108 protein-coding genes and 3 tRNA genes (2 of these 111 cut by a window edge) are annotated in these 112,942 nt (G+C 59.8%); 55 read left to right on the top strand and 56 right to left on the bottom strand.

Features of this window, described 5'->3' with window-relative positions:
- Positions 1–512: the 3' portion of a DUF1638 domain-containing protein gene (locus ACR0NO_RS00855; protein ID WP_480722668.1), read on the top strand. It extends 148 nt beyond the left edge of the window; the window shows 512 of its 660 coding nt (coding positions 149–660); its start codon lies beyond the left edge, outside the window; its stop codon occupies positions 510–512.
- 2 nt (positions 513–514) lie between these two features.
- Here the strand turns inward: ACR0NO_RS00855 and ACR0NO_RS00850 are convergent, their stop codons facing one another.
- Complete coding sequence (locus ACR0NO_RS00850; RefSeq protein ID WP_480722830.1) at positions 515–925, bottom strand: SufE family protein; 411 nt, start codon at positions 923–925, stop codon at positions 515–517.
- A gap of 138 nt (positions 926–1,063) precedes the next feature.
- On the opposite strand from ACR0NO_RS00850, the gene ACR0NO_RS00845 reads away from it, so the two are divergent.
- Positions 1,064–1,591, top strand: coding sequence for a hypothetical protein (locus ACR0NO_RS00845; protein WP_480722667.1), 528 nt, complete (start codon positions 1,064–1,066; stop codon positions 1,589–1,591).
- Positions 1,592–1,595: 4 nt separating this feature from the next.
- On the opposite strand, the gene rnd is transcribed toward ACR0NO_RS00845, so the two are convergent.
- The 3 genes from rnd to purM all read right to left on the bottom strand — a co-directional run bounded on the left by rnd (position 1,596) and on the right by purM (position 4,502).
- On the bottom strand, positions 1,596–2,753 hold the full coding sequence (rnd, locus tag ACR0NO_RS00840) for a ribonuclease D (protein ID WP_480722666.1): 1,158 nt from the start codon (positions 2,751–2,753) through the stop codon (positions 1,596–1,598).
- Between the two features lie 109 nt (positions 2,754–2,862).
- Positions 2,863–3,459, bottom strand: coding sequence for a phosphoribosylglycinamide formyltransferase (purN, locus tag ACR0NO_RS00835; RefSeq protein ID WP_170466747.1), 597 nt, complete (start codon positions 3,457–3,459; stop codon positions 2,863–2,865).
- The gene (gene purM, locus ACR0NO_RS00830; RefSeq protein WP_480722665.1) at positions 3,456–4,502 is read right to left on the bottom strand and encodes a phosphoribosylformylglycinamidine cyclo-ligase; all 1,047 of its coding nucleotides are present in this window, start codon (positions 4,500–4,502) and stop codon (positions 3,456–3,458) included. The genes purN and purM overlap by 4 nt, the downstream gene beginning before the upstream one ends.
- Positions 4,503–4,609: 107 nt before the next feature.
- Between purM and ACR0NO_RS00825 the strand changes: the two genes are divergently transcribed.
- A tRNA-Ile gene (locus tag ACR0NO_RS00825) sits at positions 4,610–4,686 on the top strand.
- A 32-nt stretch (positions 4,687–4,718) separates the two neighbouring features.
- Here the strand turns inward: ACR0NO_RS00825 and ACR0NO_RS00820 are convergent.
- Positions 4,719–6,038 carry an ATP-binding protein gene (locus ACR0NO_RS00820; RefSeq protein WP_480722664.1) on the bottom strand — a complete coding sequence of 440 codons (1,320 nt, stop codon included), beginning with the start codon at positions 6,036–6,038 and terminating at the stop codon, positions 4,719–4,721.
- 44 nt (positions 6,039–6,082) lie between these two features.
- Here ACR0NO_RS00820 and ACR0NO_RS00815 point away from each other — a divergent pair, with 44 nt between their 5' ends.
- Both ACR0NO_RS00815 and ACR0NO_RS00810 read left to right on the top strand, forming a co-directional pair.
- Positions 6,083–6,997 carry an MBL fold metallo-hydrolase gene (locus ACR0NO_RS00815; RefSeq protein ID WP_480722663.1) on the top strand — a complete coding sequence of 305 codons (915 nt, stop codon included), beginning with the start codon at positions 6,083–6,085 and terminating at the stop codon, positions 6,995–6,997.
- Between the two features lie 75 nt (positions 6,998–7,072).
- A tRNA-Asn gene (locus ACR0NO_RS00810) sits at positions 7,073–7,147 on the top strand.
- Positions 7,148–7,354: 207 nt separating this feature from the next.
- On the opposite strand, the gene ACR0NO_RS00805 is transcribed toward ACR0NO_RS00810, so the two are convergent.
- Positions 7,355–7,918 (bottom strand): hypothetical protein, encoded by a 564-nt coding sequence (locus ACR0NO_RS00805; RefSeq protein WP_170549906.1) that lies wholly within the window; start codon positions 7,916–7,918, stop codon positions 7,355–7,357.
- Between the two features lie 561 nt (positions 7,919–8,479).
- Here ACR0NO_RS00805 and ACR0NO_RS00800 point away from each other — a divergent pair.
- Positions 8,480–8,554: transfer RNA gene (locus ACR0NO_RS00800), tRNA-Asn, on the top strand.
- An 11-nt stretch (positions 8,555–8,565) separates the two neighbouring features.
- Here ACR0NO_RS00800 and ACR0NO_RS00795 read toward each other — a convergent pair.
- The 4 genes from ACR0NO_RS00795 to zwf form a co-directional block, all read right to left on the bottom strand.
- Entirely contained in the window at positions 8,566–10,185 is a 1,620-nt protein-coding gene (locus ACR0NO_RS00795) for a long-chain-fatty-acid--CoA ligase (protein ID WP_480722662.1), read from the bottom strand.
- 184 nt (positions 10,186–10,369) lie between these two features.
- Positions 10,370–11,977 (bottom strand): glucose-6-phosphate isomerase, encoded by a 1,608-nt coding sequence (gene pgi / locus ACR0NO_RS00790; protein WP_480722661.1) that lies wholly within the window; start codon positions 11,975–11,977, stop codon positions 10,370–10,372.
- Positions 11,978–11,980: 3 nt separating this feature from the next.
- A complete protein-coding gene (gene pgl, locus ACR0NO_RS00785) occupies positions 11,981–12,652 on the bottom strand; it encodes a 6-phosphogluconolactonase (RefSeq protein ID WP_170688734.1) in 672 nt (223 codons plus the stop codon).
- Positions 12,649–14,103 carry a glucose-6-phosphate dehydrogenase gene (gene zwf, locus ACR0NO_RS00780; protein WP_480722659.1) on the bottom strand — a complete coding sequence of 485 codons (1,455 nt, stop codon included), beginning with the start codon at positions 14,101–14,103 and terminating at the stop codon, positions 12,649–12,651. The genes pgl and zwf overlap by 4 nt, the downstream gene beginning before the upstream one ends.
- A gap of 198 nt (positions 14,104–14,301) precedes the next feature.
- On the opposite strand from zwf, the gene ACR0NO_RS00775 reads away from it, so the two are divergent.
- Positions 14,302–15,870 carry a caspase family protein gene (locus tag ACR0NO_RS00775; protein WP_480722658.1) on the top strand — a complete coding sequence of 523 codons (1,569 nt, stop codon included), beginning with the start codon at positions 14,302–14,304 and terminating at the stop codon, positions 15,868–15,870.
- 4 nt (positions 15,871–15,874) lie between these two features.
- Here the strand turns inward: ACR0NO_RS00775 and ACR0NO_RS00770 are convergent, their stop codons facing one another.
- On the bottom strand, positions 15,875–16,144 hold the full coding sequence (locus tag ACR0NO_RS00770; protein ID WP_170466721.1) for an usg protein: 270 nt from the start codon (positions 16,142–16,144) through the stop codon (positions 15,875–15,877).
- Positions 16,145–16,337: 193 nt separating this feature from the next.
- Between ACR0NO_RS00770 and gyrA the strand changes: the two genes are divergently transcribed.
- Positions 16,338–19,076, top strand: coding sequence for a DNA gyrase subunit A (gyrA, locus tag ACR0NO_RS00765; RefSeq protein WP_480722656.1), 2,739 nt, complete (start codon positions 16,338–16,340; stop codon positions 19,074–19,076).
- Between the two features lie 29 nt (positions 19,077–19,105).
- Here gyrA and ACR0NO_RS00760 read toward each other — a convergent pair whose 3' ends face one another.
- The 4 genes from ACR0NO_RS00760 to ACR0NO_RS00745 all read right to left on the bottom strand — a co-directional run bounded on the left by ACR0NO_RS00760 (position 19,106) and on the right by ACR0NO_RS00745 (position 23,905).
- Positions 19,106–20,374 carry a DsbA family protein gene (locus ACR0NO_RS00760; protein ID WP_480722654.1) on the bottom strand — a complete coding sequence of 423 codons (1,269 nt, stop codon included), beginning with the start codon at positions 20,372–20,374 and terminating at the stop codon, positions 19,106–19,108.
- 87 nt (positions 20,375–20,461) lie between these two features.
- Entirely contained in the window at positions 20,462–21,931 is a 1,470-nt protein-coding gene (locus ACR0NO_RS00755) for a carboxypeptidase M32 (protein ID WP_480722652.1), read from the bottom strand.
- Between the two features lie 3 nt (positions 21,932–21,934).
- On the bottom strand, positions 21,935–23,080 hold the full coding sequence (ctaA, locus tag ACR0NO_RS00750) for a heme A synthase (RefSeq protein ID WP_480722650.1): 1,146 nt from the start codon (positions 23,078–23,080) through the stop codon (positions 21,935–21,937).
- Positions 23,081–23,161: 81 nt separating this feature from the next.
- Positions 23,162–23,905, bottom strand: coding sequence for an RNA methyltransferase (locus ACR0NO_RS00745; RefSeq protein ID WP_170700531.1), 744 nt, complete (start codon positions 23,903–23,905; stop codon positions 23,162–23,164).
- Positions 23,906–24,066: 161 nt separating this feature from the next.
- Between ACR0NO_RS00745 and ACR0NO_RS00740 the strand changes: the two genes are divergently transcribed.
- Positions 24,067–24,690 carry a thiamine phosphate synthase gene (locus ACR0NO_RS00740; protein ID WP_480722649.1) on the top strand — a complete coding sequence of 208 codons (624 nt, stop codon included), beginning with the start codon at positions 24,067–24,069 and terminating at the stop codon, positions 24,688–24,690.
- On the opposite strand, the gene ACR0NO_RS00735 is transcribed toward ACR0NO_RS00740, so the two are convergent.
- Entirely contained in the window at positions 24,683–25,795 is a 1,113-nt protein-coding gene (locus ACR0NO_RS00735) for a HupE/UreJ family protein (protein WP_480722647.1), read from the bottom strand. The genes ACR0NO_RS00740 and ACR0NO_RS00735 overlap by 8 nt on opposite strands.
- A gap of 165 nt (positions 25,796–25,960) precedes the next feature.
- On the opposite strand from ACR0NO_RS00735, the gene ACR0NO_RS00730 reads away from it, so the two are divergent.
- The 3 genes from ACR0NO_RS00730 (at position 25,961) to ACR0NO_RS00720 (ending at position 28,504) form a co-directional block, all read left to right on the top strand.
- On the top strand, positions 25,961–26,854 hold the full coding sequence (locus ACR0NO_RS00730; protein WP_170638606.1) for a PfkB family carbohydrate kinase: 894 nt from the start codon (positions 25,961–25,963) through the stop codon (positions 26,852–26,854).
- Positions 26,851–27,762: a pseudouridine-5'-phosphate glycosidase gene (locus ACR0NO_RS00725; RefSeq protein WP_170638605.1), complete on the top strand. Its 912-nt coding sequence runs from the start codon at positions 26,851–26,853 to the stop codon at positions 27,760–27,762. The genes ACR0NO_RS00730 and ACR0NO_RS00725 overlap by 4 nt, the downstream gene beginning before the upstream one ends.
- A gap of 64 nt (positions 27,763–27,826) precedes the next feature.
- Positions 27,827–28,504 (top strand): DUF502 domain-containing protein, encoded by a 678-nt coding sequence (locus ACR0NO_RS00720; RefSeq protein ID WP_170638604.1) that lies wholly within the window; start codon positions 27,827–27,829, stop codon positions 28,502–28,504.
- Here ACR0NO_RS00720 and ACR0NO_RS00715 read toward each other — a convergent pair whose 3' ends face one another.
- Together ACR0NO_RS00715 and ACR0NO_RS00710 are read right to left on the bottom strand one after the other, a co-directional pair.
- Positions 28,505–29,530, bottom strand: a complete 1,026-nt coding sequence (locus tag ACR0NO_RS00715) for a patatin-like phospholipase family protein (protein WP_170688744.1) — start codon at positions 29,528–29,530, stop codon at positions 28,505–28,507.
- A gap of 65 nt (positions 29,531–29,595) precedes the next feature.
- Positions 29,596–30,369 carry a 3-hydroxybutyrate dehydrogenase gene (locus tag ACR0NO_RS00710; protein WP_480722645.1) on the bottom strand — a complete coding sequence of 258 codons (774 nt, stop codon included), beginning with the start codon at positions 30,367–30,369 and terminating at the stop codon, positions 29,596–29,598.
- 286 nt (positions 30,370–30,655) lie between these two features.
- Between ACR0NO_RS00710 and ACR0NO_RS00705 the strand changes: the two genes are divergently transcribed.
- Together ACR0NO_RS00705 and ACR0NO_RS00700 are read left to right on the top strand one after the other, a co-directional pair.
- Positions 30,656–32,470 (top strand): extracellular solute-binding protein, encoded by a 1,815-nt coding sequence (locus ACR0NO_RS00705; RefSeq protein ID WP_480722643.1) that lies wholly within the window; start codon positions 30,656–30,658, stop codon positions 32,468–32,470.
- A 296-nt stretch (positions 32,471–32,766) separates the two neighbouring features.
- A complete protein-coding gene (locus ACR0NO_RS00700) occupies positions 32,767–32,988 on the top strand; it encodes a hypothetical protein (RefSeq protein ID WP_170458509.1) in 222 nt (73 codons plus the stop codon).
- Positions 32,989–33,095: 107 nt separating this feature from the next.
- On the opposite strand, the gene ACR0NO_RS00695 is transcribed toward ACR0NO_RS00700, so the two are convergent.
- Positions 33,096–33,719 carry a helix-turn-helix domain-containing protein gene (locus ACR0NO_RS00695; protein ID WP_170373845.1) on the bottom strand — a complete coding sequence of 208 codons (624 nt, stop codon included), beginning with the start codon at positions 33,717–33,719 and terminating at the stop codon, positions 33,096–33,098.
- Positions 33,720–33,784: 65 nt separating this feature from the next.
- On the opposite strand from ACR0NO_RS00695, the gene ACR0NO_RS00690 reads away from it, so the two are divergent.
- The 4 genes from ACR0NO_RS00690 to ACR0NO_RS00675 all read left to right on the top strand — a co-directional run bounded on the left by ACR0NO_RS00690 (position 33,785) and on the right by ACR0NO_RS00675 (position 38,974).
- Complete coding sequence (locus ACR0NO_RS00690; RefSeq protein ID WP_480722641.1) at positions 33,785–35,302, top strand: class I adenylate-forming enzyme family protein; 1,518 nt, start codon at positions 33,785–33,787, stop codon at positions 35,300–35,302.
- Positions 35,299–35,967, top strand: a complete 669-nt coding sequence (locus ACR0NO_RS00685) for a DsbA family oxidoreductase (RefSeq protein WP_480722640.1) — start codon at positions 35,299–35,301, stop codon at positions 35,965–35,967. The genes ACR0NO_RS00690 and ACR0NO_RS00685 overlap by 4 nt, the downstream gene beginning before the upstream one ends.
- Before the next feature lie 78 nt (positions 35,968–36,045).
- Positions 36,046–37,254: a multidrug effflux MFS transporter gene (locus ACR0NO_RS00680; RefSeq protein WP_480722639.1), complete on the top strand. Its 1,209-nt coding sequence runs from the start codon at positions 36,046–36,048 to the stop codon at positions 37,252–37,254.
- A 61-nt stretch (positions 37,255–37,315) separates the two neighbouring features.
- The gene (locus tag ACR0NO_RS00675) at positions 37,316–38,974 is read left to right on the top strand and encodes a tetratricopeptide repeat protein (protein WP_480722638.1); all 1,659 of its coding nucleotides are present in this window, start codon (positions 37,316–37,318) and stop codon (positions 38,972–38,974) included.
- A 132-nt stretch (positions 38,975–39,106) separates the two neighbouring features.
- Here ACR0NO_RS00675 and mfd read toward each other — a convergent pair whose 3' ends face one another.
- Both mfd and ACR0NO_RS00665 read right to left on the bottom strand, forming a co-directional pair.
- Entirely contained in the window at positions 39,107–42,568 is a 3,462-nt protein-coding gene (gene mfd / locus ACR0NO_RS00670; protein ID WP_480722636.1) for a transcription-repair coupling factor, read from the bottom strand.
- A gap of 21 nt (positions 42,569–42,589) precedes the next feature.
- Complete coding sequence (locus ACR0NO_RS00665) at positions 42,590–43,114, bottom strand: component of SufBCD complex (protein WP_170548394.1); 525 nt, start codon at positions 43,112–43,114, stop codon at positions 42,590–42,592.
- A 121-nt stretch (positions 43,115–43,235) separates the two neighbouring features.
- Here ACR0NO_RS00665 and hemB point away from each other — a divergent pair, with 121 nt between their 5' ends.
- The 4 genes from hemB to ACR0NO_RS00645 all read left to right on the top strand — a co-directional run bounded on the left by hemB (position 43,236) and on the right by ACR0NO_RS00645 (position 48,080).
- Positions 43,236–44,234, top strand: coding sequence for a porphobilinogen synthase (gene hemB, locus ACR0NO_RS00660; RefSeq protein ID WP_480722635.1), 999 nt, complete (start codon positions 43,236–43,238; stop codon positions 44,232–44,234).
- Positions 44,235–44,377: 143 nt separating this feature from the next.
- Positions 44,378–44,950 (top strand): lipid-binding SYLF domain-containing protein, encoded by a 573-nt coding sequence (locus ACR0NO_RS00655; RefSeq protein ID WP_170373852.1) that lies wholly within the window; start codon positions 44,378–44,380, stop codon positions 44,948–44,950.
- A gap of 162 nt (positions 44,951–45,112) precedes the next feature.
- Positions 45,113–47,575, top strand: a complete 2,463-nt coding sequence (locus tag ACR0NO_RS00650) for a penicillin acylase family protein (RefSeq protein ID WP_480722633.1) — start codon at positions 45,113–45,115, stop codon at positions 47,573–47,575.
- Between the two features lie 109 nt (positions 47,576–47,684).
- Entirely contained in the window at positions 47,685–48,080 is a 396-nt protein-coding gene (locus ACR0NO_RS00645) for an SgcJ/EcaC family oxidoreductase (RefSeq protein ID WP_480722632.1), read from the top strand.
- A 3-nt stretch (positions 48,081–48,083) separates the two neighbouring features.
- On the opposite strand, the gene hflX is transcribed toward ACR0NO_RS00645, so the two are convergent.
- The 4 genes from hflX to trkA all read right to left on the bottom strand — a co-directional run bounded on the left by hflX (position 48,084) and on the right by trkA (position 52,639).
- Entirely contained in the window at positions 48,084–49,355 is a 1,272-nt protein-coding gene (gene hflX, locus ACR0NO_RS00640; protein ID WP_480722631.1) for a GTPase HflX, read from the bottom strand.
- Positions 49,355–49,594, bottom strand: a complete 240-nt coding sequence (gene hfq, locus ACR0NO_RS00635; protein ID WP_005982826.1) for an RNA chaperone Hfq — start codon at positions 49,592–49,594, stop codon at positions 49,355–49,357. The genes hflX and hfq overlap by 1 nt, the downstream gene beginning before the upstream one ends.
- A gap of 130 nt (positions 49,595–49,724) precedes the next feature.
- Positions 49,725–51,263, bottom strand: coding sequence for a TrkH family potassium uptake protein (locus tag ACR0NO_RS00630; protein ID WP_480722630.1), 1,539 nt, complete (start codon positions 51,261–51,263; stop codon positions 49,725–49,727).
- Complete coding sequence (trkA, locus tag ACR0NO_RS00625; RefSeq protein ID WP_170466662.1) at positions 51,263–52,639, bottom strand: Trk system potassium transporter TrkA; 1,377 nt, start codon at positions 52,637–52,639, stop codon at positions 51,263–51,265. Before trkA ends, ACR0NO_RS00630 begins: the two co-directional genes overlap by 1 nt.
- 96 nt (positions 52,640–52,735) lie before the next feature.
- Here trkA and ACR0NO_RS00620 point away from each other — a divergent pair, with 96 nt between their 5' ends.
- Positions 52,736–53,215, top strand: coding sequence for a hypothetical protein (locus ACR0NO_RS00620; protein WP_170466659.1), 480 nt, complete (start codon positions 52,736–52,738; stop codon positions 53,213–53,215).
- Here ACR0NO_RS00620 and ACR0NO_RS00615 read toward each other — a convergent pair.
- The 7 genes from ACR0NO_RS00615 to dusB all read right to left on the bottom strand — a co-directional run bounded on the left by ACR0NO_RS00615 (position 53,203) and on the right by dusB (position 62,245).
- A complete protein-coding gene (locus ACR0NO_RS00615) occupies positions 53,203–54,363 on the bottom strand; it encodes an MFS transporter (RefSeq protein WP_170466656.1) in 1,161 nt (386 codons plus the stop codon). The two genes, ACR0NO_RS00620 and ACR0NO_RS00615, sit on opposite strands and share 13 nt — an antisense overlap.
- A gap of 43 nt (positions 54,364–54,406) precedes the next feature.
- Positions 54,407–54,997 (bottom strand): helix-turn-helix domain-containing protein, encoded by a 591-nt coding sequence (locus ACR0NO_RS00610; RefSeq protein ID WP_480722629.1) that lies wholly within the window; start codon positions 54,995–54,997, stop codon positions 54,407–54,409.
- Between the two features lie 18 nt (positions 54,998–55,015).
- Positions 55,016–56,425, bottom strand: a complete 1,410-nt coding sequence (gene ntrX / locus ACR0NO_RS00605; protein ID WP_170373861.1) for a nitrogen assimilation response regulator NtrX — start codon at positions 56,423–56,425, stop codon at positions 55,016–55,018.
- Positions 56,422–58,710: a sensor histidine kinase NtrY-like gene (locus tag ACR0NO_RS00600; RefSeq protein WP_480722628.1), complete on the bottom strand. Its 2,289-nt coding sequence runs from the start codon at positions 58,708–58,710 to the stop codon at positions 56,422–56,424. The genes ntrX and ACR0NO_RS00600 overlap by 4 nt, the downstream gene beginning before the upstream one ends.
- Before the next feature lie 99 nt (positions 58,711–58,809).
- Positions 58,810–60,177: a response regulator gene (locus tag ACR0NO_RS00595; RefSeq protein WP_170373863.1), complete on the bottom strand. Its 1,368-nt coding sequence runs from the start codon at positions 60,175–60,177 to the stop codon at positions 58,810–58,812.
- Entirely contained in the window at positions 60,177–61,265 is a 1,089-nt protein-coding gene (locus ACR0NO_RS00590) for a two-component system sensor histidine kinase NtrB (protein ID WP_480523486.1), read from the bottom strand. The genes ACR0NO_RS00595 and ACR0NO_RS00590 overlap by 1 nt, the downstream gene beginning before the upstream one ends.
- The gene (gene dusB, locus ACR0NO_RS00585; protein WP_480722626.1) at positions 61,262–62,245 is read right to left on the bottom strand and encodes a tRNA dihydrouridine synthase DusB; all 984 of its coding nucleotides are present in this window, start codon (positions 62,243–62,245) and stop codon (positions 61,262–61,264) included. The genes ACR0NO_RS00590 and dusB overlap by 4 nt, the downstream gene beginning before the upstream one ends.
- A 182-nt stretch (positions 62,246–62,427) precedes the next feature.
- On the opposite strand from dusB, the gene ACR0NO_RS00580 reads away from it, so the two are divergent.
- From ACR0NO_RS00580 to ACR0NO_RS00535, 10 genes are all read left to right on the top strand, one after another.
- Complete coding sequence (locus ACR0NO_RS00580; protein ID WP_480722625.1) at positions 62,428–63,558, top strand: bifunctional 2-C-methyl-D-erythritol 4-phosphate cytidylyltransferase/2-C-methyl-D-erythritol 2,4-cyclodiphosphate synthase; 1,131 nt, start codon at positions 62,428–62,430, stop codon at positions 63,556–63,558.
- Positions 63,555–64,052, top strand: a complete 498-nt coding sequence (locus tag ACR0NO_RS00575; RefSeq protein WP_480722624.1) for a phosphatidylglycerophosphatase A family protein — start codon at positions 63,555–63,557, stop codon at positions 64,050–64,052. Before ACR0NO_RS00580 ends, ACR0NO_RS00575 begins: the two co-directional genes overlap by 4 nt.
- Positions 64,049–64,525 carry a CinA family protein gene (locus ACR0NO_RS00570; protein ID WP_480722623.1) on the top strand — a complete coding sequence of 159 codons (477 nt, stop codon included), beginning with the start codon at positions 64,049–64,051 and terminating at the stop codon, positions 64,523–64,525. Before ACR0NO_RS00575 ends, ACR0NO_RS00570 begins: the two co-directional genes overlap by 4 nt.
- A 198-nt stretch (positions 64,526–64,723) precedes the next feature.
- Positions 64,724–65,905, top strand: a complete 1,182-nt coding sequence (locus tag ACR0NO_RS00565; protein ID WP_170659692.1) for an ammonium transporter — start codon at positions 64,724–64,726, stop codon at positions 65,903–65,905.
- A 141-nt stretch (positions 65,906–66,046) separates the two neighbouring features.
- Positions 66,047–66,724 carry an orotate phosphoribosyltransferase gene (locus tag ACR0NO_RS00560; protein WP_170458556.1) on the top strand — a complete coding sequence of 226 codons (678 nt, stop codon included), beginning with the start codon at positions 66,047–66,049 and terminating at the stop codon, positions 66,722–66,724.
- A gap of 259 nt (positions 66,725–66,983) precedes the next feature.
- Positions 66,984–68,474: a replicative DNA helicase gene (locus tag ACR0NO_RS00555; protein ID WP_170466628.1), complete on the top strand. Its 1,491-nt coding sequence runs from the start codon at positions 66,984–66,986 to the stop codon at positions 68,472–68,474.
- Between the two features lie 106 nt (positions 68,475–68,580).
- The gene (locus tag ACR0NO_RS00550) at positions 68,581–69,624 is read left to right on the top strand and encodes a Hint domain-containing protein (protein ID WP_480722622.1); all 1,044 of its coding nucleotides are present in this window, start codon (positions 68,581–68,583) and stop codon (positions 69,622–69,624) included.
- A gap of 226 nt (positions 69,625–69,850) precedes the next feature.
- Positions 69,851–70,885: an alanine racemase gene (gene alr, locus ACR0NO_RS00545; protein WP_170676189.1), complete on the top strand. Its 1,035-nt coding sequence runs from the start codon at positions 69,851–69,853 to the stop codon at positions 70,883–70,885.
- Entirely contained in the window at positions 70,882–71,664 is a 783-nt protein-coding gene (locus tag ACR0NO_RS00540) for an MlaE family ABC transporter permease (protein ID WP_170548344.1), read from the top strand. Before alr ends, ACR0NO_RS00540 begins: the two co-directional genes overlap by 4 nt.
- On the top strand, positions 71,661–72,407 hold the full coding sequence (locus ACR0NO_RS00535; RefSeq protein ID WP_480722621.1) for an ABC transporter ATP-binding protein: 747 nt from the start codon (positions 71,661–71,663) through the stop codon (positions 72,405–72,407). Before ACR0NO_RS00540 ends, ACR0NO_RS00535 begins: the two co-directional genes overlap by 4 nt.
- On the opposite strand, the gene ACR0NO_RS00530 is transcribed toward ACR0NO_RS00535, so the two are convergent.
- Positions 72,404–72,832, bottom strand: coding sequence for an acyl-CoA thioesterase (locus tag ACR0NO_RS00530; protein WP_170486860.1), 429 nt, complete (start codon positions 72,830–72,832; stop codon positions 72,404–72,406). The genes ACR0NO_RS00535 and ACR0NO_RS00530 overlap by 4 nt on opposite strands.
- A gap of 103 nt (positions 72,833–72,935) precedes the next feature.
- Here ACR0NO_RS00530 and ACR0NO_RS00525 point away from each other — a divergent pair, with 103 nt between their 5' ends.
- From ACR0NO_RS00525 to ACR0NO_RS00510, 4 genes are all read left to right on the top strand, one after another.
- Positions 72,936–73,382, top strand: a complete 447-nt coding sequence (locus tag ACR0NO_RS00525) for a paraquat-inducible protein A (protein ID WP_480722619.1) — start codon at positions 72,936–72,938, stop codon at positions 73,380–73,382.
- Between the two features lie 155 nt (positions 73,383–73,537).
- On the top strand, positions 73,538–74,320 hold the full coding sequence (locus tag ACR0NO_RS00520; RefSeq protein WP_480722617.1) for a kinetochore Spc7 family protein: 783 nt from the start codon (positions 73,538–73,540) through the stop codon (positions 74,318–74,320).
- A 120-nt stretch (positions 74,321–74,440) separates the two neighbouring features.
- Positions 74,441–75,805: a DNA repair protein RadA gene (gene radA, locus ACR0NO_RS00515; RefSeq protein ID WP_480722616.1), complete on the top strand. Its 1,365-nt coding sequence runs from the start codon at positions 74,441–74,443 to the stop codon at positions 75,803–75,805.
- 40 nt (positions 75,806–75,845) lie between these two features.
- Entirely contained in the window at positions 75,846–76,436 is a 591-nt protein-coding gene (locus ACR0NO_RS00510; RefSeq protein WP_170641868.1) for a CvpA family protein, read from the top strand.
- Positions 76,437–76,530: 94 nt separating this feature from the next.
- On the opposite strand, the gene ACR0NO_RS00505 is transcribed toward ACR0NO_RS00510, so the two are convergent.
- Positions 76,531–76,677 carry a hypothetical protein gene (locus ACR0NO_RS00505; protein ID WP_480722615.1) on the bottom strand — a complete coding sequence of 49 codons (147 nt, stop codon included), beginning with the start codon at positions 76,675–76,677 and terminating at the stop codon, positions 76,531–76,533.
- 358 nt (positions 76,678–77,035) lie between these two features.
- Here ACR0NO_RS00505 and purF point away from each other — a divergent pair, with 358 nt between their 5' ends.
- The 3 genes from purF (at position 77,036) to ACR0NO_RS00490 (ending at position 79,729) form a co-directional block, all read left to right on the top strand.
- The gene (purF, locus tag ACR0NO_RS00500; RefSeq protein ID WP_480722614.1) at positions 77,036–78,559 is read left to right on the top strand and encodes an amidophosphoribosyltransferase; all 1,524 of its coding nucleotides are present in this window, start codon (positions 77,036–77,038) and stop codon (positions 78,557–78,559) included.
- A gap of 234 nt (positions 78,560–78,793) precedes the next feature.
- The gene (locus ACR0NO_RS00495; RefSeq protein ID WP_170373882.1) at positions 78,794–79,042 is read left to right on the top strand and encodes a hypothetical protein; all 249 of its coding nucleotides are present in this window, start codon (positions 78,794–78,796) and stop codon (positions 79,040–79,042) included.
- Between the two features lie 42 nt (positions 79,043–79,084).
- Positions 79,085–79,729, top strand: a complete 645-nt coding sequence (locus ACR0NO_RS00490; protein WP_480722613.1) for an SDR family NAD(P)-dependent oxidoreductase — start codon at positions 79,085–79,087, stop codon at positions 79,727–79,729.
- A gap of 59 nt (positions 79,730–79,788) precedes the next feature.
- Here the strand turns inward: ACR0NO_RS00490 and ACR0NO_RS00485 are convergent, their stop codons facing one another.
- From ACR0NO_RS00485 to ACR0NO_RS00470, 4 genes are all read right to left on the bottom strand, one after another.
- Positions 79,789–80,631, bottom strand: a complete 843-nt coding sequence (locus ACR0NO_RS00485; protein WP_480722612.1) for an ATP-binding protein — start codon at positions 80,629–80,631, stop codon at positions 79,789–79,791.
- A 118-nt stretch (positions 80,632–80,749) separates the two neighbouring features.
- Positions 80,750–81,625: a twin-arginine translocase subunit TatC gene (tatC, locus tag ACR0NO_RS00480; RefSeq protein WP_170373885.1), complete on the bottom strand. Its 876-nt coding sequence runs from the start codon at positions 81,623–81,625 to the stop codon at positions 80,750–80,752.
- On the bottom strand, positions 81,622–82,080 hold the full coding sequence (gene tatB, locus ACR0NO_RS00475) for a Sec-independent protein translocase protein TatB (protein ID WP_480722610.1): 459 nt from the start codon (positions 82,078–82,080) through the stop codon (positions 81,622–81,624). The genes tatC and tatB overlap by 4 nt, the downstream gene beginning before the upstream one ends.
- Before the next feature lie 6 nt (positions 82,081–82,086).
- Positions 82,087–82,302: a twin-arginine translocase TatA/TatE family subunit gene (locus tag ACR0NO_RS00470; protein ID WP_170373887.1), complete on the bottom strand. Its 216-nt coding sequence runs from the start codon at positions 82,300–82,302 to the stop codon at positions 82,087–82,089.
- Positions 82,303–82,520: 218 nt separating this feature from the next.
- On the opposite strand from ACR0NO_RS00470, the gene ACR0NO_RS00465 reads away from it, so the two are divergent.
- Both ACR0NO_RS00465 and ACR0NO_RS00460 read left to right on the top strand, forming a co-directional pair.
- Complete coding sequence (locus ACR0NO_RS00465; RefSeq protein WP_480722609.1) at positions 82,521–82,823, top strand: hypothetical protein; 303 nt, start codon at positions 82,521–82,523, stop codon at positions 82,821–82,823.
- Positions 82,824–82,844: 21 nt separating this feature from the next.
- Entirely contained in the window at positions 82,845–83,516 is a 672-nt protein-coding gene (locus ACR0NO_RS00460) for a helix-turn-helix transcriptional regulator (protein WP_480722607.1), read from the top strand.
- 63 nt (positions 83,517–83,579) lie between these two features.
- Here ACR0NO_RS00460 and ACR0NO_RS00455 read toward each other — a convergent pair whose 3' ends face one another.
- The 7 genes from ACR0NO_RS00455 to ACR0NO_RS00425 form a co-directional block, all read right to left on the bottom strand.
- Positions 83,580–84,761 carry a peptidoglycan DD-metalloendopeptidase family protein gene (locus ACR0NO_RS00455; protein ID WP_480722605.1) on the bottom strand — a complete coding sequence of 394 codons (1,182 nt, stop codon included), beginning with the start codon at positions 84,759–84,761 and terminating at the stop codon, positions 83,580–83,582.
- Between the two features lie 64 nt (positions 84,762–84,825).
- Positions 84,826–85,476, bottom strand: coding sequence for a protein-L-isoaspartate(D-aspartate) O-methyltransferase (locus ACR0NO_RS00450; RefSeq protein ID WP_170373891.1), 651 nt, complete (start codon positions 85,474–85,476; stop codon positions 84,826–84,828).
- Positions 85,473–86,255 carry a 5'/3'-nucleotidase SurE gene (gene surE / locus ACR0NO_RS00445; RefSeq protein WP_480722604.1) on the bottom strand — a complete coding sequence of 261 codons (783 nt, stop codon included), beginning with the start codon at positions 86,253–86,255 and terminating at the stop codon, positions 85,473–85,475. Before surE ends, ACR0NO_RS00450 begins: the two co-directional genes overlap by 4 nt.
- Positions 86,256–86,366: 111 nt before the next feature.
- Positions 86,367–87,410: an ABC transporter ATP-binding protein gene (locus tag ACR0NO_RS00440; RefSeq protein WP_480722602.1), complete on the bottom strand. Its 1,044-nt coding sequence runs from the start codon at positions 87,408–87,410 to the stop codon at positions 86,367–86,369.
- 126 nt (positions 87,411–87,536) lie between these two features.
- The gene (locus tag ACR0NO_RS00435; protein ID WP_480722601.1) at positions 87,537–88,652 is read right to left on the bottom strand and encodes a hypothetical protein; all 1,116 of its coding nucleotides are present in this window, start codon (positions 88,650–88,652) and stop codon (positions 87,537–87,539) included.
- 2 nt (positions 88,653–88,654) lie between these two features.
- A complete protein-coding gene (locus ACR0NO_RS00430) occupies positions 88,655–89,434 on the bottom strand; it encodes an SDR family oxidoreductase (protein ID WP_480722600.1) in 780 nt (259 codons plus the stop codon).
- A 74-nt stretch (positions 89,435–89,508) separates the two neighbouring features.
- Positions 89,509–89,871 carry a SnoaL-like domain-containing protein gene (locus tag ACR0NO_RS00425; RefSeq protein WP_170373896.1) on the bottom strand — a complete coding sequence of 121 codons (363 nt, stop codon included), beginning with the start codon at positions 89,869–89,871 and terminating at the stop codon, positions 89,509–89,511.
- Between the two features lie 110 nt (positions 89,872–89,981).
- Here ACR0NO_RS00425 and ACR0NO_RS00420 point away from each other — a divergent pair, with 110 nt between their 5' ends.
- The 4 genes from ACR0NO_RS00420 to ACR0NO_RS00405 all read left to right on the top strand — a co-directional run bounded on the left by ACR0NO_RS00420 (position 89,982) and on the right by ACR0NO_RS00405 (position 94,862).
- Positions 89,982–91,589 (top strand): peptide chain release factor 3, encoded by a 1,608-nt coding sequence (locus tag ACR0NO_RS00420; RefSeq protein WP_480722599.1) that lies wholly within the window; start codon positions 89,982–89,984, stop codon positions 91,587–91,589.
- 49 nt (positions 91,590–91,638) lie between these two features.
- Positions 91,639–92,394 carry a hypothetical protein gene (locus ACR0NO_RS00415; RefSeq protein ID WP_480722597.1) on the top strand — a complete coding sequence of 252 codons (756 nt, stop codon included), beginning with the start codon at positions 91,639–91,641 and terminating at the stop codon, positions 92,392–92,394.
- Entirely contained in the window at positions 92,391–93,320 is a 930-nt protein-coding gene (locus ACR0NO_RS00410; protein ID WP_480722595.1) for a glycosyltransferase family 2 protein, read from the top strand. The genes ACR0NO_RS00415 and ACR0NO_RS00410 overlap by 4 nt, the downstream gene beginning before the upstream one ends.
- Positions 93,321–93,503: 183 nt before the next feature.
- Positions 93,504–94,862: a DEAD/DEAH box helicase gene (locus tag ACR0NO_RS00405; RefSeq protein WP_480722593.1), complete on the top strand. Its 1,359-nt coding sequence runs from the start codon at positions 93,504–93,506 to the stop codon at positions 94,860–94,862.
- Between the two features lie 12 nt (positions 94,863–94,874).
- Here ACR0NO_RS00405 and ACR0NO_RS00400 read toward each other — a convergent pair whose 3' ends face one another.
- Genes ACR0NO_RS00400 through ACR0NO_RS00390 form a run of 3 tightly spaced genes read right to left on the bottom strand, consistent with a single transcriptional unit; the run spans position 94,875 to position 96,888 of the window.
- Positions 94,875–95,777, bottom strand: a complete 903-nt coding sequence (locus tag ACR0NO_RS00400; protein WP_480722592.1) for an EamA family transporter — start codon at positions 95,775–95,777, stop codon at positions 94,875–94,877.
- Between the two features lie 21 nt (positions 95,778–95,798).
- Entirely contained in the window at positions 95,799–96,692 is an 894-nt protein-coding gene (locus tag ACR0NO_RS00395; RefSeq protein ID WP_480722591.1) for a fatty acid desaturase, read from the bottom strand.
- Positions 96,679–96,888, bottom strand: coding sequence for a DUF2061 domain-containing protein (locus ACR0NO_RS00390; RefSeq protein WP_170373903.1), 210 nt, complete (start codon positions 96,886–96,888; stop codon positions 96,679–96,681). The genes ACR0NO_RS00395 and ACR0NO_RS00390 overlap by 14 nt, the downstream gene beginning before the upstream one ends.
- 109 nt (positions 96,889–96,997) lie before the next feature.
- Here ACR0NO_RS00390 and ACR0NO_RS00385 point away from each other — a divergent pair, with 109 nt between their 5' ends.
- The 3 genes from ACR0NO_RS00385 (at position 96,998) to ACR0NO_RS00375 (ending at position 99,396) form a co-directional block, all read left to right on the top strand.
- Entirely contained in the window at positions 96,998–97,864 is an 867-nt protein-coding gene (locus ACR0NO_RS00385) for a helix-turn-helix domain-containing protein (protein WP_480722590.1), read from the top strand.
- A gap of 80 nt (positions 97,865–97,944) precedes the next feature.
- A complete protein-coding gene (locus tag ACR0NO_RS00380) occupies positions 97,945–98,127 on the top strand; it encodes a hypothetical protein (RefSeq protein WP_170373905.1) in 183 nt (60 codons plus the stop codon).
- A 288-nt stretch (positions 98,128–98,415) separates the two neighbouring features.
- Positions 98,416–99,396 (top strand): GlxA family transcriptional regulator, encoded by a 981-nt coding sequence (locus tag ACR0NO_RS00375; RefSeq protein WP_480722588.1) that lies wholly within the window; start codon positions 98,416–98,418, stop codon positions 99,394–99,396.
- 102 nt (positions 99,397–99,498) lie between these two features.
- Here the strand turns inward: ACR0NO_RS00375 and ACR0NO_RS00370 are convergent, their stop codons facing one another.
- Genes ACR0NO_RS00370 through ACR0NO_RS00360 form a run of 3 tightly spaced genes read right to left on the bottom strand, consistent with a single transcriptional unit; the run spans position 99,499 to position 102,509 of the window.
- Positions 99,499–100,545 carry an aldo/keto reductase gene (locus ACR0NO_RS00370; RefSeq protein ID WP_480722587.1) on the bottom strand — a complete coding sequence of 349 codons (1,047 nt, stop codon included), beginning with the start codon at positions 100,543–100,545 and terminating at the stop codon, positions 99,499–99,501.
- 34 nt (positions 100,546–100,579) lie between these two features.
- Entirely contained in the window at positions 100,580–101,038 is a 459-nt protein-coding gene (locus ACR0NO_RS00365) for a DNA polymerase III subunit chi (RefSeq protein ID WP_480722586.1), read from the bottom strand.
- A gap of 4 nt (positions 101,039–101,042) precedes the next feature.
- Positions 101,043–102,509: a leucyl aminopeptidase gene (locus ACR0NO_RS00360; RefSeq protein WP_480722584.1), complete on the bottom strand. Its 1,467-nt coding sequence runs from the start codon at positions 102,507–102,509 to the stop codon at positions 101,043–101,045.
- Positions 102,510–102,738: 229 nt separating this feature from the next.
- Here ACR0NO_RS00360 and lptG point away from each other — a divergent pair, with 229 nt between their 5' ends.
- The 5 genes from lptG (at position 102,739) to rsmA (ending at position 109,134) form a co-directional block, all read left to right on the top strand.
- A complete protein-coding gene (gene lptG / locus ACR0NO_RS00355; protein ID WP_170466540.1) occupies positions 102,739–103,839 on the top strand; it encodes an LPS export ABC transporter permease LptG in 1,101 nt (366 codons plus the stop codon).
- Positions 103,839–106,001, top strand: a complete 2,163-nt coding sequence (locus ACR0NO_RS00350) for an LPS-assembly protein LptD (RefSeq protein ID WP_480722583.1) — start codon at positions 103,839–103,841, stop codon at positions 105,999–106,001. The genes lptG and ACR0NO_RS00350 overlap by 1 nt, the downstream gene beginning before the upstream one ends.
- Positions 105,992–107,245 (top strand): peptidylprolyl isomerase, encoded by a 1,254-nt coding sequence (locus tag ACR0NO_RS00345; protein WP_480722581.1) that lies wholly within the window; start codon positions 105,992–105,994, stop codon positions 107,243–107,245. Before ACR0NO_RS00350 ends, ACR0NO_RS00345 begins: the two co-directional genes overlap by 10 nt.
- Positions 107,242–108,207 carry a 4-hydroxythreonine-4-phosphate dehydrogenase PdxA gene (gene pdxA, locus ACR0NO_RS00340; RefSeq protein WP_480722579.1) on the top strand — a complete coding sequence of 322 codons (966 nt, stop codon included), beginning with the start codon at positions 107,242–107,244 and terminating at the stop codon, positions 108,205–108,207. The genes ACR0NO_RS00345 and pdxA overlap by 4 nt, the downstream gene beginning before the upstream one ends.
- Positions 108,208–108,291: 84 nt before the next feature.
- Positions 108,292–109,134 carry a 16S rRNA (adenine(1518)-N(6)/adenine(1519)-N(6))-dimethyltransferase RsmA gene (gene rsmA, locus ACR0NO_RS00335; RefSeq protein WP_480523431.1) on the top strand — a complete coding sequence of 281 codons (843 nt, stop codon included), beginning with the start codon at positions 108,292–108,294 and terminating at the stop codon, positions 109,132–109,134.
- A 54-nt stretch (positions 109,135–109,188) separates the two neighbouring features.
- On the opposite strand, the gene ACR0NO_RS00330 is transcribed toward rsmA, so the two are convergent.
- The 3 genes from ACR0NO_RS00330 to prfA form a co-directional block, all read right to left on the bottom strand.
- Complete coding sequence (locus ACR0NO_RS00330) at positions 109,189–109,770, bottom strand: DUF4167 domain-containing protein (protein ID WP_170638536.1); 582 nt, start codon at positions 109,768–109,770, stop codon at positions 109,189–109,191.
- A 241-nt stretch (positions 109,771–110,011) separates the two neighbouring features.
- Positions 110,012–110,857: a peptide chain release factor N(5)-glutamine methyltransferase gene (gene prmC / locus ACR0NO_RS00325; protein ID WP_480722578.1), complete on the bottom strand. Its 846-nt coding sequence runs from the start codon at positions 110,855–110,857 to the stop codon at positions 110,012–110,014.
- Positions 110,854–111,909, bottom strand: a complete 1,056-nt coding sequence (prfA, locus tag ACR0NO_RS00320) for a peptide chain release factor 1 (protein WP_480722577.1) — start codon at positions 111,907–111,909, stop codon at positions 110,854–110,856. Before prfA ends, prmC begins: the two co-directional genes overlap by 4 nt.
- 63 nt (positions 111,910–111,972) lie before the next feature.
- Between prfA and ACR0NO_RS00315 the strand changes: the two genes are divergently transcribed.
- Entirely contained in the window at positions 111,973–112,254 is a 282-nt protein-coding gene (locus ACR0NO_RS00315; RefSeq protein WP_480722576.1) for a hypothetical protein, read from the top strand.
- A gap of 7 nt (positions 112,255–112,261) precedes the next feature.
- Here the strand turns inward: ACR0NO_RS00315 and ACR0NO_RS00310 are convergent, their stop codons facing one another.
- Complete coding sequence (locus ACR0NO_RS00310) at positions 112,262–112,663, bottom strand: DUF1499 domain-containing protein (protein ID WP_480722575.1); 402 nt, start codon at positions 112,661–112,663, stop codon at positions 112,262–112,264.
- 65 nt (positions 112,664–112,728) lie between these two features.
- Positions 112,729–112,942, bottom strand: partial view of an agmatinase gene (speB, locus tag ACR0NO_RS00305; RefSeq protein WP_480722574.1) — the 3' end only. 734 nt of this gene lie beyond the right edge of the window; 214 of the gene's 948 nt are visible here — the last part of the coding sequence; the start codon falls outside the window, past its right edge; its stop codon occupies positions 112,729–112,731.

The following is a 112,942-nucleotide window of genomic DNA, read 5'->3' as shown; positions in this document are numbered from 1 at the left end:
ACCTGACCTGCCTACCCGCGATCCTTCATGTCCACCCTGAGAAGATCACTCAGGCCGTTGAAGATGCGATTGCCAAGCATCGTGAGCAGTATGATCAGGTCTTCGTCGTCTACGCAGATTGCGGCACTGGCGGCCTGCTACAAAAGGCATGCGACCGGCTGGATGTCGAGATGGTCAAAGGCCCACATTGCTATTCGTTCTTCGAGGGGAATGAGGCCTTTGCCGCAAAGGGTGAGGACGAGACAACCGCATTCTACCTGACCGATTTTCTGGCCCGGCAGTTCGATGCATTCGTCTGGAAACCGCTGGGGCTGGATCGTCATCCTCAGCTACGAGACATGTATTTCGGGAACTACACCAAACTGGTCTATCAGGCCCAAACAGATGATCCCGCGCTGACGGCACGCGCAAAAGAATGTGCTGAGCGTATGGGTCTGGATTTTGAGCGCCGCTTGACCGGCTATGGCGATCTGGAAACCACGTTGACCGATTGGGCGACCAGAACGCGCTGACGCTACGCTTTTTCCTGCGCAACCTCGCGGATGCGTTCGATCATCGCCCTCAGACCGTTCGACCGCTGCGCGGACAGGTGGTCATTCAGGCCCAACCGCGCCAGCTCTCCGCCGGCATCGACCTTGATCACTTCGGCCACTGACAAGTCGTTGTAAAGCAGTCGTAAAACTGCGATCAGGCCACGGACGATCAGCGCATCGCTATCCCCATCGAAACGAAACACGCCGCCATCGATCATCGGGTGCAGCCACACTTGGCTGGCGCAGCCGTCCACTTTGGTGGCTGGAACTTTCAGCGCATCGTCCAGTGGCTCCATCGCCTTGCCCTGTTCGATCACATGGCGATAGCGGTCCTCCCAATCTTCGAGGAACTCGAAATCTTCGACAATTTCTTCAAAGGCGGGCGTTGCCATGGCGCGGCGGTCCTTCTGTTTCATTCACAATTGTGACCTATGCCGACCATAGCCCCCTGTCCAGCCCTCGCCGTGGCTTTTCAAGGCAAGGAAATTGCGCTAACCCATTGCGTGAATGACTGTTAAAGCCGTGGGTCCATGCAAAAATCACTGTCTCTTCTTATCATCGCCGCGTTGACCCTGTCTGCCTGCAATAGCTGGCGCAATTCACGGGCGAACCCGTCGAACTGGTTCGGATCCAGCCAGCCAGCCCCGGTCGAAACCGCCCCGGTAGACGAGGCCTATGCCCTGGTGCCAAGACAAAGCGATGGCATCGGCTTGTTTGATCGTCCCGTAGAAGAAGACACCAGCGTTCCAATTGCAAAAATCGACGAGCTGCGGATCGACGCAACGCCCACCGGAGCGATCGTATATTCCTCGGGCACGGCGCAACGCCAAGGCGCGTTCAACGCCCGTCTGGTTCCAGTGAATTCGGAGGAAAACCAGAAGAACGGCGTGATGGAATTCACCTTTCTCGTGAATTACCCAAAGTCGCAGACTGCGCAGGGTACTGAGCGTTCGCGCATGGTTTCCGACGCCATCAACGTCTCCCGGCAAGAGCTGGAAGGCATTCGCCTGGTCCGCGTGGTTGGGCAGCAAAACGCCCTGGAATCGCGTCGCCGCTAAGCGGTCAGAGGGGCACGACCTTCACGCTCTGCCCTTTCGCTGCCAGTGCGATCTTGCCTTCGCACAGCTTCAGAGCGTCCTCACCGAACACCTCGAACCTCCAACCGGTCATAGAGGGAAGGCCGCGCTCGCCCGCTGCGATCTGGTCCAGTTCAGCGCTGGTGGCGATCAGCTTCGCCGCCACACCCGAGCTTTCGGTTTTCGATTTCAGCAGCACCCGAAGCAGATCGGCCAGCGCCGGGTTCACCTTTAGTTTGTCGCGGCTCGTGTCGACCTTGGGCAGCTGTTCGGGCGGACAGTTCACACCCTTTTTGACGGCCGCCAGAATGCCTTCCGCAATCGCCCCCTTGCGCGCTTCTCGCAGCAATAGGCGCGAGCCGCCAAGGTCCGATGGCGTTTTGGGTTTGGTCGAGGCCAGTTCGATCAGCGCGTCATCCTTGAACACGCGGTTGCGCGGGATGTTGTTGTCCTGCGCATGGGATTCGCGGAACTGCGCCAGCTCCCGCACAACCGCCAGGAACTTGGCCGAATTCGTCCGCGTTTTAACACGCTTCCACGCATCCTCGGGCCGGATGTCATAGGTGCCGGGCTGTGTAAGGATGCGCAGTTCCTCGGACACCCAATGGCTGCGCTTGGTTTTCTCAAGCTCAGCCGCAAGATGTTCGTAGATCTTGCGCAGGTGGGTCACATCGGCCAGCGCATAGGTCTTTTGCGCATCTGTCAAAGGACGCCGCGACCAGTCGGTAAAGCGCGAGGTTTTATCCACCCCCTGCTTGCAGATCTTGCGCACCAGCGTCTCGTATCCGACCTGTTCTCCAAAGCCGCAAACCATCGCAGCAACCTGCGTGTCAAACAGCGGCGTCGGGAACACATGCGCATCGACCCAGAAGATTTCCAGATCCTGACGCGCGGCGTGGAACACCTTGACCACGCCCTCATTCCGGAACAGCTCATAGAGCGGCTCAAGCGAGATACTATCGGCCAGCGGGTCGACCAGAACGGCGCTGTCTTCATCCTCAGAAGGGACGGCAAGCTGCACCAGACACAGTTTTGAATAGTAGGTCCGCTCGCGCAGAAATTCGGTATCTACAGTGACATAGGGAAAGGCAGCAGCAGCCGAGCAGAAATCAGCCAGCTCTTGCGTCGTTGTCAGAGTTCTCATGCGCCGTACTATTCTTGTTCTTTGTGTGACTGCCCGTTTTTCTACCGTCCCGAGCGTTATCGGCGACCATAGGACGAATTTCCGCCGGGTGTAAATCACCCAAGGGCGATCAGGGCAGCATAAGAACGGACCTGTTGCCTTCCGCATACCGCCGCAGCACCGGCGGGTAGAGCTGATGCTCATAAACCAACACTTTGGCGGCCAGGCTGTCGGGGGTGTCCTCGGGTTCAATGGCGACCCGCGCCTGCCCCAGAATTGGGCCATCATCCAACGCCGCGGTGACCTCATGCACGGTGCAGCCGTGTTCGGCGTCACCGGCTTCGATCGCGCGGGCGTGGGTATGCAGGCCCTTGTATTTCGGCAGAAGCGAGGGGTGAATGTTAAGCATCCGCCCTTGAAAGCGCGAGACGAAATCGCCGGTCAGGACCCGCATGAACCCGGCCAGACAGACGATATCAGGTTGCGCGGCCTCAAGCGGTTTCAGCAGTTCCGCCTCAAACGCCGCTCGATCCCCTTTAAAGGGGCGGTGATCAACCACAGCCGTTTCAATGCCGCGATCCCGCGCCTTTGCCAGACCACCGGCCTGCGCGTCGTTGGACAGAACCAGACATGGGCGCGCAGGGTGGTCTCCGGTCATGCTGTCGACCAGAGAAACCATGTTTGACCCGCCGCCGGAAATCAGGATCGCGACGCGCTTGTGGCTCACAGCAGTTTGCCCGAATAGGCCACGCCAGCCTTGTCAGTCACGGTGCCGACGCGCGAGACGGTCTCGCCCGCCTCAGCCAGCAAAGCCGTCAGCGCGTCGGCCTGATCTTCGGCGCAGACCACGATCATGCCGATGCCGCAATTGAAGGTTTTCAGCATCTCAGCTTCGGCAATTCCGCCGGTTTCAGCCATCCAACCGAAGACGGGAGGCAGGTCCCATGCGTCCAGATCGATTTGAGCACCCAGCCCTTCGGGCAGAACACGCGGCAGGTTTTCGGTCAGACCGCCGCCGGTGATATGAGCCAGCGCATGCACACCCCCGGCGCGGATCGCGGCCAGTGCAGGCTTCACATAAAGCCGCGTCGGCGTCAGCAGCGACTCGCCCAACGTGCCGTCGCTAAAGGGCGAGTCGACCTCCCAGCCCAGCCCGGAAATCTCGACCAATTTGCGCACCAGAGAGTAGCCGTTTGAATGCACTCCGTTCGAGGCCAGCCCCAACAGAACGTCGCCCGCCGCTACGCCGTCGGGCAGATCAGCACCCCGCTCCATCGCACCCACCGAGAAGCCAGCCAGATCGAAATCGCCATCGGGATACATGCCCGGCATCTCGGCGGTTTCGCCACCGATCAGGGCGCATCCAGACTGCGCACAGCCTTCGGCAATTCCTTCGATGATCCGCGCGGCGGTATCGGTGTCCAGCTTGCCGGTGGCGAAATAATCAAGGAAGAACAGAGGTTCCGCGCCCTGACAGATCAGGTCGTTGACGCACATAGCGACCAGATCAATGCCAACGCCATCGACAACGCCAGTATCAATAGCGATCCGCAGCTTGGTACCGACACCGTCAGTTGCTCCAACCAGAATGGGGTCTTCATAGCCAGCGGCCTTAAGGTCGAACAGCGCGCCGAACCCACCCAGACCGCTCATGACTCCGGGGCGATTGGTGCGTTTGGCGGCGGGCTTGATGCGGTCGACCAGAGCGTTGCCTGCATCAATATCCACACCCGCGTCGGCGTAGGTGATTCCGTTCTTGCCCGCTGTCATGGCCTATCCCTCATGAATGGTTTGCGGGCGAGTTAGTCGATTGTGCGCTTTGATGCAACGGTCAGGCTTGACGCGGGCGATCACCGTGGTACTCAAAGCGCTCAGGCGGGCCTGTAGCTCAATTGGTTAGAGCAGAGCGCTCATAACGCTTTGGTTGCGGGTTCAAGTCCTGCCGGGCCTACCAAATTCCGCTGTTTTCATAAGAACGCCGCGCCTCTAGCGCCCTACGATGATGTCGGCACACAGCCCGCCCAATCTCTCGCTTTTGCCAAGGCGCAAGACGCCGCCATGGGCGCGTGCGATGTCGGCCACGATGGCAAGGCCCAGCCCCACACCGCTGCCCTGGTTCTGATTGCGTGCAGGATCGAGACGGGAAAAGGGCTTAACGGCCTCGGTCCGCTGTTCGGGCGGGATACCCGGCCCATCATCCTCGACCCGGATGCGGAGGGATTTGGGCGTCAGCGTCAGGCTGACATCCGCTTTGCTGCCATAGCGCACCGCGTTGCCGATCAGATTCTCGACGGCCCGGCGCATGGCCGATGGGCGCAACATCACGGTCCCCTGCCCTTCGACGGCTACCAGTTCCGCTTGATGGCCTGCCCGTTTTGCGTCACTGACGATCTGCGTCAGCAAAGCTTCGGGATCGACCTCTTCGGGCGCGCCTTCGGCAGCACCGCGTGAAAAGTCGAGGAACGCATCAAGAAGCGATTGCATCTCGGTTACGTCCTGCTGCAACGGCGCAGCCTCTTCTTCGGGCAGCATAGACAGGCCCAGTTTCAGCCGTGTCAGCGGAGTACGCAGGTCATGGCTGACACCCGACAGCATCATTGTCCGCTGCTCCATCTGCCGTTCGATCCGCGCCCGCATGTCGAGAAAAGCATTGCCCGCGGCCCGAACCTCGACCGCGCCGCCGGGGGAATACGGCACCACCCGTCCGCGACCAAAAGCCTGCGCCGCATCCGCAAGCCGCGTAATGGGTCGCAGTTGGTTGCGCATGTATAGAAACGAGATCGAGGTCATGATGATGGCAAAGAAAACCATCGTCACAATCAACTGATGCGGCGCCGCGGGGGACAGACGCCGTCGATCAAAGGTCAACTGCAACAGGCCCAGATGAGTGGGCATATAGAGGCGCGCCTCTTGCCCACTAGGCAGGGCAACCGCTTCAAGGTCAGGCAATTCTGCCATGAGATCTGCCTCAACCTGTGGCGCAATAAAGTCGTACCATCTGCGCCGGCCGATTTCTGGCATCTCATCCGCATCGAGGAACTGCATCTTCATCGACAGAGCGCTCAGATCAGGACGCACAGCGGCCAGCGCCTGTTGCCGGGTCTCAGCCTCGGCCATAGCCTGAGTGATCAGTCGGACCTCACGTGCGGCAGCTTGCGTCATCTGCGCGGTCACGTCCTCCAGATGCTTTTGCAGGAACGCAATGCCCACCACCAGCAGCAAGGCCACCACCGGCAGGACGAGAATCAGCGCAGCCCGAACATACAGGCCACGCGGCATATAGGGTTTGAGCCATTGCGTGGACATGCGCTAAACCTAGCGGGCTGCCCAGACAAGAGAAAGAGGACAGAATGCAGGCACCTGACGAATTCAACCCGCCAGCTGGCGTGGCGCAGGAGTTGCATCCGGGTTTGCGGCGCATTTTGGCTCCAAATCCTTCGCCGATGACGTATCTGGGCACAAACACCTATCTTCTGGGTACGCGTGATCTTGCAGTGATCGACCCCGGACCGCTGAGCGACGCGCATCTGGAGGCGATTCTGGATGCGCTGACACCCGATCAGAGAATCAGCCACATCCTCGTGACTCACACCCATCTGGATCATTCGCCTCTGGCTGCCCCTCTCGCGGCCCGCACGGGTGCCGCGATTCTGGCCTTTGGAGGCCCCGAGGCCGGGCGCAGTACGGTCATGTCCGACCTCGCCAAAAGTGGCATGGTGCAAGGCGGAGAAGGCATCGACACCGCTTTCCGGCCGGATATCGAATTGGCGGACGGAGAACGCATCACGGGCGACGACTGGCAGCTTGAGATCATCCACACCCCCGGCCATCTGGGCAATCACATCGCGCTGGCCTGGGGCGATATCTGCTTTTCGGCAGATCACGTGATGGGTTGGGCCAGTTCGCTCGTCTCTCCCCCTGACGGAGACCTCACCGACTTCATGGCGGCCTGCCATCGGCTGCAACAACGCGACTGGTCCGTCTTTCACGCAGGCCACGGCGCACCGATCGAAAATCCTGCTGAGCGGCTGGAGTGGTTGATTCAGCATCGCTTGGGGCGAGAAGCGCAAATCCTGACGGCGCTGGCAGATCGGCAAGGCTCGGCCCGGCAATTGGCTGAGCGTATCTACACCGAAACCCCAAAAGCCCTGCTGCCCGCAGCCGAGCGTAACGTCCTGGCGCATTTGATTGATTTAGCAGGAAAATCCAAAGTCACCTACGATGGCCCGCTTGCGTCAGACGCGGTTTTTCGACGACTGTCGTGAGCACGTGAAAAAATTCAGATTTCTCGCGCTTCCCCTCTGGACGTCAAAAATCGGGGTTGTTATACGCCCCTCAGTTCCGGCGTAGCTCAGCGGTAGAGCAGTTGACTGTTAATCAATTGGTCGTAGGTTCGATCCCTACCGCCGGAGCCAATCTTCTCAGCAAGTTGGTTAGTTTTCCTCTGCGTAGAACCTTCGCAGGTCTTGGTGAGAAAAAGACAAATAGGGTTAGAGCTTTTTCGGGTATTAATCGGACAATAAAGCCCACCGCCTCCGTTTGGTAGAACCCACACTATCCTAACGCCTATGAACAAATCATAGCACCTACAGAGCCACACAATGTGGGGTCGAAGGATTCGACTAGGCGGTTGTCAACAAACGAATCACACGAACCAACCGATCTACTGGAATTTCCATAGGCTCTACGTCAAAAATCGCCATCCGACCGACAAACTTCGGAGCCCTAAGAAACTCTTCGGCAGCGCGCATACGCGGGCGGTGAAGGTAGTCATCAAACAAAAGTGTCACCGGTCGCTTGATGTTAAAAGCCGTCGCCAGGGCACAACCGACGCGAAACCGTCCGTCCACCAGCACTACATCAGGATGCTGAAACCCATCGCTTTGCCAAATTGACAATGGGTATCTGGGAAACAGGTTCGATTCCTTCGTATTTTCCGGGAAACCCCATTTCTTTGTCTTCCCAATGTTCACCCATGAAATATTGACTTCAGTACTCGTCTTAGGAGGATTTTCCTGGAACCACCGATGCATCATTTGGGCCCAGTATTGATCACTTTCCACACTAAAGACTTTTTTATTCTCCAATTCCCCTGCCAATACAGTGGATCCCCCGGATCCATACTCCAGAATGACAGAAGATTTTTGATAATGCTCGCGCAGTACTTCCTGCACGTCATAAGGCATAGTCAGAACTGGTTTCTTGAGCTGAGCTGTGTTCAATTCGGTCTCCAAGTTGTTACAATGCATCTAACTGATCTCCAAAGAAAAGTATCATGAACGACAGTGATTTGAACCAGATACTGCGCTCCGCAGCTGACAAACAAAAGAAAACTAAATCAAGGTCAAGCGTGCTAAAATACGCGCAGAGACCTTTGGTTTTGAACTCATTGAGTTCTTTTGCAGCTAAATGAGTGTCAAAGCCAGGGCGATGGTCTAGGAAGAGGTTTTTGAGTCATCGGTCGCATCGCTCTATTTCGCAACGCCAGTGTTCAAGCCTGACAAACACTGTCTCGAAACGGCTGTTGCGTTTTATGCCGACGAGTGCCGTATTTGGCGTACTTCTTGCGCCTTTTTCGAACGACGATAGCAAATTGCAATTCTTTCTCGCGGCAAACGAACAGGGGGTTGAACCGAAGTCTGAAGAGATCAGTACCGAGGAGAAGCGGCCTGTTTGATAAATTTACTCAAAATCCCACAAGATGATCTAGACGCCATGAAAACAGCTTGCTATATGGCGCGAACCGTTCCGGCGTAGCTCAGCGGTAGAGCAGTTGACTGTTAATCAATTGGTCGTAGGTTCGATCCCTACCGCCGGAGCCAATTCTCCCAGATCACTCCGTCAAAACGTCGGCAAACTGCGTGCGCAGGGTCCGTTTCAGCACCTTTCCCGTGGCGTTCAACGGCAGAGCGTCGATGAACACAACCTTATCCGGCACTTGCCATTTGGCGATCTTGCCATCGAAGAAGGACAGCAGTTCTTCTTCTGACGGCTCCTCTCCCTCGGCCTTCACGGCGACCAGAATCGGGCGCTCATCCCATTTGGGGTGCGGGACCCCGACAACGGCGGCTGTGGCGAGTTTTGGATGGGCGACCGCGATGTTCTCCAGCTCGACCGAGCTGACCCATTCGCCGCCTGATTTGATGATGTCCTTCGACCGGTCGCGGATCGTCATGTAGCCGTCGGCATCCAGAGTTGCGACATCCCCGGTGGCGAACCAGCCGTCCTGCAGAAGCGCCTCGTCCTGCATCTGGAAGTAGCTGTCCAGCACCCACGGGCCGCGCACCATCAGGTCGCCCTGGGTTTCGCCGTCATGGGGCAAGTCATTGCCGTCGTCATCCACGATCTTCAGCTCGACCCCAAAGGGAGGCCGCCCCTGGCTTTCGCGTAGACGGTGCTGCTCATCGATCGGCAGGTCGCGATGTTTGGCAATCGGGACATTGGTTGAGCCCAGCGGACTCATTTCACTCATGCCCCACGCGTGGACGGTGTCGACGTCGTAGACCTCACGGAAGGTTTCGATCATCGAGGGTGGGCAAGCAGCGCCTCCGATCACAGTACGCTCAAGACTGGCGAGTTTGCTGTCGGATTGCCCGGCATGGGCTAGAAGACCCTGCCAGATCGTGGGAACGCCCATCGCGACCGTCACGCCATAAGTGTCGATCAGGTTGACCAGCGCCTCACCATGCAGCCCCGGCCCCGGCAGAACCATGCGCGAGCCGGACATGGCACAGCCATAGGGCGACCCCCAGGCATTGACATGGAACATCGGCACCACGGGCATCACCACATCCATCGCCGAATAGCCAATGACGTCTCGCGCATTCGAGGCAAAGCCATGCAGCACGGTCGAGCGATGCGAGTACAGCACCCCCTTGGGATGGCCCGTCGTGCCCGAGGTGTAGCACAGGCTGGAGGCCGTGTTTTCATCCAAATCCGGCCATGCGAAATCAGCATCGCCCGTCTCAATCAATTCATCATAGAATTGCAGCCCGTCGATCTGCGCCGCCGCTTCGTCATCACGGGGCCCCATCAGCACAAAGTGATGAACCTCGCCTAACCCTTCTTGCAACGCAGCGACCAGCGGGATGAAGGTGGCATCAAAAAACAGAACGCGATCCAGGGCGTGGTTGATGATGTAGGTCAGCTGCTCGGGGAAGAGGCGCGGATTGATCGTGTGACACACGAAACCTGCGCCCGAGGTCGCATAGTAGATCTCAAGGTGGCGGCGATTGTTCCAGGCCAGGGTGCCGATGCGGTCCTGTGGTTCCAGTCCAAGCTTGGTCAGCGCTGATCCCAACCGGCGAGCATTGCGCGCCACTTCGGACCAATTGGTTTGCGTTACGGTGCTGTTTGTTTCGACCGACACGATTTCCGTCTGACCGTGGTAGCGCTCGGCATGATCAATCAGTGACGAGATCAGCAAGGGCTGCGTCATCATCTGTCCCAGCATGGACATCCTCCCTTTTTTGTTCAGGCCACGCTGTCGGCGGCCATTCCGTGCTTTGAGTGATACGCGGGCCTGTGGCCGGGCGATCAATCATGACGGTTCATTGGGAAGAACCCTGCCAAGCAATTATTTGTCTGACAATAAAAAGATTGCAGCCCGAGGTTGCCCCGGGCCGCAATTCACCACGTCAATTGCGGTGTCGGAGAGTATAGGCGACCAGAGCGGCGGTCGAACCATCTTTGTCGTCCGCGCTCACTTCTCCGTCCACGATCGGCCCGAGTGAGGTGGCAAGTTCTTTGCCCAATTCAACGCCCCATTGATCGAAGGAATTTATGCCCAGAAGAACGCCTTCCACGAACACCCGATGTTCATAAAGCGCAATGATCTGCCCCAGCACAAAGGGCGTCAGTTTGGGATAGATCAAGGTAGTCGAAGGCCGGTTGCCCGGAAACACCCGATGCCGTGCCTGACGGTCGAGTTCATCGCCCTGCAGGCCTTTGGCGGCCATTCGGGCGCTGGCTTCGTCAAAAGACCTGCCGCGCATCAAAGCTTCGGACTGGGCGAAGCAGTTGGCCAGAAGCAGGCGGTGATGATGGGCCAGCTCCGGCTCATGCCCTTCAGCGGCGACCATGAATTCGCAGGGGATCACGTCGGTGCCCTGATGGATCAGCTGGTAGAAGGCATGCTGGCCATTGGTGCCCGGCTCACCCCAGACAACAGGCCCCGATGGCACTGTCAGTTCGCTGCCATCCATGGCGACCGATTTGCCGTTCGATTCCATCTCAAGCTGCTGGAAATAGGCCGGCAGGCGCAGCAGCCTTTGGTCATAGGGCAACACCGCTCGGCTGGCATGGCCCAGCACCTGACGATGCCAGATCCCGACCAAGGCCAGCATTACCGGCACGTTCTCGGCCCATTCGGCCGAACGGAAATGCAGGTCCATCGACTGTCCACCCCGCAGGAAAGCATCGAATGCATTCGAGCCGATCGCGATCATCACCGGCAAACCGACAGGTCCCCAGACAGAATAACGCCCTCCGACCCAATCTGCGAAACCGAATACGCGATCCTCGGGGATGCCGAAGGCCTGCGTTTTGTCTAACGCGCTTGAGACGGCGGCAAACTGCTTGGCGGGGTCTCCTCCGCCCTCGCTCATCCATGCCCGCGCGGTGCGGGCGTTGGTCATGGTTTCAATCGTTGTGAAGGTTTTCGAGGCCACCATCACCAATGTTCGGGTCGGGTCCAACTGGCGCAACGTATCCGCGATATGCGCGCCATCGACGTTCGAGACATAGTGCAGACGCGGCCCATCATGGTAGGGCGACAGCGCATGGGTCGCCATCACTGGCCCCAGATCCGAGCCTCCGATACCGATATTCACCACATCGGTAAAGCTGCCCCCTGCCCCGGCAGCGGTGCCTCCGCGCACCTCCTCGGCGAAGACACGCATCCGCTGCAAGGTGTCCAAAACGTCCGGCATCACATCCTGACCATCGACCCGCACCGCGTCGCCGTCCAGGTTTCGCAACGCCGTGTGCAACACCGCGCGATCTTCGGTCTCGTTGATTTTCTGGCCAGAAAACATCGCCTCGCGGCGTGCTTCCAGATCGGCTTGGTCACATAGTTGGATCAGAGCATCCCGGATCTCGCCGCCGATCTGCGTTTTTGAGTAGTCGAACAGCATATCGCCGGTTGAGGCGGAGAAATTCTGTGCCCGATCCGCGTCCGCCTCGAACAGGTCGAGAATGCGGGCCTGTTGCGATGCTGCCAGTGCTTTCAATCTATCCAGCTGCATGGCTCACTCCGCCCAATGAACGGTCATGCCGCCCAACACAGCCGCAATTGGGGCCTCTTCGGGGGGTAGAGACATGGCCTTCTCCAGCGCTTCCCGCTTCTCGGCGCCGTAGATGATCAGATGTTTCGACAAGGCCCCATCTAGGACCGGAGCCGTCAGGGTGATACGCGGTTCCGGTTGCACATCCGTCCTCGCCACGGCCAGTGTCGGCGCGTTGCTGTCCAGCGCCTCAGCCAGCCCCTGCATTCCTGGAAACAGTGAGGCTGTGTGCATATCGCCTCCCATCCCCAACACCAGTACCGACAAAGGCAGAACCGGTGCGATCAATGACTCGATCTCAGGCAGAGCGTCCTCGGGTGCGGCCCCCGGGACGTAGAGCGGCACGTATTGCGCCACCGAGGCGCGGTTGGTCAGAAGGCGTTCGCGGATCAGACGCTCGTTCGAGCGGTCACTGTCCGCAGGCACACAGCGTTCGTCGGTCGGCAGCACGCGTATCCGCGCCCAGTCCAGATCTGCGGCACAGAGGACATCGAAAACCGGCCCCGGAGTCGTTCCGCCCGGCACCGCAAGGGCCACCGTGTCGTCATGCAACAGAGCGGCCTCCAATTCTCCGGCCAATGCGTTGGCCACGTCGATCGCCAACATGTCGCGGTCGGCATATTCCTGAATATTCATGGCTTGATTCCCTGCCAGTGGCGACCGTCTCGTTTCATCAGCAGCTCGGCGTCGCCCGGCCCTGTGCTGCCACTGTCATAGGGTTTGGGGACATCACCCCGCGCCTGCCATCCGGCGATGATCGGATCGGTCCATGCCCAGGCGGCCTCAACCTCATCACCACGCATGAACAGGGTCTGGTTGCCCCGGATCACGTCCATGATCAGACGTTCATAGGCATCGGGCGGGTCCTGATTTTCCGGCCCGAGCGCCTCGGCAAAGCTCATGTCGAGCGGGACGTCGATCAAACGCATTCCACCTTGCCCCGGTTCCTTGATTGTCACCTTCAGGGTGATCCCCTCATTCGGTTGCAACCGGATAGATAAGGCATTGGCGTGTCGCCCCGCCGCCTCTCCAAAGATCGAATGCGGTGCATCCTTGAACTGCACGTTGATCACCGAGGAGCGCGCCACCAGCTGCTTGCCGGTGCGCAGGTAGAACGGCGTCCCGGCCCATCGCCAGTTGCTGATATGCGCCTTCAGGGCCACGTAGCTTTCCGTGGTCGAGCGGGGATTTCCAACAACCTCACGATAACCTTCCCCATCAGCCTCGGAAGCGAACTGCCCGCGTACAATGTGGTGCGGCTCAACCGGATCAAGCGCGCGGATGACCTTGAGCTTTTCGTCGCGTACAGCGTCCGGATCGAACTTGGCGGGTGGTTCCATCGCAATCAGGCAGAGCAATTGCATAAGGTGGTTCTGCACCATGTCGCGCATGGCTCCGGCGCGCTCATAATAATCCTCGCGCCCTTTGACGCCGACTGTCTCGGCCACCGTGATCTGGATGTGATCGACGTATTGGCTGTTCCAGAGCGGCTCAAACAGCATGTTGCCAAACCGCACGGCCATCAGGTTCTGGACGGTTTCTTTCCCCAGATAATGGTCGATCCGATAGATCTGTCCTTCGTCAAAATGCGCCGCCAGCGTCGCATTCAAATCCCGAGCGCTGTCCAGATCGTGGCCAAAGGGTTTCTCTACCACGATCCGAGTGTCCTCGGTCGCAAGCGCATGTGCGCGGATACGTTCGGCCAGTGGGCCAAACAGGCTGGGACCGACCGAGAAATAGAACGCCCGCACGCGGTCCGGGGTCAGTTTGCCTGCAAGCTCATCCCACCCGCCGGTTGAAAGCGCGTCAAGCCTGACATAGTCGAGACGCTGCAGGAAACCCTGCAGGTTCTCAACCTCGCCCGACCGTCTGGGCGCATAGCTCCGCAACGACTCGGCCACGAGGGTCCGGAATGCATCCGTCGAAAGCTCACTGCGCGCAGCCGCAATGATGCGCGCGCTTTCGGGCCATTGCCCCGCGCAGAACCTGCGAAACAAAGCGGGCAGGATCTTGCGCTGCGCAAGATCTCCGGTGCCGCCGAAAATGACCAGATCGAACGGATCGACGGGAATGACGCGTGAAACCATGAGTTGTCCTTAACCTGCCCCTTAGGTCATGTCCAATGTTAGCGCAATCATTATGCTTACTTATGTTTCTTTTTTCCATCGCATGACCCGAAAACGCCTGTTATTCGATGGGTTCAGCCAAAGTAATCCAAATCACTGAGGGACGCGGCGGTTTTCCGATATAGATGTAACAGGATCATTCCAGTTTGGGTTGTTGAGATGAACAAGTTTCTGTTTTTTCTGTTTGCATGTTTCGCCGCCCCGCTTTGGGCGCAAGAGCGTTTGGCCCTTGTGATCGGCAATGATCAATACAACTCGGTCGTTGATTTGAAGAAAGCCGTCGCCGATGCCGAGGCGGTTTCCGACAAGCTGGAAAACCTGGGCTTTGAAACCATCCAAGGCCTCAACCTCGACCGGCGCGGTATGAACCAGAAAATCGCGGACTTCACCGCTCGGCTTGAGGCCGGCGATACCGCTTTTGTGTTCTTTGCCGGTCACGGGGTTGAGATTGACGGAGAGAATTACCTGCTGCCGACCGATATTGTCACGCCTACGTCTGGTGAGACCGATTTCGTGAAATCCGAATCCATCGCCCTGTCGAACCTGCTGGACCGCGTCCGCGCGACCGGTGCGCGCACCTCAATCGCAATTATAGACGCCTGCCGCGATAATCCGTTCGAGACCGTATCGGGGCGCAGTGTCGGGCGCACTCGCGGCCTCGGTCGCATCAACGCGCCTGAGGGTATGTTCGTGATCTTCTCAGCCGGGGCTGGCCAGATGGCGCTGGACCGCCTGAGCGATGATGAACCCGCGCAGAACTCAGTCTTCACCCGCGCATTGCTGCCGCGCCTGTCAGAACCGGGTCTTGAGCTGCGCAGCATGGTCTCAGACCTGCGGCGCGAGGTGCGCGATCTGTCCCGCACCGTTCAGCATACGCAGATCCCGGCGTACTATGATGAGCTTTTGGGAGAGTTCTATTTCACCCCAGCTGTCGCAACAGTCCCGCGGACCACACCAACACCACCGACGGATGACATGCGCGCCGATCTAGAGCTTGCCCGCTCTGTCGGAACGGTGACCGCGCTGGACGCGTTTCTTGAGAAGTACGAGGATCAGTCCGAAAACTACTCCTACGAGGTAGCTCTGCAATTGCGCGACAGCCTTGCCTCGGTCGAATTGCCAATCGAGACAGAGCGCACTCCAGCCCCCGAAGCCTCAGACACCCCGGTCATTTCAGATTCGCGCGAAGTGATGCGCGCCACGCAATCGGCCCTGAACGCGCTGGGCTGCAGTGCCGGAGGTGCAGATGGTGTCGCCGGACCACGCACTCGTCAGGCCTTTGCGCGCTACCGCGAGGCGAGCGCGTCGCAATTAGGGGCGGATGATTTGGGAACTCAGCACGCGCTGGAGGAGTTGCAGGGCAAAAGCGGCACGATCTGCAAGGTCGTCGCTGCACCGGCACCCACACCGTCCCCTGCACCGTCTGTTTCCACGAGCCTTTCTATGGCTGGCACATGGCAGTTCAAGGCCACCTGCGCGGTGGTCGTCAAAGTGACCGGAACGGTGCGCTACTCCCATGCCGGTGGCAACAAATACACCGGAAGCCTCACCGACTCGCTGGGTCAAAAAGCCAACACGGTGATCTACGTGAATGACCAACAGATCAGCGGCACCGACTATTTCCCCGGCATCACAGTTCAATGGCGCGGTCGTCTGGCTGAAGATGGCAACAGCTTCACCAGCTCGGGCTCAACCGGGTGTTCGGTCTACGCGTGGCGGGCGGGATAAGGCGTCAGTTCACGCGGAACTCACCCACCATATTGCGCCATTCCCCCGGCGCGATCATCTTGCGGTGGGTGAACTTGACCGAGTGCAAAGGCCCCTCAATCTCTCGCTGCCAAAAGTCGATAAATTCGAACAGTTTTGGATGATCTGGCGCCAGATCATATTCCTGCCAGATGAACGTGTTCAGGACATGGATATAGTCAGGCATATGGTAGAAGAATTCCGCCGTCGTCAGACCGTATCCCTTCAGCATCAATTCGGTTTCGCTTTGCCGCATTCAGACCTCCGATTTCATTCAGGGTCTCTCCATGATAGCAGCAAAACCACCTAACAGTTGGATAACAAGATGTTACCCGAGTGTTACTTTGGATTTTCACGCGCGGATTCGTTGCTTGCTTGCACCTTATGTGCTGGGTCTGATAGAGTAGAACCACAAAATATAGAGTCTGCACAAGAAACGAGCAGTTTACGTGAGCGATACGCCAGAAACACCTGAAAACATGGATGAAAACCCGCCCGAACGCCCTGTCTATGACGGCCCGACGGTCTCCATCGAATCCGAGATGCGCACGTCCTATCTGGACTATGCCATGTCGGTCATCGTTTCCCGCGCGATCCCCGATCTGCGCGATGGCCTGAAACCCGTGCATCGGCGGATTTTGTACGCGATGCATGAGACCGGTAACACGCATGAAAAGGCGTATCGCAAATCGGCCCGTCCGGTCGGCGATGTGATGGGTAAATACCACCCACACGGCGATAGCGCGATCTATGACGCGCTGGTGCGGATGGCGCAGGATTTCTCGATGTCACTGCCGCTGCTGGATGGTCAGGGCAACTTTGGCTCGATGGACGGCGATAACCCGGCGGCTATGCGCTATACCGAAGTGCGGATGGACAAGCCTGCTGCCGCCCTACTGGCCGATATCGAAAAAGAGACGGTTGATTTTCAGGACAACTACGACGGCAAAGACAAAGAGCCCACCGTCCTGCCGGCCCGGTTCCCGAACATGCTGGTCAATGGTGCCGGCGGCATTGCTGTGGGCATGGCCACGAATATACCTCCGCACAATCTGGGTGAGGTGGTCGACGCCACACTGGCGCTGATCGATGATCCGGATCTGACCTCGGAACAACTGATTGAATATGTCCCTGGCCCCGATTTCCCAACCGGCGGCGTCATGCTGGGTCGTTCTGGCGCGCGCAAGGCTTATCTGGAAGGCCGTGGCAGCGTCATCATTCGCGCCAAAACGCGTGTCGAGGAACTGCGCAAGGATCGTTATGCGATTGTCGTGGATGAGATTCCCTACCAGGTGAACAAAGCCTCGATGATCGAAAAGATCGCCGAAGCGGTGCGTGAGAAGCGCATCGAAGGCGTAGCGCATGTGCAGGACGAATCTGACCGCAACGGCGTGCGCGTTGTTGTTGAACTGAAACGCGATGCAACGCCCGAAGTGGTGCTGAACCAGCTTTATCGCTTCTCGCCGATGCAGACGTCGTTTGGCTGCAACATGCTGGCCCTGAATGGTGGCCGGCCCGAGCAGCTGACCCTGCGCCGGTTCCTGACATGCTTCATCGACTTCCGCGAAGATGTTGTCGCCCGTCGCACAGCACACGATCTGCGCAAAGCGCGCGAGCGGAGCCATATCTTGTGTGGTTTGGCCGTGGCCGTCTCGAATGTGGACGAAGTGGTTGCCACCATCCGTTCGTCGGCAGACGCGGCTGAGGCACGCGAGAAACTGATGACCCGACGCTGGCCCGCCGCCGAGATCGAAGGCTATCTGCGCCTGATCGACGATCCTCTGTCCAAGATGAACGACGACGGCACCTATAACCTGACCGAGGTTCAGGCCCGTGCGATCCTCGAATTGCGCCTGCAGCGCCTGACCCAACTGGGCGTCAAAGAGGTCACGGACGAGCTTGAGCAACTGGCCGCCAAGATCAAAGAATACCTGGATATCCTCTCCTCGCGCGAACGCATCATGTCGATCATCGGCGATGAGCTGCGCGAAGTACGAGATCAGTTCGCCGTGCCCCGTCGCACCGAGATCGTCGACTGGTCCGGCGACATGGAAGACGAGGACCTGATCGAGCGGGAAGACATGGTCGTGACCGTCACCTCGGGCGGCTATATCAAGCGTACTCCGCTGGCCGATTTCCGGGCGCAGAAGCGTGGTGGCAAGGGCCTGTCGGGGATGCAGACCAAGGAAGAGGACGTGGTTACCACCCTCTTCGTGGCCAACACGCATACGCAGCTGCTGTTTTTCACGACCGATGGGATGGTCTACAAGCTGAAGACTTGGCGCCTGCCGCAATCAGGGCGTACCGGCAAGGGCAAGGCGATCGTCAACATCCTGCCGATCCCGACCGGAGTCTCCATCGCTGCGATCATGCCCGTGGATGTACCGGATGAGGAATGGGAGAACCTTCAGGTCGTCTTCGCCACTAGCGCAGGCACAGTGCGGCGTAACCGCCTGTCGGACTTCACCAATGTGAAGCGCAACGGCAAGATCGCCATGAAGTTCGAGGATGAGCATGCCGAGACGAAGCTGATCAACGCGCGCATCTGCTCGGAAGAGGATGATGTGATGCTGGTCACCAAATCCGGCCGTGCAATCCGCTTCCCGACGACCGATGTGCGGGTGTTCAACAGCCGCTCCTCGGTCGGTGTGCGTGGTGTGCGCCTCTCCGGCAATGACGAAGTGGTTTCGATGTCCGTCATCCGCCATTTCGATGCGACCTCGGATGAGCGGGCCGCCTATCTCAAGATGCGCCGCCTGATGGCGGGCGTCACCGATGAGGCCGAGGGCGATGAGGATGAAGGCAATGCCGACAGCGTGCTGCCTCAGGAACGCTACGCCGAGATGTCCGCCGCCGAGAACCTGATCCTGACCATTACAGCGGGCGGCGCAGGCAAGCTGAGCTCCAGCCACGACTACCCCGTCCGCGGACGTGGCGGTATGGGCGTTGCCGCGATGGACAAAGCGATGCGCGGCGGCGAACTTGTCGCCTCGTTCCCGGTCGAAATTGATGACCAGATCATGCTGGCGACCTCCAAAGGTCAGTCGATCCGCGTGCCGGTCGATGGTATTTCCTTCCGGTCCCGCAGCGCCGGTGGCGTGCGAGTGTTCAACACCGGCAAAGGCGAAGAGGTCGTCAGCGTCGCCTGGATCGCCGATCAGGGCGATGAGGACGAGGCCGAAGAATAATCTTCTGGCTAGAGCACATGAAACAGGCGCTAACCGGACCCGGGCAGCGCCTGTTTTGATTCAGTGCCCAATAAATCAGCCACAACCCAGAGCCGATCCTGACCCCAAATGCTCTGACCGACGACGTGGAAGCTGGGAACACCCCAAAGGCCAACGTCTTGCAGCCTGTTTTGGTTCTGCTCAACCCGCCGACGCCAAGTCTGTGATTTCAGCTCATTGCGCGCTTTGGCCCAATCCAGACCGGCGGTCCTGACAATATGGGATAGCCCCCTATCACTCGCCGCGTCCGCACCCTCGGACCAGACCGAGCGGATGAAAGCAGAGCAAAACGTGGCCATCCGACCTTCGGATTCGGCGTAGTCGAACAACGCATAACCGCGCTCGACCCCCGCGCCCAGAGGGTCGCAGATACGGCCAAACGGGATACCCAGCCGCCGTGCCTCACGCGTGCAATCCTGAAGGATGTATCGGGATTTCGCCTTTGGCACTGGCAAGCCGCGCATCAGCATCGGCAGCACCGGACGCAGGATCAGTTCAGCCTTGTAGTGTTCTGCCAAGTGCTGGACCCGGCCAAAAGCCAGAAAAGAATACGGGCTGCGGAAGGAGAAAAAGAACTCCAAAGTTTTTGGGGTGTCCCATTGGCGGTCAAACACCGGCTCTGGGGGCGGCACCAGAAGGGGACCGGTACCCAGCCCGGCGCTTTGTAACCTGTCTTCAAGATAGTGCAGTCGGTCCACACCCCAGTACCATTCACCGCCATAGTAAAACGTGCCACCCAGGTAGTGTCCCATCGCGCGCAACGCCTGATCCCCGGCGCGCATAGCAGCGGCGGGATCACTCTGTTTGCCCGCAGGTAAATCCCGCCCAGCCCATTGGGAGGCGCTAATGGCTTTGAGATGTTGCGCGAAATCCGGTTCTCCGAGAAATGCGGCCAGTCGAGCGTTGACCTCTGGTGTCACACCATCCGCCCTCGGCGCGTCCAAACCCAGCTTTTGCGCCAAACGCGTGGCGTCTTTGAGCGCGTTCTCACGATGCGCTTTCGGATCAGGAACCGCCTCAGCAGGCGGGCCTGAGATCAAATGCGGGCGCAGCGCAATGTCATAGCGCGCCTCAAATGCTGGCAAAACCTGCGCGGTCAGAGCGCAATACGGGTCTGACACGTCGTGGAAATAGTGAACTTCGTGCTGCTCGCCACGCGCCCTACGGCCCAGATCATGCAGGCGACGACGCGCGTTTTGCAGCCCTCGGCTGGTGATGATCTGGGCCAGCCTGGGTTTTACCAAAGAAGTGAAGGGCACAGTCGTCTCCGCCGGGGTCAGATGCTCTACCCTAGCCAATCCCGCGCGGAACACCACGCGGGCACACGGCAACGTGAGCGGGCAGCGTTACAGCCCGTAAAGCGCGCCGAATTTCTGCTCCAGATAACTCAGCAGCGGGTCCGGCCCCGGTTCAACACCGCTTGCACGCTGGATGACCTCGCGCGGGGCGTAGAGCCCGCCATATTGCTGCACATTCTCGCGCAGCCACGTGGTCGCGCCCGAGGTATCACCTTCGGCCAATTGGCCATCCAGCCCCGGCACAGCGCCGCGCAGCGCCTGATAGAGACACCCGGCATAGACGTTGCCCAGGGAATAGGTCGGGAAATAGCCGAACAGCCCCACGGACCAATGCACATCCTGCAAACATCCGTTCGAGGGCTTGTCGACCGCATAGCCAAAATCTGCCTTGAAACGGTCATTCCACGCGGCCTCGAGGTCCGAGACCTGCAGGTCTCCGGTCATCAACGCGCGCTCCAGATCAAAGCGCAGCATGATGTGGAGGTTGTATTGCACCTCATCCGCCTCGGTTCGGATATAGCCGTTCTGGACATGGTTCACAGTCGCGTAGAAGGCGTCGGCATCCGCGATCCCGAAATCTCCGAACGCGTCGCGCATCTGGGTGAACAGCCATCCGGTGAAGGCACGCGAGCGCCCAAGCTGGTTTTCATAGATCCGGCTTTGGCTTTCGTGCACACCCATCGACACACCCTGCCCCAGAGGCGTCAGCGCGTAGTCGGGGTTGATGCCCTGTTCATAGGCGGCGTGGCCAACCTCATGAATAGTTGAGTAGAAGCAGTTGAACGGGTCAGTCACGCTTGTCCGGGTCGTGATCCGCACGTCCGAGCCGCTGCCCGAGCTGAACGGATGCACCGCCTTGTCGACGCGGCCCCGGTTCAGGTCATAGCCGAACGCAAGCGCCAGTTTTTGTGACAGGCGCATCTGTTCGGTTTCGTCGAACGAACCCTCCAGCGCCTTTGGGGAAGGTCGATCGAGAACCGCCGCCCGCAGCGCCACCAAGCGGGGGCGCATCTGATCAAATATCTCGGCAATCTGCGCTCCGATCGTATAAGGCTCATAATCCTCGACCATGGCGTCATAGACGTCACCGCCCTGCGCCAGTGCGGCCCCTTCCTCGCGTTTCAGCGCGACGACCTCCTCTAGCACGGGCAGGAAGGCCGAGACATCCTCATCCGCGCGCGCCTGCGCCCATTTGCCTTGCGCGGCAGAGGTGACCCGAGCAAGCGCCTTGGCCAGGTTGGCGGGAACCTTGATGGTGCGTTCATAAGACCGACGGATTTCCCGCAGCTGGGCCTGACCCGAGGCATCACTCGCGTCGGCCTGGTCCAGCCATTCGGCCACGCGCGGGTCGGACTTGCGCGCGTGCAAAACGGCCTCGATCGCGGCCATTTCCTCAGCCCGTTGAGGGGCGGCTCCGCGCGGCATCATGGTCTCCTGATCCCAGCCAAGCCGGCCGGCGATCTGACCAAGGGCCGAGGTTTCACGTTGAAAGGCCATCAGGTTGTCAAAGGCGCTCATCGGTCAGGCTCCACGGATTGAGGTTACAATGGGGTAGCCGCTCAGGAAACGCGCGCGCAGGATCAGAGTCCAGACGACGACGGCCATGAACTGGTGGAAAATGGCGATCTGCCATGGGGCTGCGTAAAGGACCGTGACGATCCCAACCACCACCTGTAAAGACAGGGCCGCAAAGGCTGCGTTGAAGGCGAAACGGGTCTGTGGATGGGCGCTGCCCTGCCCCCGACGCCAGACGATGATGGCGAAGATGAACAGCAAATACCCTGCGCAACGGTGGATAAATTGCACCAGTCCGGGGCTTTCGAAGAAGTTGCGCCACATCGGTTCCAGCATGGTCGCATCTGGCGGCAAAAGCTGCCCGCCTATCAGCGGCCAGTCGGTGTAAGACCGTCCAGCGTCGATCCCGGCGACCAGCGCACCGATGAGTATTTGTAAAAAGGTGAAATGCAGGAGGCCTGTCGAGAGCGAGAACAGCTTCGCCTCTTTCGCGCGGCGCGCCTGCATCAGGTCGCGCTCATCCCGGCCCAGCTCAAAGATATACCAGGCGAGGAAGCCAAGGATCACGAAGGCCAAACCGAGATGAGTGGCTAGGCGATAACTTGCAACGGCCGTCATCCCCTCGCCCTGAGTAACGCCCGAGGCGACCATCCACCAGCCGACTGCGCCCTGAACGCCACCCAAGGCGCCGGGGATCAGGAGTTTTCCGGTCCAACCCGTGGGGATTTTGCGCGCGATCAGGAAGCCAAAGTAACCAATCGCCCAGACCAGACCAATCACGCGGCCCAGTTGACGGTGGCCCCATTCCCACCAGTAGATGAATTTGAAATCATTCAGCTCCATCCACTGGTTCTGGATGCGCCACTGGTCGATCTCCTTGTATTTGTCGAATTCGGATTGCCAGTCGGCCTCGGTCATCGGCGGGATGGCCCCGGTGATCGGACGCCATTCGGTGATCGATAGCCCACTATCGGTCAACCGGGTCAGCCCCCCAACGGCGATCATCACAATGACCAGAGCGAATAGGATCATCAGCCACGCCCGGATCGCCTTGCGTGCCCCGCCCCGGCCCTTGTCGATCATACCGGGTTGAACGGCCTGTTGTTTTTCGGTGTCTGAGACTTCTTCGAAGATGCTGCGCTTGGCGCTCATGCTGTCCTCATATGTCTTGGATTTGGTCGCAAGCTCTGGATTTCGTCGCAAGCTAGGGCCAGTGAGGGGCAAGGTCCAGCCTTACCCTTTGTCTTTCCAACGGACCATCTGACGCATGACTCCGTGCATCATCTGCACATCCGCCCGCGTCATCCGCATCCGCGACCACAGGTTGCGCAGATTGGTCTTCATGCCCTCGGCCTTTTCCGGCGGGTAGAAGAAACCCGCCTCTTCCAAGCGGTCTTCATAGTGTTCGACCAGCTTCTCGACCTCGATCCCGGTCGCCCAGTCGCCCTTGCCCAGATCGGTGGCCTCATGCACCACATCACCGGTCTGACGCATCCACTCATAGGCGGTCAGTAGCACGCATTGTCCAAGGTTGAGCGAGGCATATTCCGGGTTCACAGGCACCGAGATGATGGCATTGGCCTTGGCGATATCCTCATTTTCTAGCCCCGCGCGTTCGGGGCCAAACAGAACAGCGACCTTTTCACCTGCGGCGACCTTTTCAGCCGCGATCTGCATGGCGCGTTCCGGGCTGTAGACCGGCTTGGTCAACCCGCGTTGCCGTGCGGTGGTCGCAAACACAAAGGTGGTGTCGGACAGCGACCCCGCCAGATCGTCAAACAATTGCGCCTCATCCAGAAGTCGACCAGCGCCGCTGGACATCGCCACCGCCTTCGGGTTCGGCCACCCGTCCCGAGGGGCCACGATCCGCATCCGGTCCAGCCCGAAATTCCACATCGCCCGCGCGGCGGCCCCGATGTTTTCACCCATTTGCGGGCGCACGAGCACAAAGGAAGGCTGAGAGGTGTCACTAGGCATGGCTGTCTCCGAAAGTTCCGCCTGCTCTAATCACCCAGCCTCATCAGGGCAACCCGATCCTCTTCTTCAGTTCGGAAATACCCGCTCGGCAGGCATAAAAGTTTGCTTCCCGCGCTCAATCCGCTAAACCGCGCCAAAGAATGAAAGCGAAGGACGCGCTAATGGACACCTCCGAGCAGCCTCAGATCTATCTGATCACACCGCCGACCATCACGCTTAGCACCTTCCCCGACCAATTGGCGCAGGTTCTGGACGGGACCGAGATTGCTTGCATCCGGCTGGCCTTGGCTGGGAATGACGAGGACACGATTGCCCGCGCCGCAGATGCCTGCCGCGAGGTTGCCCATGCGCGCGACGTGGCCATTGTGATCTCGAACCACGTCCTGCTCGCGCAAAGGCTGGGTTTGGACGGTGTGCACCTGGACGACGCGGCGCGCTCGGTCCGGGCTGCTCGCAAAGAGCTTGGCGCAGATGCGATTGTCGGCAGTTTTTGTGGGTCCTCCAGCCATGACGGCATGACGGCTGGCGAAGCCGGCGTCGACTATGTCGCCTTCGGTCCGGTCGGAGCGTCTTCTCTGGGCGATGGGACCTTGGCAGAAAAGGATCTGTTCCAATGGTGGTCAGAAATGATCGAGGTCCCGGTCGTGGCCGAGGGCGGCCTGACCCCAGACCTGATCCGCACCCTGTCCCCGCATACGGATTTCTTCGGCATCGGTGATGAAATCTGGTCGGCCGAGGACCCAGCGGCCGCTCTGAACGACCTGTTGTCTCATATGGCTAGCTGAGTATCAGGGGCTCGGCCAACCAATAGACGGCAATTCCCGCAATCAGGATCGAGGCCAGAACGGATATCCGGCCTCGCATCCTCTCAGACGCCCCGGCAATCAGAACTGAGACCGCAAAAACTGCGGAAGCTATGGCGTAAAGCGCCACCAGCACCCCGCCCGCATAGCCGAATATCGCGGGCGGCAAATGATCAGGCGGCACCCCAATCGTCGCCAGCGAGGTGCTGAGCGTGATCCCACACAACACTCCGGCACCAAAAACAGCGAGCAAGCGGAATACGGTCAGACGCCTGAGAACCAAATTCCACAGCGCCAACACAAGGGTTGCAGCCGTAAGCGCCTGAGAGGCGATCGCAAAAGGCAACGCAACCGCGCCGTAGACCGAAAGCGCCAGACCGAAGATTAGGCCGAGGGACACAAACAACATCTGCGCCAACAGCGGACGCAGGCTGAGAGTCAAAAAGACTAGCGACAGCACAAGGGCGATCTCGTGGTAGCCATGCGGAAGGATGCGGGTCAGCCCCTTGGGCAGAAACACCTGCAGCACCTGTTGCGGGCCGAGCGCGGCACCGCCTTGCAACGGGATCAGAGGGCTGATCTCTCCGGCGACCAGATAGCCCGTGTAGGGTGCGTCGACACGCTGTTGTTTCACAACGGCAGGCCCGTGCCCTTTGGGCCATGTCAGGCGCAAACTCGACGCGCCTTCCGGCAGCGGTGCGGTCAGCAGCAGCTTTGACAAACGCGGAGCATCAGGATCACCGACAATAGGAATGCGCACGCCCTCATAGGACAGGCGCGCCGGGCCTGCGAGTTCGACCCTCAGCGTCTCGGCCCAGTCTTGGACAAACGACCGAACCTCAGGCTCCAGCTCTGAGGAGACCCGCCGACGCAACTCTCGGTACCGCGCGTCATCGGCGAAATCAGGTCGGGCTTCAGGGTCGATCCCGGCCAAGAACATCTCGGCATTCAGCGTGATCTCAAGAAACAGAGTGTCTGCCTTCGTCCAGAACTCGACAATCGTCGGAGCGGTCTGCGCCTTCGCGGACCATGTCGAAAGGAGCAGAAAGACAGGCAATATCAGGAGGAAACGGAAAATACCGCTCATCTGCGACGCTCATCAATAAAATCATCAATCATACAGGTCGAGTGTCCCGCCGAACGCGTCGGATCGCAAGTCGAAACGACCGCGGGCGTGATCACAGAGGCCTTATCTCTGTTACCGCTGACGTTCAGGCTTGCACGGCCCTCAGCGCTGCGGCATGACAGCACCATGACTCAGAACAGCGAAATCCTGTGCATCGGCTCGGTCCTGTGGGACGTGATCGGACGCTCGGCCAGTGCCATGCGGCAAGGATCGGACGTGCCGGGGCGGATCACGCGCCTGCCCGGCGGCGTCGCCATGAACATCGCCATGACGCTGGTGCGGTTTGGCATGACCCCAACCTTGCTGACAGCCATTGGCCGCGACCCGGAAGGCGATGAGCTTGTCCACGCTTGTGCCCGGCTGGGCATGGTCACCGACCATATCTACCGCTCACAAGACCTGCCGACCGATCGCTACATGGCGGTCGAAGGGGCCAACGGCCTGATCGCGGCCATCGCTGACGCCCACTCGCTTGAGGCTTCGGGCGCGAAGATCTTGCGCCCGTTGATGCACGGGCCGCTGGGCTATGAGAACACGCCGTTTGAAGGACCCATTGCGCTGGATGGCAATCTGACGCTGGACCTGTTGGAAGAAATCGCCCAAAGCCCCGCCTTCGCCAAGGCGGACCTACGGGTTGCACCCGCCTCACCCGGCAAGGCCGAACGTCTGCTTCCTTTCCTCAAACACGCCCGCGCGACGCTCTATGTGAACCTCGAAGAGGCTGGCCTGCTGTGCCAGCGCGAGTTCACCGACTCCGAATCCGCCGCCAAAGGCCTGCTGGACCGGGGCGCGCTGCGCGTTCTGGTCACCGATGGCGGCAATTCAGCCACCGTGGGCTCAGCCTCGGGCGTTCTGACCCAGACACCTCCGTCTGTGCTTGTGACCCGCGTGACCGGCGCGGGCGACACGTTCATGGCCGCCCATATCGCTTCAGAATCAGACGGCGCCGACGCGCAAACGGCTTTGACCCGCGCGCTCCGCGCCGCTGCAACCTACGTTTCAGGAGAGACTCCGCTGTGATCCCTATCCACTACTCTGCCGAGGTCCGCGCCGCAAAAGACGCAGGTCACCCCATCGTGGCGCTGGAAAGCACCATCATCACCCACGGCATGCCCTACCCTCAGAACGTTGAGGTCGCCGCGAAGGTGGAACAGGACATCCGCAATGCCGGAGCTGTGCCAGCCACCATGGCCGTAATCGAAGGCGTGCTGCATGTGGGCCTTGAACCCGACCAGCTGCAGGCCTTGGGCCAAGCGCAGGGCGTCGCGAAAATCTCTCGCGCGGACATGGCGGCCTGTATCTCAACCGGCGGGACCGGAGCCACAACCGTGGCCGCAACCATGATCGCCGCGCAATATGCGGGAATCGAAGTGTTTGCCACCGGCGGGATCGGAGGCGTCCATCAGGGGGCCGAGACCACTTTTGACATCTCCGCTGACCTGCATGAACTGGGTCAAACCCCGGTGACGGTCGTGGCAGCGGGTGCCAAAGCGATCCTCGATCTGGCAAAAACGCTGGAAGTACTGGAAACGCTGGGCGTTCCGGTCATCGCCTATGGTCAGGACGCCTTTCCCGCCTTCTGGTCCGCGCAATCCCCATATGCCGCACCGCTGCGCATGGACAGTGCCGAGGCCATCGCAAAAGCTCATGCGACGCGCCGCGCGCTGGGCCTACCGGGCGGTCAGCTGGTCGCGAACCCGATCCCAGCCGCAGACCAGATCCCGGCCGAGGAACTGGCCCCGATCATCGCCGCAGCCCAGGCGGATGCAGATGCTCACCGGATCACCGGCAAGGCCGTCACGCCCTATCTGCTGCAGCGGATCTTTGAAAAGACCAAGGGCCGTTCACTCACCGCGAACATCGCCTTGGTCCGCAACAACGCACGATTGGCGGCGAATATTGCTAAGGCACTGGTAAACGGCGCGTAAACCTGCCCTATTGCACCGGCGCATCGGACTGCTTAGGTAGTTTTGCAAACCACTCGGACCTGTAATGAACACACCGTTTGACGAAGAACCACATCGCCGCCCCGGCCTGTTCTCGCGCCTGCGCGGGTCTTTTCTGACGGGTATTGTTGTCATTGCGCCCGTTTGGCTGACAATCTGGTTGATCTGGTCCGTCGTGGGCTGGATCGACAGCGCCGTTCTGCCGCTGGTGCCGCAGCAGTTCCGCCCCGAGGAATATGTGGGCATCAACCTGCGAGGCGTCGGCGTCATCATCTTCCTGGTGTTCACCGTTCTAGTCGGCTGGATTGCCAAAGGCATTCTGGGCCGGTCTTTCATTTCGTTCACCGAGAGCCTCGTCGATCGGATGCCGATCGTCCGCTCGATCTATTCCGGGATCAAACAGATCTCGGAGACGGTGTTCGCGCAGACCGAACGTTCTTTCGAGAAAGCCTGCTTGGTGCAATATCCACGCCGTGGCATCTGGGCCATCGGGTTCGTTTCGACCACGGCAAGGGGTGAGGTTAGCAATCGCGCCGAAACCGGCGGCAACCTCCTGAGCATCTTCATCCCGACAACGCCCAACCCAACCTCCGGCTTTCTGTTATTTTTCCCGGAAGAAGATGTGATCCTGCTGGACATGTCGATTGAAGAGGCCGCAAAGCTCGTAATCTCGGCCGGTCTAGTCTATCCCAACGAAAAAGACCCGACGCAGCCGCCCGAGTAATCAGCCGAACATCGCGGGCAGATCGACGGTACTGTGCTGTCCAAGATCATCTTTGTGACGCGCCAGAAACCCATCTGCCGCGTCGCGACCCGCGTGCTTCAATTTATGCAGGATCACCGGATTGGGCACCGTTTTTGTCGCCACAGACAAGCTGTTCATCAGCTCATTATCCGCAATCATGTGAACCAGCACACGGCTCATCTCACCGGCTTTCAGCTTACCCTCTTCCAGCAATCGCTGAACGAAATTGATCGCCCTCAGCTCGCGGAACAGGGACGAGTTAAAGCTGATCTCATTAATCCGGTTCTGGATTTGCTGCGGCGTAACCGGCAACTCGTCCCGTTCCAGAGGGTTGATATTCACGATCACGACGTCATCCGGCAGGTCGTCCTCGAACAACGGGTACAGCGCCGGGTTGCCGGTATAGCCACCATCCCAATAGGCCTCCGTCCTGTCGGTTTCGGGGTCGTAGATCTCAACCGCTTTGAACAGCGTGGGCAAACAGGCCGAAGCCAAAATCGCATTTGTCGAGATCTCATCGCCCGTAAACACACGGATCTTGCCGCTGCGCACGCAAGTGGCGCACACAAACAGACGTGGCCCCTGATCGGCACATACCTCATCAAAGTTGAACCGATCCACCACGGATTCCAGCGGGTTCGAATAGAACGGACCATAGGCATAGGGCGACACCATCCGGGACCACGCATCTCCAATAGAGTAAGGCAGCGAATACTCCATCGCCTGCGCGATGCTCGCCGGCTCCAGCCCCCTGAACCAGTTGGCAATTCGCATATCGCCAAGAGCCCCCATGCGTTTCCACAATCCGTCCAGCCGGGCCCGCGCGCCCTCACGCCCGTTTGCAACCATACCGGACTTGAACGCAGCCCCGTTCAAAGCCCCGGCCGAGGTTCCGGTGATCGCCGCAACCTCTATATCCTCTTCATCCAGAAGCCGGTCGAGGACACCCCAAGTGAACGCTCCATGCGCTCCACCACCCTGCAAAGCCAGATTGATCCGCTTCATGGTTCCGCCTCTTCATCTAGCCAAAAAATAACCCGAGGGTATGGGGGCAGAGCCCCCATGCAAGCTCACAAAGCCGTCCAGCCGCCATCGACCGAGATCGTCGTGCCGGTGATCTGAGCCGCGGCATCCGAACAGAGGAACTGAACCGTTCCGCCCAATTGCTCGACCGTGGCGAACTCCTTGGACGGTTGCCGCTCCAGCATGACGTTCTTGATCACGTCCTCACGGCTCATGCTGTATTCCTTCATCGTGTCAGGAATCTGCGCTTCGACCAGAGGGGTTAGCACATAGCCCGGACAAACTGCATTGCAGGTGATCGGCTCTTGTGCGGTTTCCAATGCGACGGCCTTGGTCATGCCAACAACACCATGCTTGGCCGCCACATAGGCCGCTTTAAACGGAGAGGCCGTCAAACCATGGGCTGAGGCGATGTTCACGACGCGCCCCCACCCACTCGCGCGCATCAACGGCAAGGCGGCTGCGGTTGTATGGAAGGCCGAGTTCATATTGATCGCAATGATCGCGTCCCATTTGTCGATCGGGAACTGGTCAATTGGCGACACATGTTGAATACCCGCATTGTTCACCAGAATATCGCAGGTGCCAGCCTTTTCGATCAGGGCGCGACATTCGTCGCCCTTGGACATATCAGCCTGAATGTAGCGCGCGCGTGTACCGGTCTCTTTCGAAATCTCTTCCGCCAACGCGTGATCTTCATCGCGATCTGTGAACGAGTTCAGAACCACATCAGCTCCGGCCTTTGCCAGCTCGCGCGCGATGCCTAGACCGATGCCCGAATTTGATCCTGTGATGATTGCCGTTTTTCCCGAAAGGCTCATGACTGCATTCCCTCTGAGTTCACCTGCCACGCAGAGTGCCATGCTGCACCTGCAAAGAAAACGGGGAACTGCAGAATGAGTAGCTGCAAATCTGCCAAAAAAAACGCCCGCACGAAGCGGGCGTTAAGTTATTGAGGCAGGTTTCATACAGGCAAGAAACCTATCGAGCAGTGAGACCTTTATAAGCAATTCTGTGCTTTCGTCCAAGCTAAAAGTTTGAAAACAAGAAAAATCATCGCTACGATGAATCCCAACAAAATAAGGCCAGAGCAGGATTGTTTCCAAAATGAGCCCGTATTTTTCACACCCGCTTCGTGGTTTGGCAGCGGGAATCGCCCTGCTTTTTGCGTCCTCTTTGGCACAAGCAGAATCGACTCATGGCATAGCTATGTATGGCGACCCGGCCTTACCACCGGATTTTGTGTCTCTACCCTATGCGAACCCGGAGGCGCCCAAAGGTGGCAAAGTCGTTTTCGGAAACACCGGCGGCTTTAACAGCTTGAACCCGTTTGTGCAAAAAGGCACCACTCCGTGGCAGTTAAGATTTTGGACCCACGAGAGCCTGATGGGCCGCTCCTGGGACGAACCTTTCACTCTTTACGGGCTGTTAGCCGAATCGGTTGAGACTGCGCCAGACCGGTCATGGGTGGAATTTACCCTCCGGGACGAGGCTCGATTCTCCGACGGCACCCCGGTCACAGTTGACGACGTGATCTGGTCTTTTCAAACCCTCGGGACCGAAGGGCATCTGCGCTATCGCGGTCTCTGGTCCAAGATCGACAGTATCGAACAGACCGGTCCGCGTTCGGTCCGGATCAGCTTTAACGAAGCTGACCGCGAACTTGCATTGATCGTAGGCCTGCGTCCGATCCTTCAGAAAGCCCAATGGGGCGGGAAGGATTTTGCCGAAGCGCAGCTGCACGACGTTCCTGTCGGAAGCGGACCCTATGTGGTCGAAGATTACGAGGCCGGTCGCTACGTGAACCTGCGTCGAAATCCGGACTATTGGGGCGCTGATGTTCCGTTTCGCCGTGGCACGATGAATTTCGATGACATCCGGATCGAATTCTACGGCGATGCCACCGTTCTGTTCGAAGCCTTCAAAGCCGGAGAGCTTTCGGCCATGCGCGAGTTCAACGCCGACAAATGGGACACGCAGTACAGTTTCCCCGCTGTTCAGCGCGGCGATGTGATCAAGACCGAGATTCCGCATGGCAAACCCTCGGGCATGACCGGGCTGGTGATGAATACCCGCAAAACTCCGTTCGATGACTGGCGCGTGCGTGAAGCCCTGATGCTGGCGTTCAACTTCGAATTCATCAATGACACGATCACCGGCGGCGCGCAGTCGCGGATCTCATCCTATTTCTCCGGCTCTGATCTGGCGATGCAACCGGGACCCGCGACGGGGCGCGTTGCGGACCTGTTGGCGCCCTATAGCGCAGACCTGATCCCCGGAACGCTTGAAGGCTACGCCCCACCCGAGGGCGACGGTTCAGCCCGAAACCGCGCGAACCTACGGCAAGCGGCAAAACTGCTGGCCGAGGCCGGTTGGACCATTCAGGAAGGCGTGCTGCGCAATGCGGCGGGTGAACCGTTCCAGATCACCGTTCTGTTGCAACAGGGCGATGGTGAGATGCAGACAGCGGTCGAGATCTACACCCGTGCGTTGGAACGTCTGGGCATTCAGGTCACGACCGAACGTGTCGACAATGCGCAATATACCGGGCGGGTGTCCGAGCTGGATTTCGATATGACCCCGTTCCGCCGTGCCCTGTCCCTGTCACCGGGCAATGAACAGCGCCTCTATTGGGGCAGCGAATCCGCCGATGCGCAGGGCACACGCAACCTGATGGGCGTCGCCTCACCGGCAGTGGACGGCCTGATCGACGCTATGCTGGCTTCGGAAAGCCGCGAGGATTTTGTGGCAGCCACCCGCGCCCTCGACCGGGTCCTGACAGCGGGCCGATACGTGATCCCGATCTGGAGCTTTGACGTCGGCCGCATTGCCCATGTCAATACGCTGAAATACCCCGAGGCCCTGCCGATCTACGGCGATGGCCCGCAATACATGCCCGAGGTCTGGTGGTACGCCGATTAGAACCACGCGCATAGGGTGTAACGCACCGGACCTGACACCTTATGCACGTGGAGATCGGCAAAAACTGGCACATTCCGCGATGAACAAAATCATGAGCTCATAGCGCAAAGCGCCCCTATATATGGGCATTTCACCGGATTTTGCGCCAAACCCGCCGCGTAAACCTGACTCTGATCGGCATAATTCTGATCAGGCCAGGGGTGCGACATCTTGTCATGTCTTCCGCTGCGTCAACTCGTCCGTACGCTGTTCATAGGGGAGAGCCGTCCTGAAACCCGAAGAAGGAAAGCTCGCAGATGCTGAACTGGACCGATCTGACACAAGACTGGAACGCGTGCTACGCCCGCGCGAAACGCCGTTTTCCCAACCTGAGGGACCAGGATATGCCGCGTGTCGGCAAGGATCGCAAACAGTTCGAGGCCTATCTGGCCGAACGCCATCACCTGACCGTCAATGAAGCCCACGAAGAGGTCGAGGATTTCCTGTTCACGGAATCGCTGAACCGCGAATTGAACTGATCCTGTATCGCTTCGGATTAAACCTGCGACACAAATACCCTGCCACGCTTTCAGCGTTCGGGGGCACATTCGCGCCACATGATACTTCAGGTAAAACCCGAAACGTTTTAGGCGAGTGATGTCACCCAGAGGATGGTCGCATCCTCATCGCTGACCGAAATCACATTATGCCCCATGCTGCCGTCGTAATAGGCGCTGTCGCCCCGGCGCATCTCCACTGGTTCGTAGAACTCGGTGTACAACCGCACGACGCCGGTCAGGACGTACATAAACTCCTCCCCGTCGTGACGCACCCAACCTTCGAACTCATCCATCGAACGGGCGCGGACGCGGGCGCGATAGGGTAGCATCTGCTTTTTGGTCAGGGTTTCGGCCAGCAACTCATGTTCATATGTGGCGGTGGCATGTGCAGCCCCTTCGCCAGACCGGGTCACGGCCATACGGCCAATCACCTGCTCACGCTGCGGCGGGGTGAAGAGCTGAGGCACCGAGATCTCCAACCCGATGGCCAGCTTTTTCAGCGCATCGTACGTGGGCGACATCTGGCCATTTTCGATCTTGCTGAGCGTAGAACGCGCCAGACCGGCCTGCGAGGCCGCCTGCTCCAGCGTCCAGTTGCGCGCCTTGCGCAATTCGCGCACGCGGGCGCCCAGGTCCAAAGGCTCGGGTTCCGTGTGTTCGCCTGCATCGCGGGCAATGCGGATCAGGGATTTGGGATCTTGGGTACTCATGCCTTCGTCTATAGGGTGCACAAGCCGCGCTTGCAACGCGCCATGGGCCGGGTTAGCCAGTTGCCATGCTTTCAACCTTCGATCAGGGGCCACCGACGCCCTGCCCGACCCCGTTCAATCTGGCCGCTCATGTGCTGGGCAAGGCGGATGAGTTGGCCGATAAAACCGCTCTGTCCGTGTTGCGCCAAAACGGATCCGAAGACTGGAGCTATCGCGCATTGAAAGCCGCCGTTCTGGGAACGGGTCAGGGCCTGTTGCAGGCCGGACTTCACCCCGGGGACATCGTGTTGATGCGTCTTGGAAACACCGTTGAGTTTCCCATCGCCTACCTTGGAGCTATCGCCGTCGGTATCGTTCCTGTTCCGACCTCATCGCAACTGACCGAGCCGGAAACCTCGCGGATCATCGCGGAGCTTTCGCCCGCCGCCATCTTGCGCGACCCCTCTGTGGCTTGTGCCGAACACCACAATCAGATCCATCTGGACGACCTGATCGCCATGCATGACTTACCGCCCGCATCGTTCGACATGGGCGACCCCGAACGTCTGGCCTATGTGGTCTATACCTCGGGCACCTCGGGCAAGCCCCGCGCTGTCGCCCATGCTCACCGTGCGATCTGGGCGCGTCAGATGATGGTCGACGGCTGGTACGGCCTGACCGAGCAGGACCGCCTTTGCCACGCGGGTGCGTTCAATTGGACGTATACGCTGGGCACCGGGCTTATGGATCCGTGGACGATCGGAGCTTCGGCCCTGATCCCTGAACCCGGCACAGATATGTCTCAGCTGCCGCAAATGCTGCGCCAGAACCGCGCGACAATCTTTGCCGCAGCACCGGGTGTTTTCCGCAAGATGCTGTCCGGTACGGATCGGATCGAACTCCCCGATCTGCGCCACGGCCTATGCGCCGGGGAAAAGTTGTCTCGGTCGCTGCATGCCCAATGGGAAACGGCCACAGGAACGGAGCTTTACGAAGCGTTCGGCATGTCTGAATGTTCGACCTTCATCTCGTCCAGCCCAACCCATCCTGCGCGTGGAGATTCCCTTGGACAGCCGCAACCGGGCCGCCGTGTCGCGATCCTCGGGCCGGAGGGGCCTGTGCCGCAAGGGACCGAGGGGACCATCGCCATTCACCGCTCTGACCCCGGCCTGATGCTGACCTATCTGAACGCCGCCGACGAGGCCGCCGCCCGACTGCAAGGCGACTGGTTCCTGACCGGCGATCAGGGCGCCATGGCCGTCGATGGGCAGATCACCTATCTGGGGCGCGACGATGACATGATGAACGCAGGCGGCTACCGCGTCTCGCCGGTTGAGGTCGAATCCGTCCTATCCCGCTATCCCGGCATCACTCAGGTCGGAGCCGCAGCCGTCGAGGTTAAACAGGACACATTTGTGATAGCGGCCTTCTACTCCGGCCCCGATAGACTGGACGAAGACGCTCTGCACGCCTATGTCCAAGCCAATCTGGCGCGTTACAAACAGCCGCGCGCCTTCGTTCACCTTCCCGAGTTGCCAACCGGCGGCAACGGCAAACTCCTGCGCCGCGCGTTGCCGGCCTATTTCAAGGCGTCCACCCCATGAGCCAAACAGACACCCAGACCGTCAAGCTTGATATCCTGTCCGATCCGATCTGCCCATGGTGCTACATCGGCAAAACCCATCTGGACAAAGCCTTGGCAAAGGTTCCGGAGCATCCGTTTGTGATCGAGTGGCACCCATTCCAGCTGAACCCCGACATGCCCGATGCCGGCATGGATCGGCGCGAATATCTGGAACGGAAATTCGGCGGCAAGGACGGTGCGGTGCGCGCCTATGCGCCCGTGGTCGAACATGCAGAGAATGCGGGCCTCAAGATCGACTTTGAGGGGATGAAGCGCACGCCGAACACGCTGAACGCACATCGCCTGATCCACTGGGCCGGGATCGAGGGCAAGCAAAATGCCGTCGTCGATGCTCTGTTCGACGCTTACTTCGTTCAGGCCCGCGATATCGGCGACCCTGAGGTCCTGTCCGATATCGCCGATAGCGCAGGCATGGACGCGGCGGTGGTGATGAAACTGCTGAAATCTGACGCCGACCGAGAGGATATCCGCAACCGCGACACCCACTCACGCGAGATGGGCGTCAGCTCGGTCCCAACCTTCATTGTTGCCAACCAACATGCCGTTCCGGGCGCGCAACCCCCTGAAATGTGGGAGAAAGTGATCGGAGAAATCATGTCTCAACTTGAGGCCTCCTCTGCATAGAAGCACAGAGGTCTGTGCAAAATTCCGGTCTGGCGCAACCTGATCCGTCGTGATAGCGCGATCAGGTAAGGAGTCCCCATGACCAACCGCATGTCTCGTGGAGAGTTCATTGCGCTGATCGCAATGATGTTCTCGACCATCGCCTTTTCGATCGACTCGATGCTGCCCGCCCTACCCGAGATCGGCGCGCAGCTCAGCCCGGATGATGTCAATCGCGCGCAGCTGATCCTGACGTCTTTCGTACTTGGTATGGGGATTGGTACGTTTTTCACCGGCCCCTTGTCGGATGCGTTTGGCCGCAAACCGGTCATCTATGGCGGCATCGCTCTCTATATTGCGGCCTCGGCCGTGGCCTGGGCCAGTTCCTCGCTTGAGCTGGTTCTGGCCGCCCGAGTCGCGCAGGGGCTTGGTGCTGCGGGTCCACGTGTTGTGGCTATGGCGGTCATCCGCGATTTGTATTCGGGCCGGATCATGGCGCGCATCATCTCGATAGCGATGCTGCTGTTCACGCTTGTACCTGCCGTGGCGCCCATGTTGGGGGCCGGAGTGATCGCCCTGTTCGGCTGGCGCGGTATCTTTATGTCCTTCATTCTGTTCGCCGTGATCGTCTGCGTCTGGATGGGAACCCGCTTGCCCGAGTCGCTGGCAGTCGAGAACCGTCGCCCCTTCCGCCTTCCACTGATGGTCGCCGCAACGAAAGAGATGTTCGCCCACCCGACTGTGCGCCTGTCGATCATGGTGCAAACCCTGTGCATGGGGATTTTGTTCACCATGCTGACCATGGTTCAGCCCGTATACGACGTCATCCACGACCGGGCCGAGAGCTTTCCGTTCTGGTTCGGGTTCGTCGCACTGATGTCCGGATCGGCCAGTGTGTTGAATGCAGCCCTCGTGGTGCGCGTTGGCATGCGACGCATGGTAACATGGGCGCTCGGGGCGCAGATTGGCATCACGGCGCTGGTGATCGTGGCCAATTCCTTCCCGCTGTCGCCCGACGCGTCGTTTGGCCTGTTCGTGGCTTGGCAAACCACCGTATTCTTCATGGCCGGTGTCACCATGGGCAACCTGAACGCCATCGCGATGGAGCCGATGGGGCATATCGCCGGAATGGCCGCCTCTGTCATCGGCTCGGTCTCGACAGTGCTAGCCGCGGCCATTGCTGCACCGGTCGGGCTGCTATTTAACGGCTCGATCCTGCCATTGACCACGGGCATTCTAACCATGTGTATCCTGGCCTTTGGCCTGATGATCCACATGGGCCGCATCGAAAACAGACTGCTCGCCTGAGGATTTTCAGCCCGGATCAAACGCGCTACGCTGTCCCGACCAACATGGCGGAGGGTCAGTTATGAGTGAATATTACGATCTGGGCACCTATTCCTGCCTTGTTTCAACAGCATCCGCCGACGCCCAACTCTGGTTCGACCGAGGGCTGGTCTGGACCTATGGCTACAACCATGATGAGGCCGTCGCCTGCTTTGAGAAAGCAGTCGAACATGACCCGAACTGCGCCATGGCGCATTGGGGCGTCGCTTACGCGGCTGGCCCGAACTACAACCTGCCGTGGGATTTGCAAGACGACCGAGGACGGCAGAAAGCCCTAACAAAGGCCTTTGACGCCACGCAAGAGGCACTGAGCCTAACCGATGGCTGTACCGAGGTGGAAAAGGCTCTGATCCACGCCCTTCCGTCCCGGTATCCGCAGCGCGACACGACCGAGGGCATGCATGATTGGGACTATGATTTCGCCGACGCGATGCGCGCGGCCTTCACGGCTCAGCCCGACCATCTGGACCTGCGCACAATCTATGTCGAAGCGCTGCTTAATCTGACGCCGTGGAAAATGTGGGACCTGTCGACTGGGCAGCCCGCCGAAGGGGCCGCCACGCTTGAGGCGCAAGAGGCGCTGGAATGGGCCATGCAGAACGACCCCGACGCCATGTCTCATCCCGGCCTTCTGCACCTCTATGTCCACCTGATGGAGATGTCCCCAACACCCGAAAAAGCTCTCAAAGCGGGCGATATCCTGCGCACTCTGGTCCCGGATGCAGGCCACCTTGTTCATATGCCGACGCATATAGATATCCTCTGCGGCCACTATCAGAACGTGGTGCATTGGAACCAGAAAGCCTCGGAAGCTGACCTGAAATATTATGAGCGTGAAGGGGCGTTCAACATCTACACAGGCTACCGCCAGCACAACTATCATTTCACCATCTATGGCGCGATGTTTCTGGGCCAGATCGAACCGGCCCTGCGGGCCAACCAAGGTATTTGGGACACGACCCCCGAAGAGATGTTGCGCATCGAGAGCCCGCCCATGGCGGATTTCTTCGAAAGCTATATGTCGATGGAGCCTCACATCCTGATCCGCTTTGGGCGATGGGAGGAGGCAAAAGCGCTGGCGCTACCCGACGACCCTGACCTGTACCGCACGCTGACGGCAACAACTCACTACGCCCGCGCGCTTGCTCATGCCGCGACCGGCGATGTGCCCAACGCCGAAGCCGAGGAGAAGCTGTTCCTCAAAGCCAAAGCCCGTGTGCCCGAGGTTCGGCGATTGCACAACAACCGCGTCATCGACCTGCTGGAGATCGCGACCGAAATGCTGCGCGGTGAGATCGAATACCGAAAGGCGAACTATAATCTGGCATTCGCCCACCTGCGCCGATCTGTCGAACTGGATGACACCTTGCCCTACGACGAGCCTTGGGGATGGATGCAGCCCACCCGCCATGCGTTGGGCGCGCTGCTCTTCGAACAAGGCTATTTGACCGAGGCGGAAACCGTATACCGAGAAGATCTGGGCCTTGGCGGAACCCTCAGCCGCGCTTCGATCCATCCGGACAATATCTGGAGTTTGAAGGGCCTGCACGATTGCCTGAAAGCCCGCGGTGATACGATTGAGCTACCTCAGATCAAACAGAGGCTGGACTTGGCCCTGGCAAGGGCCGACCGCGCAGTGGCTGCATCCTGTTTCTGCGCCCAGTCCGCCATGCAGGGCTGAATCGCGCTGCGCGCGATGCCTCCGTCGAAGGTATTTTTAGCCAGATGAAGTCCGGATCGCCTGCTTCATCTAGCCGGAAATACCTCGGGGGAGTCGCGGCTCACCGCGGCGGGGGCAGCGCCCCCTTCCCCGCTATCCGCCTGTCTTGGCCTTTTTTCTTTCGGCCACTACTTTTTCAGCGAGGTCGCGGGCAATCGCAAACGCGCCTTTGATCTTGTCGCTATCTTTCTTCCAGTCGCGCCGCACAACGATTTTGTTGTCTTTGACCTTCGCCATGCCGCGCTGGTTCTGGATGAATTCGACCAGCCCTTGGGGCGAAGCGAATTTGTCATTGTGAAACTGAATCGTCGCGCCTTTCGGCCCGCCATCCAGTTTTGCAATACCCGCGCGCTTGCACATGGCCTTGATGCGGACGACCAGCATCAGGGTATTCACCTCTTTCGGCAAGGCGCCGAACCGGTCAATCAGTTCGGCGGCGAACCCTTCGAGTTCCACCTTGGTCGAGAGCGACGACAGGCGGCGGTAGAGGCCCAAACGCACATCCAGGTCGGGAACGTAATCTTCGGGAATCAGGACCGGAACACCCAGATTGATCTGAGGCGCCCATTGGTCATCGGCGTCCGAGAGCCCCTCCATCTCACCGGCTTTGATCTTGGCAATCGCCTCTTCCAGCATCGACTGGTAAAGCTCATACCCCACATCGCGCATCTGGCCGGATTGCTCTTCGCCCAACAGATTGCCAGCCCCACGAATGTCGAGGTCTTGGCTGGCCAGCGTGAACCCGGCCCCCAGCGTATCAAGCGACCCCAAAACACGCAGGCGCTTTTCGGCGGTGGCGGTCAGTTTCTGGCGCGGCTTGGTTGTGAGGTAGGCATAGGCGCGGGTTTTTGACCGCCCGACCCGGCCTCGGATCTGATAGAGCTGCGCGAGGCCGAACATATCGGCCCGGTGTACGACCATTGTGTTGGCCGTAGGAATATCCAAACCGCTTTCCACAATCGTCGTTGCAAGAAGCACGTCATATTTTCCGTCGTAGAACGCATTCATACGGTCATCGAGTTCACCCGCTGCCATCTGACCGTGGGCAACGACGTAAGTCAGCTCTGGCAGTTGTTCTTTCAGGATTTCTTCGATCTCGGGCAGGTCCGAGATGCGTGGTACCACATAGAAGCTCTGCCCGCCGCGATAGTGTTCGCGCAGCAAAGCCTCGCGGATCGTCACCGCGTCGAACTCGCTGACATAGGTGCGGATGGCCAGACGGTCGATGGGGGGCGTGCCGATGATTGACAGGTCGCGCACTCCGGTGAGTGACAGTTGCAGCGTCCGAGGGATCGGAGTGGCGGTCAGGGTCAGGACGTGGATGTCAGAGCGCAGTTGTTTCAGGCGCTCTTTGTGGCCAACGCCGAAATGCTGTTCCTCGTCGATGATCAGCAGGCCGAGGTTGTTGAATCGCACGCCTTTCGCCAGCAGAGCATGGGTGCCGATCACAATATCGACTGTCCCGCGCGCCAGCCCGTCTCGAGTCTGTTGCGCCTCTTTCGCCGAAACAAAACGCGATAGCTGCCGGACCTCAAGAGGGAAGCCTCGGAAGCGTTCCTTGAACGAGGCTGCGTGTTGACGAGCGAGCAGAGTGGTCGGCGCAACGACGGCCACCTGCACGCCTGACATGGCGGCGACAAAGGCCGCGCGCATGGCGACCTCGGTCTTGCCAAAGCCGACATCCCCACAGATCAGACGATCCATTGGCGCGCCGGAATGCATGTCCTCCATGACTTCCGAGATCGCCCGCAACTGATCGTCCGTTTCCTGATAGGGGAAGCGCGCGCTGAACTCCTCCCATGCGTGGGGCGGTGGGTCCATAACGGGCGCTTTGCGCAGGGCGCGTTCGGCCGCGATTCGGATCAGCTTATCCGCCATCTCGCGGATGCGCTCTTTCAGTTTGGCCTTTTTCGCCTGCCACGCGCCGCCGCCCAGACGGTCCAGCAGCCCTTCGTCATGGCCGTATTTCGACAGCAGCTCGATATTCTCGACCGGCAGGTACAGCTTGGCCGCTTCGGCATATTCCAACAGCAGGCACTCATGCGCCGCGCCTGCGGCGGTAACGACCTCCATCCCCATGTAGCGGCCGATGCCGTGGTCCACATGCACCACCAGATCGCCGGGGCTGAGGGATTGGGTTTCGGTCAGGAAGTTCTCGGCCTTACGGCGTTTCTTGGGCTGGCGGATCAGGCGGTCGCCCAGCACGTCCTGTTCAGCGATCACGGTCAGATCCGCCGTCTCAAACCCATGTTCCAAGGCCCAGACCGCCAGATGGAGGCCCCTTTTGCCGATACGCGTGCCGTCTGTGACCGGGATCGCCTCGGCCAGACCTTCGTCTTCGATCAAACCGGTCAAACGTTCGCGCGCGCCTTCGGAATAGGACGCGATCAGTACCGGCCCCTTGTCCAGCTTGCCCTTGATGTGGTCTGCTAAAGCGCCAAACAGGCTGATGCTTTCCTGCTGACGCTCAGGCGCAAAGTTCCGCCCGATCCGCCCCCCCGCGTCGATCACGCCGGGTCCGCTGGCCTGTGGCAAAGGGCTGAATTGCAGCACGCGCCGATCGCCCACGGCCTGATCCCACGCCGCGTCATCGAGATAGAGCAAACCGGGCGGTGTCGGCTTGTAGACCGTGTCCATGCGCGAGCGGTTTTCCAGCGCCAACCGCCGTGTCTCATACTGGTCGGCAATCGTGTCCCACCGCGCCAGACGCGCGGGTGAGACCTGATCATCCAGAGAAATCGTCGCCTCCGGCAGATAGTCGAACAGGGTTTCCAGATTTTCGTGGAAAAAAGGCAGCCAGTGTTCGATGCCCTGATGTTTTCGGCCCGCACTGACGGCCTCGTAGAGCGGATCATCCGTGCCCGCCGCGCCGAATTCGATGCGATAGTTCTGACGGAATCGGGTGATGGCGGCCTCGTCCAGAATGACCTCGGAAACGGGGGCGAGCTCGACCACTTCCAGCTTTTCGGTGGTGCGTTGCGAGACCGGGTCAAAGCGGCGCGCGCCGTCCAGAACGTCTCCGAACAGGTCCAGTCGGACGGGGCCGGATTCGCCCGGAGGGAAGATGTCGATGATCCCGCCCCGGATCGCGTAGTCTCCGGGCTCCATCACGGTCGGGCTTTGGGTGAACCCCATCCGCACCAGGAACTTGCGCAGGGCGTCTTCGTCCACGCGTTGGGTGACGCGAGCGGTAAAGGCAGCCTCGCGCAGAACCTCGCGCGCAGGCACGCGTTGGGTCGCGGCATTCAGTGTGGTCAGCAGCACGAAACGCTCGGGCATCTGGTGGACCAGCGCTGCTAGCGTCGCCACCCGCGCTGCGGCGATATCCGCGTTGGGCGAGACCCGGTCATAGGGCAGACAATCCCAACCGGGGAAAACGAAAACCGGCACATCAGGGGCAAAGAACGCAAGTGCTGCACGCATCCCCTCAAGCCGCTTGTCATCTCGTGCCACATGGCAAACCGGCCCACCAGAACGCGCGATCTCGTTCAGGACAAGCTGTGCATCATACCCTTCGGGGGCGCCGCCGACTGTCACGTGGTTCGGAGCCTTCATCCCTGACCCTTTCAGATTTCGCTATCCCAGAACGCCGATTGAAAGGTTCTGATACATGCCCCACATCGAAGTGACCAGTATCGAGATCATGCCGATGATCTGCGTATACAGGCGGCATCGTGACAGCGTCTTGGAGACGCGCTCCAAAGTCAGCTCGTGCCGCCGCAAACGGCGTGCGTGAAAGATGTTGATGAAGGTCACGATCACCAGGGGAAACAACAGTAGGAACACGGCCTGTGCAAACTCGACCCAATAATAAAAGCCGAGCGTCGCCAGTGCGGTAAAGACGAAACAGGCCATTGCCAACATCACCATGCCCGACACCTCGACATAATAAAGCATACGGTTGGTGTTGATGCGCACGATGTCCAGCAGGTCGACCTCAAGCTGGCCGCCGACCCGGCGGGCGCGGACTACCATGTCGTAGGGTACCCCCATCGACCAGTGACTGGCCGAAGACCAGATCACCGCCAGAACAATCCAGAACCACAGATTCGAAAAGCTGCGCATGTCGATGAGTTCGAAAATCTTAGCGTACCAGTCCAAACGCAGCCCTTTATTCACAATCCTCAGGGGGGGGTCTGTCGCGATGGCGCGTCCATTGATGCCCTTGAGCCCTTGGCGGATTCATGCCACCCAATGCGGCAATGTTCAAGGAGGACGCGCCATGAAACCGACCATCGCCCCCTACCCCCAAACCCGATTTCGCCGGGCGCGTCAGTCCGATGCGATCCGCGGGCTGGTGCGTGAGCATACGCTGACCACCGACGATCTAATCTGGCCGGTTTTCGTGCGCGATGGAGAAGGTATTGAAGAGCCCGTGCCCTCGATGCCCGGCGTGTTGCGGCGGTCGGTCGACTTGATTGCCAAATCAGCGGTCGAAGCGCAAGCCCTTGGAATCCCCGCGATCTGCATCTTTCCCTATACTGATGCGTCGCTCAAGACCGAGGATTGCGCCGAGGCCTGGAGCCCTGACAACCTCTCGAACCGCGCGATACGTGCTATCAAGGCCGTGGCGCCGGATATCGCAGTCATGACCGATGTTGCGCTGGATCCGTACAATATCAACGGCCATGACGGCTATGTAGTGGATGGCGAGATCGTGAATGACCAGACCGTTGAGGCGCTGGTCAAGATGACCCTCGCGCAGGCCGAGGCCGGGGCCGATATCATTGGTCCGTCAGACATGATGGATGGCCGGATCAGCGCGATGCGCTCGGCGCTTGAGGCGGCGGGTCATCACAACGTGATGATCCTAAGCTATGCCGCGAAATATGCCAGCGCCTTTTACGGCCCGTTCCGCGATGCGGTTGGTGCCTCTGGCGCCCTGACCGGCGACAAGAAAACCTATCAGATGGACCCTGGAAATTCGAACGAGGCCCTGCGCTTGATCGAGCGCGACCTGACCGAAGGGGCCGATATGGTGATGATCAAGCCGGGCATGCCCTATCTGGATATCTGCCGCCGCGTGAAAGACACGTTTGGTGCGCCCACCTACGCCTATCAGGTCTCGGGCGAATACGCGATGATCCAGGCGGCCGCGCAGAACGGGTGGATCAACGGCGACAAGGTGATGCTGGAAAGTCTGCTGGCGTTCAAACGCGCAGGTTGCGACGGAATCCTGACCTATTTCGCGCCGCACGTCGCACGGGTTCTTCAAGGCTAAAACCCCGACACCTCGCGATTTTTCGCCGATTGTTTCGCGGGTCGCGGCAGCTTTGTCGTGACATGCAGGGCCAATCGGCGTATTCTTGCACATAAGATCGGGAACACCCGACATATCAGGCACAGTTACAGAGATAAAAAACCATGAGCAGTTCCACCCTTCCCCGACTGAACCGTCGCGGCTTTGCCTTGGGCATGGCAGGTCTGACCCTGACTGCAGCCTGCGGCAACGGCGTCGGTAACTCGAACGCAGCCACCCTCGACGCCCGTGTCGACGCAACACTGACCGAGATGTTTGCCCGCTACCCCAACACGGTCGAGATCGCTGAAAAAGCCAATGGCATGTTGGTCATGCCCCTGATCACAGAGGCCGGGTTCGTATTCGGCGGCGGCTATGGTCAAGGCGCGCTGCGCATCAATGGAGCCACGGTTGACTATTACTCGGCCGTTAAAGGCACAGCTGGTCTGCAGATCGGCGCCCAGCAATACGCCCACGTGCTGTTCTTCATGACCGAGGACGCACTGAACGATTTCCGCCGTTCCAGCGGTTGGACGGCTGGTGCCGATATCGGCTATGTGGTCAGCGATCAGGGTGACCAGTTGTCGACCGATACGACCACCCTGCTCAGCCCGGTCTTGGCGGCCATCTTCGGCCAGGCGGGCCTGCAGATCGGCGCGACCGTCGAAGGCATCAAATACACCCGCATCATCCCCTGATTTTGTACTACCACGCCCCTCTCTGAAAGACTTCGTCCCCATCTGGGGCGGGGTCTTTTTCATTGCCACCTCAAGGCAGGTTTCCGCAGTGTTCCTCTTTCGGTCGGGGCGGCCTTGAAGTAACCTCTCGCCACGTGAAGAACGAATACAAGTGGGACGTCCATGGCTCTTGTCTTTCGCTGGTTGATACGCATCACCACGGGTCTTGTCCTGCTGGTTCTTGCCGCCATCGGACTGGTCTATTTTCTGGCCAGCCAATCGCTGCCCGAATACGATCAAACCCTTGAGGTACAGGGCGTCACTGCCCCGGTCGAGATCATTCGCGACACGGCGAATGTGCCCCATATTCTTGGCGAAACCGACCCGGATGTGTTCTTTGGGTTGGGCTATGCACACGCGCAGGATCGTTTGTGGCAGATGACCGTCATGCGCCGCACCGCACAGGGCCGCCTGTCCGAGGTTTTTGGCGCGCGCACCGTTACCATCGACAAACTGCTGCGACGGCTTGACCTCTACGGCTTGGCCCATCGCTCGGTCGAGGCGCAGGATGACTACACCAAGGCTGCGCTGCGCGCCTATTCCGCGGGTGTCAATTCTCGCCTCACACAGATCAACGAAGAGGCTTTGGGCCGCGGCGCGCCCGAGATGTTTCTGTTCAACGCCCCGGTCTCACCCTGGCAGCCCGGTGACAGCCTCGCGGTGATCAAGCTGATGGGGTTGCAGCTGTCGGGCCACCTGAAAGATGAGGTTCTGCGCGCCCGCACCTCGCTGATGCTGGATGATCCGGCGCGGCTGGTCGACATTCTGCCGGATGTGCCCGGTGCTGGTATCGCCGCCCTGCCCGAATATGCCCAGTTGTTTCCCGGCCTGCCGCGCTATGTCGCAGGGACGCCGATGCCGGATACGCCGCTGTCGCCGTTCCCCAAACGTGGTTTAGCCGGAGCGTCAAACGCATGGGTTGCCGCGCCGTCCCGCTCCGCCAGTGGTGGAACCCTGTTGGCCAACGACCCGCATCTGGGGTTCACCGCACCCGGCGTGTGGTACCTCGCGCATCTGGACCTTGCAAAGGGCGGCGTGATCGGCGCAACAATTCCCGGCATCCCCGCCGTGATGAGCGGCCGCAGCGACCGTTTGGGCTGGGGCCTGACCTCCTCTTATCTGGACGATCAAGACCTGCATATTGAGCAGCTCAACCCTGACAATCCCGAGGAATACCTGACCCCCGACGGGTTCAAGGAATTCCAAAGCCGTCCTTCGATTATCGAAATCAAGGACGAAGCCCCCATCACTCTGATCCTGCGCTGGACGGAAAATGGCCCGGTTCTGCCCGGCAGCCACTATGATCTGGAAACGATCACTCCACCGGGGCATGTCGCATCATTGTCCTGGACCGCACTCAGCCCGAATGACACGTCGATGAGCGCCTCAATGGCGCTGATGAACGCTGATACCGTACGCGAAGCCATTGACGTCGCAGAGAAATTCATTGCGCCATCGCAGAACCTGTCTCTGGTCGACACCGAAACGATTGGCCTGAAACTGATCGGAGCAATCCCTAAGCGCGACCGCCTCAACCAAAGCAAAGGACGCATTCCAACTCCCGGCTGGATTGCGGAAAACCGGTGGCAAGGCCGGATGCCCTACGCCACAAATCCCGAGTTCACCTCACCCGCTGGTGGTCTGCTGGGCAATACCAACAACAAGATTATCGACCGTCCATTTCCCAACCATGTCTCGTTCGAGTGGGGTGACACGCAGCGCGTTCACCGCTGGGAACGGCTGATGCAATCACGCGAGGTCCATACCCGCGACAGCTTTATCGAAGCGCAACTTGACACTGTCAGCTTCACCGCGCGCTCGCTTCTACCGCTGATTGGAGCTGATCTGTGGTTCACCGGTGCCTCGGCCCCCGAAGGCACGCCCGAACGTCAGCGCCAGATCGCCCTGTCGCTGCTGGCGGAATGGAATGGCGAAATGAACGAACATCTGCCGGAGCCTTTGATCTATGCCGCGTGGCTACGCGCTTTGCAGATCCGCCTGATCGGGGATGAACTCGGCCCGCTCGCCAGTGAGTTCAAACATGTCGAACCTCTGTTCATCGAACGGGTTTACCGCGACATTGATGGCGCGTCTGTCTGGTGTGACGTGCGCCAAAGCGCCCCGGTCGAAACCTGCTCGGACATGGCAGAACTGGCGTTGGACGACGCGCTGATCTGGATCGCCGAGACCTATGGCACCACGCTGGAATCCCTGCGCTGGGGCGATGCCCATCAGGCCACCCATGATCATCCGGTCCTCGGGAGTGTTCCGGTCCTGCGCTACTTCGTCAACATTCGCCAGTCGACTAGCGGAGGCGACAACACGCTGCTGCGTGGACGGACTTCAGGCGAAGGCCCCGATCCCTTCCTGAACGTGCATGGCGCAGGCTATCGCGGCGTCTATGATTTCGCCGATCCCGACAGTTCCGTCTTTATCACCGCAACCGGCCAGTCCGGGCATTTCCTGTCTCGTTACTATGACGATCAGGCGCAGCTGTGGCGACGTGGAGAATATATCCCGATGTCCCTCGACATTGATCTCGCCCGGGCCGCTGCGGTGGGTGTTACCACGCTCACCCCGCAATAATCCGCCCATTCGGCGACTCCTCGCCCCGAATTCCGAGGTTTCGTGGCAAGCCTTCCCTTTTTGACCTAGGATCACCGACCAGGTGATGTGGGATCCGTGGGGGACGATCATGGCAAGCATTCGGGACATCCTGAACAATCTGGCGCGCGATTACGCCATCGCCTGGAGCTCCGGTGACGCAGAAGATGTCGCACGTTTTTTTGCGCCTGATGGGCAGATCATCATCAACCGAGGCGACCCGCACAAAGGCCGAGACGCCATCGTAGAAATGGTGCGTGGCTTCCATGCAGAGTTTTCCAACCTCGAAGTGCGGTGCGATATGTTTCGCTGGGCCGGATCACACGCGATCTTCGTGAAAACGATGGAAGGGCATCATTCCGAAACCGGTAATCAGGTGGTGGTTCGTGGATGGGAAGAATGGGACCTAACGCCCGAGCACAAGGTTCAATCTTCAGTGGGCTGGTTCGATATGGAGGATTTTCACAGGCAAATCGCCGGTAGCTAGCAATCAAAGCCCCGCAAACTGCGCCGCCTGTTTATCGGTCCATAGCACGGTGATCTCAAACCCGTCTTCTGTTTGCTCTTCAGATCGAACCACATCCTGCCGGAACAGCCACGCGCGCTTGTCGCCTTCGGCGAAGCTCAGCGAGAGAGTGGTTTCGCGCCGGACCCCCTGCAGTTTTGTCGCGATATCAGCCAGCAGAGGCGCGATCCCATCACCGGTCACGGCCGAGATCGCAAAGATCGACGGATCGCGGTCAGCGCGTGCCAAAACCGCCTCACGCTCATCGGCGTCCAGCAGATCGGTCTTGTTCCAAACCTCAAGCATGGGCCGCGCATCATCGACACCCAATGAGGTGAGGATGGCCTGAACGTCGTCGGCCTGCGCTTGTGACTCGTCATGGCTGATGTCGCGCACATGCACGATCAAGTCCGCGCCCAGAACTTCCTCAAGCGTTGCCCGGAACGCAGCGACCAGCTCGGTCGGCAGGTTCGAGATGAAACCCACCGTGTCCGACAGGATCACCTCGGGGCCGTCTGGCAGAACAACGCGGCGCATGGTTGGGTCCAGCGTGGCGAACAGCATGTCCTTGGCCATGACCTCGGCCCCGGTCAGGCGATTGAACAGGGTGGATTTGCCCGCGTTGGTATAGCCGACAAGCGCCACGATCGGATACGGCACCTTGGCCCGCGCGGCCCGGTGTAGCGTGCGTGTTTTGACAACCTTTTGCAGTTGCCGACGCAAACGCACCAGTTGCTCGTCAATGGCGCGGCGGTCGGCCTCGATCTGAGTCTCACCCGGGCCGCCAACAAAGCCCAAACCGCCCCGCTGGCGTTCCAGGTGGGTCCAGGCCCGGACAAGCCGCGTGCGCTGATAGCTGAGCGCGGCCATCTCGACCTGCAAAACACCTTCGCGGGTGCGGGCGCGGTCGCTGAAAATTTCAAGGATCAAACCCGTCCGGTCGAGGATCTTGACCTTCCAGGCTTTCTCAAGATTGCGCTGCTGAACCGGTGTCACGGGGCCGTCGATCAGAACCAGTTCGACCTCGCTATCGTGCAACCGTTCAGCCAGCTCGTCGATCTTGCCGCTGCCAAACAGAAGCCCCGGTTGGGCGCGCGGCAGGCGCACGATCTCGGACCCGATAACATCCAGATCGGGCAATGCGGCAGCCAGTGCCACCGCCTCTTCCAGCGCGGGTCCGGGGACGCGGCGCTGTTCATCTGATTTGATTTCAGGATGCAGCACCCAAGCTCGGGTGCGCTTCCTTTCATGTTCCATCAAGAGGCGTCTTCGCCCTCATACAGGTTGATCGGCTGCGATGGCATGATGGTTGAAATCGCGTGTTTGTAGACCAACTGCGACTGTCCGTCGCGGCGCAACAATACGCAGAAATTGTCGAACCAAGTGATCACACCCTGCAATTTCACGCCATTGATCAGGAAAATCGTGACCGGGACTTTTGCTTTCCGTACATTGTTCAGGAACGCGTCCTGCAGATTCTGTCTGTCCGAAGCCATATTTTATTAACTCGCCATTGTTCTTGCTACGCGCTGCGGACCAACGCGCTCCCTCTGGCAGATTATGGAGTGACGCGCACAGATATTCCAGACGAAAAATCAGGCAGTAACGCCGGGCACGCGCAGTGGTTCAATCCCGCCACAGGGTCGGCGTGATCAGCGCGATGATTGCCAGCGTCTCAAGCCGACCGATCACCATCGCCGCGCAGAGCGTCAGTTTGGCCCCGCCCGACAGGTCAACCAGGCGGATCGGGACATCCGTCGCAAGCTCGATCAGCGGCCCGGTTGTGCTGAGGGCGGCGACACTCAGCACCATGGCCTGTTCGAACCCCGACCCCATCAGGGCCAGCAGCAGGTTAAACAGGGCAAGGGTCAGCGCGAACATCATCAGGAAGATCCACGCGATGAAGGCTCCGTCGCTTTGAATGCGGCGGTTGCCGCCGCCGGTACCACTGACCGAGGATGGGTGGATCAGCCGGTCAATCTCGCGCGCGCCGTTGAGGTAAAGCGCAAAGACCCGCAGCAATTTGACCCCACCTGCCGTAGTCGCGACACCGCCACCAACCAGCGCCAGCCCCATCAGAACCAACCCTGGAGTCCCCAGACCCGAAAGCTGCTGGGCATCGTTCCAATTCGCACTCTCGAACCCAGCTGTGGTCAGGAACGCAAGGCCGGTGAACAGCATTCCCCAGATCACGTGTAGGGCTTGCAACGGCTGCAGCTGGCCTCCAATTTCATTGACCCCTGCCCAAACGCGGAAGAACAGAAGCACCGCGACCGCCAGAACGATGAACAGCCCGATCCGGAACTCGGGGTCCTTGTCCAGCCGGGCAAAGCCGCTTGCGGCCGTATCGGTTGAAAATGTCAGCCGCGACAGGGCGAAAAGCAAAAACAGAAACAGGATCATTTCCCCCGTGATGCCCGCCTGCGCGCCCTCCAGCCCGCCAACAGGAGAGATACCCGAGGTCGCCATCACCGACATCGCATGGCAAATCGCAGTCAGGCCTTGCTCTCCCGCGATCAACAGCAGGATGCAGACCACGGCGGTCAGTCCCGCATAGATCGGCGTCAGGGTGCGGGTCACGCGCAGCAAGCGGCCGCGCGGATCGACCTGCTCGCTTTGTGCCACGCCCGATACCGGCCGACCAGGCTGGCCCCGCGCCGTGACCTCGAACCCGCCCAAGGACAGCGGCGCCAAGATCGCGGCGGCGGCGATCCACATCAGCAGACCGCCCATCCAACCCACCAGTGCGCGCCATAGATGCAACGGCGCACTGAGGCGACCAGGGTCGGGAAACAAATCTGCTCCGGTCGTGGTCAGGGCACTGACCATGTCGAAATAGGCGTTCAAAAAGGTGGTATTGCCAAGCGCATCATGAAACGGGATGGCCAGAAAGATCGGCAGAACGGTGAAGCAACCCAGTAGCACCGCCAACTGCCCCAGCGTTCCCCGCCGCGGCACCCGGTTCGAGGCCGCCAGCGCAATTGCGGATACCAGAAACAACCCAAGCAACCCGGAATAGAGGAAAGACCGCGAAGTATCGTGATCATCCAGCGCCAGCGCATAACCCGCCGGCACCCACATAGACAGCGCCGAAATCCCCCAGATCAGCAGAAACAGCGGCAAGCGCCGCAAGACCCCGATCCGAGCTGTGACCACACGCGCCATCAGAAGAAATCAATCGAAACCTGCAGCAGCCGTTCGACCTCGGGGACGTCCTTGGCCATAGCAAAGATCGACAGCACGTCCTTTTCGTCAATCCGCAGACTGCCCGTTGGGCGCAACAGTTCGTCGCCTTTGAGAACAGCGCCAACCAGAACACCCTCGGGGAAGTCGATATCGCGCAGTTTCTGCCCGGCCATGGGCGAAGTCGAAAGCACCTCTGCCTCAATCACTTCGGCTTCGGCGTCGCCGATGGAGTAAACCTGCCGCACCCGCCCATGCCGGATATGGCGCAGGATCGAGCTGACGGTGGTCGCTCGTGGGTTGATATAGGCGTCAATGCCCAGAGGCCCCATCAACGCGACCATACTGGGGTCATTGATCAGGGCAATCGCTAGCGCACAGCCTTCGGCCTTTGCGCGCACGGCGGCCAGCATGTTGGTGCGGTCATCATCTGTGACGGCCAGCATCGCATCAGCGCGGTCAATGCCCGCCTCGTTCAGCAACGCCGAGTCTAGCCCGTCGCCATGCAGGACAATGGTCCTCTCCAGCGCTTCAGCGGCTTTTTCGGCGCATTCCCGGTCTCGCTCAATTATCTTGGCCCGCACGCGGCTTTCGCGTTCTTCAAGTGTTCGCGCGACTTCGAGCCCGACATTGCCACCGCCGACGATCACAACACGGTCCTGCCTTTTTTGCGCTTTGCCGAACACCTCCATTGTTCGGTCGACATCCTTCACGCTGGTGAAGACATAACATTCATCGCCCACAAACAGCTGATCTTCGGATTCCGGTGCGAAAAGGCTGCCCTCGCGCCGGACCCCGACCACGATGGAGCTGAGGGTCGAGAACAAATCGGTCAATTGCCGCAGAGGCGTGTTCACGATCGGGCAATCCTCGTCGATCCGAATGCCCAACAGCTGGGCCTTGCCATTCATGAACATCTCGGTGTCAAAGGCGGACGGGGCTGACAGGCGACGCATGGCGGCGGCCGCGACCTCACGCTCGGGGCTGATCACCACATCAATCGGCAGGTGGTCGCGGCGATAGAGGTCTGAGTGGATCGCCTGAAGGTAGGATTGAGATCGCAAACGCGCGATCTTGCGCTGGATGGCGAAAACCGAATGGGCCATCTGGCAGGTGACCATATTCACCTCGTCCGAATGGGTTGCGGCGATGATCATGTCGGCATCGCGCGCCCCTGCCCGTTCCAGCACATCCGGATAGCTGGCAAAGCCCGCGATCCCCTGCACGTCCAGCGTTTCCGTCGCGCGGCGCACAAGATCAGGGTTGTTGTCCACCACCGTGACGTCGTTCAACTCGCCCGATAGATGCCGTGCGATCTGCCAGCCAACCTGACCCGCACCGCAAATGATGACCTTCATGTTTCTGGCCCTTCTGCCTGAAATCTTTGAATGACAGATGGTCCTGAGAGGGTCAATTGAATTGTCATACCCGACCTTTTCGGGCAGAATAAGCATATGAAAACACTCGTTCACCTGCTTGTTCCAGTGATGCTGCTGACCGCCTGCGGCCCGCTTTCCATATACTATCGCGAGGGGGAAAGCGTCTCGAAGATGCAGGAACAAACCACTCAGTGTAAGGTTCAGGCGCTTGAACAGGCACCGGTTGCCAACCAGGTCCGTCAGGGGCCGCCGACCTATTGGCCAGGCCGCACCTATTGCGACGGGAGCGGACGGTGCTATCGCAGTGGCGGTTGGTGGGAGCCTGGGCGCATATACACGGTCGACGTCAACCAACCGCTACGCAACACGGTTGAAGCACAGTGCATGGCGCAGAAAGGGTTTCGCCCTGTCAGCCTGCCGCCCTGCAAATCCGGGGTGAAATCCCGCGTTCCGGCAACCCGCACAACGACCCTCCCTCCGCTGAATACGGAATCCTGCTTCGTCAAATTCGATGACGGGTCGTTTCAGATCATCACGCCCGGTCAGGCCGGCTGACGGAGCGCTCGTTTTCGCGCCAATGAGACATGCGCAAGGATCGCGGCCGCGTAGATTCCGATCACTGTGATCAACATACCGGCCTCGCCCGTCCGCCCAAGGACGGCCAACAGAACAGGCGTGCCCAACAAGTTCCCCGCATTGCCCATTTGCGCCATGGCGCCATAGCTGAGAGCCTGCGTCTCGGGCGTTTGGTTCAGGATAGGCACGGCGGCAAAGCTACCCCCTTGCACCAGCCCCAGCACCGCAAACAAACAGACACAAACGAGTTCCAGCGGCACGCCAAGAAAAACCCCGGTGATAGCAAACATTCCAAGCGCAAATCCCAGATTGACGACCGCAACGCAGGACATTCGGGACAAAAGGATTGGAACTGCGACCCAGCTCAGAACAATGCCTGCCAAGGGCATCAGGCCCGCAACCGTCGCGGTATGCCCCTCGGGCAGCCGACCTGGCAGGATGGCCAGCAACGAGACGAAGGTTAAAGTGTAGAAGAACCAACCTATGGCCGGGGCCGACACAAAGGGCGACTGGTAGGTGCGCAGATGCACGTCAAAGAGTTCGCCCCAACGCCAAGGGGCAGCACCCAGAGATGGTTGAACCTTTATTCCACAAAGCAGGATCAGACCCGCTATGGCGATCATCAGGCCGCCGTGCAGTGCGAAGAAAAAGGGTAGGCCGAAATGCTCGACGACCGGCAGGCCGATCCAGGCGTTCAACGCGAAGGCCACGCCGAAGAATGTGCTCCACAACACCATCGAGATATTGCGCGCCTTGCCGGTCGTGATCTGAGCGATCAGCGTGGGCGCAGCGACGACGATGGCGAGGTGCGAGACCCCCTCGACAAACCGGGTGGCCAGCATTGTGTAAAACCCGGGAAGGCTCGCCTGAAAGATCGACAGCGCGCCGCCCAGACACAACCCGCCAATGAGCAGTTTCAACGCCCCGACGCGCCCCACGACGGCACCGGACACCGCACCCAAAACCGCTCCCAGAAGACTGATGATCGACAACAGCCAGCCCATACTCTCGGCATGATTGGGGTAGAGCAGCACAAGCTCGGGAAACGGCACGGCAATCTTGGCAAATTGCGTGGCTGCGCCCAGACCGGCCAGCCAGAGGAGAAGAACCTGAAATGCTTGCATCATGGGGCACTTTTACAGCGCCTACTCAGCCCACGGAACGCATAAATTATGCGCCTGCTTTCGTCCCGCTGACCAGACGAACCGGCGTGCCGTCAGACAGGTAGAGACGTTCCCATGTGATTTCTCCGGCACTGATCCGAATACGGTCGTGAATCGCCTCGGAGGTTTGGAATGCCTTAGGCGCGGGCGTATACACATCCCACCATCCTTCGGCCTCCAACTCGGCCTCGGCCTTCTGGATTTCTTCGGTCGCAAACTGCCAGAGCGACACGCCCAAAAGCGCGTTCTGACTGGTTTTCCAGTCCCTTGCCCGACTGGCGGAATAGGCAAGGCATTTGTGGCTGGCTTCTTCGACCAGATGAAGGCAATCGGAGGAATTCATCACCAAGCGCCGCAATGCGCTGTCATCGGATCGCTTTGGACCAAGCGCGGCAAAGACCGCTTGCTGCGTGTCCGGAGGCGGCGTCTGCCCGCCTCTCTCCCATCGTGAGATAGTGGCCTGATCCACCTCAAGCAGCTCGGCCAGATAGGCCTGTTTATACCCGACGGACCGGCGCAACCGTTTCAGGCGCTTGCCGAAGCCCGGATAGCCCCGGGTCTCAAGCCGCTTGCCCGTGGATGGCGCGCCAATACCCATGGTGACCCTCCCGGCAGATTACTCTGCCGGTTCCGGCTCATCAATTTGTGCAACGCGCGCGCCCGATTTGTTCGAGGTCACAACACCCAGCGATTTCAGCTTGCGGTGCAGCGCGCTGCGCTCCATCCCGACAAAGCTGGCAGTGCGGCTGATATTGCCACCAAACCGGTTGATCTGGGTCAGCAGATACTCCCGCTCAAACGCCTCTCGCGCCTCCCGCAGTGGCAGAGTGGCCAGCGCACCGGACAGGACCACACGACCCGAATCCTCGGCCTTGTCCTCATCGCTCGGCAGCTCGCGCGCCTCAATCGGGCCTGTGCCATCGCCGAGGATCAGGACACGCTCGATCAGGTTCTTCAACTGACGGACATTGCCCGGCCATGTCATGGTCTGCAGCAGCGCAACCGCTTCCTCGGACAGCTCCCGAACCGGCAAACCCTGAGTTTCATTGCACATTTCGATGAAATGCTGCGCCAGAACCGGGATATCCTCACGACGGTCCTCCAGCGAAGGGACGTCAATCGGGACAACGTTCAGACGGTGATAAAGTTCCTCCCGGAACCGCTCGGCCACAATCTCATCATCGAGGTTCTTATTGGTCGAGGAAATCACGCGCAGATCGACCCGCACCTTGTCCGAGCCGCCAACGCGCTGGAATTGCTGATCGACCAGAACCCGCAGAATCTTGGATTGGGTCCCTAAGGGCATATCAGCTACTTCGTCGAAATAGATCACGCCGCCATGCGCTTCTTCCAGCAGGCCCGGCTCCACACCGCGTTCGCTGCTTTCGCGTCCGAATAGAACCTCTTCGACCCGCTCCGGCTCGATTCCGGCGCAATTGACCGTCACGAAGGGCGCATTGGCCCGGTTGGAATGCGCGTGGATATAGCGCGCCGCGATTTCCTTGCCCGAACCCGCCGGTCCGCTCAGCATCACACGGCCGTTCGACTTGGTGACCTTGTCCAACTGGCCTTGCATCGCCCGGAACGAGGCCGATTTGCCGATCATATCCGAGCAGCTGACCTCTTTGCGTTTCAGCGAAGCATTCTCGCGACGCAAGCGCGAGGTCTCCATCGCGCGGCGGATCACGACCATCAACTGGTCGATATTGAAGGGCTTTTCGATAAAGTCATACGCGCCCTGTTTGATTGCGGCGACGGCGATTTCGATATTGCCGTGACCCGAAATAATCACCACCGGCACATCCGGGTTGTCGCGCTTTACCGCCTTCAGAATGTCAATCCCGTCCATGCGGCTGTCTTTCAGCCAGATATCCAGGATCAACAGCCCCGGCGGTTCGGAATTAATAGACGACATGCACTCATCTGAGTTCGCCGCCAGTCGGGTTGAATAGCCTTCGTCCTCCAGAATGTCGGACACCAGTTCGCGAATATCGCGTTCGTCATCTACGATCAGAATGTCGCTCATCTTTGGCCTGCTTTCATTATGTTGGTTTTAATCGCCTGCTTCTGTGGCGCTGAATTGGATGGGAGGGTCGCCCCCGGTAAACGGATCACGGCCATTGCGCCGAAATGGTCCTGTCCGTCAAAGGTGGGCGCGTCTTCTAGCGTCAGCGCTCCGCCGTGTTCTTCGATGATTTTCTTGACGATGGGCAGGCCCAGCCCGGTCCCTTCGTCGCGTGTGGTCACATAGGGCTCAAACAACCGCGCACGGTCTTCCGGCAGCCCGATCCCGTTGTCCGCAATAGTGATGATCGTCCCAGCATCGTCACTGTAAACCGCCACCTTGATCTGCGGCTTCAGGTTTTCAGGAGCGCCCTTTTCTTTTAGGGTTTCAATGGCTTCCCCGGCATTCTTGATTAGGTTGGTGAAGGCCTGATTCAGCATGGTCGCGTCCACGTCCACCGGGATTGCTTGGTCCGGAAGATCCGCATCAATCTGCACCTCGGGTTGACCAGCCTGCTGCAACAGCACCGCCTCGCGCACCAGCGCAACAACATCTTCTTCGCTCCGTTCAGGCTCGGGCATGCGCGCGAATTTCGAGAACTCATCCACGATCCGGCGCAAGTCATTGGTCTGACGCACGATCACGTCGGTCATGGAGACGAGGATATCGCAATCCTCTTCATCCAGCTTGCGCGAGAATTTCCGCTTGATCCGCTCTGCGCTCAGCTGAATCGGGGTCAGAGGATTCTTGATCTCGTGTGCAATCCGCCGGGCCACATCGCCCCACGCGGCCATACGCTGTGCACTGACCAGATCGGTGACATCATCAAAGGCCACGACATAGCCCTCAAGCCCGCCGTCTTCGCCCCGCCGCGTGGCCATCCGTACCAGCAGGTTCTCTAACTGCCCTTTGCGCGTGACCTTGATCTCACCTTGCACGGCCTCTTGCCCGCTGTCTTTCAGGCTTTCGAACAGAGGCAGGAATTCAGGCACCGCGATGCCGATGGCCAGATGCTCCTCGCCCCGGGACCAATCCAACAGCCGCTCGGCTGACCGGTTGACGAAGGTCACACACCCTTCCGGATCCACGCCCACAACGCCCGAGGTCACCGAACTCAGCACCGAGTCGAACAGGCGACGGCGGCTTTCGATTTGGCGAGTGTTTTCGAGCAGCGTATCCCGCTGGCCCTTCAACTGCCGTGTCATCTGGTTGAAGTAGCGACCCAGCATGGCAATTTCGTCATCGCTGGCCTCTTCGATCACCTGCACGCTTAGGTCGCCCGCACCGACTCTCTGCGCCGCTGTGGTCAGCCGCCCCACGGGCCGCGAGAGGCGTTCTGCAAACCACATTCCCAGCGACATTGCAGCAAGAATCAGGATCAGCGCAAAGCCCAGATAAAGAAGACCGAACTCGAACAGCACCCGCCCGCGTTCGCTTTCAAGCTGTTGATAGAACTGCGCTGTTTCCTTGGTGTCATCCAGCAGCGTCAGCAATTGGCCGTCGACCTCACGACTGACGTAGAGGTATCTGTCCAGATATGCCTGCAACGGTACCAGCGCGCGGAATTCGTTGTTCTGCCAGTCCGCGATGATCAGAAGGCCGCTTTCGGTGGCTGCGGCCATCTGCTCGAGCGTCGGTGCTTCGTAGTTGAACAGGTAAGAGCGATCACCTCGCGACCGGATTTCACCATCGCCGTCAATCACATAGGCCTCACGCAGGCCCCGCTGGATCTGCGCCTGCCCCTGCGCCAGAACCTCACGCAGCTCGGCATCCGAGATGTAGAAATCCCGCGCCCGCGCATTGTCGAGGAAAAGCGCCAGAACGGCGGCGTCTTGTGTCAGGCCCTGCCGGTGCTCAAGCTCATACGCCTCGGCTGCGGTGAGGGACGATCCCACAACCTGCCGAACCCGGTCCGAGAACCAGCCCTCAAGGCCGATATTCACCGTCAGCCCAGCGAAGATCGCGACCGTCACCGTCGGCACCAGCGCCAGCAGTGTAAACGCGCCAATCAAACGCAAATGCAGGCGGGATCCCGCTGATTTGGCCCGCCGCGCTGCGATCAGACTGCCCAACTGGCTCATCACCAGAGCCGCAACGACCAGCACGTAAACGAGGTCAGCCAGCAGAATCAGGCGCAACGTCGGGGCAGTTGCACCCAGATCGAACGGACCTATGACAAGATACGTCGCAAGCGCCAAGACTGGCCCCAGAAGAACCAGCCCGAAGGTGCTGTAATTGCGCAGTTTCCGGGATCTGCGCCACCGGTTAACCGATGGGAGAATCCCGCTCTGTGCCCGGGTTGCCACCGTCTGCCCTCATCCTGATGTGCTGCTTTCGCAGCGAACCGCCATATCTCGTGGTCTATTCCCGGGCGATACCCGAATGCCACGCTTTGTGTGGCGATATTACATCAGTTTGCGACGGCGTGTCACCTGAATATCGAGGTCCGTGATCTTTTTCCGCAGCGTATTTCGGTTAATCCCAAGTAAATCCGCGCATTTTGCCTGGTTTCCGCCGGTGGCTTCCAGTGCTATTTCGATCAACGGCGCCTCAACCTCGCGCAATATGCGCTGATACAGGCCCGGAGGCGGTAGCATATTGCCGTGCAAATCGAAATAACGACGCAGATGGCGCTCAACCGAAGTTGCCAGTTTCTCACGCTCTCCTCCGCCCAGAACGGGTTCGGCTTCGGGCTGGCTGCCCAGAACCATCTCGACCTCGGCTTTCGAGATCTCATCGGACCGGCTGGTCAGGCTGAGCCTGCGGATCGCGTTCTCCAACTGCCGCACATTGCCCGGCCAGGAATAGCGCCGGACCAGCTCAACCGCATCGGCACTGAGCCAGCGTTTGGACCCAAGGTCCTTTTCCTCACGGGCTAGAAAATGCTCGGCCAACAGGGTGATGTCGTCCACCCGCTCCCGCAGGGCCGGGACATGGATGGTTGCGCCGCAGAGGCGGTAGTAGAGGTCCTGACGGATACGCCCGCCCTCCATCCCGGCAGTCAGATCCGATTGGCTGGTCGCCATGAAGCGGGGCACGTGGTCGCCTGGCGTATCCATCATCCGCACGATCCGCGCCTGAATCTCGTCATCGATATCGGCGATCTCATCAATCAGCAGCGTCCCGCCACGCACCCGCGCCATAACGCGTGCGGGGCCTTCGAGGTCGCGCAGATCAGCCGCCGTTGCCGTCACAAACGGCAAGGTCCGCCGGTCCGAAAAATCGTGAATAGCCCGCGCGATCAGCGACTTACCGGTCCCACTTTCACCAGAAATCATAACGGACAGATCGGTATTCATCACCCGCGCCACCAGACGATAAAGCGACTGCATCACCGGCGTGCGCCCTACCAGAGGCAATTCATCCGGGCGCTCATTCTCTTGGGGTTCGGGATCGCTCTGCAGGCGTTGCTTCTGCTCCAAGGCACGCGCCGTCCGCTTCATCAGGTCCGGCAGGTCAAACGGCTTGGGCAGGTAATCGTAAGCATCCGCCTCGGCCGCCTGGATCGCGGTCATGATCGTGTTCTGAGCCGAGATCACGATCACCGGCAAGCCAGGACGGTCCTCGGCGATCTTTGGCAGCATTTCCAAACCGTTGCCGTCCGGCATGACCACGTCCGAGATCACCACGTCCCCTTTGCCTTCGCCAACCCAACGCATCAGCGTGGTCAGCGAGGACGTGGCATGCACCTTACATCCAGCGCGCGTCAGAGCCTGTGTCAGAACGGTGCGGATCGTGCGGTCGTCATCCGCGACCAGAACGGTGCCATCCATCAGATACTCTCCTCTTTCGGTTTTTTATTTTCAGTCGGCGCACGGCGCAGCGACAGTTTGAAAACGGTCCGCCCCGGCACGGAATCAACGGAAATCCAGCCGTCATGGTCCGAGATGATCTTGCTGACCAAGGCCAGCCCCAGCCCTGTCCCGTTTTCCTTACCCGAGACAAAGGGGTCAAAGATGTCACTGCGGATTTTTTCCGGCAGGCCCGGCCCGTCATCAATGATCTCGATCTGCAGCGGCAGCGAGTGCCCCGATCCATCGCTGCGACGAAGGCGGAAGGAATGTTCGAAATAAGTGCGCAGGCGGATTGTACCGCCCTGCGGACCCGCCGCCTCAGAGGCGTTCTTCAACAGGTTCAGAACGACTTGCAGAAGTTGATCCGGGTCGCCAAAGGCCAACGGCAGCGAAGGGTCGTAATCCTCGACAATGGCCATATCTGCGCCGAAACCCAACAGGGCCGAGCGGCGGGCGCGGTCCAGGACATCGTGGATGTTGACCGGCTTGAAGTCAGGTTGTTGCAGGTTTCCAAACTGCTCGACCTGCTCCAACAGCTTTACGATCCGACGGCTTTCAGCAACGATTAGATCTGTGAGTTCAAGATCTTGCGGCGCGATATTCATGCTTAGCAATTGCGCGGCGCCGGTGATTCCCGCCAGTGGGTTCTTGATCTCATGCGCCAGCATTTCTGCCATTCCGATGGCGGACTGCGCGGCGGATTTGACCGTATTTCCCCGAGTCATGCGCCCCGCCAATTCGCGCGGGGATATGATCATGATCATCGACCCGGGGTGACCAACCAGTGGCGCAATTTGCAAGGCGCATTGTAGCGGTGCGCGGTTGCCCGACCCCGCATCCACATCGTTGACAAACAAGGGCGTTCCCTGAGCACGTGCGCGGTCAAAGGCTTCCTCTAGCGGCGCATCAACGGCGATCTGATCCCAGACGGGGTGGCCAATTACCGACTTACGCGAGGCATTCAGGAACCCCTCGCCCGAGGAATTCACATCCGCAATCCGGTCGTCCTGGTCGATAATGAAAGCCGGAACCGGCAGCGAGTTCCAGATGCTCTGATCCGAAGTCATGCTGCCACTCCCTGCTGACACTCCAGCGCATCGCCCAACAGGCGCAGCACATCATCCGTATCGCGAGAGGTCAGAACCGCCCGACGCAGAGGCGCGGGCGTTCTGGCCTCATCCATGTACCAGCCCAGATGTTTTCGAGCGACGCGGAGGCCAAGGTCGGTACCATAAAAGCCCAACATCGCCTGATAATGCGCGCGCACCATGTCGATCAGATCCGCGCTTTCGGGGATCTCCGGCGCGTCGGTGCCATAGACCTCATGGCAGATCTGCGCCAGCAGCCACGGCTTGCCCTGCGCCCCTCGGCCAACCATGACACCATCCGCGCCTGATTGCTTCAGCGCTGTGCGGGCCGCGTGCGTATCCACGATGTCCCCATTGGCGATTACGGGGATCGAGACAGCCTCTTTCACTGCTCGGATTGCCTGCCAATCGGCACGGCCTTTGTAAAACTGACAGCGCGTCCGTCCATGGATCGTGACCATCCGGATCCCCGCCTCCTCGGCCCGACACGCCACGTCGGGCGCGTTCAGCAGCGCGTCATCCCATCCAAGCCGCGTTTTAAGCGTCACGGGGACATCGACAGCCTCAACCACGGCCTCGATCAAACTCAGGGCGTGATCCGGTGTCTTGAGCAAGGCCGAGCCGGAATAACCGTTGGTCACCTTTTTGGCAGGACAGCCCATGTTGATGTCGATCACGCGCGCGCCACGATCTGCCACCTGACGGGCAGCTTCAGCCATCCAATGCGCCTCACGCCCGGCCAGCTGAACCGCTGTGTTCTCCACATCTGCCGACAGCTCGGCCCGCTCGCGCACGCCGGGTTTGGCCTGCACCATTTCCTGACTGGCGACCATTTCGCTGACCACCAAGCCCGCGCCAAAACGCATAACCAAATCGCGGAACGGGCGATCCGTGATTCCAGCCATCGGGGCCAGCAAGACAGGCGGAGATACGGTTTTGTCGGCGAGGTGCAGCGTCAACGTGCTTAATCCTTGGGCAATTGCGGATTTGATATCGAATTCGGAGCATATGAACAACAAAACGACGACCAGCAAGCCTGCAAAATCATCACTTGCCTATTTTTTAGTCACATTACCATGGGTGATTGCCTCTGCATTCACCGCCCCCTAAACAAAGCGCAGCATTCCGGAGAAACCCGACCATGACCACAGCCGCCATAATCGTTGCCGCAGGGCGCGGATTGCGCGCCGGAGGCGGCACGCCCAAGCAATGGCGCGCGCTGGCCGGTCGACGCGTGGCGGATTGGACGATCGACCGGTTTCGTGGCCTTGTCGACCACATCGTTTTGGTCTTGTCGGACGAAGACGCCCCGGCTTGGCAGGAGTTTCGCGACACTGACCTGATACTAGCCACAGGTGGCGCGGATCGGGCAAGTTCGGTTCGTAACGGATTGCAGGCATTGGATAATCACCAAGTGAGCCACGTGCTGATCCATGACGTGGCACGGCCCTGTGTCCCAGTACATCTCATTCAGAACGTCCTGAGCGCGCTGGATACCCATCAGGCCGCAGCCCCCGGTTTACCTGTTACAGACGCGCTTTGGATCGGGCATGATGGCTCGGTTTCTGGAACGCAGGACCGTAGCAACCTGTTTGCTGCGCAAACCCCTCAGGGGTTTGACTACGATTCCATCGTCAAAGCGCATGCCGCGCACCCCGGAGGCGCCGCCGATGATGTTGAGGTCGCACGGACCGCAGGTCTTGAAGTTTGCATTGTGCCGGGCGATGCGGACAATCTGAAAATCACCCGCCCTGAGGATTTTGAACGGGCGGAACGGATAATGGGAACGAATATGGATGTGAGGCTGGGCAACGGCTATGACGTGCATCGTTTTGGCGATGGCGATCACGTGATCCTCTGCGGCGTGAAGGTCCCGCATGAACGCGGGCTGCAAGGGCATTCCGACGCGGATGTCGGGATGCACGCGGTCACCGACGCGATTTACGGCGCGCTAGCACAAGGGGATATCGGCCAGCACTTCCCCCCTTCGGACCAGCAATGGAAAGGCGCAGCCAGCGAGATCTTCCTGCGCCATGCGGTCGAGTTGGCCGAGGCGATGGGCTACCGCATCTCGAACGTCGATTGTACGCTGGTCTGCGAATACCCCAAGATCGGCCCTCATGCCCCGAAAATGAAAGAAGAAATGTCCAAAATCATGGGTTTGCGTGCCGATCAGGTCTCGGTCAAGGCCACCACGTCCGAGCGTCTGGGCTTTACCGGGCGTAGCGAGGGCATCGCGTCGCTCGCCACTGCTTGTCTGGTGAAAGCATGAACCTCGCGCGCCTGATAGGAACCGTCTGCGGCGTCGGATATCTGCGCCCTGCCCCCGGCACATGGGGATCACTTGCGGCCCTGCCTCTGGTCTGGGTGCTGCACGTTTTGGGCGGCTTCCCCTTGCTCGTGCTTGCGACGCTCGTCGTGTTCATCGCGGGGCTGTGGGCCACAAAGTTGATGACCGCCGGGCAAGAGGATCACGACCCGTCCGAGATCGTTATCGATGAGGTCGCGGGCCAGTTCATCGCGCTCTGGGCCATTTCCTATCCAAGCTGGGCACACGGGATCGAGATCACCGCGCTCTGGCCCGGCTGGGTCGCGGGTTTCCTGCTGTTCCGGCTGTTCGACATCACCAAGCCCGGCCCGGTCGGCTGGGCCGATCGCAAAGGAGACGCGATGGGCGTGATGCTGGATGATGTGATCGCCGGGGTCTTTGCGGCCATCGGTGTGATGGTTCTGGCCGGGATCGCACATGGAGTGTTGGGCCTATGACCGTCTCCGAGCTTTTGGACCGCGCCAAAGCCCAAGGCATCATGATCGCGACCGCTGAAAGCTGCACGGGCGGCATGGTGGCTGCGGCCTTGACCGACATCCCCGGAAGTTCGGCCGTGTTGGACCGGGGGTTCGTCACCTACACCAACGAGGCCAAGCAGCAGATGCTTGGCGTGCGCGGCGAGACACTCGACACCCATGGCGCGGTCTCCGAGCAGGTCGCACAAGAAATGGCCGATGGCGCACTGAGGCAGTCGCGCGCGCAACTGGCCGTGTCGATCACTGGCATCGCAGGCCCCGGAGGGTCAGAATTCAAACCCGAAGGTCGGGTGTGCTTTGGCCTTGCTGCCGCAGGGCAACCCACGCGCACCGAAACTGTCGAGTTCGGCGCTCTGGGGCGCGAAAGAGTTCGTCAGGCCGCGCGGGACCATGCACTGAAAATGCTTTATTCCGGTCTTTCGCAAACCGCTTAAATTTACAGCAAAGACGTCACCATGACGCAAAATTATGCGTCAATTGACAAAAAGCCGTCAAAATAGGCGTCTTTTTGCACCTCTGCCTCTTTTTTCCCCGATCCAGCTCAGCTTCAACCCGCCGCACACCACTCACGAGGTGTCGGCCGTGGCGGTTTGCCCGGCCGACGCCCAAACGGCAAAAAAGGAGACCGGCCCATGAACGGAGCCGATACAGCCTGGATCATTGTGGCAACTGCACTGGTCCTGTTCATGACATTGCCGGGCCTTGCCCTGTTCTATGGCGGGCTTGTGCGTGCCCGAAATGTCCTCAGCGTGTTTATGCACTGCTTCTCGATTGCCTGTTTAATGAGCATCCTTTGGCTGGTCGCGGGTTATTCCATCGCCTTCGGGCCCGGTGAAAGCGGGTTCTGGGGTGGATTGGGCAAAGCGTTCCTGAACGGGGTCGATGCCGAAAGCCTGGCGGGCACCCTGCCCGAAATCCTGTTCTTTGCCTTCCAGATGACCTTCGCGATCATCACCCCCGCCCTAATCGTCGGCGCCTACGTCGAGCGGGTCGGCTTTGGCTTTGTCCTCACCTTCTCGGGCCTGTGGATGCTGCTGTGCTATGCGCCGGTGGTCCACTGGATCTGGGGCGGTGGGATGTTGTCCGATGGCGGCATTCTGGGTGAGATCGGCGTGCGCGACTTTGCTGGCGGCATTGTTGTTCACGAGACCGCCGGTCTGGCCGCGCTGATCATCGCCGTGATCCTCGGCCCGCGCCGCAACCGCACGACGCCTCCGCACAATCCGGGCTTTGTCATGATCGGTGCCGCGATGTTGTGGGTCGGCTGGTTCGGCTTCAACGGCGGTTCGCAACTGGCCGCTGACGGCGGCGCCGCGATGGCCATGACCGTCACACATCTGTCCGCCGCGACCGCATCTCTGACCTGGGCGCTGTGGGAGAAGATCCGCTTTGGCAAAGCGTCGATGGTCGGTCTGGTCACCGGCACCATTGCGGGTCTGGCCTCGATCACTCCGGCCTCGGGCTTTGTGGGTCCGGTGCAGGCGCTGATCATCGGGGCCGTTGCAGGTGTACTGTGTCAGGAGGCCGTCTTTGTCATCCGCAACAAGCTGAACATTGACGACACGCTGGACGTCTTTGCCGTGCACGGTGTCGGAGGCATCTTTGGCACCCTGATGATTGCGCTGTTCGGTCTGGGCACATGGACAGCGCAGCTTGGAGGCCTTGTGATTGTGGGTGCCTTTACGGCAGTTGTCACCTTTGTGCTGATCAAGGTGGTTGCAGCCATCACCCCGCTTCGCGTAGACGCCGAGACCGAGACAAACGGCCTCGACCTGTCGGTACACGGCGAGCGCGCCTATGACATGAGCAGCTAAGCCCACCTTGGTTGCCCATCGCCCGCAAGGGCAAAAGCGGACCTGTCGCGGGTCCGCTTTTTCTTTGTTCGGCCCTCTCGACTCCGGGCCGATGGACAGGCTATCAGCCCGCAACACTCTTTCAGCCCCGAGGTTTGCGCCATGATCCCCAGTTCATTTCCCGACAGCTCTGAAATTGCCCGCCTGACCGCGCGGATGCTGCTGGAGATCAAGGCCGTTCACTTCAACTCGCGTGAGCCGTTCACGCTGGCCAGCGGCCTGCCCAGCCCCACCTATATCGATTGCCGAAAGCTGATCTCATACCCACGCATCCGCTCGACCCTGATGGACTTCCTGACCGTCACGGTGATGCGCGAGGCCGGGTTCGAGGCGTTTGACAATATCGCGGGCGGCGAAACGGCCGGCATCCCCTTTGCCGCCATGGTCGCCGAGCGGATGGCCCTGCCGATGACCTATGTGCGCAAAAAGCCCAAAGGTTACGGTCGCAACGCCCGTATCGAAGGCGCGATGAGCGAAGGGGAACGCGTGCTGCTGGTCGAGGACCTGACCACCGATGGCGGCTCGAAACTGTCCTTCGTCGATGCGATCCGTGAAACGGGCGCGACCTGCGGCCATACGGCAGTGATCTTCTACTACGGCATCTTCCCCGAGACCGAGAAGACCCTCGGCGATCACGGCGTGAAGCTGCATTCGCTGTGCACTTGGTGGGACGTTCTGGCCGAGGCCAAGGCGCAAAAGGCCTTTGACGAAGAGACCCTTAGCGGTGTCGAAGCCTTCCTGAACGACCCGCGCGGGTGGCAGGACGCGAACAAATCGTAAAATTCGGCCTGTGGGTAAGCTGGGGATAGTTGATTTTCGAATCGATCCAAAGCGCGCCTATCTAGTCGAATTGCGCGCCCATCACACCAAATGTTGCGATAGCTTTCGTCCCGTGCAAAACTGGGCGGAAGTTATCCCCATTCAGATGGGCAGTTATCCCGAAGCCGGGGGCGGTTATACCAACTTACCCCCATTCATTTGCAGATAGCTTGAACTGGGGCTTGGCGTGTAGAACCTCGGAACGGGCAGCGGGGACAAGATGAACGAGATCAGCAGTATCGAGCAGGCAGCGGCGCAGATTCAAAACGCCGAGACCATGCCGCATTCAATTGAGGCCGAGCAGCAGCTTCTGGGCGCGATCCTAACCAATAATGACCTCTATGACCGGGTTGCTTCGATCATCGGGGCGGAGCATTTCTACGACCCGGTTCACTCGCGGATTTACGAGGTCGCAGCCACGCGCATCGCCAAGAATGCGCTGGCTTCACCCGTGACGCTGAAATCCTTCATGGCGGATGACGAGGGCCTGAAGGAGTTGGGCGGACCCGCCTATCTGGTCAAACTCGCCGGGGCCTCGATCAGCGCCTTCGCGGTGCATGACTACGCTCAGATGATCTATGATTTGGCGATCCGGCGCGAGCTGATCCGGCTCGGCCGCGACATCTCGGACAAGGCGGCACGGGTCGATGTGTCTAGCGAACCGAAAGAGCAAATCGTCGAGGCCGAGCAACAACTCTACCAGCTTTCCGAGCAGGGCCAGACCGAACAGGGTTTCCAATCCTTCCTCAAGGCGGTCACAGAAGCCGTTAACGTCACCAACGAGGCGTATCAGCGCGGTGGCGGCATGGCGGGGATTTCCACCGGTCTGGCCGACTTGGACAAACAGTTGGGCGGGTTGCACCCATCGGACCTGATCATTCTCGCGGGTCGTCCGTCGATGGGTAAAACCTCGCTAGCGACCAATGTGGCGTTCAACGTAGCCAAGGCTTACAAGCGCGGGCTGAAACCTGATGGCAGCGAAGGCGCGATTGATGGTGGTGTAGTTGGGTTCTTCTCGCTTGAGATGAGCGCCGAACAGCTGGCGGGTCGTGTTCTGGCCGAAGCCTCGGAAATCTCCAGCCACAAGATCCGTCAAGGTGACATGACCGAGGCCGAGTTCCGCCGTTTCGTCGATGCCGCCAAGGAACTGGAAGCCTGCCCGCTGTTCATTGACGACACGCCCGCCCTGCCGATCTCGCAGCTCGCGGCGCGCGCACGGCGGTTGAAGCGGACGCATGGGTTGGACCTGCTGGTGATCGACTATTTGCAGCTGTGCCGGGGCATGTCCGACAACCGCGTCAACGAAATCGCCGAGATCTCGATGGGCATGAAGGCCATCGCCAAAGAGCTGAACATCCCGGTCATCGCCCTGTCCCAGCTGAGCCGTCAGGTGGAAAGCCGCGACGACAAACGCCCTCAACTGTCCGACCTGCGGGAATCGGGCTCGATCGAGCAGGATGCCGACGTGGTGATGTTCGTATTCCGCGAGGAATACTACAAGGAACGCGAAAAGCCCGGCGATCACGAGCTGGAAAAGATGGAAGAGTGGAAGCAGGCCATGGAGCGCCTGCATGGCAAGGCCGAGGTCATCGTCGGCAAGCAGCGCCACGGCCCCATCGGCACGGTCGAGCTGTCGTTCGAGGCGCAGTTCACCCGCTTTGGCAATCTTGTCAAACCCTGGCAACAGGGCGGCGAGATCGAAGGGTACTAATAGTCACCTTTCACATTCAAACAGCCGATTTTGAATGCCAATCGTCGTGTGTTAGTGTGTACTGAATGACGGCACGTACTGCCGGATTTTAGCAAGGCCTACGTCATTGCCCGCAATCATCTCGGAAATACGATACAGAAACGGGCCGAATTTTGCGCCGGACGGCGATTTCATCGAAATCCGCGTTCCGACCGGTACGGATGTCTCGGGCCTGAGGGTGCAGGTTTACAACGCCAATGGCTCCGTCCGGAGCTCCACGGATGTCGACACTGCGCCGGTGAACACGGTCAGCGGTTTCGACTATTACGTGGTCTCTGCCCGCATCAACCGGCTGGGCGCGGTGTCGCTGGATGACAATGGCGCTGTGCTCAGTTTTGTGTCCTTCGACAATGAGGTCACTGCAACACAAGGCGCCGCCAGCGGGCAGACCTCTACCCAGATCGGCAGCAACGGAACAGATGACACCTCGTCCCTTACCTCGACCGACGGGGTGAATTTCGTCGAGAACCCCAACCCGAGCCCCGGCGCGCCCTGTTTCACGGCAGGCACTCTGATCGGCACGCCACGTGGCAACGTTCCCGTTGAGGCACTCCGCGCCGGAGATCAGGTTCTGACTGAAGATGGCCCGCCCGAGGCGCTGCGTTTGACCCTGTCGCGCAGCCTTAGCCGGGCCGAGTTGATAAAGACCCCGCGGTTGTTTCCAGTTCGCATCGTCGCTGGCGCGCTTGGGCAATCGCTGCCGAAACGTGATCTTATGGTCTCGCGCCAGCATCGGATGCTGATCCGATCTCCGATTGCGCAGCGCATGTTCGGGACCGAATCCGTTTTGGTCTCGGCTATTCAATTGACCCGAATGCCCGGCGTTTTCGTCGACACCAGTGTCTCGCAGGTGACCTATCACCACCTTGTGTTCGACCGCCACATGGTGCTGTTTGCCGAAGACGCGCCCAGCGAAAGTCTGTTTACCGGCCCGCAGGCGCTGCAATCCATGGATGACGCCTCACGCGAAGAGTTGATGCTGCTGTTCCCGCAACTGGCTCTCTTTGCCGCCCCACAGCCTGCTCGCTACATTCCAAGCAATAAACGCCAACGCAAATTGGTGACCCGGCACCTTAACAACAACAAGCCCCTGCTTGACGAGCGGCGATAAGACGGGTCACCCGCGTGGGTCACTCTGAACGATCCGCCGTTCAAAGGACCTTTGACTTGTATCGCTGCACAATCCCGTTACGCGCATCACTGCCAGTCAAAAGCCCCTCAAACCTGCCCAAATTCCTGCGTCAGATGGCCGTATGCCGCCTATCTTGCGGATTTTCCAGGCAGGTTGTGTACGATCCCCTCTTGACCTGCCGCGTTCCAGTGTCATGAACAACTCCATGAGTACCGCACGTTTGACGATCAATCTTCAGGCGCTCGCCAGCAACTGGCGGGCGCTCGATGCTAAAACGGATGTCGAAACCGGCGCCGTCGTTAAGGCCGACGCCTATGGTCTTGGGGCCGAACCTGTCGCCTGGTCTCTGGCCGAGGAAGGTGTCCGCAAGTTCTTTGTCGCCGTCGCCGAAGAAGGCGCAGACGTTCGCGAGGCGGTCGGGCCCGGTCCGATGATCGCTGTATTCTCAGGTCATATGGACGGGGATACCGAGCTGCTGCGCGATCACGACCTGACACCCCTGATCAACTCGGGCGAGCAATTCCAACGCCACCAACAGGCTCTGCCTGAACATGGGTTCGGCATCCAGCTTGACACCGGCATGAACCGTCTGGGGTTGGAGCCCGCCGACTGGGCCGAGTTGCGCCCCAAGGCCGAGGCGTTGAACCCGGCGGTTGTGATGTCCCATCTGGCCTGCGCGGACGAGCCGGACCACCCGATGAACCAGCAGCAGCTGACCGCGTTTCGCGGGATGACTGATGGTATGACGGCCCCACGGTCTCTGGCCGCGACCGGAGGCACTTTGCTGGGACCTGAATTCCACTTTGACTTCTGCCGCCCGGGCATCGGCCTATATGGCGGGATGCCCTTTGCCGATGCCAAGCCCGTCGTCACCGTCGATCTGCCGGTCGTGCAGGTGCGTGACGTCGCGGTCGGAGAAACCGTAGGCTATGGCAACAGCTGGACGGCACGCCGCCCGTCGAAGATCGCAACCGTCACAGCAGGATACGCAGACGGCCTGCACCGTGCCATTGGCGGTGGCATTGACGCCTTCGCAGGAAACCAACCCTGCCCGGTCGTCGGTCGCATCTCGATGGACCTGATCACCATCGACGTCACCGATCTGGGCTTTGAGCCGGAGAAACTACGCATCCTCAACGGACATCAAACCGTTGACGATCTGGCCGAGGCTGCAGGCACAATCGGCTATGAAATCCTGACCTCTATGGGCCGCCGTTATTCACGAGGGTACGTGGAATGAACCCGCTGTCTCTGCTGGGTGGGTTGGGCCGCACAGTTCTGACCCTGCTGGCCGCGTTTGGGCGCGTGACCCTGTTTGCGCTGGATTCACTGTCGCATATCCTGCGCCCTCCCTACTACCCGCGCGAGATCGCGATGGCGCTGCTGAATATCGGCTGGCTGTCGCTGCCCGTGGTCGGCCTGACCGCCATCTTTACCGGCGGCGCATTGGCCCTGCAGATCTACGCAGGCGGCGCACGGTTCAATGCCGAGGCCGTGGTCCCTCAGATCGTTGCCATCGGCATGGTACGAGAGCTTGGCCCGGTGCTGGTCGGCCTGATGATCGCAGCCCGCGTGACCTCCTCCATCGCCGCCGAAATCGCCACGATGAAAGTGACTGAGCAGATTGACGCGCTGGTCACTTTGTCGACCCATCCGATGAAATACCTCACCGCCCCGCGCGTGCTGGCGGCGCTGATCACGGTGCCGATCCTTGTCGGTATCGGAGACATCATCGGCATCATGGGCGGCTATACGGTGGCGACACAAAACCTCGGGTTTAACCCGGCCGCCTATCTGCAAAACACGGTCAACTTCCTTGAAACCCGCGACATCGTCTCATCCCTGGTCAAAGGCGCCGCCTTCGGCCTGATCGCGGCAATCATGGGCTGCTACTACGGCATGAACTCGGGCCGAGGCGCCCAGGGCGTGGGCCGCGCCACCAAAGGCTCGGTCGAGGCCGCAGCCGTGCTGATCCTCGCCGCCAACTTCGTTCTGACAGGAGTGTTCTTCTCGCTATGATCCGGATGGAGAACGTCAAAAAGTCCTTTGATGACAACCACGTGCTGCAAGGCATGAACCTTGATATCCCCAAGGGCACCTCGATGGTGATCATCGGAGGGTCAGGCACGGGCAAATCGGTCGCGCTGAAATGTATCCTCGGCCTAATCAAACCCGACAGCGGTATGATCTATGTCGATGGCAAGGACGCCAGCAAGGGCGACCGAGACGCGTTTCTGGCGCGCTTTGGCATGTTGTTTCAGGGTGCCGCGCTGTTTGACTCGTTGCCGGTCTGGCAGAACGTCGCCTTCCGCCTACTGCGCGGCTCGCTGAAACGCCCCACGGATGAGGCGCGCGAGATCGCCATCGAGAAACTCCGCCGCGTGGGCCTGAAATCCAACGTCGCCGACCGCTTTCCGTCCGAGCTGTCGGGCGGGATGCAAAAACGCGTGGGCCTTGCCCGTGCCATCGCTGCCGAGCCCGAGATCATCTTTTTCGACGAACCCACAACTGGGCTGGACCCGATCATGTCTGGCGTCATCAACGATCTGATCCGAGAGATCGTGACTGAGATGGGCGCAACCGCCATGACCATCACCCACGACATGACCTCCGTCCGCGCGATTGCCGACAACGTTGCGATGCTGCATGACGGGGTGATCCAGTGGACCGGACCTGTGGGTCAGATGGATGCCTCGGGCGATCCATATCTGGAGCAATTCATCAGCGGGAGTGCAGAAGGGCCGATTGAGGCGGTGCGTTAATCTTCGCTCTTTGCCATCCACCTAGTCGAACGTTCGATAACGTCCTGCGGAATAGCTTCTGCGCGCCTTGTCTGCAGGTTGAGCAAGACGCATTTGAAAACAGTGGAAAATGTCGTTTTACTGTCCGCAACTCGAATTAGTTTGTGGCTGAAGGTCATGGATTTCGTTCCTACCTCCAGGATTTCGCTTTCCATCTGGATCGCTTCGCCAGCACTCAATTCCGAAAGGAAATTGCTGTCTGCATGGACCACCGCAAAGGATAGCTTTCGCCCCGAACGCATGTCTTCGGCCGTAAGCCCCAGCTCTGCCTGCAACGCAAAAACGGAATCCGAGCATGCAGCAAAATACTTGGACACATTCATATGCCCCAGAAAATCACAGTCCGATGGATCGACAATTGACTTGTAGGCCACAAAACCCGACATCGTTCCTCCCCGTCTAAAAAAAATTCAGTGGCGAGTACCGGTTTAAGTTAACCATAACAAAACATCGCCGCAAAATCAGAAATCTCGCCGAGACGCACAGCCAATGACCCTCCGCCTCGCTACCCTCTCCCTCCTGATCCTATACCCGATCGCGTGGTTCGCCCCACTGATGCGCGCGGGCCTGCTACCGATCTTCGGACTTTCCGAAATCAGCGTCATCACCGGCCTCCAATCCCTCTGGAAATCCGACATCTTCCTCGCGCTGGTCGTCACTGTCTTCGCTCTCTTCGCCCCCTACATCAAAACCATCGGCACCGCACTGATCCAATGGGACCTGCTGGATTCCCGCGTCCAACCCGCGCTGAACATCCTGGGCAAGCTCGCCATGGCCGATATCTTCCTCATCGCGCTCTACATCACGCTGGCCAAGGGGATCTCTTACGCGACCATCGAGACGGCGTGGGGCCTCTACCTGTTTACCGGCTGCATTCTGGCCTCGATCGCGCTGGGATATATTACCGAGATGACATCCACTTCACGAAAAGCTTAGACCGTGTTGATTGAAAACGCATTTCTAAGTATCATCTTTATATTTCGAGCAGCAAAGTTCTAGTGTGTACGGGTCCGCAGAGGATCACCTTGCGTGTTTGATATGTCCTCCGCTTCGGCCCGATTTGTATCGGTTTGAGAAGGAGATGGACGACCATGCCCGCCCTCAACAACATTACATTGCAATTTCAGAATGCCTTTTTAAGACTGACTTTTTTCATGATCTGCATCGCGGCTCTTGGCGCGGTGGTTGCAACCTCACTTTCGGCGCTAGGAGTTTTGCCCTGGCTCTCCCTTCAGGCCGGATTCGGCCAGACCGGCGTGATCGACGCTGGCATTTTTGTTCAGATCGGCCTGACCTGCCTGATTCTCATGCTGGGTTTTTACCTGCCTTCAAGCGCCCGGATGATGGCGCTCGAGAACGCGCACAGGAAGTTTTCGCTGAACATGCAGGACATCGTCGAGGCCTACCAAGTCGCCCATGCCGCAGATCGCAGCGGCGTCTTCGCTCTGGCCTCGGAATTCGATGCGGTCAAGGAGCGTATGGCCTTTCTACGCGACCACCCCGACCTTCAGGCGTTGGAACCTGAGATCCTGGAAACCGCTGCTCAGATGAGCCAGATCAGCCACGAACTGGCCGAAACCTATGGCAACGACCGGGTCGAACGCGCCCGCACATTCCTGAAGCAACGGCAGGAAGAGGTTGAACTGTTCCAGCAACGGATCGAGGACGCCCAGACCATCCTGCACGAACTCAGCCAATGGACGCGAGATATCGAGATCGAGGAATCCATCGCCAAATCCCAACTGACGCGCCTGCGGGACGAACTGTTCGAACTTCTACCTGAGCTTTCGGCGCAATTGCAGACACCTCCTGACGGCAGCGACCCAAGCGCCTCCAGCGTGGTCGCAATGTCGCCCCCTCGCGCCGCGGAATAAGCGCGTCAGCGCCCGGCGCACCCGATGGCCCGCAGGGCCTGAGGGCGCGGCGCGCCACCGGCGGAGATGAAAGCCCGCAAGGGCTTGAAGAACCGCCCATCCTCGGGCACCAAAGGCCTCATGGCAAAGACGACTTCTTTCTCCTGTTCGGCCTGCGGTGCGACACATACAAGATGGTCCGGGCGGTGCGACGCCTGCGGCGAATGGAACACGATTACTCAGGACGTGCCCCTGTCGGCGGGCCCGGCAAAGAAATCCCTCGGCGGCAAGCGGGGCCAGTCCATTGCACTCACGGACTTGTCGACCGAGGAGACCCCGCCACCCCGTACGCTCAGCGGGGTGGATGAGCTTGACCGCGTTCTGGGCGGCGGCCTCGTCCCTGCCTCGGCCCTGCTGGTGGGCGGAGACCCCGGCATCGGCAAATCCACCCTTCTGCTGCAAGCCGCCGCTCGGTTCGCCCGCGCCGGCGTCAAAACGATCTATGTCTCGGGCGAAGAAGCCAGCGCGCAGGTCCGTATGCGTGCTCGCCGTTTGGGGCTCGAGGACGCGCCGGTTCAACTGGCGGCTGAGACCAACCTGCGAAACATTCTGACAACGCTTGAGGCTGAAAAACCCGGCCTCGCCATCATCGACTCGATTCAGACCATGTGGGCCGACAATGTGGACAGTGCGCCCGGCTCGGTTTCACAAGTCCGGGCCGCAGCACATGAATTGACCACGTTTGCGAAACGACACGGTGTTTCGATCGTGATGGTCGGCCATGTCACCAAAGAGGGCCAAATCGCAGGCCCGCGCGTCGTCGAACATATGGTCGACACCGTTCTCTATTTCGAGGGCGAACGCGGCCACCAGTTTCGCATCCTGCGTGCCGTCAAAAACCGTTTCGGCCCTGCAGATGAAATCGGCGTGTTCGAGATGACAGGCAAAGGGCTGGCGCAGGTCACTAACCCGTCGGCCCTGTTCCTTTCGGAACGAGGGACGCCCAGCCCGGGCTCGGCCGTCTTTGCCGGAATCGAAGGCACCCGCCCCGTCTTGGTGGAATTGCAGGCACTCGTTGCCACGTCGCCGCATTCGCAACCCCGCCGTACCGTCGTCGGCTGGGATAGTGGGCGGCTGGCAATGATCCTTGCCGTGCTTGAGGCCCGATGCGGCATCCCCTTCGCGGGTCTCGACGTCTATCTGAACGTGGCTGGAGGGCTGAAGGTCAGTGAACCCGCCGCCGATCTGGCTGTTGCCGCAGCGTTACTAAGTGCACGCGAAGACAGCGCCCTGCCCGCTGATACGGTCGTTTTCGGAGAAATCTCGCTGTCCGGGGCACTTAGACCGGCCCCTCAGACCGAAAACAGGTTGAAAGAAGCACAAAAACTTGGTTTCACATCGGCAATCGCTCCGGCGGGCGGCAAAACCGGTACTGTGGCAGGTCTGACACTCACCCGACCCTCTGATTTGGTTGGGTTTGTTGGCGAAACCTTCGGAGCAGGTTAAAGTCCCGCCCTGAGGGGCAGAAAAAGAACAGGCGAGGGCCATGGAAGGTTTTACAATTATTGACGGGGTTGTGGCCCTGATCATCGTGCTGTCAGGCATTCTGGCCTATTCGCGCGGTTTCATGCGCGAGGTTCTTGCCATCGCGGGTTGGGTGGCAGCAGCTGTCCTCGCATTCATCTTCGCACCGCAGGCCGTGCCGCTGGTCAAAGAAATCCCGGTGGTCGGAGACTTCCTGCGCGACAGTTGCGAATTATCGGTAATCACCGGCTTTGCGGCCGTGTTTGCAATTGCCCTGATCATCGTCAGCATCTTCACGCCGCTGTTTTCGTCGCTGGTGCAACGGTCCGCCTTGGGCGGTCTGGATCAGGCGCTTGGCTTCTTCTTCGGCATCGCACGGGGCATCCTGCTGGTCGCTATCGCGTTCTTTGTCTACGACACCGTGATGACTGGCCAGTCCTACACTCTGGTAGACGAAAGCCGCTCGGCCAAGGTGTTTGAACAGTTCAGCACCCAGATCGAAGAACAAAACCCCGAGGCAGCGCTGGGTTGGGTCACTGCACAATACGAAGAGCTGGTGGCCAGCTGCACCGCAGGCGACTCGGCCCCTGCTGCGGAAACCACCGACAGCTAATTGATCAGACAGTTCATCGAAAAGCCCGGTCTCGCGCCGGGCTTTTTTCATTGAACAAACCCCTCACCCCCGCAGACCGTGCAGCGGGTGGTTTTCAACCCGAAACAGCCATCACAGCGGCTGGAAATCTGTTTACCCAGAATATCACGGCTTTTGACCACTTCACCTGCCCCATTGCAGATCGGGCACGGCGCACGCCCCATGCCGCGGCACCGATGGCAGCGCCTTTTGGGCGGCTCATCTTTCTTGTTTGGTGAGCGTTCCTGCCACATTCTGGCCCCCTCCCCGATAAGATCCGCGATGAAACTATGCATATGTCAGCACAAATGAATTCATATGTCACCACGCCGCAACTGAAGAAATCGGAACTGCGGCCTATAGAATTGTGATCCTTTGATGACAGCCGCGTTCTAAGGCAGTATGTGGAGGCCAAACTGCCACGGAATCGGAGCTGTCGGGTTTGTCCTTTCAATGTTCATCTGCCTGCAATGCGGTGATAATGCACCGTCTGGCCTGCAAGATACGAACGGTACGACCCCTCCCCATCCGGCCGTCACTCAACCCTCTCGTCAAAACGTCATAGAAATTGGAGCCCGTACATGTGTGGGATTTTGGGGATCGCAAGCCGGACACATGATGTGTTTGCGGAAATCTATGACGGGCTGTTGATGCTGCAGCACCGGGGTCAGGATGCCTCGGGGATCGTCACATATAACGGTGAGTTCTTTCGCGAGAAAAAAGCCAACGGTTTGGTCAAAGACGTGTTCAACGCGACGGACGCCGAAACGCTTCTGGGCAAGGTTGGCATGGGCCATGTGCGCTATCCCACGGCAGGGTCGCTCAGCGCGTCCGAGGCGCAGCCCTTTTTCGTCAACGCGCCCTACGGGATCTATCTGGTCCATAACGGCAACATCACTAACACGGCTGAGCAGCGCGAAAAAGTCACCGGCAAATACAGCCGTCACCTGCGCACCACGTCAGATTCCGAGATCCTGCTGAACGTTCTGGCCGACAAAGTGGCCGACGCGATCAAAGTGAACGGAAACGCCGAGCCCATCCGCAACATCTTTGCCGGAGTTAAGATGACGATGGAGCGTGTGCAAGGCGCTTACTCGGTCATCTGCCTTGTCGCCGGTGTTGGCATGCTGGCTTTCCGAGACCCAAACGGTATTCGTCCGCTTTCGGTTGCAATCCGCGAGACCGAGGGCGACGGAAATGACTACGCCTTCGCCTCTGAAGATGTGGCCTTTGGCATCAATGGCTTTACCAAGATCCGCGACCTGAACCCCGGTGAGGCCATCCTGATTGACCTGGACGGCAACATGCACGAGTTTCAGGCCGTCGAAGGCAAGCTGACGCCCTGTATCTTTGAATATGTCTACCTGGCCCGTCCGGATTCCCTTCTGGACGGCGTCTCAGTCTACAAAACCCAGATGCGTATGGGGCAAACGCTGGCCAAGCAGATCCAGGACTCGGGTCTTCAAATCGACCGGATCATCCCGGTTCCTGATAGCGCCCGCCCCGTGGCGCTTGAGGCCGCCAAGATCACCGGCATCCCCTATCGCGAGGGTCTGGTGAAGAACCGCTATGTCGGCCGGACATTCATCATGCCCGGTCAGGAAGAGCGCCAGAAATCCGTTCGCCGCAAGCTGAACGCCATTCCTCTGGAGTTCAAGGATCACAATGTGCTGCTGATCGACGACTCGATCGTGCGCGGCAATACGATCAAGAAGATCGTTCAGATGTGTCGAGAGGCCGGGGCCAAGAAAGTCTACATCGCCAGCGCCTCGCCACCGGTGAAGTACCCCAATGTCTATGGCATCGACATGCCCACCAAGCATGAGTTGATCGCCAACGGCAAGGAGATCGAAGAGATTCGCGCAGAACTGGGTGCGGATGCTCTGTTCTATCAGAACCTTGACGATCTGATCTGGGCCGCAAAAGAAGGCAACCCCGAGATCGAGGCGTTCGACTGTTCCTGCTTTGACGGCAACTACATCACCGGCAGCGTCAGCGGTGACTATCTCGACAGTCTCGAAAACAGCACCCGCGTCAGCAAAAAGCGCGAAGACATGCAGGTTGTTGGTGGGTCGTGGAACGCGGCGAAACTGGCGTCGGGCTAAAGAGACAACGCGAATCGGAAAACAACGCAGGCCGTGGGCATCGCCCCGGCTTTGGCTGGATTTTGCCGATAGGAATGACCTGATTGCAAAGGCTTCCGGCCCCCTCACCCCGCCGTGAGCTGATGCGAGCGGGGTGATCTTTTGATTTACTTTGCGGTTTGGTAGGCAGCGCTTCACCACCACTCACACAATCCACTCACACAAGGGGTTCGAACCGGGTTCGAGCCGCAGAAAATGCCAAATGCCAATGTCAAAAGCGCGGCCACGCAGCGGGGCGCGTTGAAAAGAAATTCGGTCTCGGTTCTGGGTGTCTTTGGCCCGAAAGCCGACCTGCGCGCGTTGATGCGCTTGTCATCGGGGCGTGTAAAAGAGGTCAAGCCAGGAAGCCGCGTGGCCTCAGGCACCGTTGTCGCCATTGATGAACACGGGATCATGCTGCGACAAAGCGGCCAGACCCGCCGGATTGGAATTCCGGGGGGCTAGCGCCCTCTTGACGACCCGCGCGCGGGCGTTCAAACCGCTGCAATGACCGATCAGACCAAAATTGCGCTTGTCACTGGGGCCTCTCGCGGGTTAGGCGCAGCCCTGGCCGAAGCGCTGGCCCCCGAATATCACATCGTCGCCGTCGCCCGCACCACTGGCGGGTTGGAAGAGTTGGACGACCGGATCAAGGCAAAGGGCGGCTCGGCTACCCTTGCGCCCATGGACATTACTGATCCCAACGCGATGGCCACCCTGTGCCGAGGCATTCATGACCGCTGGGGCAAAGTGGATTTGTGGCTGCATACGGCCATCCACACCTCGGCCCTCACACCGGCGCATTTTGTTGATCCCAAAGAGTGGACAAAGGCGATAAACACCAACGCCAATGCCACCTCGGTTCTGATCCCTTATGTGACGCCTCTATTGGGTGAGGCCGGGCATGCTGTGTTCTTTGATGACCCCAAAGCGGGCGAGAAGTTCTATGGCATCTACGGCGCCAGCAAGGCCGCCCAGATGGCTCTGGCACGCAGTTGGCAGGTTGAGACTGAACGGACTGGGCCCAAGGTGTCGATTGTCGAGCCCGCTCCGATGCCGACGGCCGTGCGTGCGCGGTTTCATCCCGGCGAGGATCGCGATGCCCTAACCAGCACAGCGGATGAGGCGGCTCGGATTCTGGCGCTGTTGTAGGGAATGGCCCTTTGGGCCATGCCTCCGGCGGGGATATTTTTAGCCAGATGAAGCTGGGATCACGCGATATGGACGCCGTTGCGCCCTGCGAGATCGACGAAAAATTGCCACGCAACACGGCCCGAGCGTGACCCGCGTGTCGCCTGCCATTCAATAGCATCCGCGCGCAGGGTTTCCGGGTCGACCAACACATTGTAGGCGGCGCAGTAACGGTCGATCATGGCCAGATATTCATCCTGATCACAGGGGTGGAAGCCGAGCCAAAGCCCGAAGCGGTCGGACAGTGAGACCTTTTCTTCGACCGCTTCCGACGGGTTGATAGCGCTGGAGCGTTCGTTCTCGATCATGTCCCGTGGCATCAGGTGGCGACGGTTCGAGGTGGCGTAGAAAACAACGTTTTCGGGTCGACCTTCGATGCCGCCATCCAGCACAGCCTTGAGCGATTTGTAGTGCTGGTCGTCATGGCTGAACGACAGGTCATCGCAGAACAGTATGAACCGGTGCGGCGCGGCGCGCAGGTGGTTCAACAGGCGCGCGACCGAGCTCATGTCTTCGCGTTGAAGCTCAACCAGTTTCAGACCGGGGTACTCGATCTGCAGCGTGCCGTGGACGGCCTTTACGAGGCTGGATTTGCCCATCCCCCGCGCGCCCCAGAGCAGCGCGTTGTTGGCTTTGTACCCCGCCGCAAAGCGCCTTGTGTTGTCCAAAAGAGTATCGCGTGAACGGTTAATGCCGACCAGCAGGTCCAGATCAACGCGGTTGACCTGAGGGACAGGCTCAAGCCGGTCTGGCTCAACCTGCCAGACGAAGGCCGGCGCGGCATTGAAGTCCGGAGCCGCCAAAGGGGCCGGAGCCATCCGCTCTAGCGCGTCGGCGATACGGTTAAGGGCTTGAGTGTCCATGGTGGCCTCCGGGGTCTTAGTCCGACGATGTCAAACCACGTTCGGCTTTAGGCAACAAGGGGTTCCAATGAAAAAGGCGCGCCACTCAGGGCGCGCCTGTCTTGAAAACAGCAAGAGATTACTTCCCGTCTTCTTCCTGCATCAGGTCCTCATCCGCTTCGGCCTCATCATCATAGTAGCCATCCGCGCGGAGTTGTTCTTCTCGTTTCTTCTCAACCCGGGCGACGAGGAAGATCGACACCTCATAGAGGCCGTAGACCACTACGAACAGAATGATCTGTGTGATCACGTCGGGAGGCGTCACGAGCGCAGCAAGCACCAGAATGGCAACCACCGCGTATTTACGCACACTACCCAGCCCCTCAGCCGTAACCAGCCCCGCTTTGCCCATCAGCGTCAGCAAAACGGGCAGTTGGAAACACAACCCGAAGGCCACGATGAACTTGATTGTGAGGTTCAGGTATTCCTGAGCGGAGCCTTGGAACACCACACTAAGCGGTGCGGCGGTGGCGCCATCCACGACGGCCTCACCTTCAGCGCCGAACTGCTGGAACCCGAGGAAAAAGTCATAGGCCAAAGGTGTGACGACGTAGAACGCGAAGCTTGCCCCCAACAGGAACATGAAGGGCGAGGCCAACATGAAGGGCAGGAACGCGTTCTTTTCAGACCTATAAAGGCCCGGAGCAACAAAGCGCCACATCTGCATCCCGATATATGGGAACGCCAGTATGAAGCCCCCCAGCAGCGACACCTTGATCGCAACAAAGAAGCCTTCTTGTGGCGAGATGAAGATCAGCCCGCAATCCTGGCCACGCTCATTCAACACCTCACACAATGGATGCGTCAGGAAGTTGAAAAGAGGCGTCGCAACCGTGAAACAGATGATCATACCGATCAAAAACGCCACGACGCAGTGAATGAGTCGTGTCCGCAATTCGGCCAGATGCTCGATCAGAGGGGCCGAGCTGTCTTCGATTTCGTCGGTCTTGCTCATGTCTTGTTCTCAGTGTTCAGCGCTGCTTCGGCTTGTTCAGCCTTGGCCAGCGCATCAGCGGCTTCTTTGGCCTTTCGCTCGGCAGCGGCGCGGGCGGAGGTGGCTTGAATCTTCTTGGCTTGTTCGGCCCTCTCAGCCGCCAGCTTGCCCGTTTCGCTTTCAGGATCGAACTTGGTCGGGTCGATGCTGCTGCTCAGATCCTGAGCGGCCTTCTTCACGCCGTCCATCGCGCTGTTCACGGGATTCGTGGCCGCGTTCAGACCCTTCTTGATCTCGTTCACTCCTGCCTGATCCGCGGCCTCGTTCATAGCGCTGGTAAATTCACGCGCCATCCCGCGAGCCTTGCCGACAAACCGCCCGACATTGCGAAACAGCACGGGCAGGTCTTTCGGCCCCACCACAATCAGGGCAACGATGCCGATGACCAGAAGCTCGGTCCAGCCCAGATCAAACATCCGGGTTTAGACCTTGTCTTTCTCGGTTTCGGGCGTGACGTCCTTGGCCACTTCGGCTGCATCCTGCTCCAGCTCGTCTGCGCCTTCCTTGACGCCTTTCTTGAACGAGGTGATGCCCTTGCCAACCTCACCCATCAGCGAACTGATTTTTCCGCGGCCAAACAGCACCAGCACCACAACAGCGATCAGCAGCAGGCCGGGAAGTCCGATATTGTTGAGCATGTTTATTCTCCTTCACAAAGGCGCACTGCGCCTGAACCCTTTTCTGACCCCGTGTTTACGCGGCAAGCCGCGTTCTCAAAAGGTGATCGAGCCAATTCGGGCGGCAAATTTGATGTGATCTTGCGGATTCATGGCTCTCGCTTTTCTCAACTGACAGGTTTATGTCAGTTGTGACAGGCTAGGACAGCGGTATCGCAACCTGGTCAACGGAGAAACACATGACCCATGTCGCCGAAATCGTCACCTTCACCCTGGCCGAAGGCACCTCGCCCGAGGCCTTCGTCAAACTCAGCCAATCAACCGAGAACTTCGTGCGCGCAGCACCCGGCTTTGCCCATCGCCACCTCAGTCAAGGGGAAGACGGTCGCTGGACAGACTATGTCGTTTGGCAAGATATGAAGGCCGCTCAGACGGCGGCCGCAGAATTCCCGCAGCAGGAATTTGCGTCTGCCCTGATGGCGGCCATCAACCCCGAAAGCCTGCAGATGCGGCATGAGGCAGTCCTATGGAACATGACCTGACGCAGGTCAGAACGGCGTATCATGCGCCGCACTGATCGACTGTTCGACATCATCCAAATCCTGCGCGACGGTAAACTACACCGCGCGCAGGACATCGCGGACCGGCTCGAGGTGTCGGTCCGCACGATCTATCGCGACATGGACACGCTGGTCGCTTCGGGCGTTCCCGTCGAAGGCGAACGCGGCGTGGGTTACATGGTGCGAGAGCAGATCACCCTGCCCCCACTCAACCTGACCACGGCCGAGCTTGAGGCGCTGAACCTCGGGATGGCCATCGTCGCCGAGGCGGCTGACCCAGACCTTAAAGCCGCAGCCGAGTCACTGGCGGAAAAGATCGACTCCGTCCTGCCCACGCAGGTCGTAGCCGAGGCCGATACTTGGAAATTTGCGGTCTACCCCTTCGCCGATGCCGCGCGCGGATTGGCACATATGGCCCCGCTCCGCGCCGCCATCAAAACCCGCCAGAAACTGCACCTGTCCTACCGCCGCATCGACGGCGCCCTAACCGAACGCACCATCCGCCCCCTCCATATGGAGTATTGGGGCCGCGTCTGGACCCTCACCGCATGGTGCGAGTTGCGCAACGGCTTTCGCGTCTTTCGCATCGACCTGATCGAAACCGTCACACCCCTGCCCGAACTCTTCACAGACGAGCCGGGGAAACGCCTGAGCGACTTCGATCCACACGGGTGATCCGCCCTTCATCTGGCTAAAAATATCCCCGCCGGAGGCATGGCCCGGAACCGGCCATTGAAGTCACCTCAGATAAGGCTCAGGATCAACCGACTCGAACCCTTTGCGGACTTCGAAATGCACATAGGCATTGTCCCCGCCGCGCAGTTCCGCCAGTTTCTGCCCCCGCCGCACGCGATCACCTTTCTTGACGGTGATATCCTCGACATTGGCATAAACCGTCAGCAAGTCATTGTTATGCTTCACAACGATGATCGGAACCTGATCGGCATCAGCGGTAATCGCGGCCACGGTGCCTGCCTCGGCTGCGGTGACCGACGTGCCCGGAGCGGCCGCGATGTCGATGCCTTCGTTCTTACCCTTGTCATAGGTCCGGATAATGTTGCCCGCGACCGGCAAGGACAGCGCGGAATTGCCGGAACTTCTGGTGGGCGCTTCGGCTGTGACATCCGGGGCCTCGGGAGCCTCAGCCAGCGGTGCGACCTGCTCATCCGGCAACGGCTGGGTCGCACTCGGTGGTGTCGGTGTCGGAGACCCCTGCCCCGGCTGCGTCACCTCGGTCGCAGCGACCGGAGCCGCTGCCGCCGCCTGACGTGGGGCGGCCTGGTTCTTGACCGGAATCAACAGGTACTGCCCCTCACGAATGGCGAAATCCGGGCCCAACCCGTTCCACTCTCCCAAAGCCTCAACCGGCACCTGATAGAGGCGCGAGATGGTAAAGGCCGTCTCGCCCCTTTTCACCTTGTGGCGTACCGGCTCTGGACCAGAGGCGACTGGCGCAGGCGTTGGAGCAGGCTCGACCGGCTTCAGCACCGTCGTCTGAACCCCGCCCGTATCCGGGGCCTGATCAATCGCGTTTCCAGCGATCGAGGCAATATCCACACCGCTTGACGCGCCAACAGATCGCGGCAAGGCCAGAACCTCACCCTCGCGCAGCGCGTCGGTTGTCTGCAAGCCGTTGAACCGCGACAGCTCACCTTCGGGCAGGCCAACCCGGGCCGCCACATCGCGCACGGTATCGCCCCGGCGCGCTACGGCGACCTGATAGTTCGGGTAGGTGATCACCCCGCGCGCATCAGGCGCAGGGCGACTGGTGGTTGCGGATTGCGCAGCATCCGTGGTGGAAAACCCACCGAGCTGTCCGCGCAGATCGTAGTCCAACGGCCCCTCGCACCCGGCCAAAATGGCTAGAGCCGCAACTCCGGTCGCACAACGGCGCATCGTTGATTTGGTAACTGCTCTCATGACTTTTGTCCTCAACACCTGCCCCTGTTATCCGGGGTTCCGGCGATCCATTCCAAAAAACCTGTTACGTCTCGTCCTTGCCTAGCCCTTCAAGCAGCGGCACGAACCGAACCGACGTCAATTCATCATAGTCCAGACCGGTCTCGGTGCGCGTCACCTTAATCAACTGCTGCACCGCATCCGACTGCCCGACGGGTAGCACCATGATACCCCCGATTTTCAGCTGCGCCAAGAGCGGGCCTGGCGGGTCCTCGGCCGCTGCGGTCACGATGATCCGATCAAAGGGCGCTTGTTCCGGTAAACCGAACGAGCCATCCGACAGCATCGACGTGACATTGGTCAGCCCCAGTTCGGCGAACAGCTTGCCGGTCTCGCTGACCAGTCGCCTATGCCGTTCAACCGTGTAAACCCGCCGCGCCAGTTTCGCCAAAATCGCCGCCTGATACCCCGACCCGGTCCCGATCTCGAGCACAGTGTCACGCGGACGCACATCCAACGCCTGTGTCATCAACCCCACAACGGACGGCTGGCTGATCGTCTGACCGCAGGCGATGGGCAGCGGCATATCCTCGTAAGCGCGGTCGGCGAACAGGCCGGTGACGAAGCGCCCCCGGTCGACCGCCTCCATCGCGGCCAGAACACGCGCATCGGTCACACCCCGCTTACGCAGGGCAAACAGGAACTGCATGACGGTTTCTGGGTCCAGTCCACTCATTCGATCGACTTCAATGCCTCTAGCGTGTCATGCGCGGTCAGATCCGCGCGCATCGGCGTGACCGAGATATAGCCTTCCAGATTGACCGCCGCGTCCGTGCCGGGCGCGGTCGGGTTGTGCTGGTATCCGCCCTTGATCCACAGAAACCGCCGCCCCGAAGGCGAACTATGCGGCTCGACCGAGAAATGCGTATCGCGGCGGAACCCTTGCGGGGCAACGCGAGTGCCCAGAACCTCATCGGCGGGAACGGGTGGGAAGTTCACATTGTAGAACAGGCGGTAATCGCCTTGCTCTGCAGGGGTTGCGTCCAGAATGCGGCGCACCAGATCGGCGCCAAAGCGACTGGCGGCCTCGAACGGATCCTCGAGCCCCAGATTGCGTGGGCCGAAATACTGCGACAAGGCAATGGCCGGCACACCCTGCAAAGCGGCCTCTATAGCGCCGCCAATAGTGCCGGAGTAGAGTGTATTTTCCGCCGAGTTGTTGCCCCGGTTCACGCCAGATAACACCAAATCGGGCGGGCAATCCTTCATCACGTCATGCAGGCCCGCCAAAACACAATCCGCCGGAGAGCCTTCGGCAGCAAATCGCCGCTCATCCAGTTTGGCGACCATCATGGGATGGGTGTAGCTTATGCAGTGGCCGACACCGGATTGCTCGAATGCTGGGGCCACGACCCAGACCTCACCGCCGGGTCCGGACAGATCCTTTGCAATCGCCTGAAGCGTGATCAGCCCCGGCGCATTGATGCCGTCATCATTGGTAATCAGAATACGCATGACCGTCCCACCCCCGCGTTTCGCCCTTGATAGACCCGACCCCGCGTTGCGGCAAGCAATGCAGGCCCGCAATCTGCGGCTTTCGCGCACCACTTGCGGGGAAATTGCGCTCTATCTAGGGAAAACGAAACAGCGGTCGCGCCGAATGGTCAGCCACATCGCCCGCCCTGGCGCGGGGACAAACACGTTCGGAACCGTCGCCTTTAGGATCGAGCCGTCATAGTCCATCCGAAACTCGACCAGGCTTTCATTGCCCAGGAACCGGGCCCGCTCAACCACACCCCGTGCGGCGACGCCATCTGTGGCCGTGGGTAACGGCCCTTTACCGTTACGGTCGAAATCCAGCCGGAGGTGTTGGGGGCGGAAAACAATCTCGACATCGGTGCCGTCCGGAAAGCCCGGTGCCAGGAACTGTCCGAACGGGGTCTCGGCCAAGGCACCATTCACTTGCGCCCGCAACACGTTGACGTCACTGAAGAATGCGACGGCTGCCTTGTCCGCTGGCCGCGTGTAGACATTGTACGGCGCGCCTTGTTGCACGATCTTGCCGCCCCGCATCAAGGCGATCTCATCAGCCATGCGCATAGCCTCTTCCGGCTCATGGGTGACCAGCAGAACGGCGGCGTCTTCCTCTTTCAGGATCGCGAGCGTTTCATCCCGGATACCGTCGCGCAGACGGTTGTCGAGGCCCGAGAACGGCTCGTCCATCAGCATGATCCGGGGGCGCGGGGCCAGAGCGCGCGCCAAAGCCACCCTCTGCTGTTCTCCACCGGACAGTTGATGCGGGAACCCGTCAATGAACCGCATCAGATCGACTTTGGTCAGCAGCTCCTCGACCCGGGCGCGTTTTTGATCCTTACTGCCTTTCAGGCCGAAACTCACGTTGTCGGCCACGCTGAGATGCGGGAACAGGGCAAAGTCCTGAAACATCAACCCAATCTCGCGGCGTTCAGGCGGAACGCGGAACACCGTATCGCAGATCAGCTTGCCATCGACATAGATCTCGCCCGAGTCCTGCATCTCGACCCCGGCGATCATCCGCAAGGTTGTGGATTTGCCGCAGCCGGACGGCCCAAGCAGGCAGGTCACCCGCCCCGCCTCGACCGTCAGCGAGACGTCATCCACCACAACCCGGCCTTCGAACCGGCGGATCATATTGCGAATTTCCAAACGAGGAGGAGGTGTGTTGCCTGTCACAGATGGGTCCTGTTGCCTTTCCCGATCAATTCCATCGGGCTTGAGCGGGGATAGCAACCCCGCCCGTCCGGCGCAAGGGATCAGCTATTCCGCAAGCAGCTCGAAATCGACACCGGCGCGGATTTTTCCGTTCACCTGAACCTCAAGCCGATGCGCTCCCGGCACCAGTTTGAACGTGGTCGCATTGCCTTTGAGCTTGTGGCGTTTGTCCAGTCGCAATGCGCCGTTCTTCAGGGCGGCCTGTTTCAACTTGTGAACCTTGGCTGAGGTTTTTCCGTTAGGGCGTTGAAAGTGAATGATATAATCCACCAGTACCGGTTGGTCACCAGACCCTTTCAAATCGACCGAGAACGCCAAAGCGCTATTGATCCGGGCCTCGCCGTCCACTGAAATGTCTGCAATGACTTCCGCGTCCGGGTCATAGCCCAGCATCTTCATCGCCCCCGGATGCCCGGCCTTCACAAGACCGCGCAGGGTGTGAGAGATCATCCACACCAGCTCTGCCTCGTCCTGCTCACCTGCCTCGCGCCAGCGCTGCAGGCATTCCAGAACCAGATCCGGGTCCTTTTTGGTAATATCGTTCAGATGGTTCGCAACCGAGCGCGTCACATAGCGCGTTGTGTCCCGATGCAGACCATCCAGCAAAGGCAAGGGGTCGGTCAGCGCGAGACCAATCGCCTGCCCCCATGGCAGGCGGGGCCGTGTGCCCTCGCTGACCAGACGGCGCACATGATAGCTGTCGTGTTGGCTCCAACGCTGCATCCGCGCCAAGACCAGATCGGGGTGGCTGTTCAGGAACGGACGGATCGCCCATTCCATCGAAAAACGTTGAGTCAGTTCCTCCAGCACATCCAACGCCAGTTCCGGATGCTCAGCCCCAACTGAGACAACCCAATCCCCGAGTGGCGCAAAGATGAAATCGCCAAAATCATCATCTGTCTTGCTGGGATCCAAAGGCGGCGGCAAGGCGCGCAAGATCACCGGCGCGACTGCTGGCAGATCGTCTGGAAAGGACTGCTGCAGGCAATCGGCGATCCAGGCCATTCTCTCTTTCAGTTCCAGATCCAACAGGCGCGACATGACCTGCGCTTCGAATGCTTCGGCGTCGAAGTCCGGGTCCGCCGACTGGAACAAACCCGCCAGATAGCGGGTCTTTTCCATGTTGAACAATTGGTCCTTCAGAGAGAAATTCTGTGCCATTCCTACATCGTCAAATTGGTTGCGCCACCGTCCAGCAGGAAGTTCTGCCCAACGATAAAGCCCGCATGCTGCGAACATAAGAAAGCGCAGGCCGCACCGAATTCCTGACGCGTGCCGTAGCGGCGCGCCGGGATCGTGGCGGACCGGGCCGCGCGGGCCTCATCCAGCGAAATGCCCTGTTGATTGGAAACGCCGGTATCCAGTGACAAGGCCCGGTCGGTGTCATGGATACCCGGAAGCAGGTTGTTGATCGTCACACCTTGCGGGGCGACCTGACGCGCGGTTCCGGCCACGTAACCGGTCAGCCCGGTGCGCGCGGCATTCGACAGCCCCAGAGCCGGGATCGGCGCACGCACGGATTGCGAAGTGATATTCACCACCCGCCCCCAGCCTTTGTCCATCATCCCCGGCAGCAGCGCTTTCATGAAAGCGATCGGCGTCAGCATGTTGGAGTCCAGTGCCTTGATGAAATCCTCACGATCCCAGTCCGACCACAACCCCGGAGGCGGCCCGCCCGCATTTGTGACTAGAATATCAACACTTTGCGCGGCCTCAATTACCTGTGCCTGACCTTCGGTTGAGGTCACATCACAGGCCACCGTTTCAATCGCAACGCCATGGTCCGCACGCAACCGTGCCGCTTCAGCTTCAAGTGCCTCAGCACCGCGCGCATTCATAACCAGATCGACACCTGCTTCAGCCAACGCCTCGGCACAGCCCAGCCCAAGCCCTTTGCTGCTGGCACAAACCAACGCACGCTTGCCGCGAATTCCAAGATCCATTCTGATCCCCTCTGTCTGTTGTTGCCCGCATGTCTAGCACCAGCCAGACAGAGAAGACCAGAATTCAACAGGCCTTAGTAGAAGAACTCTTCCCTCACAATTTTGCCATCGGCCACGTGGTAGACACCCACTTCGCTCATATCGAAATTCTCACCGCTTTCTATGAACTTGCCCTTGATCTCGAAAATTACGGCAAAGCGGTCGTCGCCATGCAACATCGGATCGCTGACCGAGACATGGCTGACCTCTGTCGCGCTGTCCCACCATTCATGTTTGCCGCGAATGGCATCCAGACCCTGGACCTCACGCCCCATGCCAACGTCATCCACCGCCTCGGCCGAGACAGCATCCGCGGCATAGAGTTTACCCAGATTTTCGGCGGTCCGGTTTTCGCGGCAACCGGCCACAAGCTCGTTCGCAATCTCTTTCAATTCCATTGGTTCACTCCCATAATTTGTTCACTATATGTTCTCTTTGCCACAGCTTGCCGATTCGAACCAGTCCGTTTGTCTTGCTTCGGCGGGTTTCCCCGCCTATACGCGCGCTCATGCTTGATACCGCCTCGAACCAACCCGTATTGCCGCCCGAGATCGCTCGTCGTCGGACATTCGCCATCATCTCGCACCCGGATGCGGGTAAAACGACGCTGACCGAGAAGTTCCTTCTCTATGGGGGTGCGATCCAGATGGCTGGTCAGGTGCGCGCCAAGGGTGAGGCGCGGCGTACGCGGTCGGACTTCATGCAGATGGAAAAGGACCGGGGCATCTCGGTATCCGCCTCGGCGATGTCGTTCGACTATGGGGACTTCCGGTTCAACCTTGTCGACACTCCCGGCCACAGCGACTTCTCGGAGGATACCTATCGCACACTGACCGCTGTCGATGCCGCTGTGATGGTGATCGACGGTGCGAAGGGTGTCGAAAGCCAGACGCAGAAGCTGTTCGAAGTCTGCCGCCTGCGCGATCTGCCGATCCTGACCTTCTGTAACAAGATGGACCGCGAAAGCCGCGATACGTTCGAGATCATCGACGAAATTCAGGAAATGCTGGCCATCGACGTCACGCCTGCCGCGTGGCCCATCGGCGTGGGCCGCGACTTCATCGGCTGCTATGACATGCTGCGCGACCGGCTGGAGCTGATGGACCGCGCCGACCGCAACAAAGTGGCCGAGAGCATCCAGATCGACGGTTTGGATGATCCCAAACTGGCCGAACACGTGCCCGAACATCTGCTGGAGAAGCTGCTGGAAGAGGTCGAGATGGCGCGCGAGCTTTTGCCCGCGCTCGACCCTCGGGCCGTGTTAGAGGGGCACATGACCCCGATCTGGTTTGGCTCGGCAATCAACTCGTTTGGCGTGAAAGAGCTGATGGAGGGCATCGGCGCCTATGGCCCGCAGCCGCAGATCCAATCGGCTGAGCCTCGCCAGATCTCCCCGGATGAAAAGAAGGTCGCCGGGTTTGTCTTCAAGGTGCAGGCCAATATGGACCCCAAGCACCGCGACCGGGTGGCCTTTGTGCGCATGGCCTCGGGGCATTTCAAGCGCGGCATGAAGCTGACGCATGTGCGGTCGAAAAAACCCATGGCGATCTCGAACCCTGTGCTGTTTCTGGCCTCGGACCGCGAACTGGCCGAAGAGGCCTGGGCAGGCGACATCATCGGCATTCCGAACCACGGCCAACTGCGCATTGGCGATACGCTGACCGAGGGCGAGGCGATCCGCGTGACCGGCATCCCGTCTTTTGCACCGGAATTGCTGCAGACCGTCCGTCCGGGCGATCCGATGAAGGCCAAACATTTGGAAAAGGCACTCATGCAGTTTGCCGAGGAAGGCGCGGCCAAAGTGTTCAAACCCTCGATCGGCTCGGGCTTTATCGTGGGCGTCGTCGGCGCGTTGCAATTCGAAGTACTGGCCAGCCGGATCGAGATGGAATACGGCCTGCCGGTTCGGTTCGAGGCGTCTCAGTTCACCTCGGCCCGTTGGGTCAGCGGTGAGAAGGCTGAGGTTGAGAAATTCGTCAACGCCAACAAACAACATATCGCCCATGACCACGACGGCGACATTGTCTATCTGACCCGCCTGCAATGGGATATCGACCGGGTCGTGCGTGACTATCCGGCACTGAACCTGACGGCCACAAAAGAGATGATGGTGTGATCCAACTGCCTGATTGCGCAGCCAATCCCGGCTGTGCAATTCTGCCCGCATGAGCGATGACGACCTGACCTTTCCTGGCGGCCTGCCCGACATGCTGGAGATCCTGGAAAACAGGCGCGCGCCTTTTGTGTTCGGCCCCCGCCCCCTGCCCGATCTGGACGTCGATCTGGATGCACTGGCGCAGCAGATCGTGCCGGAACGCGCGTCCCTCGCCCCCGAAAGCGACGATGCCACCGCGTGGGACCAGAAGCGCGCCAAGATCGCGACCGAGTTCGTGGGCAATTCGGAATTGGCTTTCCTGAACGCCCAGTTGATCGCCAATCTGCGCAAACGCTCCTACCCGCGTCACACGCCCGCTTTGTTCCGGCGGCTCTGGGCCGAGCAATCGCCGCATCTGCTTGGAGCGCTTGATCTGCGCTGGCTCGTCTCGTCGGTGCAAACCTTTGCCGATCACGGCGACACCCCAACACAACGCGAGGTTGGTCAAGCACTGCGGATGCTGTTTGGGCTGATGAAGCTCTATGAGTTCGAACGGTTGTTCTCCAAACGCGGGCCGGAGGAAACCCATTGGTTTCGCGGCAAGAGCACCGCTCCGCTACCGTTGCAGATGCAGTCTTTCTCACTGGAGCGCGGCGGGTTGGCCGTGTCGCTAATCGCGCCGATCTGGACCAAGTCGCTGACCGATCCGACCATCGCACCGCTGGCGGATCACCTGATGAGCGAGTTGAACAAAGACCCCGGAACTGTCTTTCGTCGCTTGAAAAAGATGCGCGAACGCCGTCTCGCCCGGATGCAGCGACGATGACCACATGGGGTGTCGTCTCCATGGTGCGAGGACCCGCGCAGGATATCCTGCGGTTTGCGGCCCATCACCTGGATCTGGGGGCCGACCGGCTGTACCTCTATCTGGATGAGCCCAACCCTGAGGCGCAGCACCAGTTGGAGCAGCACCCGAAGGTACAGGTGACACTCTGCGATGACGCCTTCTGGCTAAGCCGGAAACGGACGCGGCCGGGCAAGCATCAAGTGCGCCAATCCACCCATGCCAGCTATACCTATCGCAAAACCGATCTGGATTGGTTGGCGCATATTGATGTGGATGAGTTCCTGTGGGCGGACGCTCCGATCCCGGAGCGGCTGGATACCGTGCCCGCAGACATCCCAGCCGTTCGGGTCCGACCGATCGAGGCCATTGCGGGGGCTGAGAACCTGTACAAAGCGCATATCCCCAAAAGCCCGGATCGCGAGGCTTTGGTGCAGGCGCTCTATCCCACCTATGGCGCCCATGTGCTTGGAGGGTTCCTCAGCCATGTGCAGGGCAAACTGATCGTGCGCACGGGTCTGAAAAAGCTGAGTTTTCGCATCCACAATCTGTTTCAGGACAAGACCCTCCTGCCCTGCAAGTTCGAGCTGCCGGGGCTGGAGCTGTGCCACCATCACGCCCTGAGTTGGGAACATTGGTTCAAACACTACCGTTTCCGGATGGAGCGTGGCTCGTACAAACCCGGCATGTCACCGAACCTGCCTCGCGATAAGGGCGGTGTGAACAAGAACGAGCTATTCAGCCAGATCGAGTCTTCCAGCGGCCTTGATGGGCTGCGGGCGTTTTACGATGAACTCAGCGCCGCTGACCCGGACGTCCGTGCTCGGCTTGAGGCACATGATCAGATCCGGCACCGCCCGTTGCATCTGGATGAAAAAGTAGCGAAACACTTCCCCGGAAGCCGCTGAATTGTTGCAAAAAATGCCAATTCCAGCCGGTCGACCCTGTCGGGATTTCAGTTCATTTGACCCCGCCCCACGTTTTTGTTATGTCCGCCCCAAGCCGAAACGCGCATGGTGCGCATGGTCAAATCGACCCGGCATGACGCAGACGCGCGGGCCAGGTCAAGAGTCCGCAATAATCGGACATACATGACAAAGTTTACCGAACTGAACCTGAACCCGAAGGTCCTCAAAGCCATTGAGGAAGCCGGATACGAAACCCCCACTCCAATCCAGGAAGGCGCGATTCCACCCGCGCTTGAAGGGCGTGATGTGTTGGGCATTGCCCAGACCGGCACCGGGAAAACCGCAAGCTTCACGCTGCCGATGATCACCCTGCTGGCACGTGGCCGCGCCCGAGCACGGATGCCACGTTCGCTGGTGCTGTGCCCGACGCGGGAACTCGCCGCGCAGGTGGCCGAGAATTTCGACACCTATTCCAAACACCTGAAACTGACCAAAGCGCTGCTGATCGGCGGTGTCAGCTTTAAAGAGCAAGAGGCCTTGATCGACCGCGGCGTGGATGTTTTGATCGCCACTCCGGGCCGTCTTCTGGACCATTTTGAGCGCGGTAAGCTGCTGCTGACCGGCGTGCAGATCATGGTTGTAGATGAGGCTGACCGGATGCTGGATATGGGCTTTATCCCCGATATCGAGCGTATCTTCTCACTGACGCCGTTCACCCGCCAAACGCTGTTCTTCTCGGCCACCATGGCCTCGGAGATTGAGCGTATCACCGACACCTTCCTGTCCGCCCCTGCCCGGATTGAGGTCGCCCGTCAGGCCACTGCATCCGAGACGATCGAACAGGGCGTGGTGATGTTCAAAGGCGGTCGCCGGGATCGCGAAGCCAGCGGAAAACGCAAGGTTCTGCGCGCGCTGATCGACGCCGAAGGTGAGAAATGCACCAACGCAATCATCTTCTGCAACCGTAAGACGGATGTAGATATCTGCGCGAAATCGCTGAAGAAATACGGCTACAACGCCGCCGCGATCCATGGTGATCTAGACCAGTCGCAGCGGATGAAGACGCTAGACGGGTTCCGCGATGGGTCGCTGCGCCTGCTGGTTGCCTCGGACGTGGCGGCGCGTGGTCTGGATATCCCATCGGTTAGCCATGTGTTCAACTTCGACGTGCCCGGTCATGCCGAGGACTATGTTCACCGTATCGGCCGCACGGGCCGTGCCGGACGTGAAGGCAAAGCCGTGACGATCTGTTCGGGCCGTGACGAAAAGGCTCTGGATGCGATTGAAAAGCTGATCCAGAAGGAAATTCCGCGCCTCGACAATCCGGTTAAGGACGAACCCAAACCCGAGAAGCCGAAAGCCGAGAAACCCGCCAAAGCAGCGGAAGGCAAGCGCAGCGAAGGCAAGAAAGAGCGCGAGCCCCGCGAACCCAAAACTCGCGGTCGTGGCCGCAAAGACGATCATGGCCCGGCTGTTGTGGGCATGGGCGATCACCTGCCCAGCTTCATCGCCCTCAGCTTTGATGAACGCCGCGCGGGCTAACCACCCAGACGCTTAGATTGACAGTACCAGCGCCAGTATCGACGCGCCCAGCAACAGCATCCCGGCGATCTCGCGCCGGGTGATGGTCTCATGGAAAAACAGGGTCGAGGCAAGCAGGCTGAGTAATAGCTCGACCTGTCCCAGTGCTTTGACATAAGCCGCATTCTGCAGGGTGAAGGCGAAGAACCAGCAGAAGGATCCGCACAGGCTGGTCAGGCCAACGAACACGCCGGTTCGGCGAGTGTTCCAGACCGCGCGCAACTCGGCCCGGTCGCGCCACAGCAGCCAGATCCCCATGCTAACGAATTGAAACGTGACCACTGCGGCCAACGTGACCAACGCGCGAAACCATGCGTCGATGTCGCCCAGCTCAAGCGAGGCTCCGCGATAGCTGACCGAGGAGAAGGCGAATAACACCCCCGAGCCCAACCCAAGTCGCGAGGCGCGATTGGTCAGATGTTGCCACCACGCCCCGTCCCCTCCGGGTGTTTTGGACAAAAGCAGCACCGCCAGCAGCCCCACGACGATCGCACCCAACGCCCCGGTCGAGACCTGATCGCCCAGCACCACAAATCCAACGATCGCGGTTTGGATGACTTCGGTTTTCTTGAACGTGATACCAACGGCAAAGTTGCGCTGCTTGAACAGGGCGACCACACAGATCGTCGCCAAAATCTGGGAGGTGCCGCCAATCACTGCGAACACCCAGAACCGCGCGGACAACTCGGGCAAGCTCAAGCCGGTGACCTGAATGGCCACGACCAGCCCCACCAGAGCCAGAGGCAAGGAATAGGCAAAGCGTGCAAAGGTTGCCCCAGCCGCAGACAGTTTCACGCTGCTGAGCGATTTTTGCAGCATGAACCTCACCGTCTGAAAACCGGCGGCGGCGATGGTGATTGGAATCCATAGACTCATGAACTCCGTTCTGTCTTTAAATCAGGGTTTTGGCCAGAGCGGATGCGGCACCGGGTCCTTCGCCCTCCAGAAATACGCCCGGAAAATCTCGGCATAGGATGCGTAGACATAGGCTTCGTTACAGTCCTGATACCGCTCTTTCCCCGATTGATAGAGCGCGGGTAGTTCGTACCAGGGGGCCGATGGGTTCATGTGATGAACCACGTGCAGGTTGTTGTTCAGAAACAAGAAAGCCAGAATTCCGCGATCTTCGACGATCACCGTGCGGGCGCGTGATTTCTCATGCGCGCGGTGTTCAAGGAAGGTGCGGATCTTCACAAGACCCAAACCGAAATAGGCCGACATAACATAGGCCCAAATCGGCATGGAGGAATGCGCGACGACCCACAGAACCACCGCAATTCCAGGGATATGCAGCGCCCATGCAAGGGCGACCGAACGGTCTCCACGGATCAGGCTGCTCCATTCGTCCCGCAGAAACATAAACTGCCCGATCGCAGGCCCCAACACCATGCGCCCGAGCAGGGTGTTGTTGGCGGCAAGCAGCCTCTTTTGCCATCCAGACAGCTGCGCCCAGACCTTTGGGTCATGGTAGTTGCTCTCGGGGTCATCGTAGGGATCTGTCAGGTTCGAATCCTGATGATGCGCAAGATGTAGGTCGCGAAACCGGTTAAATGGAATGAACAGGGTCAATGGCAGGGCCATCAACGCCTCGTTCAACCATTTCGTGCGAAACGGATGTCCGTGCAACGCCTCATGCGTCAGCGAGGAATGAAGGGCGGCAACCGCGCCCATCGTCGGGATGGCAAGCCACAGACTCCAACCCGCCACGTAGAAAGTGGCAATCAACCAGACGGCGTAACATGCGGCGATCAGGGCCAGTGTGCCCCATTCGGGCGTTTCAGCTTTCCCCATGACGCCCCCATGAGATCCCGGCCCAGACCCGCTCATAGACAATGTAAAGCGTCAGACCGATAGCGGTGTTGACCAGCGCTACTACGCCACCCAAGGCAACCGACCCGGTGGCGATCAGGCCCACCAGCGTCATCATCACCAACCCCATCACATTCCAAATGAGTGCTTTCACGACAGATCTTCGTCGCGTTTCCATTCCGGACCCCGTTTTTTGTTGTTATCACAAAAGCGTTACTCAACGGGCGGCGTGTTGGGAATTCTGAATATGATTAACAAAAATCATCAGAAGTGATATTTATCTCCTTATGGTAGAGAAAATCGACAAACGAGTTCGCGCTGTGCAGTTTCGCCAGCGACTTTCCCGCGCGATGGAGGACACCGGTGTCAGCCAAAGCGCTCTTGCCCGACATATCGGTGTCGACCGCTCAACCGTATCACAGCTGCTGACCGATGAGGGCGCCCGCCTGCCCAACGCCCATGTGGTCGGAAGTTGCGCCTCTGCTCTGGGCGTTTCCGCGGATTGGCTGTTAAGCCTGTCGGATCGCCACGAAAGCGCCGCGGAACTGCTGGCGAGCTCTCTGACAATGACCGAGGCCCCACGCGCCCTTGTCGATGAGCGTATTTTCCAATGGCATCAAGAGGCTGCGGGCTACAAAATCCGCTACGTACCCGCCACCCTGCCCGATATGCTCAAGACCCGGGCGATCCTCGAATGGGAATACGCCCCGCATTTGGGCCGCACAGCAGATCAAGCCATAGGAGCGTCCGAGGATCGCCTGTCCTGGATGCGCAGCGCCCAGTCGGACTATGAGATTGCCATGCCCCTATATGAGATCCGAAGCTTTGCTCTCGGAACCGGCTACTACGAGGGGCTGCCTTTGCCAGTCCGTCTGGAACAGATCGACCACCTTCTGGACCTCAGCGAGCAGCACTATCCCCGCCTGCGCATCTATCTGTTCGATGCCAAACGCCTGTATTCTGCACCTGTCACGATCTTCGGCCCGCTTCTTTGCGTCTTCTATGCGGGCAGCCACTATATGGCTTTCCGCGACCGCGACCGGATCGAGGTGTTCAGCCGACACTTCGACACCCTGATCCGCGAGGCCGAGATGACCGCCCGCCGATTCCCCGAATACCTGCGTGGGTTGCGGGCCGAGATTGCAAAGGGCTGACGCCTCAAACGTGCGGTTTTTCGGATCCTGTAGTATAGTGACACCGCGAACGCGCAGACACTCTACGGAGGATGATCAGAATGGACGCACTACAAACCGCTCAATATGCACGCGCCCTCTATTCCGCGCATGGCGACCGGGCCGAGGCGGAAGCCGCTCAGAAGATGCGCGAATGTGAGGCCGCCGGAAACACGCAAGAGGCCAAAGACTGGCAAGCCGTCCGCCGCACAATCCGCCAAATCCGAGGCCCGAATCAAGGCTGACCCCTGGCTCTATTCGCTTGTAGCGCCATCAAAACAACTCGCTCCGCCCATCCGGTTAGCGGGCTGTTTCCGCTGGCCAGCAGATCAAAACACAGTGCCCGGCCCTCTCCGGCGGCTGGGGTCCGAAAAGTGAAATACCCGCCGTTTTCACGGCAAAAACGTTTTCCCCAAGTTATACCCGGGTTTGACCAAAGTTTTCCCCAGGCTTCTCCCCGGATTCCGATTTGCGCAACCGCCGCCTCTGACGCAGCCTTGTGGAAACACTTGTCAGAATGCGAATCGAACTTGATGAAATCCGCAAAAAACATGCTGCAACCGGAACATCGCGCCTTGAAAACGGCGCTGTTGGTTCTGGATGAATGCAGCACGCTCAGCTTTGCCGCGGCCGTGGATCCGATGCGCGCCGCCAACCGTCTGGCCGATCGCCCGGCCTTTGATTGGGACTACGTGACCCCAACGGACGAGCCAGTCATGCTGACCAGTGCGCTCACCGTTCCCGGCATACCGCTGGCCCGTCTGCAGAGCTGCGACCTGATGATTGTCGTTGCCGGATTTCAAATGGCCCGCCAAGCAACCCCCAGCCTGATCGCGGGATTGCGGCGCATCGCGGCTACGGGCGCCACCATGGCCGGCATAGACGGAGGGCCTTGGCTGCTGGCCGAGGCTGGTCTGCTCGATGGTCACACTGCGACCGCCCATTGGGACGATCTCGACAGTTTCGGCAGCCGCTTTCCCAAGGTCGATGTTCAGGCAAACCGCTTTGCAATCTCAGAAAACCGTCTGACCTCGGGCGGCGCGATCCCCGCGGTCGAGATGATGCTGCACATCATCGCCGCACGTCATGGCGCAGGCTTTGCCGCGCATGTCTCAAACCAGTTCCTGTACGAAGGCACTCCGACCCAGACCAAAACAGACGCCCCCTCGGCGAACCACCACTCCGCGCTGACCTCCAAGGCCAATAGCCTGATGGAGGCCGCCCTCGACGATCCGCTCCCACTGGCTCATATCGCCGACCGATTGGGCACCAGCCCCCGCACCCTGCAACAGCAATTCCGCCTGCGCCTGAACACCACGCCGCAGGACCACTACTTGCAGCTGCGCATGGCCGAGGCCCGCCGTTTGGTTACCGATACCGACATGTCGCTGATGGACGTGGCTCAGGCCACAGGGTTCACCTCGCAATCCAGCTTCGCCCGCGCCTTCCGCACGGCCCACGGTTTGTCGGCCCGTGACCTCAGACAGGATAGTGCCTACCCCACCCATCACTGACCGGATCCACTTCATCTGGCCAAAAATACCTCGGGGGAGGCGCACGGCGCGCGCGGCGGGGGCAGCGTCCCCTGGATCGCTTCGGGATAAACCCGAAACGTCTTAATACGGCATCGGATGCGCTTTGTGCGCCGCCTCGATCTCGGCCAGAACCTCATCGGACAAGCGCAGGTCGATACCAGACAGGATATGCTCCAACTGCGCCACTGTCGTTGCGCCAAAGATGGCGGACATCATGAACGGGCGGGTCCGGCACCAAGCCAGCGCCATGAGCGTCGGGTCCAGCCCATGCCGCGCAGCGATCTGCAAATAGACGTCAACGGCATCGAAAACCCGCTCGGACTTGCGCCCCCCCAGTTCAGGCGTCAGTGACATGCGTGAGGCTTCGGGAATGGCTCCGCCCTGATATTTACCGGTCAGCAACCCAGTTCCCAAAGGCGAGAACGCCATCAGCCCCACATCTTCATGAACGCTCAACTCGGCCATGTCCGTGTCAAACAGTCGGCACAGCAGCGAGTATTCATTCTGAACCGACGCCACCCGTGGGGCGCCCATCTGCTCGGACAAGCGCAGCCATTGCGCCGTACCCCAGGCACTTTCGTTGGACAGACCAAAAGCCCGGATATTGCCCTTGTCGACCTGAACCTGAAGCGCCTCCAGACACTCCTGCATATTCTCCAGCACTTCATCGGTGTTGTGCCCCTTCGGGGAGAACGTCCAGTTCTGCCGGAACATATAGCTGCCGCGATTGGGCCAGTGAAACTGATAAAGGTCGATATAGTCGGTCTTCAAACGCTTCAGTGAGCCCTCGATGGCCTCGGGGATCGTCTGAGCGGTGATCGGCGCGCCATCACGGACAAAGCGAAGCCCCTCACCGGAATGCTTGGTGGCCAGAACATAGTCGCCCCGGCGCGCGGCGTTGGCCGCATTCCAGTTGCCAAGGATTTCCTCGGTCCGGCCAATCGTCTCTTTGGCGACCGGATTGACCGGGTACATCTCGGCGGCATCGACAAAATTGATCCCGGCTGCCAGCGCCACGTCCATCTGCGTATGCGCCTCTGCTTCCGAGGTTTGCGATCCGAATGTCATCGTCCCAAGACACAGATCAGACACCATGATCCCGGTGCGGCCCAAAGGCTTCATTTCCATTTGTCGCTCTCCTGATTTCCGCAACAGCCGCGCGCTAGGCTTCGGCTTTCTTTTCCCAACGGCCCGATTCCTCGGACCAGTATTGCGCTGAACACCCCGCGCCGGTCAGCGCTATCCATTGACCACGCGCGTGCTGAACGGCTTCCATGTCATTGCCGTCGAACAGAATGCAGACCCGGTCCAGCGCGGCGACCTCATCCGGGTCAACCGTGGCCCCGTCCACCGCCATCACGCAGCTGGCATCGTTTGCGGCCTGCATGTCCGAGGTCAGCAGGATCGGTTGCATCGCATCATGCGGCCCACCGGCCCGTCCATGCGGCAGGAACCCGTCCTCGGGTCCCAACCACAGTTTTTCATCAAGCCAGTCCAGCCGCGCAGGATCAGTCCCCCGCACGGCGATCTTCCACCCGGCCTGTCGCGCCTTGTCCAGCAGGACCGGCAAAGTATGCTCCAGCGGCTGACGGGTCAGGTGATAGAAATAGACGGCCCCCATGGGTTTACTCGAAATTGTCCTGCACAAAACGGCTCAGCGCGCGCACGCCCCAGCCTGTGGCCCCCTTGGGGGCATAAGATGTCTCAGCCGCGACAGAGGCGACACCGGCGATATCGAGGTGAATCCAGGGTGTCTCTTCCTTCACGAAGCGTTGCAGGAATTGCGCCGCGGTGATCGAACCGGCAGGCCGTCCGCCCACATTCTTCATATCCGCGATGCGCGATTTCAGCTGCTTGTCATAGGCCGCACCCAAGGGCAGTCTCCACGCGCCTTCGTCCTCGGCCTTGGCCGATTTCAGGAAGGCATCGCAGAAGGTATCGTTGTTCGAAAACACTCCTGCATTCTCATGGCCAAGTCCAATGATGACCGCCCCGGTCAGGGTCGCCAGATCAATCATACCGACCGGAGAGAACCTTTCCTGCGCGTACCACATCACGTCGCACAGAACCAAACGGCCCTCGGCATCGGTATTGATGATCTCAACCGTGTCACCCTTCATTGATTTCACCACGTCGCCCGGACGGGTCGCATTGCCCGAGGGCATGTTTTCGACAAGCCCCACAAGACCGACCACATTGGCCTTTGCCTTGCGCTTGGCCAGCGCGCGCATGGTGCCGGCCACAACGCCTGCACCGCCCATGTCCATGGTCATGTCTTCCATGCCACCCGCCGGTTTCAGCGAGATCCCTCCGGTGTCGAACACAACGCCCTTGCCGACCAGAGCAAGCGGCGCATCATCCTTGTCGCCCCCGTTCCACTGCATTACCACAACTTTCGACGGGCTGACTGAGCCCTGCCCCACGCTCAACAATGTGCGCATGCCCAATTCGGCCAGCTTGTCTTCCTCCAGCACCTCGACCTGGAGGCCGAGCGATTTCATCTCGTCCAGACGATCGGCGAATTCAGTGGTGGTCAGGATGTTTGCAGGCTCATTCGTCAAGTCGCGGGTCATCCGCACACCGTCGGCAACCGCATACATCGGGGCGAAGGCAGCCTCGGCCTCATCATGCTTGCTGTGGCTGATCGTGACCGAGCCCGCCGCATCGCTATCCTTGGTTTTGTGGACGTCGAAATCGTAACTGCGCAGAGCGATGCCCATCGCCATATCTGCCACGCGCACCTGATTGCCCGCCATAACCAACAGGTCTTTTCCGCCGGCCAGTTTTGCCAATGCAGCACCCGCTTTGCGCGCCTCATCCACTTCAGGGCGGCGCGGCAGAACCACGATATCCAACACTTGCGCGGCCATACCAACCGGCCACGCCAGAGAGATCACATCCGCGGTTTTCACCTTTTCGAACCGATCGCTTTCCACCAACCGAGCAACCGCTCCACGGGTCAGTTTGTTGGCACGCCGCACGGCGGGGCTCATCTTGCCATCGGCGGGAATGATGATTGCCACGCGCCCCTCCGCCTGCGCAATGGCATCCACGTCAAATGCCTCAAAACGGATTGGTACCAGACTGCTCATAGCAAACTCCTCAAAATCTGTTCCCCAAGACCTAGCCCGCACTGCGCGGCTTGACCAGATAGCAGTTTTCCCCGCCCGCCATTTGCATTAAGGTCCTGCAAAAATAAACGGCAGGCTCGGGGGAGATCTAAGTGGCACCAAACGGCAGGCATTCGCTGTCGCGCATGATGACATGCAATGGCGATCCGGGCGCGAACCCCTGCGTTTCAAGCCCTGAGAGGGTCTTCCCGTGATCCTCGACCGCTATTTCGCGCGCCGCTTTCTTCAAAGCTTTGTGGTCATCGGCGGCATCTTTCTGACCCTGATGATTCTGATCGACCTGATCGAACAGCTGCGCCGCTTTGACGACTATGACCTGTCCGTCGGCCAACTGCTTGGCCTGACACTGCTGAACACCCCTGCCGCGATCAGCGAGATGCTGCCCCTGCTGATTATCCTGTCCACCATCGCGCTGTTCGTTGGGCTGGCGCGCACCTCGGAACTTGTGGTGACCCGCGCCACCGGTCGCTCGGGCCTGCGGGCGCTGGTGGCCCCCGTCACCCTGGCCCTGATGATTGGCATTCTGGCCGTTGCTTTACTGAACCCGATCGCCGCCGCGACCTCGGAAGAGTTCGAGCGTCTATCGGATGCCTATCGCGACGATGGCAGCTCTGCCCTGTCGATCAGCCGCGAAGGGCTGTGGTTGCGTCAAAGCTCGGACAATGGCCAATCGGTGATCCACGCCAGGGGTACATCGAACGGGGATACTCTGGGTCTTGACGATGTGACCATCATCACCTTCTCGGGCGGCGGAAAGCCAAACCAGCAGATCGTGGCCGAACGCGCGGAGCTAACCAACGGAACCTGGGTTTTGACCGACGCCAAACTCTGGCCGCTGCGAGACGACCTCAACCCCGAAACAAACGCTGTTTCGCATGAAAGGCTTGAGCTGCCGACCACACTGACGCGCGAACGCATTTTAGACACGCTGGGCAAGCAGGAGTCGGTCTCGGTCTATGATCTGCCCAAGCTGATCCGAGATTTAGGTGAGGCCGGGTTTTCGACCAAGCAATATGAGGTCTGGCTGCATGTCCAACTTGCCCGCCCCCTGTTTCTAGTCGCCATGGTGCTGATCGGAGCCGCCTTCACCATGCGCCATGTGCGCTTTGGTGGAACCGGTGTGGCGGTGCTGACGGCTGTTCTGTTGGGCTTTGCGATCTATTTCGTGCGCAACTTCGCGCAGATACTCGGCGAGAACGGCCAGCTTCCAATCTATGTTGCTGCCTGGGCGCCGCCCTTTGCGGCGATCCTGCTCTCGCTTGGCCTGTTACTGCACGCGGAGGACGGCTGATGCGACGTTTTCTGCCGTTTGCAGCGACCAGCCTGCTGGCCCTGACCCTGCCCCTTGGCGTAGCCGCGCAGAATCTGTCCGATCCGACCGTCACCCAAAGCCCGGCCCAAGAGGAAGAACCGGCGCTACTTGTTGCCGACAAGATCTTTATCACGCCCGAACGCAAACTTGTGGCCGAAGGCAATGTCGAGGCGTTTCAGGGCAACGTCAAACTCAGCGCCAATCGTATCGTGTACGACCGCGAAACTGGAGAGCTGACGCTGGATGGCCCCGTCCGTATTGATCAGGGTGGGCAGACGACTGTACTGGCGGAGTCGGCGCAGCTGGACAACGGGCTTCAGAATGGCCTGCTGGTGGGCGCACAGATGGTGTTTGAGCAGCAGGTGCAAATCGCATCCGTTCAAGCCCGCCGCGCCGGAGGGCGCTATACGCAATTCAGCAAGATCGCCGCAACCTCGTGCCATGTCTGCACCGATGGCCGTCCGCCTCTGTGGCAGATCCGGGCGCGTAAGGTCACGCATGACTCGTTAGAGCGCCAGCTTTACTTTGAAGGCGCGCAGTTGCGGGTGCTGGACGTTCCCGTTTTCTACTTCCCCTATCTGCGCCTGCCCGACCCGACGCTGGAGCGTGCGACCGGTTTCCTGGTGCCGTCCATTCGCACCACCTCGCAGCTTGGAACCGGGGTGCAAGTGCCGTATTTCTTCAAAATTGGCGACCACAAGGACCTGACCCTGACGCCCTATCTCTCGTCCAAAACCACGACGCTTGGCTATCGCTATCGACAGGCTTTCGTGAATGGCCGGATCGAGATTAACGGCGCGCAGACTCGGGACGACATACAACCGGATCAGGATCGCGGCTACCTGTTCGCCGAAGGCTGGTTCGACTTTAAAAATGACTATCGCTTTACTTTCGATCTGCAGACGACCTCGGATGATTCCTATCTGGCCGACTACGGCCTACCCGATTTGGACCGCCTCCGCAGCGAAGTTGCGCTGGAACGGATCAAGCGCGACACAGCGTTCCGGACCAGTTTCATTCACTACAAGACTCTGCGTGACAGCGAAGATCAGGATGAAATCCCCTCGCGCATATTCGATCTGAACTTCCAAAAGCGCTATTTCCCAACCTCCGTCGGCGGAGAAGTTCGGGTAAACGTCATCGCCCACGCGCATGAGCGCACCAGCGATGAGGACGTGGTCGGACGCGACGTGGCGCGCACAACCTTTGACGCCGAATGGCTGCGCAGCTGGACCTTTGCAACTGGATTGCGGGCTGATGCGTTGTTCGGTGCCTCCATTGACGCGTTCAACATCCGCCACGACAGCAATTTCCCCACGCAGGCCACCCGGACAACCCCGCGTGCCGCTCTGACCTTGCGCTATCCGATGACACGCCGCGAAAAATCCGGGGCGACGCAGTTTCTGGAACCGATCGTTCAGTTCGGCTGGACGAATGTATCCGACAATGACGTACCGATCGACGAAAGCACGTTTCAGGAATTCGACGAGGGCAACCTACTGTCTCTGTCGCGCTTTCCGGCAGAGGATCGCCGCGAGGACGGCGCAACCGCCGCTGTCGGCGTCAACTGGGCGCGCTATGGTCGTGGAGGCTGGCAGGCGCTTGCCACGGTGGGCCAAGTCTTTCGTGCGGATGCCGATCCGGATTTCACTCTGACTTCGGGATTGCAGGGCACATCGTCCGATATCCTGCTGGCCGGTCAGCTCAAAACCGCCAATGGCTGGTCTTTGGCCGGTCGCGGAATTGTCAACGGTGACCTGAGCTTTGCCAAGGCCGAGCTGCGTGGAGAGTGGGCGAAAGAAGGTTCAGCCTTCACTGGCAGCTATATTTGGCTGGAACCCGACCCGGCTGAAAACATCGAAGAGGCGGTCTCCGAGATCTGGCTGCGCGGGCGCTATCAGGTCGACCAGAACTGGCTGACACGGGCCGAGGCCCGCTACGACCTGAACGAATCCGAACCCATCCGCCTAGGCCTCGGTGTGACCTACCAGAACGAATGCGTTCGGGTTAACATGTCCGTAAGGCGGCGCTTTACTTCAACATCAACTATTGAGCCTTCGACCGAATTCGGCTTTACCGTATCCTTGACAGGATACGCCCTCGAAGGCGCTGGTAACACTTACAAGAGAACATGCAGTTGATTTCAACTTTCTCACGGTTTCTTCGTTCCGCTTCGATCCGGCTGGTACTTCCGGCCCTGGCCGCTACGATTCTGACCTTCACTGCGCCCCATACGTTTGCGCAAAGCCTGTTTTCGCCAGCGATCCGGGTCAATCAGGACGTGGTCACTTGGTATGAGTTGGAGCAACGTCAGCAATTCATAAACGCACTCGGTATCTCTGGCGGGTCCGAGGCCGAAGTCCGGCAAGCACTGATTGATGACCGCTTGCGCAAACAAGCCGTGCGCGAAGCCGGGATCGAGGTCCCGCCCGAGGCGATTCAGGCGGGTGTCGATGAATTCGCGGCCCGCGGGCGCCTCAGCACCGAGCAGTTCCTGCAATTGCTGGCCAACGAAGGCGTCGATCCGGAAACGGTCCGCGATTTCGTCGCCGATCAGCTAACATGGCGCAACTATATCAGCGCGCGTTTTCTGTCTCAGGCCAACCCCTCCGAGGAAGAGATCAACCGCGCTCTGGGTCAGGGCGGCGGTGGTGGGCTTCAGGTTCTGCTGTCTGAAATCATCATTCCTGTAAACCAACAGACCCTCGCCCAGACCGAGCTTCTCGCTGAAGAAATCGCCAATCTCGAAGGGTTTGACGCGTTTTCGGCGGCGGCGGCGCAATACTCGGCTGCAGAAACCCGCAGCAATGGCGGCCGCCTCGACTGGCTGAACCTGTCCGGCCTACCCCCAGCACTGCAGCCCGTGGTTCTGGGCTTGAAGAATGGTGAGATCACTAGCCCGATCGCCCTACCCAACGCCATCGCTCTGTTCCAGATGCGCGGCCTGCGTGAAGTTTCAACCGGTACGCCCTCTTATTCCAAGATCGACTACGCCATTTACTACATGGCCGGCGGCCGTAGCGCCGAAACACTGGCCGCCGCCGCGAAACTGCGCGAAGAGATCGACACCTGTGATGACCTTTACGGTATCGCGCAGGAGCAACCGGCCGAGGTGCTGGAGCGTGTCGACGCTGCCCCTTCCGAGATCCCGCGCGACATCGCGGTCGAGCTGGCGAAGCTGGACCCGAACGACGTCTCGACGACGCTGACACGCAACAACGGCCAAACACTGATGTTCCTGATGCTGTGCAACCGCACCCGCAATCTCGGCGAAAATACCTCGCGCGCGGATGTTGCGAATGCGCTGACGCAACAGCGCCTGCAAGCCTTTGCTGACAGCCTGTTGGAACAATTGCGCGCCGACGCCAGCATAATCGAACAATGAGCGCGCCCATCGCGCTCAGCTGCGGCGATCCGGCGGGCATAGGCCCCGAGATCGCCGCAAAAGCGTGGGCGGAATTGCGCGACGCCTGTCCCTTTTTCTACATCGGCGATGTCGCGCACCTGCCATCAGACACACAGGCCCAGCTGATCAACGACCCGGCCGAGGCCATCTCGGTTTCCCAAACCGCGCTACCGGTTTTGCAACTGAACTTCCCAGCTCCCAACACGCCCGGCCAACCCACGCCAGCCAATGCACCGTCGGTCATTGATGCCATCGAACAGGGCGTTTCCCTTGTGCAATCCGGCGCGGCTTCTGCCCTGTGTACGGCCCCGATCCATAAAAAGGCGCTCATCGACGGTGCGGGTTTCTCTTACCCCGGCCACACCGAATTTCTGGCGGCTCTAGCGGGCCGTGAACGGGTGGTTATGATGCTGGCCAGCGATCAACTGCGCGTCGTGCCCGCGACCATTCACATCCCCCTCTCCCGTGTCCCGCAAGAACTGACCCCGGCCCTGCTGCACGACACGATCGAGATCACCGCCACCGGCCTACGCTCCCAATTCGGTATTGAGGCCCCGCGCATCGCCGTGGCCGGTCTGAACCCACATGCGGGCGAAGGAGGCAAAATGGGAACCGAGGAGCTGGACTGGATCGCCCCGATGCTGGCGAACCTGCAGCCCGAGGGCTACAGCGTCACTGGCCCACATCCCGCCGACACCATGTTCCACGCAGCCGCACGCAGCCGCTATGACGCGGCCATCGCGATGTATCACGATCAAGCCCTGATCCCGATCAAAACGCTGGATTTCGACCGGGGCGTGAATGTTACCCTCGGCCTGCCCTTCATCCGCACCTCACCCGATCACGGCACCGCATTGGATATCGCAGGGCAAAGCATCGCCAACCCAACCAGCCTGATCGAAGCGCTGAAACTCGCGCAGAAGATGGCACAAAGCGCTTGATCCTTCACCTGGCTGGAAATATCCCCGCCGGAGGCAAAAAATCACTGGCGCTGACCACCCCAAACGCGTCACGGTAACCGGATCATGAGCGCTATCGACACCCTCCCCCCCCTGCGTGAGGTCATCGCGACCCACCAGCTATCCGCCCGCAAATCGCTGGGCCAGAACTTTCTGCTGGACCTGAACCTGACCGCCAAGATCGCGCGCCAGGCCGGAGACCTCAGCACCTGCGACGTTCTGGAAATCGGCCCCGGTCCCGGAGGGCTGACCCGAGGGCTGCTCTCTGAGGGCGCGCGCAAGATTGTGGCGGTGGAAAAAGACACCCGCTGCATCGCCGCCCTGAACGACATCGCCGCCGCCTATCCCGGCCAGTTGGAGGTGATCAACGGCGATGCGCTAGAAATTAACCCGCTGGAACACCTGACCCCGCCCATCCGCGTCGCGGCCAACTTGCCCTACAATGTCGGCACCGAGCTGCTGGTGCGCTGGCTGACACCGCCGGAATGGCCGCCCTTCTGGCAAAGCCTGACGCTCATGTTTCAGCGCGAAGTGGCCGAACGCATCGTCGCTCAACCCGGAAGCAAAGCTTATGGTCGCCTTGCGATTCTGGCTCAATGGCGGGCAGAGGCGCGCATCGCCATGTCTCTACCTCCCGGTGCGTTCACCCCACCACCGAAAGTCTCCAGCGCAGTGGTTCACCTGACCGCCCTGCCCGAGCCGCGCTATCCCGCCGACGCCAGCACCCTGTCCCGCGTCGTGGCCGCCGCATTCAATCAACGCCGCAAAATGCTGCGCGCTTCCCTGAAAGGTGTAGCGCCTGATATCGAGGACCGCCTGATCGCAGCCGGCATCAAGCCTACCGAGCGGGCCGAACAGGTCCCGCTTGAGGCCTTCTGCGCCCTCGCGCGCGAGGTTAAAAAAACATAGGCGCATCAAAAAAGCCCCGGATAAACCGGGGCTTTCTTCGTATCCGTGCGAGGCTTATTCGGCCGCTTCGGGCGCGTCGCCATCGGTTTTCGGCGCCTCCTCAGTCGCAGGTGCAGCTTTGGGCTTGCGCGGCGCACGCGGTTTACGCGGCGGCTTTTCCTTTTTCTCAGGGGCCTGAGCAGCTTTTTCTTTGCTCTCAGGGGTCTCGACCAACCCGCTTTCCGGCGCAGGTTCAGGCGCGCTGAAATCCATTACATCAGGCTGCGGCGCCTCGGCCGGGTCGGCCTGACGGGCGGCTTCACGCTCCTGACGCTCGGCGCGTTCACGGTCGCGTTCGGCCTGACGTTCGCGGTTCTGACGCTCCTGCTCTTCGCGGCGCGCTTCAATCTCGCGCTGCGCCTCGCTCAGCATCCGCAGATAGTGTTCGGCGTGTTGCTGAAAGTTCTCAGCCGCGACACGGTCGTTGGACAGCTGTGCATCGCGCGCAAGCTGGTTGTATTTGTCAATGATCTGCTGCGGTGTGCCACGCACCTTACCCTCGGGGCCCGAGCTGTCGAACACCCGGTTGACGACGTTGCCGCCAGAAGGACGATTGCGGTTATTTTTGGCCCGCGAGCGGGATTTGGAAGATCTCATCTTACTTTACGTCAGCCTTATCAATTCGCTGCCGATCAACCCGTACCTTACGCTGCTCAGAGGCCTGTCCCGTAACGTGTCATCGGCTTTTTTGGGCTTGGCGTCAGGGGCGCGCTGAACCAGCGTCAACCTCTCCGACCATTCCTGAGTAAACATGTCCTGCCGCCTCAGACAAGAGGTTTCTGGGATATTTCGCAGCTTTTTTACAAAGACCGGCGCTTTTCGGCCTCTAACGCTGCGTTCAACCCGGAATTCTGCCCAAAACAACACGGTCGCGTCCATCCAGATCGGGGATGACGCGGATATCCGACAAGCCAGCGGCGTCGAACAAGGCGGACACGTCCTTGGCCTGTGTCGGCCCGATTTCAACCAGCAAGCGTCCGCCCGCCATCAGGAAATCAGGTGCACCCGACGCAATCCTGCGATAGGCGTCCAGCCCGTCCCCTTCATCGGTCAAAGCCATGCGCGGTTCATGCTCGCGCACTTCGGGCGACAGGTCCTGCATCTCGGACAGCGCGATATAGGGCGGGTTCGAGACGATGAGGTCAAACTGCCCTTCAATCCGCTTGAACCAATCCGAGCGTAAAATCTCGGCCCGGTCCTGTACGTTAAACTGAACCGCGTTAGCGCTGGCCTGCAAACAGGCCGCTTCGCTCAGATCCGCACCCAGGCCCGAGGCACTGGCGCGCTCGGCCAGCAGCGTCACCAGGATGCAGCCCGAGCCGACCCCGAGGTCGAGAACATGGTCAAATGGCTCGCTCAGCGCGGCTTCGATCAGTGTTTCGGTCTCTGGGCGCGGGTCCAGCACGTCGCGGCTGACGCGGAAATTGCGACCGTAGAACTCACGTTCACCCAGCAGATGCGACACAGGCACCCGGATCGCGCGCAGCGACACCAGTTGCTCATAGCGTTCGGCGATGTCGGGCGACAGCTCCTCGGGCGCGATCAGAGTGACGCGGCTGGCCTCAATTCGGGCCGCATGTGCCAAAAGGACCCGCGCATCGCGGGCCGGGTCATTGACACCGGCAGCACGCAAGCGGGCCGTTGCGGCAGCCATCGCCTTGGCGGCGGTCAGGGCCGCAATCATTGCGCCATCTCGGCCAGCAGCCGGGCCTGATCATCTGCGGTCAGTGCGTCGATCACCTCATCCAAATCGCCCTGCATGATCTGATCCAGCTTGTAGAGCGTCAGGTTGATGCGATGGTCCGTCATCCGACCTTGTGGGAAGTTATAAGTCCGGATGCGCTCGGACCGATCGCCCGAGCCGACCTGACTTGCCCGATCCGCCGAACGTTCACTGTCGATCCGCTGACGTTCCAGATCATAGAGGCGTGTTTTCAGCACCTGCATCGCGATCTCGCGGTTGCGGTGTTGCGATTTCTCGGAGCTGGTCACCACAAGACCGGTCGGCAAGTGGGTAATCCGCACGGCCGAGTCGGTGGTGTTCACGTGCTGCCCCCCGGCTCCGGACGAACGCATCGTATCAATGCGAATGTCATTGGCGTCGATTTGGATGTCTACATCCTCAGCTTCGGGTAGAACCGCGACCGTCGCCGCCGAGGTATGAATACGCCCGCCGCTTTCGGTTTCGGGCACGCGTTGCACCCGATGCACGCCGGATTCGTATTTCATCCGCGCAAAGACATTGTCGCCTTTGATATGGGCGACGACCTCTTTGATGCCGCCAAGATCCGAGGCCTGTTCTTCGATGATCTCGAACCGCCATCCCCGCGCCTCGGCATAGCGTTGGTACATGCGCAGCAGGTCTCCAGCGAACAACGCCGCCTCATCACCGCCGGTGCCGGGACGGATTTCCAGCATGGCCGGTCGCGCATCCGCGGCGTCCTTGGGCAGCAACGCCAGTTGCAGCGCATGTTCGGCCTCGGGAATACGGGACTGAAGCTGGGGGATTTCCTCTTCAGCAAGTTCCTTCATATCCGGGTCCGCCAGCATCGCCTCGGCCTCAGCCAAATCCGAGACCAGCTGACGCCAGGACAGGATTTGATCGACCACCGGTTTGAGGTCGGAATACTCTTTGGCCAAAGTCGCGATATCCCCGCCCGAGGCGCCATCGGCCATGGCGGCTTCGAGGTATTGGAATCGCTGGGTTATCTGCTCAAGGCGTTCTTCGGGGATCATCCGGCGGGTGTCTCTTAATCTGGGGCTTTGGTCAAGGGCCAGCCTTGTGCTAAGGTCGCTGCTATGAAGGGGTTGGTTTTCATTTTATCGCTGTTCGCACTACCCGCCATGGCCGATTATATCGGGCCGGATGGCAAGGTTCGCGATTGCTATTGCACTGACAAGTCAGGCTCGCGGATCGAGTTGGGGCAAATGATCTGCCTGCAGGTTGATGGCCGGATTTTCACCGCGCAATGCCAGATGTCATTAAATGTGCCGATGTGGCGCGAGGTGCAGGAAGGATGCCTGTCCTCGGATTTGGATTGGCCCGATCTGGATCAGACCCTCAAGACATCCGCGTCCTGAACGCCTCCTACATCTGCGCCAGCCACCCATCAACGCGGGCCTTGTTCACCCCGAAATCCTTGCGGCCAAAGCGCAAGCGGCCATGGATGCGCAGCACGTCTCCGTCCAGCAGGACTGTGGTGTAGTCGGGAAAGCCGATAATCTTGGTGCGGGTGATATAGGTGATCCTCCCTTCACCCACCGACCCAGCCAGAACTGTTGTACGCGGCGCGTTGCGGGCAATGGCATCCAGCGCCGCAAGCCCCTCTGGTCCGGTTTCGACCACGCGCAGCACGCCGCCTTGCAGATCCTGGTTGGTCCTTGCCTGAGGGTCGGTGTGCCAGTCCGCCGGATCGGAGGGCGCAAGTCGGATATAGGCCCCTATGGCGACCACCAGACCAACAACACCCAAAATCAGCATGCGTTTCATTCCGTCCCTGTCCTTTTGCTGAACCCTATGCGGAATAGATGCCGTTTCAAGGCAAACCCGGCCAGCTACCGTGACGTCACACCGGGCAGGATGCACAGAAGCTCGAACAGAAGGTTGGCCGCCGTCAGCGCCGTATTCCCCGACGGGTCGTAGGGCGGAGACACCTCCACCAGATCGCAGCCCACCACTTTCACCCCTTGCAGCGCGTGGATCAGCTGCAGGGCTTGCGGGGTTGTCAGCCCTCCGATCTCGGGCGTGCCGGTGCCGGGGGCGTAGGCC

This window comes from Ruegeria sp. CL3, assembly GCF_056536505.1.
Note: the sequence above shows the minus strand (reverse complement) of the source record. Positions and strands in the feature narration are given on the sequence as shown.

Bases quoted from the DNA above. Each gene is read 5' to 3' on its own strand.
- mfd (WP_480722636.1), bottom strand. From the start codon at position 42,568: ATGAAGGCTCCGAACCACGTGACAGTCGGCGGCGCCCCCGAAGGGTAT.
- ACR0NO_RS00345 (WP_480722581.1), top strand. From the start codon at position 105,992: ATGCAGTTGATTTCAACTTTCTCACGGTTTCTTCGTTCCGCTTCGATC.
- ACR0NO_RS00795 (WP_480722662.1), bottom strand. From the start codon at position 10,185: ATGCTGGGACAGATGATGACGCAGCCCTTGCTGATCTCGTCACTGATT.
- ACR0NO_RS00420 (WP_480722599.1), top strand. From the start codon at position 89,982: ATGCTTGATACCGCCTCGAACCAACCCGTATTGCCGCCCGAGATCGCT.
- ACR0NO_RS00540 (WP_170548344.1), top strand. From the start codon at position 70,882: ATGAACCCGCTGTCTCTGCTGGGTGGGTTGGGCCGCACAGTTCTGACC.
- ACR0NO_RS00680 (WP_480722639.1), top strand. From the start codon at position 36,046: ATGACCAACCGCATGTCTCGTGGAGAGTTCATTGCGCTGATCGCAATG.
- ACR0NO_RS00415 (WP_480722597.1), top strand. From the start codon at position 91,639: ATGAGCGATGACGACCTGACCTTTCCTGGCGGCCTGCCCGACATGCTG.
- ACR0NO_RS00395 (WP_480722591.1), bottom strand. From the start codon at position 96,692: ATGGGGAAAGCTGAAACGCCCGAATGGGGCACACTGGCCCTGATCGCC.
- tatB (WP_480722610.1), bottom strand. From the start codon at position 82,080: ATGTTTGATCTGGGCTGGACCGAGCTTCTGGTCATCGGCATCGTTGCC.
- ACR0NO_RS00560 (WP_170458556.1), top strand. From the start codon at position 66,047: ATGATCCCCAGTTCATTTCCCGACAGCTCTGAAATTGCCCGCCTGACC.
- alr (WP_170676189.1), top strand. From the start codon at position 69,851: ATGAGTACCGCACGTTTGACGATCAATCTTCAGGCGCTCGCCAGCAAC.
- rnd (WP_480722666.1), bottom strand. From the start codon at position 2,753: ATGAGAACTCTGACAACGACGCAAGAGCTGGCTGATTTCTGCTCGGCT.
- ACR0NO_RS00645 (WP_480722632.1), top strand. From the start codon at position 47,685: ATGGCAAGCATTCGGGACATCCTGAACAATCTGGCGCGCGATTACGCC.
- ACR0NO_RS00495 (WP_170373882.1), top strand. From the start codon at position 78,794: ATGCCAAATGCCAATGTCAAAAGCGCGGCCACGCAGCGGGGCGCGTTG.
- ACR0NO_RS00630 (WP_480722630.1), bottom strand. From the start codon at position 51,263: ATGGCGCGTGTGGTCACAGCTCGGATCGGGGTCTTGCGGCGCTTGCCG.
- ACR0NO_RS00570 (WP_480722623.1), top strand. From the start codon at position 64,049: ATGACCGTCTCCGAGCTTTTGGACCGCGCCAAAGCCCAAGGCATCATG.
- ACR0NO_RS00385 (WP_480722590.1), top strand. From the start codon at position 96,998: ATGGTAGAGAAAATCGACAAACGAGTTCGCGCTGTGCAGTTTCGCCAG.
- ACR0NO_RS00455 (WP_480722605.1), bottom strand. From the start codon at position 84,761: ATGAGAGCAGTTACCAAATCAACGATGCGCCGTTGTGCGACCGGAGTT.
- ACR0NO_RS00805 (WP_170549906.1), bottom strand. From the start codon at position 7,918: ATGCCTTATGACGTGCAGGAAGTACTGCGCGAGCATTATCAAAAATCT.
- ACR0NO_RS00815 (WP_480722663.1), top strand. From the start codon at position 6,083: ATGCAGGCACCTGACGAATTCAACCCGCCAGCTGGCGTGGCGCAGGAG.
- ACR0NO_RS00405 (WP_480722593.1), top strand. From the start codon at position 93,504: ATGACAAAGTTTACCGAACTGAACCTGAACCCGAAGGTCCTCAAAGCC.
- pgl (WP_170688734.1), bottom strand. From the start codon at position 12,652: ATGAATATTCAGGAATATGCCGACCGCGACATGTTGGCGATCGACGTG.
- ACR0NO_RS00485 (WP_480722612.1), bottom strand. From the start codon at position 80,631: ATGGACACTCAAGCCCTTAACCGTATCGCCGACGCGCTAGAGCGGATG.
- ACR0NO_RS00770 (WP_170466721.1), bottom strand. From the start codon at position 16,144: ATGCGGCAAAGCGAAACCGAATTGATGCTGAAGGGATACGGTCTGACG.
- ACR0NO_RS00740 (WP_480722649.1), top strand. From the start codon at position 24,067: ATGGACACCTCCGAGCAGCCTCAGATCTATCTGATCACACCGCCGACC.
- ACR0NO_RS00535 (WP_480722621.1), top strand. From the start codon at position 71,661: ATGATCCGGATGGAGAACGTCAAAAAGTCCTTTGATGACAACCACGTG.
- ACR0NO_RS00845 (WP_480722667.1), top strand. From the start codon at position 1,064: ATGCAAAAATCACTGTCTCTTCTTATCATCGCCGCGTTGACCCTGTCT.
- hflX (WP_480722631.1), bottom strand. From the start codon at position 49,355: ATGGAACATGAAAGGAAGCGCACCCGAGCTTGGGTGCTGCATCCTGAA.
- ACR0NO_RS00735 (WP_480722647.1), bottom strand. From the start codon at position 25,795: ATGAGCGGTATTTTCCGTTTCCTCCTGATATTGCCTGTCTTTCTGCTC.
- ACR0NO_RS00450 (WP_170373891.1), bottom strand. From the start codon at position 85,476: ATGAGTGGACTGGACCCAGAAACCGTCATGCAGTTCCTGTTTGCCCTG.
- ACR0NO_RS00460 (WP_480722607.1), top strand. From the start codon at position 82,845: ATGCGCCGCACTGATCGACTGTTCGACATCATCCAAATCCTGCGCGAC.
- tatC (WP_170373885.1), bottom strand. From the start codon at position 81,625: ATGAGCAAGACCGACGAAATCGAAGACAGCTCGGCCCCTCTGATCGAG.
- ACR0NO_RS00440 (WP_480722602.1), bottom strand. From the start codon at position 87,410: ATGATCCGCCGGTTCGAAGGCCGGGTTGTGGTGGATGACGTCTCGCTG.
- ACR0NO_RS00350 (WP_480722583.1), top strand. From the start codon at position 103,839: ATGCGACGTTTTCTGCCGTTTGCAGCGACCAGCCTGCTGGCCCTGACC.
- ACR0NO_RS00745 (WP_170700531.1), bottom strand. From the start codon at position 23,905: ATGCCTAGTGACACCTCTCAGCCTTCCTTTGTGCTCGTGCGCCCGCAA.
- ACR0NO_RS00410 (WP_480722595.1), top strand. From the start codon at position 92,391: ATGACCACATGGGGTGTCGTCTCCATGGTGCGAGGACCCGCGCAGGAT.
- ACR0NO_RS00530 (WP_170486860.1), bottom strand. From the start codon at position 72,832: ATGTCGGGTTTTGTGGCCTACAAGTCAATTGTCGATCCATCGGACTGT.
- ACR0NO_RS00715 (WP_170688744.1), bottom strand. From the start codon at position 29,530: ATGAAGCGGATCAATCTGGCTTTGCAGGGTGGTGGAGCGCATGGAGCG.
- prfA (WP_480722577.1), bottom strand. From the start codon at position 111,909: ATGATCCCCGAAGAACGCCTTGAGCAGATAACCCAGCGATTCCAATAC.
- surE (WP_480722604.1), bottom strand. From the start codon at position 86,255: ATGCGTATTCTGATTACCAATGATGACGGCATCAATGCGCCGGGGCTG.
- hemB (WP_480722635.1), top strand. From the start codon at position 43,236: ATGAAACCGACCATCGCCCCCTACCCCCAAACCCGATTTCGCCGGGCG.
- ACR0NO_RS00720 (WP_170638604.1), top strand. From the start codon at position 27,827: ATGAACACACCGTTTGACGAAGAACCACATCGCCGCCCCGGCCTGTTC.
- ACR0NO_RS00700 (WP_170458509.1), top strand. From the start codon at position 32,767: ATGCTGAACTGGACCGATCTGACACAAGACTGGAACGCGTGCTACGCC.
- ACR0NO_RS00360 (WP_480722584.1), bottom strand. From the start codon at position 102,509: ATGAGCAGTCTGGTACCAATCCGTTTTGAGGCATTTGACGTGGATGCC.
- ACR0NO_RS00590 (WP_480523486.1), bottom strand. From the start codon at position 61,265: ATGACTTCGGATCAGAGCATCTGGAACTCGCTGCCGGTTCCGGCTTTC.
- pdxA (WP_480722579.1), top strand. From the start codon at position 107,242: ATGAGCGCGCCCATCGCGCTCAGCTGCGGCGATCCGGCGGGCATAGGC.
- pgi (WP_480722661.1), bottom strand. From the start codon at position 11,977: ATGCAGCTGGATAGATTGAAAGCACTGGCAGCATCGCAACAGGCCCGC.
- trkA (WP_170466662.1), bottom strand. From the start codon at position 52,639: ATGAAGGTCATCATTTGCGGTGCGGGTCAGGTTGGCTGGCAGATCGCA.
- ACR0NO_RS00775 (WP_480722658.1), top strand. From the start codon at position 14,302: ATGAACAAGTTTCTGTTTTTTCTGTTTGCATGTTTCGCCGCCCCGCTT.
- ntrX (WP_170373861.1), bottom strand. From the start codon at position 56,425: ATGAGCGACATTCTGATCGTAGATGACGAACGCGATATTCGCGAACTG.
- ACR0NO_RS00710 (WP_480722645.1), bottom strand. From the start codon at position 30,369: ATGAGCCTTTCGGGAAAAACGGCAATCATCACAGGATCAAATTCGGGC.
- ACR0NO_RS00425 (WP_170373896.1), bottom strand. From the start codon at position 89,871: ATGGAATTGAAAGAGATTGCGAACGAGCTTGTGGCCGGTTGCCGCGAA.
- ACR0NO_RS00650 (WP_480722633.1), top strand. From the start codon at position 45,113: ATGGCTCTTGTCTTTCGCTGGTTGATACGCATCACCACGGGTCTTGTC.
- ACR0NO_RS00400 (WP_480722592.1), bottom strand. From the start codon at position 95,777: ATGAGTCTATGGATTCCAATCACCATCGCCGCCGCCGGTTTTCAGACG.
- ACR0NO_RS00620 (WP_170466659.1), top strand. From the start codon at position 52,736: ATGAAAACACTCGTTCACCTGCTTGTTCCAGTGATGCTGCTGACCGCC.
- ACR0NO_RS00370 (WP_480722587.1), bottom strand. From the start codon at position 100,545: ATGGAAATGAAGCCTTTGGGCCGCACCGGGATCATGGTGTCTGATCTG.
- ACR0NO_RS00610 (WP_480722629.1), bottom strand. From the start codon at position 54,997: ATGGGTATTGGCGCGCCATCCACGGGCAAGCGGCTTGAGACCCGGGGC.
- ACR0NO_RS00580 (WP_480722625.1), top strand. From the start codon at position 62,428: ATGACCACAGCCGCCATAATCGTTGCCGCAGGGCGCGGATTGCGCGCC.
- radA (WP_480722616.1), top strand. From the start codon at position 74,441: ATGGCAAAGACGACTTCTTTCTCCTGTTCGGCCTGCGGTGCGACACAT.
- ctaA (WP_480722650.1), bottom strand. From the start codon at position 23,080: ATGAGCGCCAAGCGCAGCATCTTCGAAGAAGTCTCAGACACCGAAAAA.
- purM (WP_480722665.1), bottom strand. From the start codon at position 4,502: ATGACAGCGGGCAAGAACGGAATCACCTACGCCGACGCGGGTGTGGAT.
- ACR0NO_RS00505 (WP_480722615.1), bottom strand. From the start codon at position 76,677: ATGAGCCGCCCAAAAGGCGCTGCCATCGGTGCCGCGGCATGGGGCGTG.
- ACR0NO_RS00730 (WP_170638606.1), top strand. From the start codon at position 25,961: ATGACTCAGAACAGCGAAATCCTGTGCATCGGCTCGGTCCTGTGGGAC.
- ACR0NO_RS00690 (WP_480722641.1), top strand. From the start codon at position 33,785: ATGCTTTCAACCTTCGATCAGGGGCCACCGACGCCCTGCCCGACCCCG.
- ACR0NO_RS00705 (WP_480722643.1), top strand. From the start codon at position 30,656: ATGAGCCCGTATTTTTCACACCCGCTTCGTGGTTTGGCAGCGGGAATC.
- ACR0NO_RS00565 (WP_170659692.1), top strand. From the start codon at position 64,724: ATGAACGGAGCCGATACAGCCTGGATCATTGTGGCAACTGCACTGGTC.
- ACR0NO_RS00655 (WP_170373852.1), top strand. From the start codon at position 44,378: ATGAGCAGTTCCACCCTTCCCCGACTGAACCGTCGCGGCTTTGCCTTG.
- ACR0NO_RS00555 (WP_170466628.1), top strand. From the start codon at position 66,984: ATGAACGAGATCAGCAGTATCGAGCAGGCAGCGGCGCAGATTCAAAAC.
- purF (WP_480722614.1), top strand. From the start codon at position 77,036: ATGTGTGGGATTTTGGGGATCGCAAGCCGGACACATGATGTGTTTGCG.
- hfq (WP_005982826.1), bottom strand. From the start codon at position 49,594: ATGGCTTCGGACAGACAGAATCTGCAGGACGCGTTCCTGAACAATGTA.
- ACR0NO_RS00695 (WP_170373845.1), bottom strand. From the start codon at position 33,719: ATGAGTACCCAAGATCCCAAATCCCTGATCCGCATTGCCCGCGATGCA.
- ACR0NO_RS00435 (WP_480722601.1), bottom strand. From the start codon at position 88,652: ATGGCACAGAATTTCTCTCTGAAGGACCAATTGTTCAACATGGAAAAG.
- ACR0NO_RS00390 (WP_170373903.1), bottom strand. From the start codon at position 96,888: ATGGAAACGCGACGAAGATCTGTCGTGAAAGCACTCATTTGGAATGTG.
- zwf (WP_480722659.1), bottom strand. From the start codon at position 14,103: ATGGTTTCACGCGTCATTCCCGTCGATCCGTTCGATCTGGTCATTTTC.
- ACR0NO_RS00510 (WP_170641868.1), top strand. From the start codon at position 75,846: ATGGAAGGTTTTACAATTATTGACGGGGTTGTGGCCCTGATCATCGTG.
- ACR0NO_RS00380 (WP_170373905.1), top strand. From the start codon at position 97,945: ATGGACGCACTACAAACCGCTCAATATGCACGCGCCCTCTATTCCGCG.
- ACR0NO_RS00315 (WP_480722576.1), top strand. From the start codon at position 111,973: ATGAAGGGGTTGGTTTTCATTTTATCGCTGTTCGCACTACCCGCCATG.
- ACR0NO_RS00525 (WP_480722619.1), top strand. From the start codon at position 72,936: ATGACCCTCCGCCTCGCTACCCTCTCCCTCCTGATCCTATACCCGATC.
- ACR0NO_RS00755 (WP_480722652.1), bottom strand. From the start codon at position 21,931: ATGAGCGCCTTTGACAACCTGATGGCCTTTCAACGTGAAACCTCGGCC.
- ACR0NO_RS00675 (WP_480722638.1), top strand. From the start codon at position 37,316: ATGAGTGAATATTACGATCTGGGCACCTATTCCTGCCTTGTTTCAACA.
- ACR0NO_RS00465 (WP_480722609.1), top strand. From the start codon at position 82,521: ATGACCCATGTCGCCGAAATCGTCACCTTCACCCTGGCCGAAGGCACC.
- ACR0NO_RS00850 (WP_480722830.1), bottom strand. From the start codon at position 925: ATGGCAACGCCCGCCTTTGAAGAAATTGTCGAAGATTTCGAGTTCCTC.
- ACR0NO_RS00430 (WP_480722600.1), bottom strand. From the start codon at position 89,434: ATGGATCTTGGAATTCGCGGCAAGCGTGCGTTGGTTTGTGCCAGCAGC.
- ACR0NO_RS00820 (WP_480722664.1), bottom strand. From the start codon at position 6,038: ATGTCCACGCAATGGCTCAAACCCTATATGCCGCGTGGCCTGTATGTT.
- ACR0NO_RS00470 (WP_170373887.1), bottom strand. From the start codon at position 82,302: ATGCTCAACAATATCGGACTTCCCGGCCTGCTGCTGATCGCTGTTGTG.
- ACR0NO_RS00330 (WP_170638536.1), bottom strand. From the start codon at position 109,770: ATGAGATCTTCCAAATCCCGCTCGCGGGCCAAAAATAACCGCAATCGT.
- ACR0NO_RS00375 (WP_480722588.1), top strand. From the start codon at position 98,416: ATGAAATCCGCAAAAAACATGCTGCAACCGGAACATCGCGCCTTGAAA.
- ACR0NO_RS00520 (WP_480722617.1), top strand. From the start codon at position 73,538: ATGCCCGCCCTCAACAACATTACATTGCAATTTCAGAATGCCTTTTTA.
- ACR0NO_RS00490 (WP_480722613.1), top strand. From the start codon at position 79,085: ATGACCGATCAGACCAAAATTGCGCTTGTCACTGGGGCCTCTCGCGGG.
- ACR0NO_RS00310 (WP_480722575.1), bottom strand. From the start codon at position 112,663: ATGAAACGCATGCTGATTTTGGGTGTTGTTGGTCTGGTGGTCGCCATA.
- prmC (WP_480722578.1), bottom strand. From the start codon at position 110,857: ATGATTGCGGCCCTGACCGCCGCCAAGGCGATGGCTGCCGCAACGGCC.
- ACR0NO_RS00365 (WP_480722586.1), bottom strand. From the start codon at position 101,038: ATGGGGGCCGTCTATTTCTATCACCTGACCCGTCAGCCGCTGGAGCAT.
- ACR0NO_RS00575 (WP_480722624.1), top strand. From the start codon at position 63,555: ATGAACCTCGCGCGCCTGATAGGAACCGTCTGCGGCGTCGGATATCTG.
- ACR0NO_RS00595 (WP_170373863.1), bottom strand. From the start codon at position 60,177: ATGGATGGCACCGTTCTGGTCGCGGATGACGACCGCACGATCCGCACC.
- ACR0NO_RS00615 (WP_170466656.1), bottom strand. From the start codon at position 54,363: ATGATGCAAGCATTTCAGGTTCTTCTCCTCTGGCTGGCCGGTCTGGGC.
- rsmA (WP_480523431.1), top strand. From the start codon at position 108,292: ATGAGCGCTATCGACACCCTCCCCCCCCTGCGTGAGGTCATCGCGACC.
- ACR0NO_RS00685 (WP_480722640.1), top strand. From the start codon at position 35,299: ATGAGCCAAACAGACACCCAGACCGTCAAGCTTGATATCCTGTCCGAT.